This is a genomic window from Pseudomonas sp. B6(2017) (assembly GCF_002112765.1).
GTDB classification, from domain to species: domain Bacteria; phylum Pseudomonadota; class Gammaproteobacteria; order Pseudomonadales; family Pseudomonadaceae; genus Aquipseudomonas; species Aquipseudomonas piscis.
Window position 1 is genome coordinate 1 of sequence record NZ_NEIQ01000008.1, and the last position, 112,861, is coordinate 112,861.

The 112,861-nt window shown below is 60.7% G+C and carries 110 protein-coding genes and 4 tRNA genes (1 of these 114 cut by a window edge); 76 read left to right on the forward strand and 38 right to left on the reverse strand.

Annotation, left to right across the window (positions count from 1 at the left end):
• On the reverse strand, positions 1 to 225 hold a 225-nt coding region (locus CAG11_RS33920; RefSeq protein WP_218191891.1), incomplete at its 3' end, for a hypothetical protein.
• 68 nt (positions 226 to 293) lie between these two features.
• On the opposite strand from CAG11_RS33920, the gene birA reads away from it, so the two are divergent.
• From birA to bfr, 49 genes are all read left to right on the forward strand, one after another.
• Positions 294 to 1,253: a bifunctional biotin--[acetyl-CoA-carboxylase] ligase/biotin operon repressor BirA gene (birA, locus tag CAG11_RS14710; RefSeq protein WP_085597069.1), complete on the forward strand. Its 960-nt coding sequence runs from the start codon at positions 294 to 296 to the stop codon at positions 1,251 to 1,253.
• 226 nt (positions 1,254 to 1,479) lie between these two features.
• Complete coding sequence (locus tag CAG11_RS14715) at positions 1,480 to 1,926, forward strand: hypothetical protein (protein ID WP_085596891.1); 447 nt, start codon at positions 1,480 to 1,482, stop codon at positions 1,924 to 1,926.
• Between the two features lie 142 nt (positions 1,927 to 2,068).
• Positions 2,069 to 2,153 (forward strand) — tRNA-Tyr (locus CAG11_RS14720).
• Positions 2,154 to 2,177: 24 nt separating this feature from the next.
• Positions 2,178 to 2,251: transfer RNA gene (locus CAG11_RS14725), tRNA-Gly, on the forward strand.
• A 26-nt stretch (positions 2,252 to 2,277) separates the two neighbouring features.
• Positions 2,278 to 2,353, forward strand: a tRNA-Thr gene (locus CAG11_RS14730).
• 84 nt (positions 2,354 to 2,437) lie between these two features.
• On the forward strand, positions 2,438 to 3,631 hold the full coding sequence (gene tuf / locus CAG11_RS14735; RefSeq protein WP_011063776.1) for an elongation factor Tu: 1,194 nt from the start codon (positions 2,438 to 2,440) through the stop codon (positions 3,629 to 3,631).
• A 53-nt stretch (positions 3,632 to 3,684) separates the two neighbouring features.
• A tRNA-Trp gene (locus CAG11_RS14740) sits at positions 3,685 to 3,760 on the forward strand.
• A gap of 45 nt (positions 3,761 to 3,805) precedes the next feature.
• A complete protein-coding gene (gene secE / locus CAG11_RS14745) occupies positions 3,806 to 4,174 on the forward strand; it encodes a preprotein translocase subunit SecE (RefSeq protein WP_053138903.1) in 369 nt (122 codons plus the stop codon).
• A 9-nt stretch (positions 4,175 to 4,183) separates the two neighbouring features.
• On the forward strand, positions 4,184 to 4,717 hold the full coding sequence (gene nusG / locus CAG11_RS14750) for a transcription termination/antitermination protein NusG (RefSeq protein WP_002555501.1): 534 nt from the start codon (positions 4,184 to 4,186) through the stop codon (positions 4,715 to 4,717).
• A gap of 118 nt (positions 4,718 to 4,835) precedes the next feature.
• Positions 4,836 to 5,267: a 50S ribosomal protein L11 gene (gene rplK / locus CAG11_RS14755; RefSeq protein WP_003176435.1), complete on the forward strand. Its 432-nt coding sequence runs from the start codon at positions 4,836 to 4,838 to the stop codon at positions 5,265 to 5,267.
• Entirely contained in the window at positions 5,267 to 5,962 is a 696-nt protein-coding gene (rplA, locus tag CAG11_RS14760) for a 50S ribosomal protein L1 (protein WP_053138906.1), read from the forward strand. The genes rplK and rplA overlap by 1 nt, the downstream gene beginning before the upstream one ends.
• A gap of 199 nt (positions 5,963 to 6,161) precedes the next feature.
• A complete protein-coding gene (rplJ, locus tag CAG11_RS14765; protein ID WP_053138910.1) occupies positions 6,162 to 6,662 on the forward strand; it encodes a 50S ribosomal protein L10 in 501 nt (166 codons plus the stop codon).
• Positions 6,663 to 6,742: 80 nt separating this feature from the next.
• Entirely contained in the window at positions 6,743 to 7,108 is a 366-nt protein-coding gene (gene rplL, locus CAG11_RS14770) for a 50S ribosomal protein L7/L12 (protein ID WP_053138913.1), read from the forward strand.
• A 221-nt stretch (positions 7,109 to 7,329) separates the two neighbouring features.
• Positions 7,330 to 11,403, forward strand: a complete 4,074-nt coding sequence (gene rpoB, locus CAG11_RS14775; RefSeq protein WP_053138916.1) for a DNA-directed RNA polymerase subunit beta — start codon at positions 7,330 to 7,332, stop codon at positions 11,401 to 11,403.
• A gap of 64 nt (positions 11,404 to 11,467) precedes the next feature.
• Positions 11,468 to 15,667: a DNA-directed RNA polymerase subunit beta' gene (gene rpoC, locus CAG11_RS14780; protein ID WP_085596892.1), complete on the forward strand. Its 4,200-nt coding sequence runs from the start codon at positions 11,468 to 11,470 to the stop codon at positions 15,665 to 15,667.
• A gap of 201 nt (positions 15,668 to 15,868) precedes the next feature.
• Positions 15,869 to 16,240, forward strand: a complete 372-nt coding sequence (gene rpsL, locus CAG11_RS14785; RefSeq protein ID WP_003186084.1) for a 30S ribosomal protein S12 — start codon at positions 15,869 to 15,871, stop codon at positions 16,238 to 16,240.
• Between the two features lie 112 nt (positions 16,241 to 16,352).
• Complete coding sequence (rpsG, locus tag CAG11_RS14790; RefSeq protein ID WP_007925959.1) at positions 16,353 to 16,823, forward strand: 30S ribosomal protein S7; 471 nt, start codon at positions 16,353 to 16,355, stop codon at positions 16,821 to 16,823.
• A 30-nt stretch (positions 16,824 to 16,853) separates the two neighbouring features.
• Positions 16,854 to 19,001 (forward strand): elongation factor G, encoded by a 2,148-nt coding sequence (gene fusA / locus CAG11_RS14795; protein ID WP_053138922.1) that lies wholly within the window; start codon positions 16,854 to 16,856, stop codon positions 18,999 to 19,001.
• 34 nt (positions 19,002 to 19,035) lie between these two features.
• Complete coding sequence (tuf, locus tag CAG11_RS14800; protein WP_011063776.1) at positions 19,036 to 20,229, forward strand: elongation factor Tu; 1,194 nt, start codon at positions 19,036 to 19,038, stop codon at positions 20,227 to 20,229.
• Positions 20,230 to 20,369: 140 nt separating this feature from the next.
• On the forward strand, positions 20,370 to 20,681 hold the full coding sequence (gene rpsJ / locus CAG11_RS14805) for a 30S ribosomal protein S10 (protein WP_003186070.1): 312 nt from the start codon (positions 20,370 to 20,372) through the stop codon (positions 20,679 to 20,681).
• Positions 20,682 to 20,761: 80 nt separating this feature from the next.
• Positions 20,762 to 21,397 carry a 50S ribosomal protein L3 gene (rplC, locus tag CAG11_RS14810; RefSeq protein ID WP_022641381.1) on the forward strand — a complete coding sequence of 212 codons (636 nt, stop codon included), beginning with the start codon at positions 20,762 to 20,764 and terminating at the stop codon, positions 21,395 to 21,397.
• Between the two features lie 12 nt (positions 21,398 to 21,409).
• Positions 21,410 to 22,012 carry a 50S ribosomal protein L4 gene (gene rplD / locus CAG11_RS14815; RefSeq protein WP_068577550.1) on the forward strand — a complete coding sequence of 201 codons (603 nt, stop codon included), beginning with the start codon at positions 21,410 to 21,412 and terminating at the stop codon, positions 22,010 to 22,012.
• The gene (gene rplW / locus CAG11_RS14820) at positions 22,009 to 22,308 is read left to right on the forward strand and encodes a 50S ribosomal protein L23 (RefSeq protein ID WP_002555488.1); all 300 of its coding nucleotides are present in this window, start codon (positions 22,009 to 22,011) and stop codon (positions 22,306 to 22,308) included. Before rplD ends, rplW begins: the two co-directional genes overlap by 4 nt.
• A gap of 14 nt (positions 22,309 to 22,322) precedes the next feature.
• On the forward strand, positions 22,323 to 23,147 hold the full coding sequence (rplB, locus tag CAG11_RS14825; RefSeq protein WP_083456946.1) for a 50S ribosomal protein L2: 825 nt from the start codon (positions 22,323 to 22,325) through the stop codon (positions 23,145 to 23,147).
• A gap of 16 nt (positions 23,148 to 23,163) precedes the next feature.
• Positions 23,164 to 23,439: a 30S ribosomal protein S19 gene (gene rpsS, locus CAG11_RS14830; RefSeq protein WP_002555486.1), complete on the forward strand. Its 276-nt coding sequence runs from the start codon at positions 23,164 to 23,166 to the stop codon at positions 23,437 to 23,439.
• Positions 23,440 to 23,452: 13 nt separating this feature from the next.
• Positions 23,453 to 23,785, forward strand: a complete 333-nt coding sequence (gene rplV, locus CAG11_RS14835) for a 50S ribosomal protein L22 (RefSeq protein WP_003304070.1) — start codon at positions 23,453 to 23,455, stop codon at positions 23,783 to 23,785.
• Positions 23,786 to 23,798: 13 nt separating this feature from the next.
• Entirely contained in the window at positions 23,799 to 24,485 is a 687-nt protein-coding gene (gene rpsC / locus CAG11_RS14840) for a 30S ribosomal protein S3 (RefSeq protein WP_007924192.1), read from the forward strand.
• A 12-nt stretch (positions 24,486 to 24,497) separates the two neighbouring features.
• A complete protein-coding gene (gene rplP, locus CAG11_RS14845) occupies positions 24,498 to 24,911 on the forward strand; it encodes a 50S ribosomal protein L16 (RefSeq protein WP_003228729.1) in 414 nt (137 codons plus the stop codon).
• A complete protein-coding gene (gene rpmC, locus CAG11_RS14850) occupies positions 24,911 to 25,102 on the forward strand; it encodes a 50S ribosomal protein L29 (RefSeq protein WP_002555481.1) in 192 nt (63 codons plus the stop codon). Before rplP ends, rpmC begins: the two co-directional genes overlap by 1 nt.
• A gap of 2 nt (positions 25,103 to 25,104) precedes the next feature.
• Positions 25,105 to 25,371: a 30S ribosomal protein S17 gene (rpsQ, locus tag CAG11_RS14855; RefSeq protein ID WP_003194644.1), complete on the forward strand. Its 267-nt coding sequence runs from the start codon at positions 25,105 to 25,107 to the stop codon at positions 25,369 to 25,371.
• 23 nt (positions 25,372 to 25,394) lie between these two features.
• The gene (rplN, locus tag CAG11_RS14860) at positions 25,395 to 25,763 is read left to right on the forward strand and encodes a 50S ribosomal protein L14 (RefSeq protein WP_002555479.1); all 369 of its coding nucleotides are present in this window, start codon (positions 25,395 to 25,397) and stop codon (positions 25,761 to 25,763) included.
• Between the two features lie 11 nt (positions 25,764 to 25,774).
• The gene (rplX, locus tag CAG11_RS14865) at positions 25,775 to 26,089 is read left to right on the forward strand and encodes a 50S ribosomal protein L24 (protein WP_010443924.1); all 315 of its coding nucleotides are present in this window, start codon (positions 25,775 to 25,777) and stop codon (positions 26,087 to 26,089) included.
• Positions 26,090 to 26,109: 20 nt separating this feature from the next.
• The gene (gene rplE / locus CAG11_RS14870; protein WP_022641376.1) at positions 26,110 to 26,649 is read left to right on the forward strand and encodes a 50S ribosomal protein L5; all 540 of its coding nucleotides are present in this window, start codon (positions 26,110 to 26,112) and stop codon (positions 26,647 to 26,649) included.
• A 13-nt stretch (positions 26,650 to 26,662) separates the two neighbouring features.
• Entirely contained in the window at positions 26,663 to 26,968 is a 306-nt protein-coding gene (gene rpsN / locus CAG11_RS14875) for a 30S ribosomal protein S14 (protein WP_022641375.1), read from the forward strand.
• Between the two features lie 203 nt (positions 26,969 to 27,171).
• Complete coding sequence (rpsH, locus tag CAG11_RS14880; protein WP_011063773.1) at positions 27,172 to 27,564, forward strand: 30S ribosomal protein S8; 393 nt, start codon at positions 27,172 to 27,174, stop codon at positions 27,562 to 27,564.
• A 12-nt stretch (positions 27,565 to 27,576) separates the two neighbouring features.
• Positions 27,577 to 28,110: a 50S ribosomal protein L6 gene (gene rplF, locus CAG11_RS14885; RefSeq protein WP_022641374.1), complete on the forward strand. Its 534-nt coding sequence runs from the start codon at positions 27,577 to 27,579 to the stop codon at positions 28,108 to 28,110.
• Positions 28,111 to 28,120: 10 nt separating this feature from the next.
• Entirely contained in the window at positions 28,121 to 28,471 is a 351-nt protein-coding gene (rplR, locus tag CAG11_RS14890) for a 50S ribosomal protein L18 (protein ID WP_022641372.1), read from the forward strand.
• Positions 28,472 to 28,474: 3 nt separating this feature from the next.
• The gene (rpsE, locus tag CAG11_RS14895; protein WP_022641371.1) at positions 28,475 to 28,975 is read left to right on the forward strand and encodes a 30S ribosomal protein S5; all 501 of its coding nucleotides are present in this window, start codon (positions 28,475 to 28,477) and stop codon (positions 28,973 to 28,975) included.
• Between the two features lie 2 nt (positions 28,976 to 28,977).
• Positions 28,978 to 29,154: a 50S ribosomal protein L30 gene (gene rpmD / locus CAG11_RS14900; RefSeq protein WP_003176408.1), complete on the forward strand. Its 177-nt coding sequence runs from the start codon at positions 28,978 to 28,980 to the stop codon at positions 29,152 to 29,154.
• 3 nt (positions 29,155 to 29,157) lie between these two features.
• Positions 29,158 to 29,592, forward strand: coding sequence for a 50S ribosomal protein L15 (rplO, locus tag CAG11_RS14905; protein WP_007924183.1), 435 nt, complete (start codon positions 29,158 to 29,160; stop codon positions 29,590 to 29,592).
• Positions 29,593 to 30,921, forward strand: coding sequence for a preprotein translocase subunit SecY (gene secY / locus CAG11_RS14910; protein WP_022641370.1), 1,329 nt, complete (start codon positions 29,593 to 29,595; stop codon positions 30,919 to 30,921). It abuts the gene before it with no gap.
• A gap of 24 nt (positions 30,922 to 30,945) precedes the next feature.
• Positions 30,946 to 31,062, forward strand: a complete 117-nt coding sequence (rpmJ, locus tag CAG11_RS14915; protein WP_002555468.1) for a 50S ribosomal protein L36 — start codon at positions 30,946 to 30,948, stop codon at positions 31,060 to 31,062.
• Between the two features lie 130 nt (positions 31,063 to 31,192).
• Positions 31,193 to 31,549 (forward strand): 30S ribosomal protein S13, encoded by a 357-nt coding sequence (gene rpsM, locus CAG11_RS14920; RefSeq protein WP_022641369.1) that lies wholly within the window; start codon positions 31,193 to 31,195, stop codon positions 31,547 to 31,549.
• Positions 31,550 to 31,579: 30 nt separating this feature from the next.
• Complete coding sequence (rpsK, locus tag CAG11_RS14925; protein WP_007924177.1) at positions 31,580 to 31,969, forward strand: 30S ribosomal protein S11; 390 nt, start codon at positions 31,580 to 31,582, stop codon at positions 31,967 to 31,969.
• 18 nt (positions 31,970 to 31,987) lie between these two features.
• Positions 31,988 to 32,608 (forward strand): 30S ribosomal protein S4, encoded by a 621-nt coding sequence (rpsD, locus tag CAG11_RS14930; RefSeq protein WP_085596893.1) that lies wholly within the window; start codon positions 31,988 to 31,990, stop codon positions 32,606 to 32,608.
• 22 nt (positions 32,609 to 32,630) lie between these two features.
• Positions 32,631 to 33,632, forward strand: a complete 1,002-nt coding sequence (rpoA, locus tag CAG11_RS14935) for a DNA-directed RNA polymerase subunit alpha (protein WP_007970428.1) — start codon at positions 32,631 to 32,633, stop codon at positions 33,630 to 33,632.
• Between the two features lie 42 nt (positions 33,633 to 33,674).
• Positions 33,675 to 34,061, forward strand: coding sequence for a 50S ribosomal protein L17 (gene rplQ / locus CAG11_RS14940; RefSeq protein ID WP_007955635.1), 387 nt, complete (start codon positions 33,675 to 33,677; stop codon positions 34,059 to 34,061).
• 175 nt (positions 34,062 to 34,236) lie between these two features.
• Positions 34,237 to 35,685, forward strand: coding sequence for a catalase (locus CAG11_RS14945; RefSeq protein ID WP_085596894.1), 1,449 nt, complete (start codon positions 34,237 to 34,239; stop codon positions 35,683 to 35,685).
• Between the two features lie 155 nt (positions 35,686 to 35,840).
• On the forward strand, positions 35,841 to 36,305 hold the full coding sequence (bfr, locus tag CAG11_RS14950) for a bacterioferritin (RefSeq protein ID WP_022641324.1): 465 nt from the start codon (positions 35,841 to 35,843) through the stop codon (positions 36,303 to 36,305).
• A gap of 84 nt (positions 36,306 to 36,389) precedes the next feature.
• Here bfr and uvrA read toward each other — a convergent pair whose 3' ends face one another.
• Positions 36,390 to 39,224 carry an excinuclease ABC subunit UvrA gene (gene uvrA, locus CAG11_RS14955; RefSeq protein ID WP_085596895.1) on the reverse strand — a complete coding sequence of 945 codons (2,835 nt, stop codon included), beginning with the start codon at positions 39,222 to 39,224 and terminating at the stop codon, positions 36,390 to 36,392.
• 177 nt (positions 39,225 to 39,401) lie between these two features.
• On the opposite strand from uvrA, the gene CAG11_RS14960 reads away from it, so the two are divergent.
• The 3 genes from CAG11_RS14960 (at position 39,402) to CAG11_RS14970 (ending at position 41,879) form a co-directional block, all read left to right on the forward strand.
• Positions 39,402 to 40,796, forward strand: coding sequence for an MFS transporter (locus CAG11_RS14960; protein ID WP_022641322.1), 1,395 nt, complete (start codon positions 39,402 to 39,404; stop codon positions 40,794 to 40,796).
• A 9-nt stretch (positions 40,797 to 40,805) separates the two neighbouring features.
• Positions 40,806 to 41,312 (forward strand): single-stranded DNA-binding protein, encoded by a 507-nt coding sequence (locus tag CAG11_RS14965; RefSeq protein ID WP_022641321.1) that lies wholly within the window; start codon positions 40,806 to 40,808, stop codon positions 41,310 to 41,312.
• 225 nt (positions 41,313 to 41,537) lie between these two features.
• Entirely contained in the window at positions 41,538 to 41,879 is a 342-nt protein-coding gene (locus tag CAG11_RS14970) for a hypothetical protein (protein WP_085596896.1), read from the forward strand.
• Positions 41,880 to 42,112: 233 nt separating this feature from the next.
• Here the strand turns inward: CAG11_RS14970 and CAG11_RS14975 are convergent, their stop codons facing one another.
• The 13 genes from CAG11_RS14975 to CAG11_RS15035 all read right to left on the reverse strand — a co-directional run bounded on the left by CAG11_RS14975 (position 42,113) and on the right by CAG11_RS15035 (position 59,184).
• On the reverse strand, positions 42,113 to 43,165 hold the full coding sequence (locus CAG11_RS14975) for a hypothetical protein (protein ID WP_085596897.1): 1,053 nt from the start codon (positions 43,163 to 43,165) through the stop codon (positions 42,113 to 42,115).
• Positions 43,166 to 43,179: 14 nt separating this feature from the next.
• A complete protein-coding gene (locus CAG11_RS14980; RefSeq protein ID WP_085596898.1) occupies positions 43,180 to 45,000 on the reverse strand; it encodes a hypothetical protein in 1,821 nt (606 codons plus the stop codon).
• 3 nt (positions 45,001 to 45,003) lie between these two features.
• On the reverse strand, positions 45,004 to 46,296 hold the full coding sequence (locus CAG11_RS14985; RefSeq protein WP_085596899.1) for a hypothetical protein: 1,293 nt from the start codon (positions 46,294 to 46,296) through the stop codon (positions 45,004 to 45,006).
• Positions 46,297 to 46,309: 13 nt separating this feature from the next.
• Positions 46,310 to 47,254: a hypothetical protein gene (locus CAG11_RS14990; RefSeq protein WP_085596900.1), complete on the reverse strand. Its 945-nt coding sequence runs from the start codon at positions 47,252 to 47,254 to the stop codon at positions 46,310 to 46,312.
• A 74-nt stretch (positions 47,255 to 47,328) separates the two neighbouring features.
• On the reverse strand, positions 47,329 to 49,755 hold the full coding sequence (locus CAG11_RS14995) for a hypothetical protein (protein WP_085596901.1): 2,427 nt from the start codon (positions 49,753 to 49,755) through the stop codon (positions 47,329 to 47,331).
• 10 nt (positions 49,756 to 49,765) lie between these two features.
• Entirely contained in the window at positions 49,766 to 50,941 is a 1,176-nt protein-coding gene (locus tag CAG11_RS15000; RefSeq protein ID WP_085596902.1) for a hypothetical protein, read from the reverse strand.
• A complete protein-coding gene (locus tag CAG11_RS15005; protein ID WP_085596903.1) occupies positions 50,920 to 52,365 on the reverse strand; it encodes an alkaline phosphatase family protein in 1,446 nt (481 codons plus the stop codon). The genes CAG11_RS15000 and CAG11_RS15005 overlap by 22 nt, the downstream gene beginning before the upstream one ends.
• Positions 52,355 to 53,593, reverse strand: a complete 1,239-nt coding sequence (gene eboE / locus CAG11_RS15010; protein WP_085596904.1) for a metabolite traffic protein EboE — start codon at positions 53,591 to 53,593, stop codon at positions 52,355 to 52,357. The genes CAG11_RS15005 and eboE overlap by 11 nt, the downstream gene beginning before the upstream one ends.
• A complete protein-coding gene (locus CAG11_RS15015; protein ID WP_022641311.1) occupies positions 53,590 to 54,474 on the reverse strand; it encodes a TatD family hydrolase in 885 nt (294 codons plus the stop codon). Before CAG11_RS15015 ends, eboE begins: the two co-directional genes overlap by 4 nt.
• 49 nt (positions 54,475 to 54,523) lie before the next feature.
• Complete coding sequence (locus CAG11_RS15020) at positions 54,524 to 55,288, reverse strand: EboA domain-containing protein (RefSeq protein ID WP_085596905.1); 765 nt, start codon at positions 55,286 to 55,288, stop codon at positions 54,524 to 54,526.
• Complete coding sequence (locus tag CAG11_RS15025; protein ID WP_085596906.1) at positions 55,285 to 56,169, reverse strand: UbiA family prenyltransferase; 885 nt, start codon at positions 56,167 to 56,169, stop codon at positions 55,285 to 55,287. The genes CAG11_RS15020 and CAG11_RS15025 overlap by 4 nt, the downstream gene beginning before the upstream one ends.
• On the reverse strand, positions 56,166 to 58,049 hold the full coding sequence (locus CAG11_RS15030; protein ID WP_085596907.1) for a 3-dehydroquinate synthase: 1,884 nt from the start codon (positions 58,047 to 58,049) through the stop codon (positions 56,166 to 56,168). Before CAG11_RS15030 ends, CAG11_RS15025 begins: the two co-directional genes overlap by 4 nt.
• Positions 58,050 to 58,632: 583 nt before the next feature.
• Positions 58,633 to 59,184, reverse strand: a complete 552-nt coding sequence (locus CAG11_RS15035) for a cysteine hydrolase family protein (RefSeq protein ID WP_085596908.1) — start codon at positions 59,182 to 59,184, stop codon at positions 58,633 to 58,635.
• Positions 59,185 to 59,342: 158 nt separating this feature from the next.
• On the opposite strand from CAG11_RS15035, the gene CAG11_RS15040 reads away from it, so the two are divergent.
• The gene (locus CAG11_RS15040) at positions 59,343 to 60,269 is read left to right on the forward strand and encodes a helix-turn-helix domain-containing protein (RefSeq protein ID WP_306310285.1); all 927 of its coding nucleotides are present in this window, start codon (positions 59,343 to 59,345) and stop codon (positions 60,267 to 60,269) included.
• 75 nt (positions 60,270 to 60,344) lie between these two features.
• On the opposite strand, the gene CAG11_RS15045 is transcribed toward CAG11_RS15040, so the two are convergent.
• Positions 60,345 to 61,553, reverse strand: coding sequence for an MFS transporter (locus tag CAG11_RS15045; RefSeq protein WP_085596910.1), 1,209 nt, complete (start codon positions 61,551 to 61,553; stop codon positions 60,345 to 60,347).
• 200 nt (positions 61,554 to 61,753) lie between these two features.
• Between CAG11_RS15045 and CAG11_RS15050 the strand changes: the two genes are divergently transcribed.
• Positions 61,754 to 63,859 (forward strand): mechanosensitive ion channel family protein, encoded by a 2,106-nt coding sequence (locus tag CAG11_RS15050; RefSeq protein ID WP_085597070.1) that lies wholly within the window; start codon positions 61,754 to 61,756, stop codon positions 63,857 to 63,859.
• Between the two features lie 65 nt (positions 63,860 to 63,924).
• Here the strand turns inward: CAG11_RS15050 and CAG11_RS15055 are convergent, their stop codons facing one another.
• Positions 63,925 to 68,214: a DEAD/DEAH box helicase gene (locus CAG11_RS15055; protein WP_085596911.1), complete on the reverse strand. Its 4,290-nt coding sequence runs from the start codon at positions 68,212 to 68,214 to the stop codon at positions 63,925 to 63,927.
• Between the two features lie 284 nt (positions 68,215 to 68,498).
• Between CAG11_RS15055 and CAG11_RS15060 the strand changes: the two genes are divergently transcribed.
• On the forward strand, positions 68,499 to 69,383 hold the full coding sequence (locus tag CAG11_RS15060; RefSeq protein WP_085596912.1) for a sugar nucleotide-binding protein: 885 nt from the start codon (positions 68,499 to 68,501) through the stop codon (positions 69,381 to 69,383).
• A complete protein-coding gene (locus tag CAG11_RS15065; RefSeq protein WP_022641300.1) occupies positions 69,376 to 70,305 on the forward strand; it encodes an NAD-dependent epimerase/dehydratase family protein in 930 nt (309 codons plus the stop codon). The genes CAG11_RS15060 and CAG11_RS15065 overlap by 8 nt, the downstream gene beginning before the upstream one ends.
• A gap of 57 nt (positions 70,306 to 70,362) precedes the next feature.
• On the opposite strand, the gene CAG11_RS15070 is transcribed toward CAG11_RS15065, so the two are convergent.
• The 5 genes from CAG11_RS15070 to CAG11_RS15090 form a co-directional block, all read right to left on the reverse strand.
• Positions 70,363 to 71,061, reverse strand: a complete 699-nt coding sequence (locus CAG11_RS15070; protein ID WP_085596913.1) for an OmpW family protein — start codon at positions 71,059 to 71,061, stop codon at positions 70,363 to 70,365.
• A 174-nt stretch (positions 71,062 to 71,235) separates the two neighbouring features.
• Complete coding sequence (locus tag CAG11_RS15075) at positions 71,236 to 71,769, reverse strand: DUF3299 domain-containing protein (RefSeq protein WP_085596914.1); 534 nt, start codon at positions 71,767 to 71,769, stop codon at positions 71,236 to 71,238.
• A gap of 10 nt (positions 71,770 to 71,779) precedes the next feature.
• Positions 71,780 to 73,045 (reverse strand): ABC transporter permease, encoded by a 1,266-nt coding sequence (locus CAG11_RS15080; protein ID WP_085596915.1) that lies wholly within the window; start codon positions 73,043 to 73,045, stop codon positions 71,780 to 71,782.
• A 1-nt stretch (position 73,046) separates the two neighbouring features.
• A complete protein-coding gene (locus tag CAG11_RS15085; RefSeq protein ID WP_085596916.1) occupies positions 73,047 to 73,757 on the reverse strand; it encodes an ABC transporter ATP-binding protein in 711 nt (236 codons plus the stop codon).
• 72 nt (positions 73,758 to 73,829) lie between these two features.
• Complete coding sequence (locus tag CAG11_RS15090; RefSeq protein WP_085596917.1) at positions 73,830 to 74,429, reverse strand: DUF2796 domain-containing protein; 600 nt, start codon at positions 74,427 to 74,429, stop codon at positions 73,830 to 73,832.
• A gap of 136 nt (positions 74,430 to 74,565) precedes the next feature.
• Between CAG11_RS15090 and CAG11_RS15095 the strand changes: the two genes are divergently transcribed.
• A complete protein-coding gene (locus CAG11_RS15095) occupies positions 74,566 to 74,928 on the forward strand; it encodes a hypothetical protein (RefSeq protein WP_085596918.1) in 363 nt (120 codons plus the stop codon).
• A gap of 57 nt (positions 74,929 to 74,985) precedes the next feature.
• Here CAG11_RS15095 and trxA read toward each other — a convergent pair whose 3' ends face one another.
• Genes trxA through CAG11_RS15110 form a run of 3 tightly spaced genes read right to left on the reverse strand, consistent with a single transcriptional unit; the run spans position 74,986 to position 77,055 of the window.
• A complete protein-coding gene (gene trxA / locus CAG11_RS15100; protein WP_085596919.1) occupies positions 74,986 to 75,858 on the reverse strand; it encodes a thioredoxin in 873 nt (290 codons plus the stop codon).
• A gap of 31 nt (positions 75,859 to 75,889) precedes the next feature.
• The gene (locus CAG11_RS15105) at positions 75,890 to 76,600 is read right to left on the reverse strand and encodes a methyltransferase (RefSeq protein WP_085596920.1); all 711 of its coding nucleotides are present in this window, start codon (positions 76,598 to 76,600) and stop codon (positions 75,890 to 75,892) included.
• Positions 76,597 to 77,055: a hypothetical protein gene (locus tag CAG11_RS15110; RefSeq protein ID WP_031320604.1), complete on the reverse strand. Its 459-nt coding sequence runs from the start codon at positions 77,053 to 77,055 to the stop codon at positions 76,597 to 76,599. The genes CAG11_RS15105 and CAG11_RS15110 overlap by 4 nt, the downstream gene beginning before the upstream one ends.
• A 129-nt stretch (positions 77,056 to 77,184) precedes the next feature.
• On the opposite strand from CAG11_RS15110, the gene nrdR reads away from it, so the two are divergent.
• The 12 genes from nrdR to CAG11_RS15170 all read left to right on the forward strand — a co-directional run bounded on the left by nrdR (position 77,185) and on the right by CAG11_RS15170 (position 85,874).
• Positions 77,185 to 77,649: a transcriptional regulator NrdR gene (nrdR, locus tag CAG11_RS15115; protein ID WP_031320603.1), complete on the forward strand. Its 465-nt coding sequence runs from the start codon at positions 77,185 to 77,187 to the stop codon at positions 77,647 to 77,649.
• Positions 77,646 to 78,779, forward strand: coding sequence for a bifunctional diaminohydroxyphosphoribosylaminopyrimidine deaminase/5-amino-6-(5-phosphoribosylamino)uracil reductase RibD (ribD, locus tag CAG11_RS15120; RefSeq protein WP_085596921.1), 1,134 nt, complete (start codon positions 77,646 to 77,648; stop codon positions 78,777 to 78,779). The genes nrdR and ribD overlap by 4 nt, the downstream gene beginning before the upstream one ends.
• A gap of 47 nt (positions 78,780 to 78,826) precedes the next feature.
• A complete protein-coding gene (locus tag CAG11_RS15125) occupies positions 78,827 to 79,489 on the forward strand; it encodes a riboflavin synthase (RefSeq protein ID WP_085596922.1) in 663 nt (220 codons plus the stop codon).
• 31 nt (positions 79,490 to 79,520) lie between these two features.
• The gene (ribBA, locus tag CAG11_RS15130) at positions 79,521 to 80,615 is read left to right on the forward strand and encodes a bifunctional 3,4-dihydroxy-2-butanone-4-phosphate synthase/GTP cyclohydrolase II (protein ID WP_022641272.1); all 1,095 of its coding nucleotides are present in this window, start codon (positions 79,521 to 79,523) and stop codon (positions 80,613 to 80,615) included.
• Positions 80,616 to 80,706: 91 nt separating this feature from the next.
• Complete coding sequence (gene ribE, locus CAG11_RS15135) at positions 80,707 to 81,183, forward strand: 6,7-dimethyl-8-ribityllumazine synthase (protein ID WP_022641271.1); 477 nt, start codon at positions 80,707 to 80,709, stop codon at positions 81,181 to 81,183.
• Complete coding sequence (nusB, locus tag CAG11_RS15140; RefSeq protein ID WP_022641270.1) at positions 81,180 to 81,680, forward strand: transcription antitermination factor NusB; 501 nt, start codon at positions 81,180 to 81,182, stop codon at positions 81,678 to 81,680. Before ribE ends, nusB begins: the two co-directional genes overlap by 4 nt.
• An 18-nt stretch (positions 81,681 to 81,698) precedes the next feature.
• Positions 81,699 to 82,664, forward strand: a complete 966-nt coding sequence (gene thiL / locus CAG11_RS15145; protein ID WP_085596923.1) for a thiamine-phosphate kinase — start codon at positions 81,699 to 81,701, stop codon at positions 82,662 to 82,664.
• Positions 82,661 to 83,164 carry a phosphatidylglycerophosphatase A gene (locus CAG11_RS15150; protein ID WP_022641268.1) on the forward strand — a complete coding sequence of 168 codons (504 nt, stop codon included), beginning with the start codon at positions 82,661 to 82,663 and terminating at the stop codon, positions 83,162 to 83,164. The genes thiL and CAG11_RS15150 overlap by 4 nt, the downstream gene beginning before the upstream one ends.
• Positions 83,165 to 83,174: 10 nt before the next feature.
• Positions 83,175 to 83,930, forward strand: coding sequence for an ABC transporter substrate-binding protein (locus CAG11_RS15155; protein WP_085596924.1), 756 nt, complete (start codon positions 83,175 to 83,177; stop codon positions 83,928 to 83,930).
• A gap of 113 nt (positions 83,931 to 84,043) precedes the next feature.
• Positions 84,044 to 84,661 (forward strand): GTP cyclohydrolase II, encoded by a 618-nt coding sequence (gene ribA, locus CAG11_RS15160; RefSeq protein WP_022641266.1) that lies wholly within the window; start codon positions 84,044 to 84,046, stop codon positions 84,659 to 84,661.
• Positions 84,658 to 85,077 (forward strand): MFS transporter, encoded by a 420-nt coding sequence (locus tag CAG11_RS15165; RefSeq protein WP_085596925.1) that lies wholly within the window; start codon positions 84,658 to 84,660, stop codon positions 85,075 to 85,077. Before ribA ends, CAG11_RS15165 begins: the two co-directional genes overlap by 4 nt.
• The gene (locus tag CAG11_RS15170; protein WP_085596926.1) at positions 85,077 to 85,874 is read left to right on the forward strand and encodes a helical backbone metal receptor; all 798 of its coding nucleotides are present in this window, start codon (positions 85,077 to 85,079) and stop codon (positions 85,872 to 85,874) included. Before CAG11_RS15165 ends, CAG11_RS15170 begins: the two co-directional genes overlap by 1 nt.
• A 7-nt stretch (positions 85,875 to 85,881) precedes the next feature.
• Here CAG11_RS15170 and CAG11_RS15175 read toward each other — a convergent pair whose 3' ends face one another.
• The 4 genes from CAG11_RS15175 to CAG11_RS15190 form a co-directional block, all read right to left on the reverse strand.
• Entirely contained in the window at positions 85,882 to 87,774 is a 1,893-nt protein-coding gene (locus tag CAG11_RS15175) for a TonB-dependent receptor domain-containing protein (RefSeq protein WP_085596927.1), read from the reverse strand.
• A gap of 106 nt (positions 87,775 to 87,880) precedes the next feature.
• Positions 87,881 to 89,782 carry a 1-deoxy-D-xylulose-5-phosphate synthase gene (gene dxs / locus CAG11_RS15180; protein WP_085596928.1) on the reverse strand — a complete coding sequence of 634 codons (1,902 nt, stop codon included), beginning with the start codon at positions 89,780 to 89,782 and terminating at the stop codon, positions 87,881 to 87,883.
• Positions 89,783 to 89,894: 112 nt separating this feature from the next.
• Positions 89,895 to 90,782, reverse strand: a complete 888-nt coding sequence (locus tag CAG11_RS15185; protein WP_022641261.1) for a polyprenyl synthetase family protein — start codon at positions 90,780 to 90,782, stop codon at positions 89,895 to 89,897.
• Positions 90,779 to 91,021, reverse strand: a complete 243-nt coding sequence (locus CAG11_RS15190) for an exodeoxyribonuclease VII small subunit (RefSeq protein ID WP_022641260.1) — start codon at positions 91,019 to 91,021, stop codon at positions 90,779 to 90,781. Before CAG11_RS15190 ends, CAG11_RS15185 begins: the two co-directional genes overlap by 4 nt.
• Positions 91,022 to 91,457: 436 nt before the next feature.
• On the opposite strand from CAG11_RS15190, the gene CAG11_RS15195 reads away from it, so the two are divergent.
• The 7 genes from CAG11_RS15195 (at position 91,458) to nirK (ending at position 103,020) form a co-directional block, all read left to right on the forward strand.
• A complete protein-coding gene (locus CAG11_RS15195; RefSeq protein ID WP_085596929.1) occupies positions 91,458 to 92,249 on the forward strand; it encodes a YfaP family protein in 792 nt (263 codons plus the stop codon).
• A 37-nt stretch (positions 92,250 to 92,286) separates the two neighbouring features.
• Complete coding sequence (locus tag CAG11_RS15200) at positions 92,287 to 93,999, forward strand: DUF2138 domain-containing protein (protein WP_085596930.1); 1,713 nt, start codon at positions 92,287 to 92,289, stop codon at positions 93,997 to 93,999.
• Positions 93,984 to 94,643, forward strand: a complete 660-nt coding sequence (locus CAG11_RS15205) for a DUF1175 domain-containing protein (RefSeq protein WP_085596931.1) — start codon at positions 93,984 to 93,986, stop codon at positions 94,641 to 94,643. The genes CAG11_RS15200 and CAG11_RS15205 overlap by 16 nt, the downstream gene beginning before the upstream one ends.
• 155 nt (positions 94,644 to 94,798) lie before the next feature.
• Positions 94,799 to 99,361: an alpha-2-macroglobulin gene (locus CAG11_RS15210; protein ID WP_085596932.1), complete on the forward strand. Its 4,563-nt coding sequence runs from the start codon at positions 94,799 to 94,801 to the stop codon at positions 99,359 to 99,361.
• 1 nt (position 99,362) lies between these two features.
• The gene (locus CAG11_RS15215) at positions 99,363 to 101,006 is read left to right on the forward strand and encodes a DUF2300 domain-containing protein (RefSeq protein ID WP_085596933.1); all 1,644 of its coding nucleotides are present in this window, start codon (positions 99,363 to 99,365) and stop codon (positions 101,004 to 101,006) included.
• A 3-nt stretch (positions 101,007 to 101,009) separates the two neighbouring features.
• Positions 101,010 to 101,825, forward strand: coding sequence for a YfaP family protein (locus tag CAG11_RS15220; protein ID WP_085596934.1), 816 nt, complete (start codon positions 101,010 to 101,012; stop codon positions 101,823 to 101,825).
• 103 nt (positions 101,826 to 101,928) lie between these two features.
• Positions 101,929 to 103,020, forward strand: a complete 1,092-nt coding sequence (gene nirK, locus CAG11_RS15225) for a copper-containing nitrite reductase (RefSeq protein WP_085596935.1) — start codon at positions 101,929 to 101,931, stop codon at positions 103,018 to 103,020.
• Between the two features lie 60 nt (positions 103,021 to 103,080).
• Here the strand turns inward: nirK and CAG11_RS15230 are convergent, their stop codons facing one another.
• The 9 genes from CAG11_RS15230 to CAG11_RS15270 form a co-directional block, all read right to left on the reverse strand.
• The gene (locus CAG11_RS15230) at positions 103,081 to 104,163 is read right to left on the reverse strand and encodes a dienelactone hydrolase family protein (protein ID WP_085596936.1); all 1,083 of its coding nucleotides are present in this window, start codon (positions 104,161 to 104,163) and stop codon (positions 103,081 to 103,083) included.
• Between the two features lie 125 nt (positions 104,164 to 104,288).
• On the reverse strand, positions 104,289 to 104,738 hold the full coding sequence (locus CAG11_RS15235) for a DUF3828 domain-containing protein (RefSeq protein ID WP_085596937.1): 450 nt from the start codon (positions 104,736 to 104,738) through the stop codon (positions 104,289 to 104,291).
• Between the two features lie 10 nt (positions 104,739 to 104,748).
• Complete coding sequence (locus CAG11_RS15240; RefSeq protein ID WP_085596938.1) at positions 104,749 to 105,120, reverse strand: cytoplasmic protein; 372 nt, start codon at positions 105,118 to 105,120, stop codon at positions 104,749 to 104,751.
• A gap of 256 nt (positions 105,121 to 105,376) precedes the next feature.
• Positions 105,377 to 106,489, reverse strand: a complete 1,113-nt coding sequence (locus CAG11_RS15245; protein ID WP_085596939.1) for a glycosyltransferase family 4 protein — start codon at positions 106,487 to 106,489, stop codon at positions 105,377 to 105,379.
• Positions 106,490 to 106,508: 19 nt separating this feature from the next.
• A complete protein-coding gene (locus tag CAG11_RS15250; protein ID WP_085596940.1) occupies positions 106,509 to 107,294 on the reverse strand; it encodes a glycosyltransferase family 2 protein in 786 nt (261 codons plus the stop codon).
• Entirely contained in the window at positions 107,257 to 108,189 is a 933-nt protein-coding gene (locus CAG11_RS15255; protein WP_085596941.1) for a GDP-L-fucose synthase, read from the reverse strand. The genes CAG11_RS15250 and CAG11_RS15255 overlap by 38 nt, the downstream gene beginning before the upstream one ends.
• 7 nt (positions 108,190 to 108,196) lie before the next feature.
• Complete coding sequence (gene gmd / locus CAG11_RS15260; RefSeq protein ID WP_085596942.1) at positions 108,197 to 109,282, reverse strand: GDP-mannose 4,6-dehydratase; 1,086 nt, start codon at positions 109,280 to 109,282, stop codon at positions 108,197 to 108,199.
• A gap of 231 nt (positions 109,283 to 109,513) precedes the next feature.
• Positions 109,514 to 111,832, reverse strand: coding sequence for a methyltransferase domain-containing protein (locus CAG11_RS15265; RefSeq protein ID WP_085596943.1), 2,319 nt, complete (start codon positions 111,830 to 111,832; stop codon positions 109,514 to 109,516).
• 28 nt (positions 111,833 to 111,860) lie between these two features.
• Positions 111,861 to 112,861, reverse strand: the 3' portion of a protein-coding gene (locus tag CAG11_RS15270; RefSeq protein WP_085596944.1) for an ABC transporter ATP-binding protein. Its footprint extends 352 nt past the window's final position; only the last 1,001 of its 1,353 coding nucleotides appear in the window; its start codon lies off the right edge, out of view; its stop codon occupies positions 111,861 to 111,863.

Genomic DNA, 112,861 nt, shown 5'->3' on the forward strand with positions numbered 1-112,861 from the left:
TCGCCGATGGTAGTGTGGGGTTTCCCCATGTGAGAGTAGGTCATCGTCAAGATTAAATTCCGAAACCCCAATTGCGAAAGCAGTTGGGGTTTTGTCTTTGCGCGGACGAAAACCTGGCAAGCGGCCCGGCACTTGCCGGGCCTGATCTGGTTCAGGCAAGTATCTATCCTTCTTCTGGCGGGCATTTTGTTCCGAAATCCCATGGTCGTACTCAGCAGGATCCACCGCGGTGATTTCTATGCAATGAACTTTGGCATGGCTATGATGCTTGCCTCACTGTGAGGCGGAACCTGATGTCAACGTTGTTAGAGCTTCTTAAGGATGGGCGCTTTCACTCGGGGCAAGCCCTTGGGGAAGCATTGGGTGTTAGTCGTAGCGCTATCTGGAAACAGTTGCAGCTCCTTGAGGCCGAGTTGGGCCTTGTCGTACATAAGGTGCGAGGCCGGGGATATCAATTGGCCTCTCCAATTGCCTTGCTTAGTTCTTCAGATATTACCCAGCACTCTTCAAACGAGGCCTGGTGTATTCAGATCCACGACTCAATCGACTCTACGAATGCCGAGGCCTTGCGCTCTATCGAGCGCGGAACTCCAGCACCGCTCCTTGTATTGGCAGAGCGCCAGACTGCAGGGCGTGGTCGACGAGGTCGTAAGTGGGTGAGTCCCTTTGCTGAGAACATCTATTACAGCCTTGTGCTGCGTATTGAGCGTGGGATGCGTCAGCTTGAAGGGCTTAGCCTGGTTGTCGGGCTGGCTGTTATGCATACCCTCAAAGAATGTGGAGTGCCAGGGGCTGGATTGAAGTGGCCAAATGACGTCCTGGTTGGTCAAAAGAAAATTGCCGGAGTTCTTTTGGAGCTGGTTGGAGACCCAGCAGATGTGTGCCACGTGGTCCTGGGGATCGGGATTAATGTGAATATGAAGTTGACCGAGGAGGTTGATCAAGAATGGACCTCGGTCAGACTTCAGTCTGGCAAGTTGATCGATCGCAATTATCTGATTGCCCGTTTGAATGAGGTTTTAGCGGGTTACCTGGAGCGTCACCGCTCTGAAGGTTTCGCCGCTATCCAGGAAGAGTGGGAAAGGCACCATCTTTGGCAGGGGCGCTCAGTGAGTCTCATTGCGGGGGCGCACAGTGTTATCGGCACTGTATTGGGCATCGATAGACAGGGTGCCTTGCGCTTGAGTGTTGCTGGTCAGGAGAAGGTATTCAGTGGCGGTGAACTCAGCTTGAGGCTGCACGGCGAGTCCTGATCGCCAGGCTAGAAGCCGAGCCGCTCTGTACGGTTGGGGGTCGCCCTCCGAGCGCTGGGCGCTTTGGGGGCTAGCCCGCGCGCTCCTCCAGTTAAGATTGGATGCATTTGGCCTGAGGTATGTTCAATTATTAGCTGGACCGTGTCTCCATAATAGTGAAGCGCGCCTCCAGATATTTTGTCTGATCTATGTTAGGAGCAGCCTTGCTCCTTCTCCTGAGGTTTTTATGCGCTGGCTGTTTCTTTTGTTGTTGGTTCTCAATGGTTTTTATTACATCTGGCATCAGCAGGAAGCGCCGCTTCGTGCAAAAGAAGTCATGCCTCTGTCGTTGTATCGGGGTGACCAGCAGGATATCCGTTTGCTGAGCGAGTCTGCAGAATCGGTGGAGAGGCGGGATAGAGGAAAAGGAGCGCAGGTTGATGCGGGGTGCCTCTATCTTGGTGGCTTTGTTCGTCGAGAGCCTGCTTTATCTCTTGAACAGCGCTTGGCAGGTTTTGGGGTGGAGGCTCGCCTGCAGTCTTTGAGTATTGCTACAGCGCCGGGCTTCTGGTTGCGCATTGCCCCTGAGAGCAAGCATTTACTGGATGATTCCCAGCTCCAGAACCTTGCTAAGGAATTCAATGAGTTAAAACATAAAATAATGCCCTGCGAGGGGGTTGCAACTGTCGAATAGGTTGCATAGAATGGCGCCCGCTCCGCAGTGAAGACCTCTAGAGGTTAAAGCAGCAGGGCAGCGTCAATGCAGCTAACCTCAAGATTTAATTGAGAAAATGCTTGACAGAAGGGTGGCATGATGTAGAATGTCGCCTCGCTTAGGAGGGGTTCCCGAGCGGCCAAAGGGATCAGACTGTAAATCTGACGTCTACGACTTCGAAGGTTCGAATCCTTCCCCCTCCACCAGATTTAGCGAGAGCTGCAGGCTCCGCGGGTATAGTTTAGTGGTAGAACCTCAGCCTTCCAAGCTGATGATGCGGGTTCGATTCCCGCTACCCGCTCCAGGTTTGCAGGTTTTGCAAGGTGTTACGCTCTTGTAGCTCAGTTGGTAGAGCACACCCTTGGTAAGGGTGAGGTCAGCGGTTCAAATCCGCTCAAGAGCTCCATATGACAAGGCAGATATGAAAATATCTGCCTTTGTTTTAATGGCTTGGGTGACTTGCTTAATTCTTCTCCTAGGGGTGACTTCGATGGCTAAGGAAAAGTTCGAACGTAATAAGCCGCACGTTAACGTGGGTACTATCGGTCACGTTGACCACGGTAAAACCACTTTGACCGCTGCTCTGACTCGCGTTTGCTCCGAAGTTTTCGGTTCGGCTCGTGTTGACTTCGACAAGATCGACAGCGCTCCAGAAGAAAAAGCTCGTGGTATCACCATCAACACTGCGCACGTAGAGTACGATTCGAACATTCGTCACTACGCGCACGTTGACTGCCCAGGTCACGCCGACTACGTCAAGAACATGATCACTGGTGCTGCCCAGATGGACGGCGCGATCCTGGTGTGCTCGGCTGCCGATGGTCCGATGCCACAAACTCGTGAGCACATCCTGCTGTCCCGCCAGGTAGGCGTTCCATACATCGTTGTCTTCCTGAACAAGGCTGACATGGTTGACGACGCTGAGCTGCTGGAACTGGTTGAGATGGAAGTGCGCGATCTGCTGAGCACTTACGACTTCCCGGGTGATGACACTCCGATCATCATCGGTTCGGCTCTGATGGCTCTGAACGGCCAAGACGACAACGAAATGGGTACCACCGCTGTTAAGCGTCTGGTAGAAACTCTGGATACCTACATCCCAGAGCCAGAGCGTGCTATTGACAAGCCGTTCCTGATGCCAATCGAAGACGTGTTCTCGATCTCTGGTCGTGGCACCGTGGTAACTGGCCGTGTTGAGCGTGGCATCGTTCGCATCCAGGAAGAAGTTGAGATCGTGGGTCTGCGCGATACTCAGAAAACTACCTGCACCGGCGTTGAAATGTTCCGCAAGCTGCTGGACGAAGGTCGTGCTGGTGAGAACTGCGGCGTTCTGCTGCGTGGCACCAAGCGTGACGACGTTGAGCGTGGCCAGGTTCTGGTTAAGCCAGGTACCGTTAAGCCGCACACCAAGTTCACTGCTGAAGTTTACGTTCTGAGCAAAGAAGAAGGCGGCCGTCATACTCCGTTCTTCAAAGGCTACCGTCCACAGTTCTACTTCCGTACTACTGACGTGACCGGTAACTGCGAGCTGCCAGAAGGCGTTGAAATGGTAATGCCAGGTGACAACATCCAGATGACTGTCACTCTGATCAAAACCATCGCGATGGAAGATGGTCTGCGTTTCGCTATCCGTGAAGGCGGTCGTACCGTCGGCGCTGGCGTCGTAGCCAAAGTCATCGAGTAATTTCTTGCAAAGTCCCCGTCAGGCCGATATAATGGTCGGCCTGATTTTGTTTTAGGTCAGTAGCTCAATTGGCAGAGCGACGGTCTCCAAAACCGTAGGTTGGGGGTTCGATTCCCTCCTGACCTGCCAGATTCACTCAATGTGTCTGGCTTTCTTTTCACAGGATCTTCATAGATGACTCCTAAGGCTGAAGCTCAAGGTTCTCGCTTCGATCTGCTGAAGTGGCTCGTTGTTGTCGCTTTGGTGGTCGTTGGTGTTGTTGGTAATCAGTATTATTCTGGCCTGCCGATCCTGTACCGCGTCCTGGCGCTACTTGTTATTGCTGCTGTCGCTGCTTTTGTGGGTCTGCAGACTGCAAAAGGCAAGTCGTTCTTTGTCCTGGTTAAAGAAGCTCGCACTGAGATTCGTAAAGTCGTATGGCCAACCCGTCAAGAAACCACTCAGACCACGCTGATTGTCGTGGCTGTAGTTTTGGTTATGGCGTTGCTGTTGTGGGGGCTTGACTCCCTGCTGGGTTGGATCGTTTCCTTGATTGTTGGCTAAGGGTGTCCCGTGGCTAAGCGTTGGTACGTTGTGCATGCTTACTCGGGTTACGAGAAGCATGTAATGCGCTCGCTGATCGAGCGTGTGAAGCTGGCTGGCATGGAAGATGGCTTCGGCGAAATTCTGGTCCCCACTGAAGAAGTGGTTGAGATGCGCAACGGCCAGAAGCGCAAGAGTGAGCGTAAATTCTTCCCTGGTTATGTGCTTGTCCAGATGGATATGAATGAGGGTACTTGGCACTTGGTCAAGGATACTCCTCGTGTAATGGGCTTTATTGGTGGTACCGCTGACAAGCCGGCGCCGATCACTGATAAGGAAGCAGAAGCAATTCTGCGTCGTGTCGCTGATGGTAGCGACAAGCCCAAGCCTAAGACCCTGTTTGAGCCAGGTGAGGTGGTCCGGGTTACTGACGGTCCGTTCGCTGATTTCAATGGCACGGTCGAAGAGGTTAACTACGAAAAGAGCCGGATCCAAGTAGCCGTGCTCATTTTCGGTCGCTCTACTCCGGTAGAGTTGGAGTTCAGTCAGGTCGAAAAGGCATAACTGAACGAGAATCCCATACCCCGCAGCCCTAGGCTGTGGGGTTTTGTCGTCACTGGGATAAACGCGCAAGTAACCGGGGAGCCTTTTTAGGCGTCTGAACCCGTAATTGGAGTGCCTCATGGCTAAGAAGATTACTGCTTACATCAAGCTGCAAGTTAAGGCCGCTCAGGCCAACCCAAGCCCGCCCGTTGGTCCAGCTCTGGGTCAGCACGGCGTGAACATCATGGAATTCTGCAAGGCCTTCAACGCCCGTACTCAGGGTCTTGAGCCAGGCCTGCCGACTCCAGTGATCATCACTGTCTACAGTGACCGTAGCTTCACTTTCGAAACCAAGAGCACCCCCGCTTCGGTTCTGCTGAAGAAGGCTGCTGGTTTGACTAGCGGTTCCGCTCGTCCGAACACCGTTAAGGTTGGCACTGTTACCCGTGCTCAGTTGGAAGAGATCGCGAAAACTAAAAACGCTGATCTGACCGCAGCTGATATGGATGCAGCCGTGCGTACTATCGCCGGTTCTGCTCGTAGCATGGGCCTTAACGTGGAGGGTGTGTAATGGCTAAGCTGACCAAGCGCCAAAAGGCTATCGCCGGCAAGATTGAAGCAGGCAAAGCCTACAATTTCGTAGATGCCGCCGCTCTCCTGACCGAACTGTCGACCGTTAAGTTCAACGAGTCCGTAGACGTAGCTGTGAACCTGGGCGTAGACCCACGTAAGTCTGACCAGGTTGTCCGCAGCGCTACTGTGCTGCCACACGGCACTGGCAAGACCGTTCGTGTTGCTGTGTTTACCCAGGGCCCAGCTGCTGAAGCAGCTCTGGCTGCCGGTGCTGACCGCGTAGGTATGGATGAGCTGGCTGCCGAAATGAAAGGCGGCGACCTGAACTACGACGTGGTTATCGCTTCTCCGGACGCGATGCGCGTTGTGGGTCAGCTGGGTCAGGTTCTGGGTCCTCGTGGTCTGATGCCTAACCCGAAAGTAGGTACCGTGACTCCAGACGTCGCTTCGGCTGTTAAAAACGCCAAGGCCGGTCAGGTTCGCTATCGTACCGACAAGAACGGCATTATCCACACCTCCGTTGGCAAGGTCGGCTTCGATGCCGTCAAGCTGAAGGAGAACGTTGAAGCTCTGATCGCTGACCTGAAGCGTATCAAGCCGGCTTCTTCGAAAGGTATCTACGTGAAGCGCGTTACCCTGAGCACCACTATGGGCCCAGGCCTGGTCATCGACCAAAGCTCGCTGGACGTATAAAACACGAACTGGCGCGAGCGATTGCGTCAGTTGAAAAAATTGGGGTCCCTGCCTGGCGGGGGCTATCCAAGACCGTAGGCGACGCAAGTCTTAAACCACAAGCCTACGCAGATGGTGCTCCCGGTTCCTTACCGAATCAGACACCAAAACGACATCCAACCCAGGTTGGATGAAACGGTAACAAGCAGGAGTTAAACCCGTGGCAATTAAACTCGAAGACAAGAAGGCCATCGTCGCTGAAGTCAACGAGGCTGCCAAAGTTGCCCTGTCCGCTGTTGTGGCTGATGCCCGTGGTGTGACAGTAGGCGCTATGACCGGACTCCGTAAAGAGGCCCGCGAAGCTGGTGTTTATGTACGCGTTGTACGTAACACCCTGCTGAAGCGCGCTGTTGAAGGCACTCAATATGACGTGCTCAACGACGCGTTCGTCGGCCCTACCCTGATTGCATTCTCTAAGGAACATCCGGGCGCTGCTGCTCGTATTTTCAAAGAGTTCGCAAAGGGTCAGGAAAAGTTCGAGATCAAGGCAGCTGCGTTCGAGGGCAAGTACCTCGCAGCAAACGAGATCGACGTGTTGGCTTCGCTGCCAACTCGCGACGAGGCTATTGCGAAGCTGATGAGCGTGATCCAAGGCGCTACCAGCAAGCTGGCTCGTACTCTGGCGGCTATTCGCGACCAGAAAGAAGCTGCTGCAGCCTAAGGCTCCGCAAGCTCTTTCTAAATCATACGTTTAATTTGATAGCTGCGTAGGCTGTCACCCCAATACAGGAATCTATAGTCATGTCTCTGACTAACGAGCAAATCATCGAAGCAATCGGCCAGAAAACCGTTCTGGAAGTTGTTGAGCTGATCAAAGCGATGGAAGAAACCTTCGGCGTTACCGCTGCTGTTGCCGCTGCTGGCCCAGCTGCTGCCGCTGCTGTTGTTGAAGAGCAAACCGAGTTCAACGTTATCCTGGCTGATGCTGGCGATAAGAAAGTGAACGTGATCAAGGCTGTACGTGAACTGACCGGTCTGGGCCTGAAAGAAGCCAAGGCTGTAGTTGACGGCGCTCCTGGCATGGTTCTGGAAGGCGTTGCTAAAGAAGCCGCTGACAAAGCCAAAGCAGCTCTGGAAGAAGCAGGCGCTAAAGTCGAGCTCAAGTAAGCATCGACTTTGTGTCTCCAGCCCGAGCGTTGAGCGAACGGCTGATGGCTGGTGGCTTTTGCCACCGGCCTTTTTCCGTTATTGGCTACCGACTGGGTCGGTGCCTTTAACGTGCTGTAACCCACCCTGTGCGGTGGCGCAAACCAAAGGGTTTGCACGATTTTCTGGCTGCCCCCGTCGGGGTCAGCCGAATAAGCAGGTGACCAAGCTGGGGAACGCTGATGGCTTACTCATACACTGAGAAAAAACGTATCCGCAAGGACTTTAGCAAGTTGCCGGACGTCATGGATGTGCCTTACCTCCTGGCCATCCAGCTGGATTCGTATCGTGAATTCTTGCAAGCGGGAGCGACTAAAGATCAGTTCCGCGACGTGGGCCTGCATGCGGCCTTCAAATCCGTTTTCCCGATCATCAGCTACTCCGGCAATGCTGCGTTGGAGTATGTCGGTTATCGTCTGGGTGAACCGGCATTTGATGTCAAAGAATGCGTGTTGCGTGGTGTAACTTACGCCGTACCTTTGCGGGTAAAAGTTCGTCTGATCATTTTCGACAAAGAATCGTCGAACAAAGCGATCAAGGACATCAAAGAGCAAGAAGTCTACATGGGTGAAATTCCCCTGATGACTGAGAACGGTACCTTCGTTATCAACGGTACCGAGCGTGTGATCGTTTCCCAGTTGCACCGTTCCCCTGGCGTGTTCTTCGACCACGACCGTGGCAAGACGCACAGCTCCGGTAAACTGCTGTACTCCGCGCGAATCATTCCTTACCGCGGTTCATGGTTGGACTTCGAGTTCGACCCTAAAGACTGCGTGTTCGTACGTATCGACCGTCGTCGCAAGCTGCCTGCGTCGGTACTGCTGCGTGCGCTCGGCTACACCACTGAAGAAGTGCTGGACGCGTTCTACACCACCAACGTATTCCACGTGAAAGGCGAGAGCCTGAGCCTGGAGCTGGTGCCTCAGCGCCTGCGTGGTGAAGTAGCGGTTCTGGACATCCAGGACGACAAAGGCAAGGTTATTGTCGAGCAAGGTCGTCGTATCACCGCTCGTCATATCAACCAGCTGGAAAAAGCCGGTATCAAGGAACTCGACGTGCCTCTGGACTACGTCCTGGGCCGTACCACCGCCAAGGCCATCGTGCATCCGGCAACCGGCGAGATCCTGGCAGAGTGCAACACCGAACTGAACACCGAGCTGCTGGCAAAGATCGCCAAGGCTCAGGTCGTTCGCATCGAGACCCTGTACACCAACGATATCGACTGTGGTCCGTTCATTTCCGACACGTTGAAGATCGACTCCACCGGCAACCAACTGGAAGCACTGGTCGAGATCTATCGCATGATGCGTCCTGGTGAGCCGCCGACCAAGGACGCTGCCGAGACTCTGTTCAACAACCTGTTCTTCAGCCCAGAGCGCTATGACCTCTCCGCCGTTGGCCGGATGAAGTTCAACCGTCGTATCGGTCGTACCGAAATCGAAGGTTCGGGCGTGCTGTGCAAGGAAGACATCGTTGCTGTCCTGAAGACCCTGGTCGACATCCGTAACGGTAAAGGCATCGTCGACGACATCGACCACCTGGGTAACCGTCGTGTGCGTTGCGTAGGCGAGATGGCCGAGAACCAGTTCCGCGTAGGCCTGGTGCGTGTTGAGCGCGCGGTCAAGGAACGTCTGTCGATGGCTGAAAGCGAAGGCCTGATGCCGCAGGACCTGATCAATGCCAAGCCTGTGGCTGCGGCTGTGAAGGAGTTCTTCGGTTCCAGCCAGCTGTCGCAGTTCATGGACCAGAACAACCCGCTGTCGGAGATCACCCACAAGCGCCGTGTTTCTGCGCTCGGCCCAGGCGGTCTGACCCGCGAGCGTGCAGGCTTCGAAGTCCGTGACGTACACCCGACCCACTACGGTCGTGTATGCCCGATCGAAACGCCTGAAGGTCCGAACATCGGTCTGATCAACTCCCTGGCAGCCTATGCCCGCACCAACCAGTACGGCTTCCTGGAAAGCCCATACCGTGTGGTGAAGGAAGGCCTGGTAACCGACGAGATCGTGTTCCTGTCCGCCATTGAAGAGGCCGATCATGTGATCGCCCAGGCTTCGGCGACCATGAACGAAAAAGGCCAGCTGATCGATGAGCTGGTAGCTGTTCGTCACCTGAACGAATTCACCGTCAAGGCGCCGGAAGACGTCACCCTGATGGACGTTTCGCCTAAGCAGGTAGTTTCGGTCGCAGCATCGCTGATTCCGTTCCTCGAGCACGACGACGCCAACCGTGCATTGATGGGTTCCAACATGCAGCGTCAGGCTGTGCCAACCCTGCGTGCCGACAAGCCGCTGGTAGGTACCGGCATGGAGCGCAACGTTGCCCGTGACTCCGGCGTTTGCGTGGTTGCTCGCCGCGGTGGCGTGATCGACTCGGTTGATGCCAGCCGTATCGTCGTTCGCGTAGCTGATGACGAGGTGGAAACCGGTGAAGCAGGTGTGGATATCTACAACCTCACCAAGTACACCCGCTCGAACCAGAACACCTGCATCAACCAGCGTCCGCTGGTGAGCAAGGGTGACAAGGTCCAGCGTGGCGACATCATGGCTGACGGTCCGTCCACCGACATGGGTGAGCTGGCGCTGGGTCAGAACATGCGCATCGCGTTCATGGCATGGAACGGCTTCAACTTCGAAGACTCCATCTGCCTCTCCGAGCGCGTGGTTCAAGAAGACCGCTTTACCACGATCCACATCCAGGAACTGACCTGCGTGGCGCGTGACACCAAGCTTGGCCCAGAGGAAATCACCGCAGACATCCCGAACGTGGGTGAAGCTGCGCTGAACAAGCTGGACGAGGCCGGTATCGTTTATGTAGGTGCTGAAGTCGGCGCCGGCGACATCCTGGTTGGTAAGGTCACTCCAAAAGGCGAGACCCAGCTGACTCCGGAAGAGAAGCTGCTGCGTGCGATCTTCGGTGAAAAGGCCAGCGACGTTAAAGACACCTCCCTGCGCGTACCTACCGGTACCAAAGGTACTGTCATCGACGTTCAGGTCTTCACTCGTGACGGCGTCGAGCGTGACTCGCGCGCCCTGTCGATCGAGAAGAGCCAGCTGGACGAGATCCGCAAGGATCTGAACGAAGAGTTCCGCATCGTAGAAGGCGCGACCTTCGAGCGTTTGCGTGCAGCCCTGGTCGGCCATAAGGCCGAAGGTGGCGCAGGCCTGAAGAAGGGCCAGGACATCACTGACGAAGTGCTCGATGGTCTTGAGCGCGGCCAGTGGTTCAAGCTGCGTATGGCGGAAGATGCTCTGAACGAGCAGCTCGAGAAGGCTCAAGCCTACATCGTCGATCGCCGTCGCCTGCTGGACGACAAGTTCGAAGACAAGAAGCGCAAGCTGCAGCAAGGCGATGACCTGGCTCCGGGCGTGCTGAAAATCGTCAAGGTCTACCTGGCAATCCGTCGTCGTATCCAGCCTGGTGACAAGATGGCCGGTCGCCACGGTAACAAGGGTGTGGTCTCCGTGATCATGCCGGTCGAAGACATGCCGCACGACGCCAACGGTACTCCGGTCGATGTCGTACTGAACCCTCTGGGCGTACCTTCGCGTATGAACGTTGGTCAGATTCTCGAAACTCACCTTGGCCTGGCGGCCAAAGGTCTGGGCGAGAAGATCAACCGCATGGTCGAAGAACAGCGCAAGGTCGCAGAACTGCGTACTTTCCTGGACGAGATCTACAACCAGATCGGTGGTCGCAACGAAGACCTGGACAGCTTCTCCGACCAGGAGATCCTGGACCTGGCGAACAACCTGCGCGGCGGTGTGCCGATGGCCACTCCGGTGTTCGACGGTGCCAAGGAAAGCGAAATCAAGGCCATGCTGAAACTGGCGGACCTGCCAGAAAGCGGCCAGATGCAACTGACTGACGGCCGTACCGGCAACAAGTTCGAGCGTCCAGTTACCGTTGGCTACATGTACATGCTGAAACTGAACCACCTGGTAGACGACAAGATGCACGCTCGTTCTACTGGTTCGTACAGCCTGGTTACCCAGCAGCCGTTGGGTGGTAAGGCGCAGTTCGGTGGTCAGCGTTTCGGGGAGATGGAGGTCTGGGCACTGGAAGCATACGGTGCTGCGTACACTCTGCAAGAAATGCTCACAGTGAAGTCGGACGACGTGAACGGCCGTACCAAGATGTACAAGAACATCGTGGATGGCGATCACCGTATGGAGCCGGGCATGCCCGAGTCCTTCAACGTGTTGATCAAGGAAATTCGTTCCCTCGGCATCGATATCGATCTGGAAACCGAATAACACGTGACGCGAAGGGGAGTGGGGCAGGTATTGCCCGCTTCCTGCTCCGCCAGGAGGAAAGGCCTTGAAAGACCTACTGAATTTGCTGAAAAACCAGGGTCAAGTCGAAGAGTTCGACGCCATCCGTATTGGATTGGCCTCGCCTGAGATGATCCGTTCGTGGTCGTTCGGTGAAGTTAAAAAGCCGGAAACCATCAACTACCGTACGTTCAAACCTGAGCGCGACGGCCTGTTCTGCGCCAAGATCTTTGGTCCAGTGAAGGATTACGAGTGCCTGTGCGGTAAGTACAAGCGCTTGAAGCATCGTGGTGTGATCTGCGAGAAGTGCGGCGTTGAAGTCGCGCTGGCCAAGGTTCGTCGTGAGCGCATGGCGCACATCGAACTGGCCTCTCCAGTCGCCCACATCTGGTTCCTGAAATCGCTGCCGTCCCGTATCGGCTTGCTGATGGACATGACCCTGCGTGATATCGAGCGCGTGCTCTACTTCGAGAGCTACGTCGTTATCGATCCGGGCATGACCACCCTGGAGAAGGGCCAGCTGCTGAACGACGAGCAGTACTTCGAAGCGTTGGAAGAGTTCGGTGATGACTTCGATGCCCGCATGGGTGCCGAAGCTGTCCGCGAACTGCTGCACGCTATCGACCTGGAGCACGAGATCGGCCGCCTGCGTGAAGAGATTCCGCAAACCAACTCGGAAACCAAGATCAAGAAGCTGTCCAAGCGCCTGAAGTTGATGGAAGCCTTCCAGGGCTCCGGCAACCTGCCTGAGTGGATGGTGCTGACCGTTCTGCCGGTTCTGCCGCCAGATCTGCGTCCACTGGTTCCGCTGGATGGCGGTCGCTTCGCGACTTCCGACCTCAACGATCTGTATCGTCGAGTGATCAACCGTAACAACCGTCTGAAGCGCCTGCTGGATCTGTCTGCGCCTGACATCATCGTGCGCAACGAAAAGCGCATGCTGCAGGAAGCGGTCGATGCACTGCTCGACAACGGTCGTCGCGGTCGCGCCATCACCGGTTCGAACAAGCGTCCTCTGAAATCCCTGGCCGACATGATCAAGGGTAAGCAAGGTCGTTTCCGTCAGAACTTGCTCGGTAAGCGTGTTGACTACTCCGGCCGTTCGGTAATTACCGTAGGTCCGACCCTGCGTCTGCACCAGTGCGGTCTGCCGAAGAAGATGGCTCTCGAGCTGTTCAAGCCGTTCATTTTCGGCAAGCTGGAAATGCGTGGTCTGGCGACCACCATCAAGGCCGCCAAGAAGATGGTCGAGCGTGAGCTGCCAGAGGTTTGGGACGTTCTCGCCGAAGTGATTCGCGAACACCCCGTACTGCTCAACCGTGCACCGACCCTTCACCGTCTGGGTATCCAGGCGTTTGAGCCCGTACTGATCGAAGGTAAGGCTATCCAGCTGCACCCTCTGGTTTGTGCGGCGTACAACGCCGACTTCGACGGTGACCAAATGGCCGTGCACGTACCGCTGACGCTGGAAGCCCAGCTGGAGGCGCGTGCGTTGATGATGTCGACCAACAACATCCTGTCGCCAGCCAACGGTGAGCCGATCATCGTTCCGTCGCAGGACGTGGTACTGGGTCTGTATTACATGACCCGTGAAGCGATCAACGCCAAGGGCGAAGGTCGTGTGTTCGCGGACCTGCAGGAAGTCGACCGCGTATTCCGCGCCGGCGAAGCTGCTCTGCATGCCAAGATCAAGGTTCGTATCAGCGAAACCGTCAATGATCGTGATGGCGGCAGCGTGAGCGCCACCCGTATCGTCGACACCACTGTCGGCCGTGCGCTGCTGTTCCAGGTTGTGCCGAAGGGTCTGTCGTTCGACGTCGTCAACCTGCCGATGAAGAAGAAGGCGATTTCCAAGCTGATCAACCAGTGCTACCGCGTGGTCGGTCTGAAAGAGACCGTTATCTTCGCTGACCAGTTGATGTACACCGGTTTTGCCTACTCGACCATTTCCGGCGTTTCCATCGGTGTTAACGACTTCGTTATCCCGGATGAAAAAGCCCGCATCATCGGTGCTGCCACCGACGAAGTGAAAGAGATCGAGAGCCAGTACGCCTCCGGCCTGGTAACCCAGGGTGAGAAGTACAACAAGGTGATCGACCTGTGGTCGAAGGCCAACGACGAAGTTTCCAAGGCGATGATGGCCAACCTCTCGAAAGAGAAGGTCGTCGACCGTAATGGCGATGAAGTCGAGCAAGAGTCGTTCAACTCGATGTACATGATGGCCGACTCGGGTGCGCGGGGTTCCGCGGCTCAGATCCGTCAGCTGGCTGGTATGCGTGGTCTGATGGCCAAGCCGGACGGCTCCATCATCGAGACGCCGATTACTGCGAACTTCCGTGAAGGTCTGAGCGTACTCCAGTACTTCATCTCGACCCACGGTGCTCGTAAAGGCCTGGCGGATACCGCATTGAAGACTGCGAACTCCGGTTACCTGACTCGTCGTCTGGTAGACGTGGCGCAAGACCTGGTGGTTACCGAGATCGATTGCGGTACCGAGCACGGCCTGCTGATGACTCCGCACATTGAAGGCGGTGACGTAGTAGAGCCTCTGGGTGAGCGCGTATTGGGTCGTGTTATCGCCCGTGATGTATTCAAGCCAGGCACCGAGGACGTTATCGTTCCTGCCGGTACCTTGGTAGACGAGAAGTGGGTTGAGTTCATCGAGCTCAACAGCATCGACGAAGTGGTTGTGCGTTCGCCGATCAGCTGTGAAACCCGCTATGGCATCTGCGCCAAGTGCTACGGCCGCGATCTGGCTCGTGGTCACCAGGTGAACATTGGTGAGGCTGTAGGTGTAATTGCCGCTCAGTCCATCGGTGAGCCGGGTACCCAGTTGACCATGCGTACGTTCCACATCGGTGGTGCGGCGAGCCGGACCTCGGCAGCCGACAGCGTCCAGGTGAAGAACGGCGGTACCGTGCGCCTGCATAACCTGAAGCACGTAGAGCGTGTCGACGGTCACCTGGTTGCTGTGTCTCGTTCTGGTGAGTTGGCTATTGCCGACGACTTCGGTCGCGAGCGCGAGCGCTACAAGCTGCCTTACGGTGCCGTGATTTCGGTGAAGGAAGGCGACAAGGTCGACGCTGGTGCCATCGTGGCCAAGTGGGACCCGCACACCCACCCGATCGTTACCGAAATGAAAGGTACCGTGACCTACGTGGGCATGGAAGAAGGCATCACGATCAAGCGTCAGACCGACGAATTGACCGGTATGACCAACATCGAAGTGCTCGATGTCAAAGACCGTCCAGCTGCCGGTAAGGACATTCGTCCTGCCGTGAAGATGGTGGGTATGGATGGCAAGGATCTGCTGCTGCCAGGTACCGACGTACCGGCCCAGTACTTCCTGCCGGCTAACGCCCTGGTTGGTGTTGCCGACGGTGCCCAGATTGCGATCGGTGATGTTATCGCTCGTATTCCGCAGGAAACCTCGAAGACCCGTGACATCACCGGTGGTCTGCCGCGCGTTGCCGACTTGTTCGAGGCTCGTCGTCCGAAAGAGGCGTCGATCCTGGCGGAAGTCAGCGGTACCATCGCGTTCGGTAAGGAAACCAAGGGCAAGCGTCGCCTGGTCATCACCCCGAACGATGGTAGCGATCCGTACGAGGAACTGATTCCGAAGTGGCGTCACCTGAACGTCTTCGAAGGCGAACAAGTGAACCGCGGCGAAGTTATCTCCGACGGTCCGAGCGACCCACACGACATCCTGCGTCTGCTGGGTGTAAGTGCGCTGGCCAAGTACATCGTCAACGAGATCCAGGACGTTTACCGTCTGCAGGGCGTGAAGATCAACGACAAGCACATCGAGACGATCCTGCGTCAGATGCTGCGTAAGGTCGAGATCTCCGAGTCCGGTGATTCCAGCTTCATCAAGGGCGACCAGATGGAACTGACTCACGTGCTGGTGGAAAACGAGCGCCTGAGCTCCGAAGACAAGTTCATCGCCAAGTTCACCCGCGTACTGCTGGGTATCACCAAGGCGTCCTTGTCTACCGAATCGTTCATCTCGGCGGCCTCTTTCCAAGAGACCACTCGCGTACTGACCGAAGCGGCGGTAACCGGCAAGCGCGACTACCTACGCGGCCTGAAAGAAAACGTGGTCGTGGGTCGTCTGATCCCGGCTGGTACTGGCCTGGCTTACCACAACGAGCGTAAGCGTCGTCGTGATGCCGACAAACCTCTGCGTGTGAGCGCAAGTGAAGTCGAAGCAGCACTGACCGAAGCGCTGAACTCCAGCGGTAGCTGATGCCTGCAGTAGATTGAGATCGAGGCCCCGACCTTTTCGATTGAGAAACGAGACAAATATGTCGAGTTTCACTGATCGGGGAGGTCGGGGCCTTGTCTTGACTGGGGCCAAGATCCTCTTTAGACTCTTGTACCCCTAAAATTGGTAGAGCGTGTGCTTTGCCATTTTGTTTATGTCGAAAGACAACAGTGGAGCTAGTAGATGGCAACTATCAACCAGCTGGTACGTCAGCCGCGCAAGCGTATCGTCGAGAAATCCGACGTGCCTGCGCTGCAGAACTGCCCGCAACGTCGTGGCGTGTGCACTCGCGTGTACACCACTACGCCGAAAAAACCTAACTCGGCACTGCGTAAAGTATGCCGTGTGCGTCTGACCAACGGTTTCGAGGTTTCCTCGTACATCGGTGGTGAAGGCCACAACCTGCAAGAGCACAGCGTCGTCCTGATCCGTGGCGGCCGTGTAAAAGACTTGCCAGGTGTTCGTTACCACACCGTTCGCGGCTCCCTGGATACTTCCGGCGTTAAAGGTCGTAACCAAGGTCGTTCGAAGTACGGTACCAAACGTCCGAAGTAATCGGTCGTTTTGCAGATTTTATTTATATTGAGTCGATAAGAGTAAGGTCGGGCACGTTTCCTTCTGGATCAACTGTCCCGAGCTAACCTGAAGACCGTTTGAGGGCTTATCAATGCCAAGACGTCGCGTAGCAGCCAAGCGTGAGATTCTGGACGATCCAAAATACGGAAGCCAGATCCTCGCCAAGTTCATGAACCACGTTATGGAGAGCGGCAAGAAAGCCGTTGCCGAGCGTATCGTTTATGGCGCGCTGGAAAAAGTTAAAGAACGCAAGAACAGCGATCCCCTGGAAATCTTCGAGAAAGCTCTCGACGCCATCGCTCCGCTGGTCGAAGTGAAGTCGCGCCGTGTAGGCGGTGCTACTTACCAGGTTCCGGTCGAAGTTCGTCCGTCCCGTCGTAACGCTCTGGCAATGCGCTGGTTGGTAGACTTCGCGCGCAAGCGCGGCGAGAAGTCTATGGCTCTGCGTTTGGCTGGCGAACTGCTGGACGCTGCCGAAGGCAAAGGTGCTGCAGTTAAGAAGCGTGAAGACGTACACCGTATGGCTGAAGCCAACAAGGCTTTCTCGCACTACCGCTTCTAATATCGGCATCATTCAATCTGCGAGGGCTTTATGGCTCGTACTACAGCAATCAACCGCTACCGTAACATCGGTATCTGTGCCCACGTTGACGCGGGCAAGACTACCACTACCGAGCGGATCCTGTTCTACACAGGTCTCAGCCACAAGATGGGTGAGGTGCATGACGGCGCTGCTACCACCGACTGGATGGTTCAGGAGCAGGAGCGTGGGATTACCATTACCTCCGCTGCTGTAACTACCTTCTGGAAAGGTTCGCGCGGTCAATACGATAACTATCGTGTAAACGTTATCGATACCCCTGGCCACGTAGACTTCACCATTGAAGTAGAGCGTTCTCTGCGTGTGCTTGACGGCGCGGTCGTGGTGTTCTGCGGTACTTCCGGTGTTGAGCCGCAGTCCGAAACCGTATGGCGTCAAGCCAACAAGTACGGCGTCCCACGTGTTGTTTACGTGAACAAGATGGACCGTGCTGGTGCCAACTTCCTGCGTGTTGTTGGTCAGATCAAGAACCGTCTGGGTCACACTCCGGTTCCGGTTCAGTTGGCTATCGGCTCGGAAGATAACTTCCAGGGTCAGGTCGACCTGATCAAGATGAAGGCTATCTACTGGAACGACGACGACAAGGGTACTACCTATCGCGAGGAAGAAATTCCTGCCGATATGCTGGACCTGGCTAACGAGTGGCGCTCCAACATGGTTGAAGCTGCTGCCGAAGCCAACGAAGAGCTGATGAACAAGTACCTTGAAGAAGGTGACTTGACTCCTGAGGAGATCAAGGCTGGCCTGCGTGCGCGCACCCTGGCTAGCGAGATCGTTCCAGCTGTCTGCGGTTCTTCGTTCAAGAACAAGGGTGTTCCCCTGGTTCTCGACGCCGTTATCGACTTCCTGCCTGCTCCAACCGAGATCCCTGCGATCAAGGGTATCCATCCGGACCTCATCGAGAAGCCGAAGGATGAGCTGGTAGAAGCGGATTACGACGAGCGTCATGCGGACGATGCTGAACCGTTCTCGGCTCTGGCGTTCAAGATCGCTACCGACCCGTTCGTTGGTACTCTGACTTTCGTGCGTGTTTACTCGGGCTTCCTGAGCTCGGGCGACTCCGTGATCAACTCGGTCAAGGGCAAGAAAGAGCGCGTTGGTCGTATGGTGCAAATGCACGCCAACCAGCGTGAAGAGATCAAGGAAGTACGTGCAGGCGATATCGCTGCTCTGATCGGCATGAAGGACGTCACCACTGGTGACACCCTGTGCGATATCGAGAAGCAGATCATCCTTGAGCGTATGGATTTCCCTGAGCCTGTGATTTCGGTAGCGGTAGAGCCGAAAACCAAGCAGGACCAGGAGAAGATGGGTATCGCACTGGGCAAGTTGGCTCAGGAAGACCCGTCGTTCCGTGTCAAGACCGACGAAGAGACCGGTCAGACCATCATCTCTGGTATGGGCGAGCTGCACTTGGACATCCTCGTTGACCGCATGAAGCGCGAGTTCAACGTCGAAGCTAACATCGGCAAGCCGCAGGTTTCGTACCGCGAGAAGATCAGCAAGAGCAACGTTGAGATCGAAGGCAAGTTCGTTCGCCAGTCTGGCGGTCGCGGCCAGTTCGGTCATTGCTGGATCCGTTTCTCGGAGCCGGACGTCGATGCGAACGGCAACATTACCGAGGGTCTGGTCTTCACCAACGAAGTCGTTGGTGGTGTGGTTCCTAAGGAATACATCCCGGCTATCCAGAAGGGTATCGAAGAGCAGATGAAGAACGGCGTCGTTGCCGGCTATCCGCTGATCGGCCTGAAGGCTACCGTGTTTGATGGTTCCTACCACGACGTCGACTCCAACGAGATGGCGTTCAAGGTAGCGGCCTCCATGGCGACCAAGCAGCTGGCCCAGAAGGGCGGCGGTGTTGTGCTTGAGCCGATCATGAAGGTTGAAGTAGTAACCCCAGAGGACTACATGGGTGACGTGATGGGTGACCTGAACCGTCGTCGTGGTCTGATCCAGGGTATGGATGACTCGGTGTCCGGCAAGGTTATCCGTGCCGAAGTGCCGCTGGGTGAGATGTTCGGTTACGCAACCGACGTTCGTTCCATGTCTCAGGGTCGCGCGAGCTACTCCATGGAATTCTCCAAATACGCCGAAGCTCCGTCGAACATCGTCGAAGCTCTCGTTAAAAAACAAGGCTGATTCAGCCTCCCCTTTAGGCTAGGAGTTAATAGTCGTGGCTAAAGAAAAATTTGAACGTAACAAACCGCACGTCAACGTTGGCACCATCGGTCACGTTGACCACGGTAAAACCACTCTGACCGCTGCTCTGACTCGCGTTTGCTCCGAAGTTTTCGGTTCGGCTCGTGTTGACTTCGACAAGATCGACAGCGCTCCAGAAGAAAAAGCTCGTGGTATCACCATCAACACTGCGCACGTAGAGTACGATTCGAACATTCGTCACTACGCGCACGTTGACTGCCCAGGTCACGCCGACTACGTCAAGAACATGATCACTGGTGCTGCCCAGATGGACGGCGCGATCCTGGTGTGCTCGGCTGCCGATGGTCCGATGCCGCAGACTCGTGAGCACATCCTGCTGTCCCGCCAGGTAGGCGTTCCATACATCGTTGTCTTCCTGAACAAGGCTGACATGGTTGACGACGCTGAGCTGCTGGAACTGGTTGAGATGGAAGTGCGCGATCTGCTGAGCACTTACGACTTCCCGGGTGATGACACTCCGATCATCATCGGTTCGGCTCTGATGGCTCTGAACGGCCAAGACGACAACGAAATGGGTACCACCGCTGTTAAGCGTCTGGTAGAAACTCTGGATACCTACATCCCAGAGCCAGAGCGTGCTATTGACAAGCCGTTCCTGATGCCAATCGAAGACGTGTTCTCGATCTCTGGTCGTGGCACCGTGGTAACTGGCCGTGTTGAGCGTGGCATCGTTCGCATCCAGGAAGAAGTTGAGATCGTGGGTCTGCGCGATACTCAGAAAACTACCTGCACCGGCGTTGAAATGTTCCGCAAGCTGCTGGACGAAGGTCGTGCTGGTGAGAACTGCGGCGTTCTGCTGCGTGGCACCAAGCGTGACGACGTTGAGCGTGGCCAGGTTCTGGTTAAGCCAGGTACCGTTAAGCCGCACACCAAGTTCACTGCTGAAGTTTACGTTCTGAGCAAAGAAGAAGGCGGCCGTCATACTCCGTTCTTCAAAGGCTACCGTCCACAGTTCTACTTCCGTACTACTGACGTGACCGGTAACTGCGAGCTGCCAGAAGGCGTTGAAATGGTAATGCCAGGTGACAACATCCAGATGACTGTCACTCTGATCAAAACCATCGCGATGGAAGATGGTCTGCGTTTCGCTATCCGTGAAGGCGGTCGTACCGTCGGCGCTGGCGTCGTAGCCAAAGTCATCGAGTAATCGACGACTCATGAAAAAGCCCCCGCTTGCGGGGGCTTTTTTATTGGGTTGACACTCTGTGGGGCCGTCTATAGAATTGCGCCTCCTTTTAACGGGCGTATTGCGCCCGGTGGGAATAGCAGCCTGGAGTCTGAAATCCAATGCAAAATCAGCAAATCCGTATCAGGTTGAAGGCTTTCGACCATCGCCTGATCGACCAATCCACCCAGGAAATCGTGGAAACCGCGAAGCGTACTGGTGCTCAAGTGCGTGGTCCAATTCCACTGCCTACTCGTAAAGAGCGGTTCACCGTTCTGGTCTCCCCGCACGTCAACAAAGACGCGCGTGACCAGTACGAGATCCGTACTCATAAGCGCGTGCTGGACATCGTTCAGCCAACGGATAAAACCGTTGATGCACTTATGAAGCTTGATCTTGCGGCAGGTGTGGAAGTGCAGATCAGCCTCGGCTAAGACTCGGTCTTGGTCGTGTAACGCTCTGAAATGGGCGGCCATAGCGGGTGAAAGCCCCGTACACTCATGAGGTTTACAACATGACTATTGGTGTAGTCGGTCGTAAGTGCGGTATGACCCGCATTTTCACCGAAGAAGGTGTCTCCATTCCGGTCACGGTCATCGAGATCGAGCCGAATCGTGTCACCCAGTTCAAAACTGAAGAAACCGATGGCTATCGTGCAGTGCAAGTCACTGTAGGTGAGCGTCGTGCTTCGCGCGTGACTGCTGCTCAGGCAGGTCACTTCGCTAAAGCAAATGTTGCTGCTGGTCGTGGCGTTTGGGAATTCCGTCTTGAAGAAGGCGAGTACCAAGCTGGCGATCTGATCAGCGCAGAAATCTTCGCAGCTGGCCAACTGGTAGATGTTACCGGTCAGTCGAAAGGTAAAGGCTTCGCCGGTACCATCAAGCGTTGGAATTTCCGCGGTCAAGATAACACCCACGGTAACTCCGTTTCCCACCGCGTCCCGGGCTCTATTGGCCAGTGCCAGACTCCTGGTCGTGTATTCAAGGGCAAGAAAATGTCCGGTCATATGGGCGCTGAGCGCGTGACCGTGCAGTCCCTCGAAGTAGTGCGCGTCGACGCTGAACGCAATCTGTTGTTGGTCAAGGGCGCTGTTCCTGGCGCTACTGGCGGCAACCTGGTTGTGCGTCCGGCGGCCAAGGCTCGCGGTTAAGGGGAAGCTGACATGCAATTAAATGTAAATGACGCTCAAGCGATCGAAGTTTCCGAACTGACATTTGGCGGCGAATTCAACGAGACGCTGGTTCACCAAGCAGTCGTGGCCTACATGGCTGGCGGCCGTCAGGGTAGCAAGCAGCAAAAGACCCGTTCCGACGTTTCTGGTGGCGGTAAGCGCCCATGGCGTCAGAAAGGTACTGGCCGTGCTCGTGCTGGTACTATCCGCAGCCCAATCTGGCGCGGCGGCGGCACCACTTTCGCAGCTCGTCCTCAAGATCACTCCCAGAAGCTGAACAAGAAGATGTATCGCGCAGCAATGCGTTCCATCCTTGCTGAGCTGGTGCGCACTGATCGTCTGGTCGTGGTTCAGGATTTCGCTGTCGAAACTCCGAAAACCAAAGATCTGCTGGGTAAGCTGAACGGCATGAGTCTGACCGACGTTCTGATCGTGTCTGACGCTGTTGATCAGAACCTGTACCTGGCTGCTCGTAACCTGCCTCACGTTGATGTTCGTGATGTGCAAGGTTCCGATCCAGTTAGTCTGATCGCATACGACAAAGTGTTGATCACTGTGTCGGCCGTGAAGAAATTCGAGGAGCTGCTGGGATGAACCAGGAACGCGTATTTAAAGTTCTGCTTGGCCCGCATGTTTCCGAGAAGGCTACGGTTCTGGCAGACAAGAAAGGCCAGTTCGTTTTCAAGGTTGCTACCGATGCAACCAAGCTGGAAATCAAGAAGGCCGTCGAAAGCCTGTTCAGCGTGAAAGTGGAACGCGTTACTACCCTGAACGTTCTGGGTAAGAGCAAGCGTACCGCGCGTGGTCTGGGCAAGCGTAATGACTGGAAGAAGGCAGTTATCTCCCTTCAGCCAGGCCAAGATCTCGATTTCAGCAGCAGTGCTGAGTAAGGAAGGGGCGCATCATGGCAATCGTTAAATGCAAACCGACTTCCCCTGGCCGCCGTTTTGTGGTCAAGGTGGTCAACCAGGAGCTGCATAAAGGCGCTCCTCACGCACCGCTGATCGAGAAAAAATCGAAGTCTGGTGGTCGTAACAACAATGGCCGTATCACTACTCGTCACGTTGGTGGTGGTCATAAGCAGCATTATCGTCTGGTCGACTTCCGTCGCAACGACAAGGATGGCATCGCTGCCACCGTCGAGCGTATCGAATACGATCCAAACCGTACTGCTCACATCGCTCTGCTGTGCTACGCCGATGGCGAGCGTCGCTACATCATCGCCCCTAAAGGCGTGAGCGCTGGCGACCAGCTGATCGCAGGTGCCCTGGCACCGATCAAGCCGGGCAACTCTCTGCAGCTGCGTAACATTCCAGTTGGTAGCACCGTACACGGCATCGAACTGAAGCCAGGTAAAGGCGCGCAAATCGCTCGTTCGGCTGGTGCTTCGGCTCAGCTGGTCGCTCGTGAAGGTGTCTACGTGACCCTGCGTCTGCGTTCTGGTGAGATGCGTAAAGTGCTGGCTGAATGCCGTGCGACCCTGGGCGAAGTCTCGAACTCCGAGCATAGCCTGCGTTCGCTGGGTAAAGCTGGTGCCAAACGCTGGCGTGGCGTTCGCCCAACCGTTCGTGGTGTTGCCATGAACCCGGTTGACCACCCGCATGGTGGTGGTGAAGGTCGTACCTCCGGTGGTCGTCATCCGGTATCGCCATGGGGCTTCCCGACTAAGGGCGCGAAGACTCGTGGTAATAAGCGTACCGACAAAATGATCGTCCGTCGTCGCAAGTAAATAGAGGGATACGACAGTGCCACGTTCTCTGAAAAAAGGTCCTTTTATTGATCTTCACCTACTGAAGAAGATCGAAGTGGCGGCGGAAAAGAACGATCGCAAACCAGTTAAGACCTGGTCGCGCCGTTCCATGATCCTGCCGCAAATGGTCGGTCTGACCATTGCTGTGCATAACGGTCGTCAGCATGTTCCAGTTCTCGTGAACGAAGACATGGTCGGCCACAAACTGGGCGAGTTCGCCGGTACCCGTACATATCGCGGGCACGTGGCTGACAAGAAAGCCAAGCGTTAAGGGGTAAGGAACGATGGAAGTAGCCGCTAAGCTGTCGGGCGCTCGAATCTCCGCCCAGAAAGCCCGCTTGGTCGCCGACCAGATCCGCGGGAAGAAGGTGGGCGACGCGCTCAACCTGTTGGCTTTCAGCAGTAAGAAAGCCGCCGAGATCATGAAGAAAGTGCTGGAGTCGGCCGTAGCCAACGCCGAGCATAACGAAGGCGCAGACGTTGATGACCTGAAGGTCTCCACCGTTTTCGTCAACGAAGGGCGTTCGCTGAAGCGCATCATGCCACGTGCCAAAGGCCGTGCTGATCGCATCGTCAAGCGGTCTTGCCATATCACTGTCAAGGTTGCTGACAAGTAACGGAGTCGAAGAGATGGGTCAGAAAGTACATCCCATTGGCATTCGCCTGGGAATCGTCAAGGAGCACACCTCCGTCTGGTACGCAGACGGTCGGACTTATGCGGACTATTTGCTCGCAGATCTGAATGTGCGTGAGTATCTCCAAGACAAACTAAAAAGCGCGTCCGTAAGCCGTATCGATATCCATCGTCCGGCTCAAACTGCACGCATCACCATCCACACCGCTCGTCCCGGCATCGTGATCGGCAAGAAAGGTGAAGATGTTGAAAAACTGCGTCAGGACCTGACCAAGCAAATGGGTGTGCCTGTGCACATCAATATCGAAGAGATCCGCAAGCCGGAACTCGACGGTATGCTGGTTGCGCAGAGCGTAGCTCAGCAGCTGGAGCGTCGCGTAATGTTCCGTCGTGCCATGAAGCGCGCCGTACAGAACGCCATGCGCATTGGTGCCAAAGGCATCAAAATCCAAGTGAGCGGTCGTCTCGGCGGTGCTGAAATCGCACGTACTGAATGGTATCGCGAAGGTCGTGTGCCACTGCACACCCTCCGTGCCGATATCGACTATGCCACCTACGAAGCTCACACCACCTACGGTGTGATCGGTGTGAAGGTTTGGATCTTCAAAGGCGAAGTAATTGGTGGTCGCCAAGAAGAGCTGAAGCCGCAAGCACCAGCGCCTCGTAAAAAAGCTGCTAAGTAAGGGGTACGCCAAATGTTGCAACCAAAGCGTACGAAGTTCCGCAAGCAGATGACCGGCCACAACCGTGGTCTGGCACTGCGCGGTAGCAAGGTCAGCTTCGGCGAGTTCGCGCTGAAGTCTGTTGCTCGTGGTCGTCTCACCGCTCGTCAGATCGAGTCGGCACGTCGTGCCTTGACCCGTCACGTAAAACGTGGCGGCAAGATCTGGATCCGTGTATTCCCGGACAAGCCTATTTCCAAGAAGCCACTCGAAGTTCGGATGGGTAAAGGTAAGGGTAACGTCGAATACTGGGTTGCCCAGATTCAGCCAGGCAAAGTCCTGTATGAAATCGAGGGTGTTTCTGAAGAGCTGGCGCGTGAGGCTTTCGCCCTGGCTGCTGCAAAGCTGCCTCTCGCCACCTCCTTTGTTAAGCGGACGGTGATGTGATGAAAGCGAATGAACTTCGTGAAAAATCCGCACAGCAGCTGAACGAGCAACTGCTCGGCCTGCTGCGCGACCAGTTCAATCTGCGCATGCAGAAAGCAACTGGCCAGTTGGGGCAGTCTCATCTGCTCTCGCAAGTTAAGCGTGACATCGCTCGCGTGAAGACTGTGCTCAACCAGCAGGCAGGTAAGTAATCATGGCTGAAGCCGAAAAAACTGTCCGTACGCTGACTGGCCGTGTTGTCAGCGACAAGATGGACAAGACCATCACCGTTCTGATCGAGCGTCGCGTTAAGCACCCTATCTACGGTAAATACGTTAAGCGTTCGACTAAGCTGCACGCGCACGACGAAACCAACCAGTGCCACATCGGCGACAAGGTCACTATCCGTGAGACTCGTCCGATGGCCAAGACCAAGTCCTGGGCCCTGGTTGATGTTCTCGAACGCGCTGTGGAAGTCTAAGGGCTAGGGGTCGGAGAAATTATATGATTCAGACTCAATCCATGCTCGATGTGGCCGATAACAGCGGCGCTCGCCGCGTTATGTGCATCAAGGTGCTGGGTGGCTCCCATCGTCGTTACGCTGGTATCGGTGACATCATCAAGGTTACCGTCAAGGAAGCAATTCCTCGCGGTAAGGTGAAAAAAGGCCAAGTGATGACTGCTGTCGTAGTCCGCACTCGTCACGGCGTTCGCCGTGCAGATGGCTCGATCATCCGCTTTGATGGCAACGCTGCTGTTCTGCTGAACAACAAGCAAGAGCCGATCGGCACCCGTATCTTTGGGCCAGTGACCCGTGAACTTCGTACTGAGAAGTTCATGAAGATCGTCTCGCTCGCCCCAGAAGTGCTGTAAGGAGATCCGACATGCAAAAGATTCGTCGTGACGACGAGATCATCGTGATCGCCGGCAAAGACAAAGGTAAGCGCGGTAAGGTGCTTAAGGTTCTGGCTGACGACCGTCTGGTCGTAGGTGGCCTGAACCTAGTCAAGCGTCATACCAAGCCTAACCCGATGTCGGGCGTACAAGGCGGTATCGTCGAGAAAGAAGCGCCACTGCACGCTTCCAACGTTGCTATTTTCAACAGCGAAACCAACAAGGCTGACCGCGTTGGCTTCAAAGTAGAAGACGGCAAGAAAATTCGTGTCTTCAAGTCGACCCAAAAAGCGGTTGATGCTTGAACACTGCTAGGTAGAAGACCATGGCACGACTCCAAGAGATTTACCGGAAGGAAATCGCCCCGAAGCTTAAGGAAGAACTTAAGCTTTCGAACGTGATGGAAGTTCCGCGCGTTACCAAGATCACCCTGAACATGGGTCTGGGCGAAGCGATCGGCGACAAGAAAGTCATCGAGCATGCTGTTGCTGACCTGGAAAAGATCACCGGCCAGAAAGTCGTTGTGACTCACGCTCGTAAATCCATCGCTGGCTTCAAAGTCCGCGAAGGATGGCCGATCGGCGTCAAAGTGACCCTGCGCCGTGAGCGTATGTACGAGTTCCTGGATCGCCTGCTGTCGATCTCCCTGCCTCGGGTTCGCGACTTCCGCGGCCTGAATGCCAAGTCCTTCGATGGTCGTGGCAACTACAGCATGGGCGTGAAAGAGCAGATCATTTTCCCGGAAATCGATTACGACAAGATCGATGCTCTCCGCGGTCTGGACATTACCCTGACCACCACTGCCAAGAACGATGATGAAGGCCGCGCTCTGCTGCGTGCTTTCAAATTCCCGTTCCGCAACTGATTGGAGTAGGAAAATGGCCAAGAAGAGCATGAAGAACCGTGAGCTGAAGCGTCAGCTCACCGTTGCCAAGTACGCCGCCAAGCGTGCAGCGCTGAAAGCGATCATCGTGGATCTGAACGCAAGTCCAGAAGCCCGTTGGGAAGCTACCGTAGCTCTGCAGAAGCAACCACGTGACGCAAGCGCTTCGCGCATGCGTAACCGTTGCCGCCTGACCGGTCGTCCGCATGGCGTTTACCGCAAGTTCGGCCTGGGCCGTAACAAGCTGCGTGAAGCCGCAATGCGTGGTGACGTTCCAGGTCTGGTAAAAGCCAGCTGGTAATGGCTACAGGCTCATGGTGATGGGGATAAAATCCCGATCACCGGTGAGTTCGAGCATGAATCAAGCCCCTTTTGGGGCTTGATTCATTTCTGGGGTGTGTCTAGAATGACCGGCTCGCCTGAGCCCGTGTTTTTTGCCCGGGTTTCTTTGGCGAAAGCTGTAGCCGTAAGGCTAATTCTTTTTGTATCAGGAGCATCTAGCCCATGAGTATGCAGGACCCGTTAGCGGACATGCTAACTCGAATCCGTAATGCCCAGATGGCTGAAAAGTCCGTCGTGAGCATGCCGTCTTCCACTTTGAAGGTGGCTGTAGCAAAAGTCCTGAAGGACGAAGGTTACATTGCGGGTTATCAGATCAGCAGCGAAATCAAACCTCTGCTGTCCATCGAGCTGAAGTACTTCGAAGGCCGTCCGGTCATCGAGGAAGTGAAGCGCGTTAGCCGTCCAGGCCTGCGTCAGTACAAGTCCGTTGAAGAGCTGCCGAAAGTACGTGGCGGCCTTGGCGTGTCTATCGTCTCCACCAACAAAGGTGTGATGACTGATCGTGCTGCGCGCGCTGCCGGTGTCGGCGGCGAAGTTCTTTGCACTGTGTTCTAAGGGGGGATAAGCATGTCTCGCGTCGCTAAGAACCCCGTTAAGCTGCCAGCTGGCGTCGAAGTAAAATTCGCCGGCCAACAGCTTTCGGTGAAGGGTGCCAAGGGTACTCTCGAACTGAACGTACACGCCTCCGTTGAAATTGTTCAGGAAGCCGGTGAGCTGCGTTTTGCTGCTCGCAATGGCGACCAGCAAACTCGCGCAATGGCCGGTACTACTCGTGCACTGGTTAACAACATGGTCCAGGGCGTAAGCCAAGGCTTCGAGCGCAAGCTCCAGCTGGTCGGTGTTGGTTACAAGGCACAGGCAAAAGGCACAGTGCTGAACCTGGCCCTCGGCTTCTCGCATCCAGTGGATTACGAACTGCCGGCAGGCGTCACCGCTGAGACTCCTAGCCAGACCGATATCCTGATCAAGGGCATCGACAAGCAGCTGGTAGGTCAAGTGGCCGCTGAGATCCGCGACTTCCGTCCACCAGAGCCTTATAAAGGTAAAGGTGTGCGCTACGCGGACGAAGTCGTCCGTCGTAAAGAAGCCAAGAAGAAGTAGGGCATAGCAAATGACCGACAAAAAAGTTACTCGACTGCGTCGCGCTCGCAAAGCACGCCTGAAAATGCACGAACTCGAAGTCGTGCGTCTCTGCGTGTTCCGCTCTTCGCAGCACATCTACGCCCAGGTCATTTCGGCCGACGGCAACAAGGTCCTGGCAAGCGCCTCGACTTTGGATAAAGAACTGCGTGATGGCGCCACTGGCAACATCGACGCGGCTACTAAGGTTGGCCAGCTGGTCGCTACGCGTGCAAAAGCCGCTGGTGTCTCGCAAGTGGCTTTCGACCGTTCCGGCTTCAAGTACCACGGCCGCGTCAAGGCGCTGGCTGAGGCTGCTCGTGAAGCTGGGCTGGAGTTCTAAGTTATGTCCAATAACGACCAAAAGCGCGACGAAGGCTACATCGAGAAGCTGGTTCAAGTTAACCGCGTAGCCAAAACCGTAAAAGGTGGCCGTATCTTCACTTTCACCGCGTTGACCGTGGTTGGTGATGGTAAGGGCCGTGTTGGCTTCGGCCGTGGCAAGTCGCGTGAAGTGCCTGCTGCGATCCAGAAGGCAATGGAAGCTGCTCGTCGCAACATGATCCAAGTTGATCTGGACGGCACTACTCTGCAGTACGCAATGAAGTCTGCTCACGGCGCTTCCAAGGTGTACATGCAGCCTGCTTCTGAAGGTACCGGTATCATCGCTGGCGGCGCTATGCGTGCTGTCCTCGAGGTTGCTGGCGTTCAGAACGTTCTGGCCAAGTGCTACGGCTCGACTAACCCAGTAAACGTGGTTCACGCCACTTTCAAGGGTTTGAAGGCGATGCAGTCCCCTGAATCCATTGCCGCCAAGCGTGGCAAAAGCGTCCAGGAGATCATCTGATCATGGCTACCGTTAAAGTAACGCTGATCAAAAGCATGACCGGCCGTATCCCTAACCACAAACTGTGCGTTAAGGGTCTGGGCCTGCGTCGCATCGGTCACACTGTAGAAGTCCAGGATACTCCCGAGAATCGTGGGATGATCAACAAGGCTTACTACATGCTGCGTGTCGAGGGTTAATCGATGAAACTCAATGATCTGAGTCCAGCGCCGGGTTCCCGTCGCGAAAAGCATCGTCCGGGCCGTGGTATCGGTAGTGGTTTGGGTAAGACTGGTGGCCGTGGTCACAAAGGTCAGACTTCCCGCTCCGGTGGCACCATTGCTCCAGGCTTTGAAGGCGGTCAACAGCCGCTGCATCGTCGCCTGCCGAAGTTCGGTTTCGTTTCCCTGAAGGCCATGGATCGCGCAGAAGTGCGTCTGTCCGAACTGGCTAAAGTGGAAGGCGACATCGTCACCGTGCAGTCCCTGAAAGATGCCAACGTGATTAACCAGAACGTTCAGCGTGTGAAAATCATGCTGTCCGGTGAAGTTACTCGCGCTGTGACCATCAAGGGCATCGCAGCCACCAAAGGTGCGCGTGCGGCTATCGAAGCAGCTGGCGGCAAGTTCGAGGAATAAATGGCTAAGCAAGGTGCTCTCTCTGCGCTCGGCAAAGGCGGTATGTCTGAACTCTGGGCTCGTCTGCGTTTTCTGTTCATGGCGATTATCGTCTATCGGATAGGTGCGCACATCCCGGTTCCAGGTATCAACCCTGATCGACTCGCAGACCTGTTTCGACAGAATGAGGGGACCATTCTTAGCTTGTTCAACATGTTTTCCGGTGGTGCGCTGGAGCGCATGAGTATCTTTGCACTGGGGATCATGCCGTACATTTCGGCATCGATCATCATGCAGCTCATGACCGCTGTCAGCCCACAGCTGGAGCAGTTGAAGAAGGAAGGTGAAGCTGGCCGTCGCAAGATCAGCCAGTACACCCGCTACGGCACTGTCGTCCTTGCTCTGGTTCAGGCTATCGGCATGTCCGTTGGTCTGGCCGGGCAGGGCGTTGCGTTCACTGGTGACTTTGGCTTCCATTTCGTCGCGGTATCCACTTTCGTGGCTGGCGCGATGTTCATGATGTGGCTGGGTGAGCAGATTACTGAGCGTGGTGTTGGCAACGGTATCTCGATGTTGATTTTCGCAGGTATCGTCGCCGGTCTTCCGAGAGCGATCGGGCAGTCTTTCGAGTCTGCACGTCAGGGTGATATCAACATTTTCGCCTTGGTTGCGATCGGTTTGCTGGCAGTAGCGATCATCGGTTTTGTGGTGTTCATTGAGCGTGGTCAGCGTCGTATTGCTGTTCACTACGCCAAGCGTCAGCAGGGCCGTAAGGTCTTTGCTGCGCAGACCAGCCACTTGCCGCTGAAAGTGAATATGGCCGGTGTTATTCCTGCTATCTTCGCGAGCAGCATTTTGCTGTTTCCGGCTTCGTTGGGTGCCTGGTTCGGTCAGTCTGAAGGTATGGGCTGGTTGCAGGACATCTCGCAGTCGATCGCTCCTGGTCAGCCGTTGAATATTCTGCTGTTTAGTGCAGGGATTATTTTCTTCTGCTTCTTCTATACGGCGTTGATGTTCAATCCGAAAGACGTAGCGGAAAACCTGAAGAAGTCCGGTGCCTTTATTCCGGGCATCCGTCCAGGTGAGCAATCGGCACGCTACATTGATGGCGTTCTGACCCGCTTGACCATGTTCGGTGCTCTATATATGACGGCCGTCTGCCTGTTGCCACAGTTCCTGGTGGTTGCTGCAAACGTTCCGTTCTACCTTGGCGGGACCTCGTTGCTGATCGTGGTCGTGGTTGTTATGGACTTCATGTCACAAGTACAATCGCACCTCGTTTCCCACCAGTACGAATCCCTGATGAAGAAAGCCAACCTGAAGGGTTACGGCAGCGGCATGCTGCGCTAATCCATAAGGTTCGAGGAGTTGGTGATGAAAGTTCGTGCATCGGTGAAAAAGCTGTGCCGTAACTGCAAGATTATTCGCCGCGAAGGTGTTGTTCGAGTAATTTGCAGCGCGGAACCACGTCACAAGCAGCGCCAAGGCTGAGTGTGATTGTGCTTCAAGCCCGGCAGCTAGTGCGCTGCCGGGTTGATTATTTGTTATTACAGCGATATTATCTCGCGCCCTATTTCTTGGCTTCCGGGGCGTAGGTAGCTGTCAATTGGAGTCCCACTGAATGGCCCGTATTGCAGGCGTTAACATTCCAGATAACAAGCATACTGTTATCTCGCTGACCTACATCTATGGTGTTGGTCGCACTACTGCACACAAAATCTGTGCAGTGACTGGGGTCAACCCAGCTGCGAAGATCAAGGATCTGAGCGACGAGCAAATTGAACAGCTGCGTGGCGAAGTGGCGAAGTTCACCACTGAAGGTGACCTGCGTCGCGAAAACAACATGAAAATCAAACGCTTGATGGACCTGGGCTGCTATCGCGGTCTGCGCCATCGTCGTGGTCTGCCAGTACGCGGTCAGCGTACCAAGACCAACGCGCGTACTCGCAAAGGTCCGCGTAAGCCGATCCGCAAGTAATCGCACCAGCGAATCGACAGGAATTTAGTCATGGCAAAACCTGCTGCTCGTCCTCGTAAGAAAATCAAAAAGACAGTGGTTGATGGCATCGCCCATATCCACGCGTCTTTCAACAACACCATCGTGACCATCACCGACCGTCAGGGTAACGCTCTTTCTTGGGCAACCTCCGGTGGTTCGGGTTTCCGCGGTTCTCGTAAGTCCACTCCGTTCGCTGCTCAAGTAGCTGCTGAGCGTGCTGGCCAAGCTGCGCTGGAATATGGCCTGAAGAACCTCGACGTTAACGTCAAGGGCCCAGGTCCAGGTCGTGAATCCGCAGTTCGTGCTCTGAACGGCTGTGGCTACAAGATCGCCAGCATCACCGACGTGACGCCAATCCCGCATAACGGGTGCCGTCCGCCGAAGAAGCGCCGCGTGTAATCCAGGAGATTGTAAAGAATGGCTCGTTACATTGGTCCAAAATGCAAACTGGCTCGTCGCGAAGGCACCGAACTCTTCCTGAAGAGCGGTGTGCGCGCTATCGAATCCAAGTGCAACATCGAAGCAGCTCCTGGCATCCACGGCCAGCGTCGTGGTCGTCAATCCGACTACGGTACCCAGCTGCGTGAAAAGCAAAAAGTTCGTCGTATCTACGGCGTTCTGGAGCGTCAATTCAGCGGTTACTACAAACAAGCCGCCGGCAAGAAGGGCGCAACTGGTGAGAACCTGTTGCAGCTGCTGGAATGCCGTCTGGACAACGTTGTATACCGCATGGGCTTCGGTTCCACTCGTGCCGAATCCCGTCAGCTGGTATCGCACAAGTCGATCAGCGTAAACGGTCAGACCGTTAACGTTCCGTCCTACCAGGTTCGTGCTGGTGACGTGGTCGCTGTTCGCGAGAAAGCAAAAAACCAACTTCGCATTGTCCAAGCTCTCGATCTGTGTGCTCAACGTGGCCGCGTAGAATGGGTAGAAGTAGACACTGAGAAGAAGTCGGGCGTTTTCAAGAACGTTCCAGCTCGCAGTGATCTGTCCGCCGACATCAACGAAAGCCTGATTGTCGAGCTCTACTCCAAGTAAGGGCTAGAAAATAGGTGCATCCATGCAGATTTCGGTAAATGAGTTCCTGACACCCCGCCATATTGATGTGCAGGTTGTCAGTCCAACCCGCGCCAAGATCACCCTCGAGCCTCTCGAGCGTGGTTTTGGCCACACCCTGGGCAACGCGCTGCGCCGCATCCTGTTGTCCTCAATGCCCGGCTGTGCAGTAGTCGAGGCCGAGATTGACGGTGTGCTCCACGAGTACAGCGCCATCGAAGGTGTACAGGAAGACGTAATTGAAATCCTGTTGAACCTTAAAGGTCTGGCTATCAAGCTGCACGGCCGTGACGAAGTTACGCTGACCTTGTCGAAGAAGGGTTCGGGGGTGGTTACCGCTGCCGATATTCAGCTGGATCATGATGTCGAGATCGTTAATCCCGATCACGTAATCGCTAACCTGGCGTCTAACGGCGCTCTGAACATGAAGCTCGTAGTAGCTCGTGGTCGTGGTTATGAGCCGGCCGACTCGCGTCAAAGCGATGAAGATGAAAGCCGCAGCATTGGTCGCTTGCAGCTCGACTCTTCGTTCAGCCCGGTTCGCCGTATCGCATACGTGGTGGAAAACGCCCGTGTCGAGCAGCGTACCAACCTGGACAAGCTGGTTATTGATCTGGAAACCAACGGTACTCTGGACCCTGAAGAGGCTATCCGCCGTGCTGCAACCATCCTGCAACAGCAGTTGGCTGCGTTCGTCGACCTCAAAGGTGACAGTGAGCCAGTGGTAGTCGAGCAGGAAGACGAGATCGATCCGATCCTGCTTCGCCCGGTTGACGATCTGGAACTGACTGTACGTTCGGCTAACTGCCTTAAGGCGGAAAACATTTACTACATCGGCGACCTGATTCAGCGCACCGAAGTAGAACTGTTGAAGACTCCGAACCTGGGCAAGAAATCCCTGACTGAAATCAAGGATGTTCTGGCCTCCCGCGGTCTGTCCCTCGGCATGCGCCTCGATAACTGGCCGCCTGCAAGTCTTAAGAAGGACGACAAGGCGACTGCCTGATCGTCGTAATCACCGAACGTTGTGTTTGGTAAGGAATGAACCATGCGTCATCGTAAAAGTGGGCGTCACCTGAGCCGCACCAGCTCGCACCGCAAGGCCATGTTCCAGAACATGGCGGTGTCGCTGTTCGAGCACGAGCTGATCAAAACTACCCTGCCGAAAGCCAAAGAACTGCGCCGCGTTGCCGAGCCGCTGATCACTTTGGCCAAGACAGACAGCGTTGCTAACCGTCGTCTGGCATTCGACCGTACTCGTTCGAAAGCTATCGTTGGTAAGCTCTTCAACGACCTGGGCAAGCGTTACGCTACCCGTGAGGGCGGCTACCTGCGCATCCTCAAGTGCGGTTTCCGTGCTGGCGACAACGCTCCTATGGCGTACGTTGAACTGGTTGATCGTGCTGTCGGCGGCGAAGCTGTATCCGCTGAGTAAGACGTCAGTCTGAAACAAGGAACCGGGCCTAGTGCCCGGTTTTTTGTATGTCTATCAATTGTTAATTTCTATCGTTCTGCGAAATCCAATGCATTGGATCTTGTAATAATCATGGTCAATACTCTTTCTCAGCCGATTAGCCGGCAGTTCCCAGACAGACAGAGGAATATTGAGCATGAGCCAGACCAAAGTTCTTACGACCGCAAGTGGCGCTCCTGTCGCTGACAACCAGAATTCCCGCTCTGCTGGCCCTCGCGGTCCGCTGCTTCTCGACGATTTCCACCTGATCGAAAAGCTTGCCCATTTCAACCGCGAAAACATTCCTGAGCGCCGTGTGCACGCCAAGGGTTCGGGCGCCTATGGCACCTTCACGGTTTCCCGCGACATCACGCAGTACACCAACGCCAAGCTGTTCGAGTCGGTAGGCAAGAAAACCCCGACCTTCCTGCGCTTTTCCACTGTAGGTGGTGAGCGTGGCTCGGCCGATACCGAGCGTGACCCGCGTGGTTTTGCTCTGAAGTTCTATACCGAGGAAGGCAACTGGGACATCGTCGGTAACAACACTCCGGTGTTCTTCATTCGAGATCCGCTGAAGTTTCCGGACTTCATCCACACCCAGAAGCGCCTTCCTCAGAGCAACCTGAAGAGCGCTCAGGCAATGTGGGACTTCTGGTCGCACTCGCCAGAGGCTCTGCACCAGGTCACCATCCTGTTCTCCGACCGGGGTATCCCGGATGGCTACCGTCATATGCACGGTTTCGGCAGCCATACCTATAGCCTGATCAACGCGAAGGGCGAGCGGCACTGGGTCAAGTGGCACTACAAGACCAAGCAAGGGATCAAGAACCTGGCTCCGGCAGAGGCTGCTCGCTTGGCTGGCACCGATCCGGACTACGCCCAGCGTGACCTGTTCGATGCTATCGAGCGTGGTGACTTCCCGAAATGGAGCGTTTGCATCCAGATCATGTCCGAGGCCCAGGCTGCAGCGCACTACGAGAATCCCTTCGATGTGACCAAGACCTGGTCGCAGAAGGAGTTCCCGTTGATCGAGGTGGGTGAACTGGAATTGAACCGCAACCCGCTTAACTACTTCGCCGAGGTCGAACAGGCGGCGTTTGGTCCAAGCAACATGGTTCCCGGTGTCGGCCTGTCGCCAGATCGCATGCTGCAGGGCCGGGTGTTTGCCTACGCCGATGCGCATCGCTATCGCGTTGGTACCAATCACCAGCAACTGCCGGTGAATGCGCCGCTGAGCCCGGTCAACAGCTACCAGCGCGATGGAGCGATGGCGTTTGGCACCAATGGTGGCGCAGCGCCGAATTACGAGCCGAACAGCTACAGTGACGCGCCGAAGCAAGCACCACGTTATGCAGAGCCAGCGCTGGCTCTGAGTGGCGCAGCCGATCGCTACGATCATCGTGAGGATACGGACTACTACAGCCACGCAGGCGCTCTGTTCCGTCTCATGGATGACGGGCAGAAGGCTTTGTTGATCAACAACATTGCTGGCGCCATGGCCGGCGTTACAGCCGATGTAGTGCAGCGTCAGTTGCAACACTTCTTCAAGGCTGATCAAGCCTATGGAGAAGGTATTGCCAAAGCCTTGGGCGTATCGCTCAAGTAAGTCTAAATAAGAAGCAGAACCGCCCTCATTTGGGCGGTTTTTGCGTTATTTGTACTGCTTTTCTCAGATAATCTTCACTTTTCATGCTGTTTTTGAGTGACCTGCGAGTCAGCTTGGTTCAAACTATCCACTTTCAAGCAGGGAGATGTAGGGCGATGCAAGGTCATCCCGACGTAATCGATTACCTCAACACGTTGCTGACGGGAGAACTGGCAGCACGCGACCAATATTTCATTCATTCGCGGATGTACGAAGACTGGGGCTTCACCAAGCTCTATGAGCGCATCAACCACGAAATGGAGGAAGAGGCACAACACGCTGATGCCTTGATCCGCCGCATCCTGATGCTCGAAGGCACGCCGCGCATGCGTCCTGACGACCTCGACACTGGCACCACTGTGCCGGACATGCTGGCCAGCGACCTGCGCCTGGAATACAAAGTGCGCGCTGCACTGTGCAAAGGCATTGAGTTGTGCGAACTGCACAAGGACTACATCAGCCGTGACATCCTGCGGGTCCAACTGGCGGACACCGAGGAAGACCACACCTACTGGCTGGAAAAGCAACTGGGTCTGATCAAGTCCATCGGCCTGGAGAACTATCTGCAATCGCAGTTCTGATCGCAGGCGGCGTTGGCCTTTGGCGAACGCAAGAAATAGAAAAGCCCCTGGCGCCCTAAGGTGCCAGGGGCTTTTTCATGGGCCTCAGGCCCGGTCGCGGATCAGTAACGGCTTCAGATAGTGCCCGGTGTGGGACTGAGGCATCTCGGCCACCTGTTCCGGTGTACCCACCGCGATGATCTGGCCGCCTTTGGAACCACCTTCCGGACCTAGGTCCACCAGCCAGTCTGCGGTCTTGATCACATCCAGGTTGTGCTCGATCACCACCACGGTGTTGCCGTGGTCGCGCAGGCGGTGCAGGACATCCAGCAACTGCTGGATATCCGCGAAATGCAGGCCGGTGGTCGGTTCGTCGAGGATATACAAGGTCTTGCCGGTATCGCGCTTGGACAGCTCACGGGACAGCTTGACCCGCTGCGCCTCACCACCGGACAAGGTGGTGGCCGATTGCCCGAGCTTGATATAGGACAGGCCCACATCCATCAGGGTCTGCAGCTTGCGCGCCAGGGCTGGTACCGGATCGAAGAACTCCCGCGCTTCCTCGATGGTCATTTCCAGGACCTCGTGGATGCTCTTGCCCTTGTACTTGATCTCCAGGGTCTCGCGATTGTAGCGCTTGCTCTTGCACACATCGCAGGGCACGTAGATGTCCGGCAGGAAGTGCATCTCCACCTTGATCAGGCCATCGCCCTGGCACGCCTCGCAACGGCCGCCCTTGACGTTGAAGGAGAAGCGTCCAGGGCCGTAGCCGCGGGAGCGAGACTCCGGCACGCCAGCGAACAGCTCGCGGATCGGGGTGAACAACCCGGTGTAGGTGGCTGGGTTGGAACGGGGCGTGCGACCGATCGGGCTTTGGTCGATGTCCACCACCTTGTCCAGATGCTGCAGCCCATTGATGCTGTCGTGCGGTGCGGCTTCCAGGGTGGTGGCGCCGTTCAGGGCGGTGGCGCTCAGTGGGAACAGGGTGTTGTTGATCAGCGTCGACTTGCCCGAGCCGGATACCCCGGTGACGCAGGTCAGCAGGCCGATTGGAATCTCCAGGTCGACATTGCGCAGATTGTTGCCACGGGCGCCCTTGAGGGTCAGGGACAGCTTCTTGTTGCGCGGCGTGCGCTTGGCCGGGACCACGATCTTCACCCGCCCCGACAGGTACTTGCCGGTCAGGGAATCCGGGTGCTGCATGACCTCGGCCGCGGTGCCTTCGGCGACGATCTGGCCGCCATGCACTCCGGCTCCCGGGCCGATATCCACCACATAGTCGGCCAGGCGGATGGCGTCTTCGTCGTGTTCGACCACGATCACCGTGTTGCCGATATCCCTCAGATGCTTGAGGGTGCCCAGCAGGCGATCGTTGTCCCGCTGGTGCAGGCCGATGGATGGCTCGTCGAGGATGTACATCACCCCCACCAGGCCGGCGCCGATCTGGCTGGCCAGGCGGATACGCTGGGCCTCACCGCCGGACAGGGTATCGGCACTGCGGTCCAGGGTCAGGTAGTCGAGCCCGACATTGACCAGGAACTGCAGGCGCTCGCGGATTTCCTTGAGGATCTTGTCGGCGATCTCGCCACGGCGCCCGGTGAGCTTGATGGTACCGAAGTAATCGGTGGCATCGCCGATAGGCAGGCTGGTGACGGCCGGCAGGGTCTTTTCTCCGACCCACACATGCCGCGCCTCGCGACGCAGCCGCGTACCCCGGCAATCCGGGCAGGGCTGGGTGCTGAGGAACTTGGCCAGTTCCTCACGCACGGTGGCCGACTCGGTTTCGCGGTAGCGGCGCTCCAGGTTCGGTACGATGCCCTCGAACGGATGGGAGCGCTTGACGATGTCGCCTCGGTCGTTCAGGTACTTGAAGTCGACGTTCTGCGTGCCGCTGCCATTGAGGATGACCTTCTGCTGGTCGGCCGGCAGCTGGTTGAACGCAACCTCCAGGCTGAAACCATAGTGGGCGGCCAATGAGCCGAGCATCTGGAAATAATAGACGTTGCGCCGGTCCCAGCCGCGTATCGCGCCTTCGGCCAGGGTCAGTTCGCCATTGACCAGGCGCTTGATGTCGAAGAACTGCTTGACCCCCAGGCCATCGCAGGTCGGGCAGGCACCGGCCGGGTTGTTGAAGGAAAACAGCTTGGGTTCCAGCTCGCTGATGGCATGGCCGCAGATCGGACAGGCGAAGCGGGCGGAGAAGATCATTTCTTCCCCGGGCTCGTCGTCCATCGGCGCCACCAGGGCAATGCCGTCCGCCAGTTTCAGGGCCGTCTCGAAGGACTCAGCCAGGCGCTGCTGCAGGTCTGCCCGCACCTTGAAGCGGTCGACCACCACATCGATCGAATGCTTCTTCTGTTTATCCAGCTTCGGCAGCTCGTCCAGTTCGAACAGCTTGCCGTTGACCCGGGCGCGAACGAAGCCCTGGGCTCGCAGCTCCTCGAATACCGACAGGTGCTCACCCTTGCGCTCGCGGATCACCGGCGCCAGCAACATCAGCTTGCTGCCCTCGGGCTGGGACAGCACCAGGTCGACCATCTGGCTGACGGTCTGGGCTTCCAGCGGGATATCGTGGTCCGGGCAGCGCGGAGTACCGACGCGGGCATAGAGCAGGCGCAGGTAGTCGTAGATCTCGGTGATGGTGCCGACCGTCGAGCGCGGGTTGTGGGAAGTGGATTTCTGTTCGATGGAAATCGCCGGGGACAGTCCTTCGATGGTGTCCACATCGGGCTTTTCCATCATCGACAGGAATTGCCGGGCGTAGGCCGACAGCGACTCGACATAGCGGCGCTGGCCTTCGGCGTACAAGGTGTCGAAAGCCAGGGATGACTTGCCGGACCCAGACAGACCGGTGATGACGATCAACTTGTCCCGGGGCAGGGTCAGGTCGATGTTCTTCAGGTTGTGGGTGCGGGCCCCACGAATCAGAATCTTGTCCAAAAGAGGCCTCGATCGGCGGGCGTAAAGGCAGGAGTATAAAACTAAATACTGGATGGATGCACACTATCGGCGGCGGTTTTTCGATCGCCGGGAAGGGCTGCGCGGCAAAGCGTCGCCATATATCCCCTCAATCGATCGGACTGGTAGAATCGCCGCCGGTTCATACGAGGTTATTCCATGCACGATCCCCACAGCGAACGCATGAGTGGTGGCGAGACCCGCGCGGCAAGCGGCCTGGCCCTGGTGTTCGCCTTCCGTATGCTTGGCATGTTCATGGTGTTGCCGGTCCTGGCGACCTATGGAATGGATCTGGCGGGTGCCACCCCGGCCCTGATCGGCCTGGCGATCGGCGCGTACGGCCTGACCCAGGCGTTGTTCCAGATTCCCTTCGGCATCATTTCCGACCGCATCGGGCGGCGCCCCGTGATCTACCTGGGCCTGATCGTGTTCGCCCTGGGCAGCGTGCTGGCAGCCAACGCGGATTCCATCTGGGGCGTGATCGCCGGACGTATCCTGCAGGGCGCGGGAGCGATTTCCGCGGCGGTGATGGCGCTGTTGTCCGACTTGACCCGCGAGCAGCACCGGACCAAGGCCATGGCCATGATCGGCATGACCATCGGTCTGTCCTTCGCCGTGGCGATGGTGGTCGGCCCGCTGCTGACCCGTAGCTTCGGTCTTTCGGGGCTGTTCCTGGCCACCGGCGCCATGGCCCTGGTGGGTATCCTGATCATCGCCTTCATCGTGCCGCGTTCTACCGGCCCGCTGCAGCACCGCGAGTCTGGCGTGGCGCGCCAGGCCCTGGTTCCGACGCTCAAGCACCCCGACCTGTTGCGCCTGGACCTGGGCATTTTCGTGCTCCACGCGATGCTGATGTCGAGCTTCGTCGCATTGCCCCTGGCCCTGGTGGAAAAAGCCGGCTTGCCCAAGGAGCAGCATTGGTGGGTGTACCTGACCGCGCTGCTGATTTCGTTCTTCGCCATGATCCCGTTCATCATCTATGGCGAGAAGAAACGCAAAATGAAACGAGTTCTGCTGGGCGCGGTCAGTACGCTGCTGCTCACCGAGCTATTCTTCTGGGAGTTCGGCAACGGCTTGCAAGCGCTGGTGATTGGCACCGTGGTGTTCTTCACCGCTTTCAACCTGCTGGAGGCTTCCCTGCCATCGCTGATCAGCAAGGTCTCGCCGGCGGGCGGCAAGGGGACGGCGATGGGGGTGTACTCCACCAGCCAGTTCCTCGGTTCGGCATTGGGCGGCATCCTCGGCGGCTGGTTGTTCCAGCATGGCGGTTTGTCGGTTGTGTTCCTCGGATGCGCAGGTCTGGCTGCACTCTGGCTGGCCTTTGCTGTTACCATGCGCGAGCCCCCGTATGTGACGAGCCTGCGCTTGCCGTTATCGCCCGAAGCGATCCGCGAAGCCGGCCTGGTCGAGCGCCTGAAGGCTGTCGCAGGGGTAACAGATGCCGTGGTGGTGGCCGAGGAGGCTGCCATTTACATCAAATTGGACACCGAATTATTGGATCGCGCGACCCTCGAGCAGCTGGTCAATCCAGCGCCGTCGTCGCGCGAAGCCTAGGAGAACGTTATGGCCCGTGGGGTTAACAAAGTCATATTGGTCGGCACTTGCGGCCAGGATCCCGAAGTTCGCTACCTGCCTAACGGTAACGCCGTGACCAACCTGAGCCTGGCCACCAGCGAACAATGGACCGACAAGCAGACCGGCCAGAAGGTCGAGCGTACCGAGTGGCACCGTGTATCGATGTTCGGCAAGGTCGCCGAGATCGCCGGCGAATACCTGCGCAAGGGTTCCCAGGTGTACATCGAAGGCAAGCTGCAGACCCGCGAGTGGGAAAAAGACGGCATCAAGCGCTACACCACCGAGATCATCGTCGACATGCAGGGCACCATGCAGCTGCTGGGCGGCCGTCCTCAACAGGGCGACCAACAGGGCGGCGGCAACAACTACCAGCAGTCCGCACCTCGCCAGCAGGCACCACGTCCGCAACAGGCTCCGCAGCGTCCAGCGCCACAACAGCCTGCTCCGCAGCCGGCACCGGACTTCGACAGCTTCGATGACGATATTCCGTTCTAAGCTGCTCCCCGGAACTTCTCTCTGAAGTCTCCTGCGAAAACCCCCGCCTAGCGGGGGTTTTCATTTCTACCCGACGTACAAACCCCCGGTGCGTCGGCAGGCGCCCGGGGACATGAGCAAGACACCATGGATGGAGGTCTTGCATGAGGCGCTGCAAGCTGCTGACCGGAACTATCGTGGATGAGCTGCCAGGCCGCCATCCGGTGATAGGCGTGGATACCGGCATTGCGGGACACCAGGGGCGGTGACCGCTTCGTCGTCAGGGGCCTGGTGCGCAGCTTCTATCTGCTCCAGCTCGCGGCCTTGCTGAATGCCGTGGGGGCCCGTTGCGGGCAGTTGGCGATTGCCTGGTGGATCCTGCACAAGACGGGCGATGCGCTGCTGTTTTCCGCCTCCGTCGCCATTGCCACCTTCGCCGATGTCTTGTCCCGGGCCTTGTGCGGCTGGCTGGGCGATGAGTATGACCGCCAGCGCCTGCTGGCGTCATTCCCTTCGGTGTCCTGGTCGGTGGCGCACTCGCCGAGACGTTGGGCGCAAGCGCAGCCATGGCAGTGCTCGGCTTGCTGATCGTCCTGGCCGTGACGCCCTGCATGTTCTGCAGGGCGCTGGTCCGGGTGCTGGGCATGAACGATGATCGACTCAGGAATGCCTGCAACGACCTCTGCCCCGGGGCTTTCGCAGATTGACGCAGGGGGGCGCTGGCCCTCACCGCTCGAGCATCGCTGATGCGCTGTGCGCTGCGGTCCGCTGAAGGCAGCCGTAGCGCACAGCCAGTTCAGCCACTTTGGCCGACCGGGCTCTTACAGCGCCACCCGCCGCAGGCAGCCAGCCAGGGCCACCACCCGCTGGTCCGGCGTGGGAATCGCCCGGCCACTCAGGCCCATGCCCTCGCTAACCAGCACCGCGCCCTCGACACAACACAGGTTGGAGGGCGTATCCAGGCCACTGGCCAGAACCTGCACGCTGCGCTGTTGCAGGTCGCAGCGCAGCAGGCGCCCGCTGAAACGGGCGAATCCGCCGTGCAAGGCCTCGCCGGACCAGTCGGGCTGCAAGGGCTGCAACAGCCGGTCGCACAACTCCAGCACCAGGATCCGCCCTTGCGGGTCCAGGGCCAGCCCGGTGGGTAATTGCAGCCCGCGCACCAACACCTCGATCCGTCCGTTGTCGGGCCAGGCCCGGATCACCTGGCCGACCTTGTCGGCGAACTCGATACCCAGGCGCGCCGGGTCGTGGCGCAGTTCGCCGGAAAACAGGCTGATCAGCACCGCCCCGCTCTGCGGTTCGTACACCAGGGTTACCGGCACGGCTTCCTGGCCCTGGTCCAGGTCGGGCAATTGCGCCAGGACCTGTTCGCCGTCATCGACGAACTCCACCAGTTGGTTGGTATCGGGCTTGACCGCCAGCCAGCTGCGACGCCCAGGGTGGTAGCACAGCGAGTTGAGGTTGCCGCGGCTGTGGAATACCGGTTCGGGCGGGCTGTATTGCAGGTCGACGAGCTTCGAGCCGGCGACATAGTCGGTCTGGCTGGCCAGGCAACGCCCGGCTCCCAGGGCGATGTCCGACAGGCCCATGATTTCATCGCGCAACATCCGCGACTGCATGTTCATCGAGCGAAAGCCCTGGGCCAGTACCTCGGGGGGCAAGTACTCGCCGGGAGCTTGCGGGTTCGGGCGCAGGCGGCTGATGCGCCCACTGAAGGGCTGGTCTGCCAGCCCCGAGCCGGCTTCGGCCAGCAGCAGGCTGCCATCTTCCTGGAGGCAGACGCCACGAGGGTTGAGCAGGCCGTGGGCAACGATCTGGCTGGGCCGCAGTTGTTGTTCCGGCTGTGCGGGGATATGCAGGGCAACAGGCATGGGCGTCTTCTCCTTCAAGGCTGCCATGGGGTGCCGTTGAGCCAGGCGGTGAGCAACGCGCGCTGGCTCGGCGACATCGAGCGCACCACCGACATGTACAGCGTGGTGTTCTGGTAGTCGGGAGAGATCCGCGCGAGGATCGCCTGCTTGGCCCCCATTACCGCGTCGGGCTGGTTGAGCTGGATGTAGCGCGACATGGCCGGGAAGGCCAGGTAATGAAAGCGCAGCACGTTCTCGTACACCTGCTCCCAGGTGACCTGGCTGCCGGCCGGGATGCCGAAATCGGTGCGCGAGTATTTGCGGAAGTTGCTGTAGGTCGGATAGGTGGTGTCGTTGTTGATGATGTAGGTCAGCGTGGTGAAGCCGGCCAGGGCGCTGGAGTCGCTCTGCGGGCTGATGTTGAAGCTCACCGAGGACTGGCCAGCCGGTACCGTCAGCGAGTTCGGGAACTGCAGGAAATCCCAGTACTGCTTGCCCTGGTAAGTGTTGGTCGCCGCCGCCGCGATGCCGATCTGTATGTCCTTCGGCATCGGTCCTCCAAGATAGCGAGCTTGCAAGGTGACCTGGATGCTGCGGTCGTTGGGATCGAAGTAGCTGTTGCGCTGATCGGTGTAGACCCGGTAGGCAACCTCGCGGGCGGACATCGGTGGATTCTGGGAAGTTCCGGGGGCACTGACATTCAGGGGATTGTTCTGGACCCGCTGCAACTGGGTCATGTTCAGCGGTAGATCAAGAATGCCGCCGTACAGGTAGTAGTCGAACAGCATCGGATCGCTGGGTTGGTAGAGCGCCAGCGGCGTATTGCCAGCCGCGATGGTGATGGGACCGTAGTCGGCGTTCGGGCCGATGGGGCTGGTGATGTCGTCGCGCCGGGCCCTGAAGGTCTGCTTGGGGACCAGGTTGACCATGTCCAGGCTCAGCAGGCCATTGGCGACCTCGGCATAGGCGACGCTGCCGATGTTCTTGTCGGTATTGACCAGTTGCCGGCCCGGCGGGCAGATCTGCGGCTCGTTGGCATAGGCGGTGGCCAGTGTACCGATGACCCGGCCAATGCTCGGGTTGGGGCTGAACTGATTGGCCGCGTAGTCGGCGTTCAGTTGCGCGGTGGTCAAGGTCGGGCACATTTCGAACATCACGAAACGCAGGACCAGGCCGGTGGCGCGTGGATCCTCGATCAGCGCCTTGAGCCCGGGGCTGGCGTGGTTGTAGCTGACGATGCTGCTCAGCGGGAACGTCAGCTGGAAGGTGCCGCTGCCATGGAAGGAGCCGGGCGAGTCCATGGTTCGCGGCAGCAGTACCCGGGTATTGACGTCGAAGCTGCTGCACACGCTGTCCCAGCGGATCAGCAGTTGGGGCGTGTCGCCATCGCCGATCTGCAGGCCACCGACGAAAATCTGCGTGGTGGTGGTCGCCGTCGGGTCCAGGTCGACCATCATCGGTCCCGAGTAGGGGCCTTGCCCTGTGCCGGGGACCAGGGAACCGAGCAGGTACACCGGTTGGCCGACCAGGTCGCCGCTGGGCTCGATGTTGCCCGGGGTGCCCTGGGAGCTGATCCGTGCATTCTGCAGGCTCACCACATGGTCGCCGTAGTGGTTCCAGCCGCCGGCGGTGTAGCGGCTCTGGGGACCGATCTCGGGGTCGGGAGCGTTGATCAGCGCATACAACTGGTCATCGCTATAGCCCTGCGCGGCGGGAGCCACCACCGAGTTCGTCAGGTCGAACAGATCCATCGTGCTGGTCGCGCCGGTTGGCAGGGTCGGCGAGTTGTTGGGCACGCTGACATCGGTGGAGATACCGCCCCAGAAGTTCAGCCGGGGTCCGTTCAATATGCTCATGGTCTAGTCCTTGGCCTGGTGGCTGGCGGTTGCTGGGGCTTGGGCGAAGCGGAACACGTAGGAGAAGTCACTCTTGCTGAAGCTGTTCAGCGGGGTCGCCATGGTGTGGCAGTTCATGCAGCTGCTACTGGGCTGGATATAGGCTTCCATGGTGACGTTGGCCGACAGCGATGGCGTCGGCGCGCCCAGCGGGTTGCCCGGGTTGTTGGGCTGCTGTGGGCGCTGGGTGGTGATCAGCTGGTAGTTCTTGAACACGCTGGATTGCACCGGCGGACTGCTCTGGAACTGCCCGTTGACCTGCTGGGTGCCCGGGGTGATCGGGGTGTAGCGGTTCAGTGGGTCCGGGGTCTTGAAGCTGGCGCCGGGCTTGGGCTGGCACACCATGCCCGAGTTCACCGGTTGCCAGTTGCAGGGCGACTGGTTGACCTTGTTCGCCGGGGCCGAAGCATCGTAGTAGGAGTAGAAGACGCCGGCTGCCGGCTGATCCACCCACTGGTTCCCTTGCTGGACCTTGGGCGGCACGTTGTCGACCTGCTCGAAGGTCGACCACACCCACTGCGGGAAGCCATCCACCTTGGTGATGATGTGCAGGCCCACCAGTCCCAGGTTGGCGTCCATCACGCCAATGGGCTTGCCCTGGTCGTCGAACTTCGTGACCTGGGCCTGCATCGTCAGGTAGCGGCTGGTGTCGTCGCTGGCGGTCATGATGCGCCAGCTGGACTTGACCTCCGTGGCGTTGCTGGGGAACTTGATGCTCTTGGCCGCCTCGACGATATCGGCGTTGTAGAACTGGTTGTCGACGATGTAGCTGTAGGACACCTGGTTGGTGGCGATGTCGTAGTAGGTCGGGTTCTGGCGCTGGTCGATCAGCCAGCCACCCACGGCCTGCAGGTCCGATTGCACCACCTGGTTGTTCTTCACCGCGGCGATGTTGATCAGGCTCAGGCTCCGGGCTTTCGGCGGGGTATCCCAGGGGCCTGGGTCCTGGCCGTCAGGCAGGAAGGTCTCGGCGACGCTCTTATAGCTCTGCCACACGGTATCGCCAGCGCTGCCCAGGGGCTTGTTGCAATCCGGGGAGCCGCGCTGCCCGGCCAGGGCCGGCCAGTTCAAGGCGATGAACAGCTGCCAGCTGTATTGATCGAAGGCCTGCTGCGACGCCCCGGCCGCAGGGACCACCGGCAGCGGCGGGCACTGGCCGACGGTCTGCGAGGTCGCTGCCGTCGGCTGCAGGGCACTGGCCGGAAGGCTGGCCGCGACCAACAGCAGCAGCGCGGTGAAACGGCTCCAATGATTCATGAGGCGGCTCCTGTCACTGCGAAATGGGCGCGAGTTGGTTCCACTGCGGCCGTGCACCGTTCTTCAGCGATGGCGGTGGGGTGAAGAGCTGGCAGTCCGGCGGGTTGGACGGGCACATCTGCGCCACCTGGTCCCAGGTCTTGGCCGGGTCCGGCTTGGCGTTGCTCCAGTTGCGGTAGTTCTGGCTGACGATGGGGGCGTTGGCCACGCTGGCATCGCCGGAGAAGTAGAACGACTGCGGGTGCTGGTAGGCCGGCTGGCCCGGGCCGTCGCTGGTGGCCTGCTTGTTGAAGGCATAGCCGAACAGGATCGGTGGCTGGCCCTGGGGTTTGAGCTCCAGGGCATAGGCCAGCACGCTGCCGCCCAGGTTCTGGCTGCGGCTGGCGCTGTAGGGCAGGTGCTTGACGAAGTCCTGGCGCGGCGGATGGTTCATTGGCGAGAACATGCAGCAGGCCGGCATGTCCTTGGGGCGGTCCTCGGGGTAGGTGAGGAAGTAGGCCTTGTTGCCCAGGGAGACGAAGGAGCAGGTGTAGTTGTTGTCCTTGATCGGGAAGATCGGCAGACAGTACTTCTCGTAGTGCTCCATCATCGCCCCGGTGCCGTCGCCGTCGGCCGGTACATAGGTGTTGTCGTAGTAGCTGGTGCCCTGGGACACCGTGTAGTCGCTCGGTTGCAGGGTGCTGGGCGGGCTGCTGTAGGGCGGCTGGTTCTTCTCGTAGTTGTTGGTGACCCGGTACATGGTCCAGTCGCTGATCCAGGTCGCGGGGAACTGCGGGTCGGCCGGCTCACCGGCCTTGCGCTTGGCGATGCAGTTGTTGTTCAGGGCGGTGCAGCCCTTGGTGTTGTGCACGCCCATGTTGAAATACACGTTGTCGCCGTTCTGGCCGGCCAGTACCGCCTGGCTGGCGCAGAGCAAGGTGGCGGCTGCCAGCAGGTGCCTGAAGATACGGATTCGCATCGCAACGCTCCTTGGGATGGACCGGGCGCGCATCTCGCGCTCGGCATCCGTTCAGTGATGATCGTGATTGGGGCTCACGGGCACTCGGTGATGTTGAGCTCCTGGGGCGGGTATCCCTGTTTCACCAACTGGTTGGCCCAGGTTTCCAGCACCCTGCGCCGGCTTTGCGGCAGATCCCGGGTGATGGGCATCGCCAGGGTGCTTTCCTCCTGGTACTTCTGGCTGATCAGGCGGGTGAACTGCTCGATCGCCCCTTCGATGCGCTGCAGCGAGTCCAGCGGCATGAACTTGTTCATGATCGGGTACAGGTAGTAGAAGGGCCGGAGGATCCTGGGAAAGATGAACTGGTTCCAGATCCGCACGTTGGAGTCGGTGTACTTGCACACCTGGTTCCAGGTCTCGACGAACTCCTCGAGCAGGTTTGGTTCCTCCGGTAGCACCCGGATCGGTGCCAGGAAGTCGATGTAGGCGTCATTGACGTTGAAGCTGAACGACACCGGTTCATCCGCCAAGAAGAAGCGCAGGGTCGGGAAGCCAGGTGCTGTGCCTTTTACCGAGATCTGCGCCACCCCTTGGTCGTCGGTCTCGATCAGCGCCACGCTGTAGTTCACGTTGATGTTCGAACCATCCAAGGGGGTTTGCTGGGGCTGACCGCCGACGAGTTGCAGGCAGGCCTTCAAGGACAAGGCCGAGGGCTGGCCGAGGAACGCCTTGTAGGTGATCGGCACGGACGCTTGCTTCTTGGCCTTCGACAGGGCCTGGAGCCTGCGACCACTGCCCACGGCCAGAAGGTTGGCAGTAACCGGGCTGTTGACGAACCGCGGCAGGTTCTCGGTGTTTTGACTGCGATCCCCCGGAAAGTCATTGATCAGGGTGAAATCGACTTCATCGTTGGTGAACCCCAGGTAGTAGCTACTGGTGGTCGCGCTGAAGGCGTTGTTGTATTCGGCGACTCGCAGCCGGGTGCCCTTGGGCGCAGGCTTGCCGTTGCATTGCACCATGATCTTCAGGGTCAGCGGCTGGGGATCGCCGACATTGATGAAGCTGCCGCTTTCGATGACCTCGGCGGTCCAGGTCTGTTGCGCGGCGGCGACCAGTGTCGGGGAACTGCCCTGCAAGTGCAGCTCTAGCCGGCCTTCCTGCTTCAGCTGCTCCTGGGCCTGCGGGCTCAGCGGCAGGTCGAGCAGACCGGCCCGCTTGTCGTACTCGCTCTGGCGGTAATGCTCGAAACCGAAGCTGGCCAGGGTAATGGGCGTCGGGCTGTCCGTGGTGCGATAGACCACGTCGTAGCTGCCGACGTTGAACTTGCCGGGAACCGGGACCCCCTTGTTCGCCTCAACGATCGCTGGAGGCACCAGAGGATCGTCACCGACCGGAAAGAACGGAAAGGTATTGCCCAGGTCCAGGGACAGTACATCGCCGTTGGCCTGGGCGCTGATGACACCGAGGGTGACCGTCTGATCCCGGGTCGGCGGGTAGATGATCGAGTCGCCCGGAACCGCCTTGAAGAACGGGACCGGCTCCTTGGGAGCCAGGCGCAGCCCGGCCGGCGCCGTGGGGTATTCCTTGTCGGCGAACCACAGGCCCAGCGTACCGACGGTACGGCTATAGGCCGGGTTGTAGAAGATATCGGCCACGTTGTTCAGGCCCTTCTGGTACATGTCATGCATCGCCTGCAGGGCCGCTTCACTCTTGGAGTGGCTGTTCACCGGCGGGAAGTCGTTGAAGATGCCGTTCAGGTCGTAGAAGGTCAGGAAGGTGGTGAATCTGAACATCAGGCCCTGGGCGCCTTGTTTATTCATCTGCTCGAACAAGGTTTTCAACAGTACGGAATTGCCGGCGTTCCATTGCAGGGTCTCTTTCGGGAAGCAGGTCTGCCAGGTGGTGGTCACGTAGTTCAGGCCACCAAAAGTCCCCCAGTTGAAGTTAAGGAAGCGGTCGAGCATGCGGTACTGGCGCGGCATGACCAGCCCGCACTGATCATCGCCGATGGTCATGTTGTCGAAATACAGCGCGGTAAAGGTGTTCTGCCAGGGGCTGATATCGACGAAGCGCGCGGGGGTCGGTTCGGTACCGCCGAAGGGGGCGCCATAGAACTGGTAGCCCTTGTCGATCAGCGCGTCGTTGGAAATATAGCTGTTGGCCTGGAACTCACCGCCAACGATGGTCGAGCGAATGTTCTTGTAGTCGACCGTGCCGCAGGAGTTATCGCCGAACAGGTCCCATTCGGCGGGAATCATCGGATAGCCCTTTGGACTGCCGTTACCGGGCACCTGCAGGACATAGTCCGGCACCTCCTCGTACTTCAGGCCCGTGATCATCCAGGGCAGCAGCTTGCTGCTGGCGTTGGCATCGTTGATGCCGAATTTGTTGAGAAACTTCCAGTTCATGCACATGTTCACCGCGTCGTACAGCGGGAATACGTCGTTGTTGTTGGCGGTTGGCGGGTTCCAGTACATGTGGCCGTTGAAGTAGATCCGTGGAAAGTTCAAGACGCTCATGAGCTGCTCCTTAGCGTTGCCATTGGGCGCGTTTCAGCGACCAGACATAGTCCAGTTTGTGGTAGCCATCGAAGTCGGAAGGCGGCAGTACGGCGGTGGGGTAGACGATGCCGTCGTTCTGCGGGATGGCGAAGTCGAAGAAGGTGTTTTTCTTGATGGCGGCGGTGTTATGGCAGGCCAGGCACGAGGAACTGCTCTGGAAGGCCGACTCCAACTGCGAGTTGGCCAGCAGCTTGGGCTCTGGATTATCGGGGTTGTACTGCACGCCAATGAGCTCGTAGTTGGCCAGCGTCGGGTTCTGCTGCTGGAACTGCGGATTCACCTTCTGGGCGGCCTCGGTCGGACCGGTGGTGTTGGTCATTGGCTGCGGCTTGGGCTGGTTGGTCACGGTGTAGTCGGGGTTGTGGCGGTTCTCGAAGGTGGTCCAGACCCAACCCTCGGTCAGCTTGTTGATCACATGCATGCCGCTGAGCCCGGCAAAACCTGTGTGGTAGTTGCCCATCTTGTCGATGTAGAAGCCCTGGGCGATGTAGTAGCCCTGGGTGGCGAGTTGCTGCTTGAAGGTGGCATCGCCACCGATCCACAGCCAGGAGGTCTTCAGTTCCCAGGCGGTGGCGGGAAACACCAGGTCGGTGGTCAGGGTGGAGAGGCCGTTACGGTTGTAGACCTTCTGATTGACGATGTAGTTGTAGGTCTGCTCGCCCATCAACAGGTGGAAGCGCACGGGCTGGCCAGCCTGCGCCGGTGGCGCCTTGTTGCCCATGTAGAGGGCCAGGCCGTCGACCTGCTGGATGCCGTTGTTGGTGCTGCCGTCACGGTCGTCGCCCAGGTTGAGGAACAGCCCGTTGGGGTCCATTCCGGGGATGCCACCGGCTGCCTGGGTCACCTCGACCGGAACGTTGGCAGGCATGTTGTACGGCAGGGGTGGTCCGCCGTTGCTGAGGTACACCTCGTTGGAGGGTTTGAAGGATTCCCAGAGCAGTTGTGAGCTCTTGGATGGATCGGGCTTGTTCAGGCATACGAACCAGTTCCAGGCCATGGTGTCCGGGTCTTGCTGGAAGGACTTGAAGGTGCCCTCCCGGTCACCCGCGAAATTGAGGAAGTCTTTGCATTCGAAAGTGCTGGCTGCCTGGGCTTGCGCGAGGCAACCCAGCATACCGAGCACTATAGGGATGGTTCGCCGCATGGAATCTCCTTGGCCTGAGCCGTATCGTCATAGGGGCGCCCTAGGAAATGCGCTAGGAGCAGGTGCTTTACCGCAGTGGCCGGTAACTGCTCCGGCAGTGGTAAATCACAATCGGTGATCAACAAGGGGCCGACCTGCTCGCTGCTCGGCAAGCGTCCATGGCTGCCGCGAATCAGTCCGGTGTCCAGGGGGATCAAGTCCATGTAGTAGCGAAAGCCGAGCTTCTTCTGCAGCAGGCGGCGCGCCACTCGCATCTTGGGAAAGCGGATCGCCGGGTCGACGAACAGCTCCAGTGGGTCGTAGCCCGGCTTGCGGTGGATATCCACGGTGCGGGCGAAGTCCGGGGCCAGGCGGTCGTCCAGCCAGTAGTAGTAATCGAACCAGAAGCCCGGTGCGGCCACCGCCACCAGCTCGCCGCTGCGCGGATGGTCGAGCTGCCAGGCCCGCTGCTCGTGCTTGTCCAGCACCTGCTCGATGCCGGGCTGGCGTTGCAGCAGCGCCTTGACCCGGGCGATGTCTTGCGCACGGTGCACATACACGTGGGCAATCTGGTGGTCGGCCACCGCAAAGGCAGCGCTGGCGCCGGGGTCCAGCAGCTCCCAGGCCACCGAGTGGCGCACTTGCAACAGGCCCTGTTCGCGCAGGATGCGGTTGATGGAGATCGACTGCTGCACCGCCTCGATGCCGTATTCGGAGACCAGCATCACCGCCGCGTCCTGGGCCCGGGCGAAGTCCAGCAAACGCCCGACCTCATGGTCGATGGCCCGCACTTCGTCGGCGATGGACGGGTGCTCGGGCCCTACCCGTTGCAGGCTGTAGTCCAGGTGCGGCAGGTAGACCAGTTGCAGGTCGGGACGGGTGATCTGGAACTCGGCCATGGCGCAGTCGACGATCCAGCGGCTGGAGGCGATCCCGGCGGCCGGCCCCCAGAAACCCGGGAACGGAAACTCGCCGATCTGCTGCTCGATGCGCTGGTGCAGGTCCGAAGGGGAGGAGTACAGGCCGAACAACTTGCGCCCGTCGGCCGGGTAGTGGGGGCGCGGGGTGATCGCGGCGTCCACCTCGGCGTACATGTTGAACCACCAGAACAACTGGCTGCAGCGCAGGCCGGGGATCTCCCGTTGCAGGGCCTGCCAGACCTTTTCGCCCTGGACCAGGGCGTTGGGTTGCAGCCAGAAGCGCACTTCGGCCTGGTCGCGAAAGTACCATCCGTTGCCGACGATACCGTGCCCCGAAGGGGGCAGGCCGGTGATGAACGAAGCTTGTACCGTCGAAGTCACCGCCGGGAAAACCGGGCGCAGCGTGGCCATCCGCGCCCTTTGCAACAAGGCGTTGATCCGTGGCGTGGCCGCTCCCAGCAGGCTGGGGGTCAGGCCCACCACGTTGATCAGCAGCAGCGGCTGGCGGGCGCGCTCAGTTGGCATGGGCGGGGCGCTCCAGGGGGCTGGATTGGACACGCAGCAACTGGCGCTGGCGCAGTTGCCCCTCGACCCACTGCAATTCCGCGGCAATACCCCGCAGCAGCGCCTGCTGGCCATCCGGACGCAGGGTGTCGGGCAGCACGTTCCAGCTGTAGGTCTCGACCTCCAGCACCGGTTGGAAATGCGGATGCTCGGCGAGGAAGTCGAAGGTGCGCAGCAGGGCCTGCTGGCTGCCGTGAAGCTCGGCCAGCAGGAACTGCTCGCTGAACAGCGGCACATGGAAATGGATCCGCAGCTCCGGGCATTGTCCCAGCGCCGGCGCCGTTGCCTTTAGTGCAGCGGGCAGGTCGGCCCAGGCCAGCAGTTGCCCGCTGGCATCCCGGGCCTTGACCTGATGCAGGTAGGTGGCTTCGACGAAGTTGCCCAGGGCCTGCAGGACCTGCTCGCGGCGCCGGCGATCGGCGAATGGCAGCTGGCAGACCAGGGCGTTGGACAGCTGGATCTTGCCCACCGGTACCCGGGCCGCCAGCAGGCGTTCAAGGGCTTGGTAGCAGTCTTCGAACATCACCGCCTGGTGGCAGACATCGAAGCACAAGGCCAGGTAGCCGTGATGGGGATCGACGCTGCGCCAGTGCTTGAAGAAGGCGATGGCCTGCTCGGTATTCTCCAGCACGCAGTCCGGCTCCATCTCCAGGCACACCAGGATCCGCTTGCCGCTCTGGCGATGCAGGCTGGCCAGTTCGGCGGTCAGTTGCCGCAGTTGCTCCTCGGCCTGCTGTTGCTGGGCCGGGCCCCAACTGGCGGCATAGCCCAGGGGCACGCTGGAGATCACCCCCTGGTGACAGTCCAGGGGCAGCGCGGCAGCCAGCAAATGGGCCAATTGCAGGCTGTATTCCAGGCGCGGCGGCTCGGCCCAGGTTGGCCGGTAGACCTCGGCCTTCACCACGCCCTCATGGAACTGGCCATAGGGGAAGCCATTGAGCGAGGTCAGGCGCAGCCCGCACTCGTGCAGCAGGTCGAGGAAGGTCTCGCGGGCCTCTGGCTGCTGCAACTGGGCGGCGGCCCGGGCGCTGATCCATAGGCCGCTGTCCTGGACCGCCAGCCCCCGCTGCCGGCGCACGCCCTGGAACTGTCCCTGGATCGACGCCCGCAGGGCCGCGAGGTCCGGCGCCGGGTGCACGTTGCCGCAATAGCCCAGTTGCGCAGCGCTCCAGCCGCTCCGGCTGCTCATTTGACCACCGGCTCCTGGCCCCGCAGGGCAGAGTTGTCTTGCCACTGGCGACGCTGGTCGATGGGCAGCGCAGTGCTGACCAACTGCTTGTCCAGTTGCCCGCTCTGGGCGAAGAAGTCCACCGGGTTGTGGAACAGCACCTGCTCCACCTGGGCTTCGCTGAAGCCGGCGGCAAGCATCGCCTGCCCGGTCTTGGGCACCTTGAGCGGGTCGCTGATGCCCCAGTCGGCGGCGCTGTTGACCACCATCTTCTCGGTGCCGTACTGCTGCAGCAGGGCCACCATGCGCTGCTCGGACATCTTGGTGTTGGGGTAGATGGAGTGCCCGCGCCAGCAGTCGCTGTCCAGCACCAGGGGCAGGGTCAGTTCGTTGAGGTGGTCGATGATCACCAGGTGTTCGGCGATCCCCACCTCGCGGATCACCGCCAGGGTGCGCTTGGTGCCGCCGATCTTGTCCCGGTGCGGGGTGTGCACCAGGACCGGCAGGTTGAATTGCCTGGCCAGTTCGAGCTGGGCAGCGAGAAAGCGATCCTCTTCGGGGGTGATGTCGTCGTAGCCGATCTCGCCGACGGCCACCACGCCGTCCTTGACCAGGTAGCGCGGCAGGATCTCCAGCACCTCGTTGGCCACCGACAGGTCGTTGGCCTCCTTGGGATTCAGGCCGATGGTGCAGAAATGGTGGATGCCGAACATGCTGGCGCGAAAACGCTCCCAGCCCAGCAGGGTGTCGAAGTAGTCGATGAAGCTGCCGACGCTGGTGCGCGCCTGGCCTTGCCAGAAGGCCGGCTCGATGACCGCGGTGATGCCGGCGGCGGCCATGTTCTGGTAGTCGTCGGTGGTGCGGCTGACCATATGGATATGCGGATCGAAATACTTGGCCATGGTGAATCCCTGAGGTAGTGGTGGAGGAAGCTCGATAGGTGCGGGCGCTTCAGGTGCCAGGCGGGAAATGCCCCAGCCAGTGCGCCGGCAGGCGCTGCTGCTGGCAGAAGCCGCGCAAGCGCTGGAGTTGGGCCGGGCTCAAGAGCTCGAAGGCGATGGCCCGGGGCAGGCTGTCGTTGACGCTGCGACCCGCGGCCAGTTGTTCTTCCATGTGCTCCAGGGCCAGCTGGTTGAGGTCGACGCTGCGCCGCTGTTCCAGGCCGGCGATGCGCCCGCAGTCCAGGCCCATGCCCAGGGTCTTGAGCAGCAGCTGGTGGAAGGCCCGGCCTTGGTAGTGGCGGGCGACGAAGGGGTTGTCCAGGGCGATGGCGGCGAACACCTCGCGGTTGTTGGTGCGCCCCGCCTGCAGTGCCAGCTCCAGGCTGCGGCCCTGGTTGTCGAGGTCGTCCAGGACCTTGAGCAGCACGCATTTCTCCTGGTCGTCGCCCCACAGGAACAACTGGCGCAGCAGCGGCAGCTGTCCTGCGGCGCCTTGCTGTTCGAGCAGTTGTCCCAGCAGCACTGCACGGGCCAGTTGGGCCAGGTTCCAGCCCGGGGCTTGCGGCACCGGCGTATCGCCAAGCCGGCGCGGGCATTGGGCGCTGAGCAGTACCAGGGTATTGGCCGATGGCTGGCTGGCCAGTTGCTCCAGGGCTTGCCGCCACCAGTGGCGGGTGTCGCTGTGCAGTTGCTGCTCCAGCAACTGGCGGCGCTGGGCAAAGGCCTCATGGCGCATGGCCAGGGCTGGCGAGGAAGCGGTGACGTCCATGTTCATGTCGGCTTGATCCAGCGTTGAAGGTGGGGCAGCAGGAAGAACACCAGCACGCACAGCAGGCTGCCCAGCGGCTGGTGGGCCAGGGCCAGTACCAGGGCATCGAATAGCGGCAGGGCTGCCAGTCCTGCTCCGATGAAGGCACGGATCTGCCGCTGGCGCGGATTGGCCAGGTGGCGCTGGTAGTGCCAGCCCAGCCAGCCCAGCCACAGCAGCAGTACCAGCCAGAACGCGCTGTTGTCGGCATAGGCAGCCAGGGCCAGGGGGCTGAGCATCAGCAACAGCGGCAGGCGGCTGAGCAACTGGTTGCGGTGTTCCAGGCGGGCCAGGCAGGTCAGGCCGGCGATGTAGATGCCCAGCAGCGCGGCGCACAGCCACAACGGCTGCGGCGGCATGGCCAGGCTGGCGGCGGCGGTCAGGTACAGGGCCGAGCGGCAGCCGCCCATCAGCCAGACGCTATGGGGGTACTTCTTGTGCAGCAGGTCGTAGGCCAGGATGAACAGCAGCAGCAACCCAGCGCTGGCCAGCAGCCAATGGGGCTGGGCGATCAAGTGGCTGAGGCCGAGCACCGCCAGGGCCGCCAGCGATAGCAGGGCGGCGATGGCCAGGCTCACCTGGGTACTGCTGACCAGCCCCAGGACGATCGGCCGCGGGTTCTGGTGGCGGCGGTCCCAGTCGGCGTCGAGCAAGTCATTGAGCAGCATGCCCGCCAGGTACAGCGCCGACAGCGCCACCAGCAGCAAGGTCCAGACCAGCGGCGAGGGCGGGGCCAGGGTCGTCGCGCTGCTGGCCAGCAGGGCCGCGGCTGCGGCGTTGGTCCACACCGTCGGCAGGTTGGAGACTCGGCCCAGGGTCAGCCAGGTGGTCAGGGGCGACTGGCTCATTGCGCGCAGCCCTCGGTCCAGGCGAAGTCCGGGCCATGGCTGCCGGCCAGGCGCGCCAGGGCCTGCTCCATCAGCGGCAGTTCGATGTGATGCAGGTCGATGGACTGTCCCAGGCGCTTGAGCATCGGGATCGACAACTGGCCTCCCAGGTGCTGGCGGAACTCTTCCAGCCCTTGCAGCACCAGCGAGCGGCCCTGGGCATCCTTGAGGTTCAGCTCCGCAGGGCACAGGTTGAAGCCCAGGCGATCGAGCAATTGCAGCAGGCGCCGGGTCTCGGCATCACTCAGCAGGCCGCTGGCATTGGCGTAGAGCGCGTCCAGGGCCATGCCCACGGCCACCGCCTCGCCATGGCGCAAGCGGTGCTGGCTGAGGTTCTCCAGCTTGTGGGCGGCCCAGTGGCCGTAGTCCAGCGGCCGGCCGTTGCCCCGCTCGAAAGGATCGCCGGCGCCGGTGATATGCCCCAGGTGCAGCTCGGCGCAGCGACGGATGGCGTAGCGGCTGGCGCTGTGCTCGAAACCGGCCAGGGCCTCGGCCTGTTCCTCCATCCACTGGAAGAACGGCGCGTCCTTGATCACCGCCACCTTCACCGCCTCGGCCAGCCCGGCGACCTGGTCGCGCGGTGAGAGGCTGAGCAGCAGCTGGAAGTCGTTGATCACCGCCGTGGCCGGGTAGAAGGCGCCCAGAAGGTTTTTCTGGGCGAAGGCATTGATGCCGTTCTTCACCCCGATGCCGGCATCGTTCTGCGCCAGCACCGTGGTAGGAATGCGGACCAGGCGCATGCCCCGGTGGAACGTGGCGCAGGCGTAGCCCACGGCATCGAGCACCGCCCCGCCACCCAGGGCCAGGACGTGGCAATGACGATCCAGGCCATGTTCGAGCATGTGCGCATACAGCTGTTGCAGCACGTCTGGGGTCTTGCACAGCTCTCCGGCCGGCACCGCGATCGGCGCGGCCTTCAGGTACAGCTCGGGGGCATGGGCGCTGAAGTAGTCGCAGATCTGCTGGGCCAATTGCGGGCAGCAGTGCAGCAGTTGTTCATCGGCGAAGACCAGCACCGTGGCGCGTGCGCCGCTCGTTTGCAGCAGTTGCTGGCGCAGGCAGGGATTGTCGACCTGGAACAGGTGGTCGCTGAAGAGCACCGGGTAGTGGTAGCTGACCTCGAAGCGCCCCTCCAGTACCTCAGGCTGGGCGATGCGGGGTTGCATGGGGCGTGGCTTGAACAGGCTGCGGGCGCCGAGGAACAGGCCCGGCAGCACCATGCTCGCGAGGATGGTCGCCAGCAGGGCGTTCTGTTCCACCAGCAGGCTGCCGATGGCGGCGTAGGCCAGGGCCAGGCCGGCATTGGCCAGGGTCGTGACCAGCAGGAACTGGCGCAGTGGGTAGCGTTGCATACCGGCGGCCAGTACCGAGGTTTCCGCCAGTACCGGAACTCCCCGCAGGCAGATCAGCGACCAGGTGCTGAGACGGTAGGCCATCTGCCCGGGCTGCCAGGTACGCAGGCCCAGCCAGCTGGACAGCAGGCGGAAGTAGCCGGCGCCCAGCCAATAGCCCAGTGCTGCGCCCAGGCACAGGCCGACGAAGATCACCAGGTAGCCGCCGATGGCACCCAGGGCGGCCACCGCCAGCAGTGCCACCAGGCTCGAAGGCACCGGCAGTAGTACATCCAGGGCCAGCAGCGCCACCAGCAGCAGGGCGAGGCTGGTGCGTTGCACGGGATCGTCGGGGAGGAAGTTGCCCAGATGTTCGAGCAACTGCTGGATCTGCTCTTCGAACAGCAGGAAGCTGGCGATCACCAGGACCGAGAAGACCAGCAGTGAGAGCCAATAGTTTTCAGCTGTACCCTTCAACGAAAAGGCACGAGGCAACGAACTACGTTTCATCAAGCATCCCTCTTGATTGAAATGACCGATTCCATGTCGATAGTGCGAATTCGAGCGTTCGGGTAGTTGCTTCCTCGGCTGGTTTCTTATTGGTTTTCTAGCGGCTGAAGAGCACTTCAGTGGCGAGTAGCTATCAAGTTAGCCAAGGCCTTGGTTTTTGCAAGCAAGGCGAATGAACTGGCTCATAACGCAGTTTTATGGCTCGCAGGGAAACTATTCTGAAAAGATCTTAGGGTGGGTTTCGGCTAGCAGGGCCGGGGGTATTGGTGAGAATGAAAGTTGAAGGTCTTCAAGCGATATCGATACTAACGATTAGCAGGCTATTGAATAGCTGGCTTGTTTTTAATTCAATTTAATTGAATCGTTTCATGGGTTCTTAAATTAATCGCCTGTTTAATTAAACTTGCCGTTATTAATGAAACTCATTCTCACGATCGCTTTTAAATTGAACGCCAGCTTGATCTTCGTTAGTTGAACGAAAGCCCAGCCAGTGCTGCCGTCTAGTTGTGCTGGGCAGCCTCCGTGTACAGGTTGCCTGTTGAGCCAGGCAACCTGTGAACGCAGCGCTGGAGCTTCGGGAGTGTCAGGCTGAGGCCAGGAACTCATCGGTGGACAGGACGCTGGCATAGGCGAATGCCAGGGCCGCCATCACGGCGCTCTGCACCTGGGCCGCGGGCACCCGCCTGCCGTTGAACTCCAGGTCCAGGGTGGCGCAGGCGTCGTCGATCACCTGCACCGGGTAACCCAGGTCGGCGGCGGCCCGGGCGGTACCTTCCACGCACATGTGGCTCATGTTGCCGACGATCACCAGTTCCTCGATGCCTTGCTGCTGGAGGAGCGTTTGCAACTCGGTTTCGCGGAATGCGTTGACGTGGTGCTTGAGCACCACCGGCTCGTCGCCCTGGTTGCGAGCCTTGGCGTGCAATTGCGCACCTTCCGAGCCTGGTGTGAAGAACGGCGCGTCGGCGGAGGCGAACTCGTGGCGAATGTGCACCACCGGTGCGGCTTTCTGGCGAAAGGCCCGGATCAGCCGGGCGGCGTTGTCGGCGGCGGCTTCGACCCCCACCAGCGGCCATTTGCCCCCGGCGAAGTAGTCGTTCTGGATATCGATTACGATGAGTGCCTGTCTGGCCATGGGATTGTCTCCAAGTGAGTGTTCGACCTGGGGCCCAGTATCGGCTTGCGGCGGCGCTTCGAGGATTGGCCGCATCGACATAAACCGGGGGAAAACTGACAGTGGCTATTCAAGGTGCGGTCGCCGAGCTGGGCGTACTCCTTTATCCGGGCGTGCAGATGGCCGCGGTGCATGGCCTGACCGACCTGTTCGCGGTGGCCAACCGGGTAGCCGGCGAGCAGTCCGGCGGGCACCTGCCGTTGCTGCGGGTCAGCCATTGGCAGGTGGATGCCGAGCACGCTCCGACCCGGGTGTACGACAGCCGGCAAGGTGCTGACGGCGGGTTGCAGGCACTGGTGATCCCACCGGCGCTGGCCGGTTTCTGCACCAGCCAGGTCTCTACGCCCCTGGTCCACTGGTTGCGCCAGCAGCATGCCGCCGGGGCGACCCTGGGGGGCGTGTGCGTGGGTTCGATCGTGCTGGCCGAGAGCGGTTTGCTCGACGGGCGCAGCGCCACCACCCACTGGACCTCGGCCAAGGCCTTCGCCGCCCGTTATCCACAGGTGCGGCTCGAGGCCGAGCAGCCCATAGTCGACGATGGCGACCTGATCACCACTGCCGGCCTCATGGCCTGGGCCGAGCTGGGGCTGCGCCTGGTGGACCGCTTGATGGGTCCGGGAGTGGCCAGGGCCACGGCACGCTTTCTGGTGATGGAGCACAGTGACAGCGCCAGCCAGTGCGGCAGCAATTTCGCCCCGATCCTCAGCCACGGCGATGCCGCGATCCTCAAGCTGCAGCACTGGTTGCAGGCCAATGGCGCGGTGGATGTATCGCTGGCGGCGATGGCGCAGCAGGCGGGCCTCGAAGAACGCACCCTGCTGCGGCGCTTCCGCGCGGCCACCGGGCTCAAGCCGACCCAGTACTGCCAGCACCTGCGGGTGGGCAAGGCGCGGGAAATGCTCGAGTTCACCAACGGCACCATCGACCACATCGCCTGGACCGTGGGCTATAAGGACCCGGCGACCTTTCGCAGCCTGTTCAAGAAGATCACCGGGCTTGCGCCCAGCGAGTATCGCAATCGCTTCGGCGCCGGCCGCACCCCCTGAGCTGCGGCCGGCTTGCCTTGGGCCTGAGTGCAGCCGGGCTGGGTGCCGGCTGCGCCCCGTTGCGCAAAACCTGCCTCAGTGACCCGTTGCGACCCGAGTGTTGCCGGTCGTTGCCGCGAAGGCCGGGTCCCGGCGGTCCAGGCGACCGCTGAGGGCGGTCAGGCCCAGGGCCACCAGCACCACCAGCGCACCGATCCAGGCGGTATGGATCAACCCCAGTTGGGCGACGATCAGGCCGCCGAGCCAGGCGCCACCAGCGATGCCCAGGTTGAACGCGGCGATGTTCAGGCCCGAGGCCACATCCACCGCCCGGGGCGTGTGATGTTCGGCCTGGCGAACCACATAGACCTGCAGGCCGGGCACGTTGCCGAAGGCCACCGCACCCCACAGCAGCACGGTGAGCAGCGCCAGCCATGGGTTGCCGGCAGTGAAGGTGAGCAACAGCAGGACGCTGGCCAGCAGGGCGAAGATGATCTTCAGCGCGCCGATCGGGCCGCGCCGGTCCGCCAGCTTGCCACCCCAGATGTTGCCCACCGCCACCGACACGCCGTACACCAGCAGCACCAGGCTCACGGTGCTGGCGCTGAAGCCGGAAATCTCCTGGAGGATCGGCGCCAGGAAAGTGAAGGCGATGAACGAGCCACCGTAGCCGACCGCAGTCATGGCGTAGACCAGCAGCAGGCGAGGCTGCTTGAGTACCTGCAACTGCTGCAGCAGCGACGCCGGGCGACTGTGGGCGATCTGCCCGGGGACGTACAGCAGGCTGCCGATGAAGGCGATCACACCGAGGGCGGCTACCGCGAGGAAGGTTTCCCGCCAGCCGAAATGCTGGCCGATGAAGGTCCCCAGGGGAACGCCGGTGACCAGGGCCACGGTCAGCCCGGTGAACATGATGGCGATCGCGCTGGCGGCTTTTTCCTTGGGCACCAGGCTGGTGGCGATGGTCGAGCCGATGGAGAAGAACACCCCGTGGGCCAGGCCGGTGACGATCCGTGCCAGCACCAGGGATTCATAGCCGGGCGCGGTCCAGGCCAAGAGATTGCCCAGGGTGAACAGCACCATCAGCGACAGCAGCAACAGTTTGCGCGGGACCTTGCCGCTCAGGGCGGTGAGTACCGGGGCGCCGATGGCTACCCCGAGGGCGTAGAGGCTGACCAGCAGCCCGGCGGACGGCAAGCTGACCCCGAGGTCGGCACCGATGGTGGGTAACAAGCCGACGATGACGAATTCGGTCGTCCCGATGGCGAATGCGCTGAGGGTCAGCGCGAGCAAGGCAATGGGCATCACTGCGACTCCGGTTTAAGTTGAATGGCGCGCAGTGTCCGGTTTCGACTCGTGCAGAAAAATACGGATATCGGCACAACATACTTGTCGCCAGGTCAAGGATCGCGGTGAAGCAATGACCGCAGAAGGGTAATCCAGGCGAACTTGCCGGGCGTTTGCTGATCAGTTCCTTACAGACCCTGCTGAAGGAGCCCCGCGTTGTGTTGAATTTCAAGACCGCGATTCTGCTCGGGGTGCTGCTCTTGCTGGGCAGCCGCGAGCTGGATGCCGCCCCCGCGCCCACCGCCCCGGCCGAGGCTCCGGCCAAGCCGGAACTGCTGGTCGAGGGAGGGTTGCTGGGCGCCATCACTTCGAGCCTCGATGAGGTCCAGGACAAGCTCGACCTCAACCAGAACCTGCTCGATGCCTGGCGCCTGCGCGCCGATCGTGCGGCGGACGAGGTGGGGCGCCTGGTCAACCAGCCGTCGGACCGTTCCGGCTGGAGCGTGGCCGGGGACTTCCTGGTGCTGTCCGGCACCTGGCTCGGCAGCTTCATGCTGCTGACGCTGTCGGGAGGCTGGTTGCTCCGCCGTCTGGCGCGACAACGCTGGCTGCTGGCCCGCCCCCGTGGCCAGGCCTTGCTGGAATACCTCCTGCCCTACACCTTGCCGGCCCTGATCAGCCTGCCCCTGACGCTGTACGTCAGCCACTCGTTGTCCGGCTCCGTGGGGCGGGCCCTGGCCTTGTGCCTGGCCTATGCCACCAGCAGCGGCATCGTCTCCACCAGCGTGCTGTTGTGCCTGATCGTGCTGTTCAACGTGGGACACAAGCGCCCGGCGGTCCGGGTGATCCGCGACTATTGTCCCAAGCCATTATTTCTCATGGGCTTTCTGGCGGCCCTCAGCGATGCCCTGGCCAGCCCGCAGATCGCTCGCCAGCTGGGGGGCAACATCACCAGCAGCGTGGCGGTGATCACCGGATTGCTGGCGACGCTGATCTTCGCCGTGCTGGTGGTCCGCCTGCGCCGGCCGGTGGCGCAACTGATCCGCAATCGCCCGCTGTCCCAGCGTCTCGGGCAACCGGCGTTGCAGGAGTCGCTGCGGATCTTTTCCGGGCTCTGGTACTGGCCCATCCTGCTGATGGCGCTGGTCTCGGCGATCAACCTGATCGGCGCCGGCGAAGACAGCCAGGAAGCCCTGCGTTGTGCCTTGCTGACCACCGCCTTGCTGATCGCCACGGTCTTTCTCAGTACGCTGCTGCAGCACCTGTTCAAGTCCCGCAGTGCCCAGTCGATCCAGCGCAGCAGCGCCTACAAGGAGCGCTTGCTCAGCCTGTTGCATGCGCTTCTGCGCATCGTCATGGCCGTTGCCTTCATCGAGATCCTCGGGCGCATCTGGGGCATCTCGCTGTTCGAGTTCGCCCAGCGCAATACCGTGGGCCGGGCCATCAGCGATTCGCTGAGCAGCATCGGGCTGATCTTCCTGGTGACCTGGCTGCTATGGGTGGTGCTGGACACGGCGATCCAGGAGGCCTTGAAGCCGCCGGCCAACAAGCGCTCGGCACGCCAGCCCAGCACCCGGGTCAAGACCATCCTGCCGCTGCTGCGCAACGCGATAAAAATCATCCTGGTGGTGATCTGCGCGATCACCACCATGGCCAATGTCGGGATCAACGTCGCACCATTGCTGGCCGGTGCCGGGGTGGTCGGCCTGGCCATCGGCTTCGGCTCCCAGCAATTGGTGCAGGACGTGATCACCGGCCTGTTCATCATCATCGAGGACACCTTGTCCGTCGGTGACTGGGTGGTGCTGGATTCCGGCCATGCCGGGACCGTGGAGGGCCTGACCATCCGGACCCTGCGCCTGCGCGACGGCAAGGGCTTCGTGCATTCGGTGCCGTTCGGCCAGATCAAGGCGGTCACCAACCAGTCGCGGCAGTTCGCCTTCGCCTTCTTCTCGGTGCAGTTCACCTATGACTCGGATGTCGACAAGGCCATCGAGCTGATCCGCGAGGCCGGTCGCTCCATCAGCGACGACCCGTTCCTCAAGTACAGCCTGCAAGGCGGCCTGGACGTGTTCGGGGTGGATAAGATGGACCTCAACGGCGTGGTGCTGACGGCGCAGTTCCGTACGGTGTCCGGCGGCCAGTACGCGGTCACCCGGGCGTTCAACCAGCGCTTGAAGAAGCTTGTGGATAACTCCCCGTGGGTGCATTTCGCCCAGACTTATCCACAACAGGTGATGCTGCCGGCGCGGCGGCTCCATGAAGACGAGCCGGAGCAGGATGAGTCGGCGCTGCTGCTGCCCGAGTCGCCGCGCGCGCAGTGAAGTGCCCGGGCCGCGTGCCTGCTTGAGGGGGCTGGCAGCAGTGCTTGCGGGGCCGGCGGCTGCGGTTACAGGCGGTGCTGTACCAGTTTGTGGCGCAGGGCTTGGGCTTGCTCGGGAGGCAGTTGCAGCCAGATTTGCTGGACCCCGGCAATCTCGGCGGCGGCCGGCAGGCCATCGCGGTACACCAGGCGGTTGCCACCCAGGGCCGGGACCTTGGGGCCGGGCAGCAGGGTCCCGGCGAGGTTCAGCGGGTCCACCCCGCACACCGCCACCAGGCTGCCGTCGTGAGGGCGCCGGCGTACTTCGCGTAGCAGCGGGATGGCTTCCGGCAAGGCGAATTGTTCCCCGGCCAGGCCGCTGACGAAACGCCCGCCACGGATCTGCCCACGGGCCTCCAGGCGATGCAGGGTGCGCAGCAGTTCGCGCCAGCTGGGCAGCCAGTCGGCCTCGCGCTCCAGCAAACGCCAGAACACCACGCCATAACGGCGCAGCAGGGTCATGGCCACATGTTCCAGGGCGGCGCTCGGATCCTGGCTCACCGAGCGCCGGAGCAGGGCCCAGCGCCCGGCGTCGTCCATGCCGCCACTGAAGGCACCGCGCCCGCGTCGGCTACTGCGTTGTTGACGCTTGCTCGCCGGAGTGATCAGGGCACGCAGGCCGGCGAAGCTGTCGGCGTTCACCAGCCCGGCCCCCACCAGTTCCTGCAGCACGCTTTCCAGCTCGCTGCGCAGCAGGTGGCTTTCATGCAGCAGCTCATCGAAGAACAGCGCACCTTGCTGGCCCAGCAGGGCCTGGACCTTTTGCGCCTTGGCCGAAAGCTCGGCGCCGAGCGGGGTGGCCAGGCTGTTCCAGATGGGGGCCTGGGCCCGCGGCAGGAGCACGATCGGTGTACTGCGCAAGGCGCCGTTGGCCGGTTTGCCACTGGCGTTGATCCGGCTCCAGGCCACCTTGCCGCTGCGGCACAGCTCATCCAGCCAGTGGTTGGAGTAGTCCTTCAGGCGTGCCGGCAACAGGTCGCTGTCCCAGGCCGAGGCGGCCGCCGGATAACCTTCGAGCTGGCCAACCACCTCGGCCAGCATGGCGCTGCCCTGGCCCCGGGTGTCCGCTGACAGGCGCTGCCAGTCGAACAGGAAACGCATGAAATCCTGCAACGCCACAGGCTCGATTTCCCGGCGCAGGCGCTTGACCGTGTAGCGATGGATCCGTGCCAGCAGATGACGTTCGCACCACTGCTGCGCATCGCCTCCGGGGCTGAAACTGCCGCGCAGCACGTAACCCTCGGTTTCGAGCCGGGCCAGGGCCCGGGCCACTTGCTCCTCGGACAGGCCCAGGGGCGTGGCGACCTGTTCCAGGGTCAGCGGCGCGAAACCGCTGAGCCGGGCGCGGATCACTTCCACCAAGGCATCCTCCGGCTCCCAGGCCGGGTCGAAACCCGCTATCGGCAGCAACGGCGGTTGCAGCGACGCTTGTGGATAAAGGGCCTGCAGGCAAGCGATGCGCTCCACCGCCAGCCACAACCGGGTGTCGCTGGGCGCCCGCAAGCAACAGGCGCGGCCCTGGATGGCCAATGCCTGCAACCACTCGATCCATTCCGGGTTGGCTTTCGCCTCGGCGTCGCTGATGCAGGCCAGGCTCATCAGGGCCTCGTGCATTTCGTCGGTGCCGGCGGGAGTCGGCCAGGCTTCCTCGGCCACTGCGGCGATGGCGCCCGGGTCCAGGGCGCCCAAGTCGTCGCTGGCGGTAGGGTCGCTCCAGCGCCGGGCCAGCACCGCCTGGGTACGGCGCTCCTCCAGGGGCGCATCGTCGAGGAAGGTATAGGGCTTGGCGCTGAGGATCTCCGCCGCCAGTGGCGAGGGCGCCGGCAGGTCACGGCTGAGCAGGCGCACCTGGCCTTGTTCCATGCGCCGCAGCAGTTGCAGCCAGCCTGCGCTGTCCATGGCTTCGTGCAGGCAGTCGTCCAGGGTTTGCTCCACCAGCGGGTGATCGGGAATCTGCCGTTCGCCGGCGAGGTTCTCCAGGCAGGCGATCTGGTCGGGAAACACACTGGCGATCAGGTCTTCGCTCTTCATCCGCTGGATCTGCGGCGCCACTTTGCGTCCGCCGCTGTAGCGTGGCAGGGCCAGGGCCACCCCGGCATTCCAGCGCCAGCGCACGCCGAACAGCGGGGCATCGAGCAGGGCCTGGACCAGGATGTGCTCGGCGCTGTTGCTGTGCAGGTAGCGCCACACTTCATCCAGGGCGAAGCTGTGGCTGGTGGACAGCGACAAGACGATGGCGTCTTCGCTGGCCGCGGCCTGCAGCTCGAAATTGAAGGTGCGGCAGAAGCGTTTGCGCAGAGCCAGGCCCCAGGCGCGGTTGATGCGGCTGCCGAAGGGACTGTGGATGACGAGCTGGGTGCCGCCGGACTCATCGAAGAAGCGCTCCATGATCAAGGTGCCCTGGGACGGCAGGGCACCCAGGGCCTGGCGAGCCGGCGCCAGGTATTCCACCAGCTGTTCGGCGCAGGCCTGGCTCAGGCCCGGTTCCTCTCGCAGCCAGTCGATGGCCGCTTGCAGCTGGCCCGGGGCGGCGCCCAGCAATTGATCCAGGCGGGCCAGCAGGCGCGCCACGGCCGCCGACAATTCGGTGCTGCGCCCAGGTGCCTCGCCGAGCCAGAACGGCAGGCTCGGTGGCTGGCCGGGAGCGTCCTCGACCCGCACCTTGCCGGTTTCCACCCGTAGGATGCGGTAGGAGTTGTTGCCCAGCTGGAACACGTCGCCGGCATGGCTTTCCACGGCGAAGTCTTCGTTGACGCTGCCGATGTTCAGGCCCTGGGGCTCGAGCAGCACGCTGTAGTCGGCGTTGTCGGGAATGGTGCCGCCGCTGGTGACCGCAGTCAGCCTGGCGCCGCGGCGCCCGCGCAGGGTCCGGGCCTGGGCGTCGCGATGCAGGTAGGCGCTGCGCAGGCCCTGGCGGCCATTGAAGCCTTCGGCGAGCATCCGCAGCAGCGCCTGGTAGTGCTGCGAGTCGAGCCCGGCATAGGGGGTGGCGCGGCGCACCAACTCCAGCAGTGCTTCTTCCGACCACTCCTGGCAGCTGACTTCGGCGACGATCTGCTGGGCCAGCACATCCAGCGGCGCCCTGGGAATCGACAGGCTGTCCAGCTCGCCCCGGCGCACGCAATCGAGCAGGGCGGTGCACTCGATCAGGTCGTCGCGGGTCAGGGCGAACAAGCGGCCCTTGGGGGTGCCGCCAACCTGGTGCCCGGAACGCCCGACCCGTTGCAAAAAGGCCGAGATAGAGCCCGGCGAGCCGATCTGGCAGACCAGGTCGACGTCGCCGATGTCGATGCCCAGCTCCAGGGACGCGGTGGCCACCAGTACTTGCAACTCGCCGGCCTTGAGCCGCTGTTCGGCGGCCAGGCGTTGCTCCTTGGCCAGGCTGCCGTGGTGGGCGGCCACCGCCTGGCGTCCCAGGCGCTCGCTCAAGTAGCGGCTCAAGCGCTCGGCCAGGCGCCGAGTGTTGACGAATATCAGGGTGGTGCGATGGTCCCGGGCGAGGCTCGCCAGGCGGTCGTACACCAGGCCCCAGACATCGGTGGACATCACCGCCGATAACGGCACGGGCGGCACCTCGATGTCCAGGTCCCGGGGGCGGGAGTGGCCGATATCGACGATCTCGCAGGGTCGGTCGTGTCCGGCCAGGAAGCGCGATACCGCCTCGATGGGTTTCTGCGTGGCGGACAGGCCGATGCGGAGCAAGGGCGCGCTGCACAACGCCTGCAAGCGTTCCAGGCTCAGGGCCAGGTGGCTGCCGCGCTTGCTGCCGGCCAGGGCGTGGATTTCATCGACGATCACCGTCCGGGTGCTGGCCAGCATCCGACGTCCCGAGTCCGAGCCCAGCAGCACATAGAGCGATTCGGGAGTGGTGACGAGGATCTGCGGTGCGTTCCGGCGCATGGCGTTGCGCTCTTTCTGCGGGGTGTCGCCAGTGCGCACGGCAGTCCGGATGGTCAACTCCGGCAGGCCCATCAGGCGCAGCTGCTCGGTGATCCCGGCCAGGGGCTGCTGGAGGTTGACCTGGATATCGTTGCTCAGGGCCTTGAGCGGCGAGACATAGACCACCAGGGTGGCGTCCGGCAGCTCGCCACCTGCGGCCAGGCCCTGGCGCACCAGGTCGTCGAGTACGGCGAGAAAGGCCGTCAGGGTCTTGCCCGAGCCGGTGGGGGCGGCGATCAGCGTCGAGCGTCGCTGGGCGATCAACGGCCAGGCTTGGGCCTGGGCCGGGGTCACGGCGGCGAAGGTACGCTGGAACCAGGCCCGGACGGCTGGGTGGAAAGCGTCCAGTGGCAGGTTCGCGGATTCGGCAAGGTTCATGCCTGACGTTATGCGGCCGCCCGGGGCAACTTGCAAGCGCCCGCCTGGCGACTACCCGCGCCTTTTGTCCGATACGATGCCGGCCACTGCCTGGCCCGGGGGCTTGGCGGCAACCTGGCCTGCGCCAGTGGCGACGCTCGAGGGATGGGGGTTGCACTTTCTCAGTGACGCTTGCGCCACAAACCCGCAAAATGCAACGATTCCGGCAATTCCCGGCGGGCCTGTCTCACCGGGAATTGACCAATCCAAACCAACGTTCCGAACACACTGGGCCTGCTGACTCTATGCGAATGCGCCTTATGTTACTGGGCGGCGGAAATGCCCTTGGGCAGGCGCTGATTCGCCTGGGTGCGGAGGAAGACATCGGCTTCCTCGCGCCCCGTCCGCCGCAAGACGGTTGGGACGCCGCGAGCCTCACGCAATTGCTCGACGACACCCGTCCGGATGCCTTGATCAACCTGGCTTACTACTTCGACTGGTTCCAGGCGGAATCGGTGAGCGAGACGCGCCTGGCTGGCCAGGAGCGGGCGGTCGAGCGACTGGCCGAACTCTGCCAGCACCACAACATCATCCTGGTGCAACCTTCGAGCTACCGGGTATTCGACGGCTCGCGGGCTACCGCCTACAGCGAGAAGGACGAGCCCGTCCCCCTGGGCCTGCATGGGCAGGCGTTGTGGCGGATCGAGCAAAGCGTGCGCGCCACTTGCCCGCAGCATGTGCTGCTGCGTTTCGGCTGGCTGCTCGATGACAGCGCCGAGGGCATTCTCGGGCGTTTCCTGGCCCGGGCCGAGTCGGCGCAGGAACTGCTCATGGCAGACGACCGCCGGGGGAACCCGACGCCGGTGGATGACGCCGCGAGGGTGATCATCTCGGTACTCAAGCAGCTCGATTGTGCTGCGCCGTTGTGGGGCACCTATCACTATGCCGGCCAGGAAGCGACCACGCCCCTGGCCCTGGGCCAGGCGGTGCTTGGCGAGGCGCGACAACTGCACCCGCTGGCCGTCGAGGCGCCCACCGCCCAGGCCCACGCGGCGTTCGCCGATGCCGCCGAAGAACCGCAGCATGCGGTCCTGGCCTGCAAGAAAATTCTTCACACTTTCGGGATCAAGCCGCGCGCCTGGCGTGCCGCGCTCCCGGCTTTACTGGATAGGTTCTATCGCCATGGCTGACGGCTTTGTATTGATCACCGGCGGTGCCGGTTTCATCGGTTCCAATCTGACCGATGCGCTGCTCGCCAAGGGCTACTCGGTGCGTGTGCTGGACGACTTGTCCACAGGCAAGCCAGCCAACCTGCCGCTGGATAATCCGCGTGTCGAGTTGATCGAGGGGGATGTCGCCGATGCCGTCCTGGTGAATCGGGTCATGCAGGGTTGCAGCGCCGTGGTCCACCTGGCGGCGGTGGCGTCGGTGCAGGCCTCGGTGGACGATCCGGTACAGACCCACCAGAGCAACTTCATCGGCACCCTGAACGTTTGCGAAGCCATGCGCCAGCAGGGCGTGAAACGGGTGTTGTTCGCTTCCAGCGCGGCGGTCTACGGCAATAATGGCGAAGGCCGGTCCATCGACGAAGATACTCCCAAGGCACCGCTCACCCCCTATGCCAGCGACAAGTTGGCCAGCGAACACTACCTGGATTTCTATCGGCGCCAACACGGCCTGGAGCCGGCGATCTTCCGCTTCTTCAATATCTTCGGTCCACGCCAGGATCCTTCGTCGCCGTACTCCGGGGTGATCAGCATATTCTGCGAGCGGGCCCAGAAGGGGCTGCCGATCACGGTATTCGGCGATGGCGAACAGACCCGGGACTTCGTCTATATCGGTGACTTGGTGGAGGTGCTGGTACAAGCCATCGAGGCTCCTCGACTGGAAGAGGGCGCGGTCAACGTTGGCTTGAATCAGGCGACCACGCTCAAGCAACTGCTGGCTGCCCTGGCCGAGGTTGTGGGCCCATTACCGCCCATCAGCCATGGTCCTGCCCGTTCCGGCGACATCCGTCATTCGCGGGCCAGCAACCAGCGTCTATTGCAGCGCTTCAGCTTTCCCGAGCCCACGCCGATGAGTGTCGGCCTGGCCCGTCTGTTGGGTCGCTGACGTTTTCCGGACACGAAAAAGGCGCCTCGAGGGCGCCTTTTTTCATGGAGCTTGGGCTTAGAACTTGTAGCCCAGGCCAACCATGTAGACCATCGGGTCAACGTCGACGTTGACCTTGGCGCGGGTACCCTGGGCCACCGCGTTGTTGTCCACATAGGCACGGGTATCGATGTCGATGTAGCGCACCTGGGCGTTGATCATGATGTTGTCGGTCAGCATGTAGTCGGCACCGACCTGCCAGGCCAGGCCCCAGGAGTTCTTGGCCCGGAAGTTGTCGAAACCGGCCTCGCTGGCGCGGCTGCCAACGTGCTCGTCGTAGATCCAGGTGTAGTTGATACCGGCACCGACGTAGGGCTGGAACGCCGACTTGTTATCCAGCGGGTAGTACACCACGCTCAGGGTCGGTGGCAGGTGCTTGAGGGTGCCGAGCTTGCCGTTGGCCGGGGACAGGGCGGTGTTCTTGAGTTTCACGTCGTGTTCGAACGGAGTGGCGGCCAGCAGTTCGATACCGATGTTGTTGGTCACCATGTACGCGAAGTTCAGACCCAGCTGGGTATCGCTGCTCATGGTCGCCTTGCCGCCCAGGTTGGCGCCGGCCAGAGGACCGCGGTCGACCTTGACGTCGGAACTGTTGGCCTTGGGGTTGACGGTGATCGCACCGGCACGAACGATGATGTCACCGGCGTCGTGGGCGTGGGCGAGCGGGGCGGCGAGTGCGAGCGCAACCAGGGAGGCGCTAAGCAGGGACTTATGCATGGGAGCTCCAAAGGACGATTCAAATTGGCTATGTCCAATGGTAAGGATCGTCAAGTTGACCACCTTGACTCAGCTCAATGAAATCGCGAACCATCGCCCCGGCGCTGAACTATTCTTTTGCCCCGCACTCTTTTGCCATCGCTTTCCGGGTCGCAGGTTGCCTGTGATCGACGCTCACTCTTGCAGTTCGTAGACGTAGATCTTCTGCGCCGCCATCTGGTAACCGGCGTCCGCCAGCTCGCTGGTTGAAGGCTTGACCTGCATGTCGCCCTCGACCCAGTAGGGTTGGTAGAGCTCGTCGAGCTTTACCCCGACTTCGCTGGTGACATGGACGATCTGGTTCGACGGTGGCGGTGGTACGTGGATGCACGCGCCGAAATACGGCACCAGCAGGAAGTCTGTGGTGCGGCCTTCCTCGCTCACTTCCAGGGGCACGATGTAGCCGGGCAGGCGCACCGACTGGCCATCGAGGCTCTGGACCACCGGGGCATCGGGCAGCTCCTGCTTGGCCGCTGGCGCCGACTCGGCCGACAGCGCATCGCTCATCTGCGACAGGTCGTGCAGGGGCTTCATGTTCGGCACCTCGGCTGGTGCTCCGGCCGGGATCATTTCCAACCAGGTCAGGTCCCGCGCAGCTGCGGCCCAGCAGACCGGGCTGGCCAGCAGCGACAGGACGAGAAGGGAGTGAAGCAGGCGTTGGATCTTCATGGATCGATGCTCACAAACGGATCGACAGGCCATCGGCCAGGGACTGCCGGTAGGCCCGCCAGGCCGGCACGCTGCCCATCAGCAGCGCGGCGACCAGGATACCCCCGAGCAGCGTCCACTCATACGGGCTGGGCCAGGACAACGGCAAGTACAGGCCGTAGTTCGATTGCACGTAGCCCTGGGCCAGGGCGATGCCCAGGTAGAGCAGTGCCAGCCCGGCCATGACCCCCGCCAGGGCCAGGGCGAAGGCCTCCAGTACCAGCAGGGTCGCGATATGCCAGGGGCGGGCACCCACCGAACGCAGGATGGCCATTTCCCGACGGCGCTCGTTGAGGCTGGTGAGGATCGCCGTGAGCATGCCGATCAGGCCGGTGAGGACCACGAATAGCGAGACCACGAACAAGGCCTTCTCGGCAGTGCCCATCAGGCTCCAGAGCTCCTGCAGGGCTACCCCGGGGAGAATCGCCAGCATCGGTTCGTCGCGGAACTCATTGATCTGGCGCTGTAGGGCGAAGGTCGAGATCTTGCTGTTCAGGCCCAGCATGAAAGCGGTGATGGCCTGGGGCGTCAGGTCCATGTTGCGCGCCTGGTCGGCGCTGATCCGACCCGCGCTACGGGCCGGCACGCCGTTGTGCCAGTCGATGTGGATCGCCTCCATGCCACCCAGGCTGATGTGCAGGGTACGGTCCACCGGAGTGCCGGTGCGCTTGAGGATACCGACCACGGTGAAAGGCTTGTCATCGTGCTTGACCAGGCTGATGGCGGCCACGCCGTGGGCCAGCACAAGCTTGTCGCCCAGCTGGTAGTGCAGGGCATCGGCGACTTCCGCTCCCAGCACCACTTCGAACGGGTCGCTGGCGAAGGCCCGGCCCACGGCCAGTTGCAGGTTCTGCTGGTGGCCGTACTGGTAGTGCTGGAAGTAGGCCTCGGTGGTGCCCATCACCCGGTAGCCGCGATGGGAGTCGCCCAGGGAAATCGGGATCGCCCATTTCACCTTGGGATTGCTGGCGAAGTGCTCGAAGCTGTCCCAGCGGATGTTGTTGGTGGCGTTGCCGATCCGGAACACCGAATACAAGAGCAGGTTCACCGAGCCTGCGCGGGCGCCGACGATCAGGTCGGTGCCGCTGATGGTGCTGGCGAAGCTGGCGCGGGCTTCGGTGCGCACCCGTTCCACCGCCAATAGCAGGCAGACCGAAAGAGCGATGGCGAACACGGTGAGGAACGCGGTGAAGCGACGGTTAGCCAGGCTGGCAATGGCTAGGCGGAACAGATACATCTCAGACCTCGGCAGGCTTGGCGGCGCGATTGAGTTCGGCCAGCGACAGGTGACGATCGAACAGCGGCGCCAGGCTCTGGTCATGGCTGACGAACAGCAGGCTGGCACCGGCTTCGCGGCATTCGCTGAACAGCAACTGGATGAAGGCCTCGCGGGCGTCCTGGTCCAGCGCCGAAGTGGGTTCGTCGGCGATCACCAGCTCCGGTTGGCCGATCAATGCCCTGGCCGCCGCGACCCGCTGTTGCTGGCCGATGGACAACGAGTCGGCGCGGCGGCCGAGCAGGTCGGGGTCCTTGAGGCCCAGGTGGGCCAGCAGGGTCGCGGCAGCCTGTTCGACGCTACCGTGGCGCTGCACGGCGCGGCTGGCTCGTAGCTTGGAGAAATGACAGGGCAGCTCGACGTTCTCGCGTACCGAGAGGAAGGGCAGCAGGTTGAACTGCTGGAAGATGTAGCCGGTGTGGTCGACGCGAAAGCGATCGCGGGCACCGGCGGACAACTCGCCCAGCTCCTGGCCCAGCAGGCGGATACTGCCCTGGGTGGGTTTCTGCACCCCGCCCAGCAAGCCCAGCAGGGTGGTCTTGCCGCTGCCGCTGGGACCCTTGAGGAACAGGGTTTCACCGGTTTGCAAGGCGAAGGCGGGGATGTCCAGCAACTGGGGCTGGCCGGGCCAGTTGAAGCCCAGGTCGGACAGTTCGATGAGTGCTTGGGTCATGTCGGGCCGATGATCAGCGAATGAATGTCGGCTCCAGCCGTGTCCGGGCCACGGCTGGAGCAAGGCGTTGCCTCAGAACTTCAGGGTGGCGGCCTTGGCGGTGGCCTCGACCCCTTGCTGGCCGCTTGGCGAAATCAGTTGTACCTGGATTTTCTGGGTGGTGGGGAAAGTCTTGAAGACCTGCCCCAGGTCGAGGTTCTTCAAGGCCTCGGGCTTGGCACAGGCGAAGCGGTAGTGGGCGTGGATCTCACTGTGCTCATGGTGATGTTCATGGCCAGCGGCGCCTTCGTCGTCATCGTCATGGTCGGCCACGGCTGGCTGGTCGCCGAACAAGGGGCTCTCCAGTTCCTGGCTGGCCACGCTGCAGTTGGCGGCCTTGGGCAGGCTGAACAGTGCCAGGGGTTGTTCCAATTGCTTGCGGGCGGCGCTGATCTTGGCCTTGTCGGCGTCGCTGCCCGGAGCATGCTCGAAGCCCACCAGGTTCATCGCCGGGCTTTCCAGTTCCAGCTCCAGGGCCTGGCCGTCGAGCACCGCATTCAACCGGGCCACGCCATGTTCATGGGCGCCTAGGCTGCCGTGTTCATGCTCGTGTTCGTGGTCATGGGCTTGCGCGACCTGGGTAGCGGCCAGTGGCAACAGGGCGAACGGCAGGGCGAGTAGCAGGCGGCGCATGGCAAGTCTCCGGGACGCAAGTGAAATAAATGTTATGTAATCTTATAACGATATCGGTGGCAGAGTTTGACCGCCCGCTTGGCGTTGCGCAAGACGCGTGGGAGCATGCTCGTCAGAAATTTTCGGGAGCACAGCGATGTTGCGGATTCGTGGAAGCATCGGCGACTTGCCGGTGGATTTGACCCTGGAGCTGGACTCAGGCGACTGGGCCCAGTTGGCAGGACAGTTGGGCGCGCAGTTGCAGGCCGCCCAATCGGCCCAGCCAGCGTCCGCGGGAGTAGCCAGCAAACCGCCGAGCCAGGACGATACCTTGTGGCAGACCGCCCAGGACCTGCTGCGCCAGGCTGGCCAGCTCAGCGGGCCGGAGTTGCTGGAACAACTGGAGGGTCTGGCCGGTAGTGCGGCGGCGGGCAAGCGGTTGTTGGTGCGCCTGCGCCACTGCGCCCGGGTCAAGGTCGTCAGCGGCGCGGATACGCCGATCTACAGCTGGGTATCGTGAGGGGCTGAAGGCGGCCGGCCTGCCAAGCTGAGCTGTGGCAGTCCGGCCCCGGGGCGATCAGTACAGCGCGGCGAACAGCTTGCGCCGGTAGGTGGTCACCAATGGATGATCGTTGCCCAGCAGGTCGAAGACTTGCAGCAAGGTCTTGTGGGCGATCCCTTCGTTGTAGCTGCGGTTGCGCATGAACAGCTTGAGCAGGGCGTCCAGGGCCGCCTCGTACTGCTGGCGGGACAGTTGCTGGATCGCCAGCTGGTACGCCGCCTCGTCGTCCTGGGGATCCTTGGCCAGGCGCGCCTTCAGGTCGGCGGCATCCGGCAGGGACGCCGCCTGCTTGAGGAAGGTGATCTGCGCCTTGGCGCCGGCCAGGGCCGCCTTGTGCTCATCGCTCTTGACCGCATCGAGCACGGTCTGGGCCTCGCCCAGTTCACCGCGCTCGGCCAGGCAACGGGCATAGAGGATCAGGGCCTTGGCATTGCTGTTGTCTTCGACCAGCAGGGCCTTGAGCGCCGCTTCGGCGTCACCGAAGCGACCTTCGCCGAACAGCGTCTCGGCCTGCTCCAGCGGATCGGCCGCAGAGGGTGGCGGCATCTGTACATGGGGCTCGAGCATGGCCCGGACCGCCGACTCCGGCTGGGCGCCGGCAAAGCCATCCACCGGCTGGCCATCCTTGAACAGCACCACGGTCGGCAGGCTGCGAATGCCGAAGCGGGCGACGATGTCCTGCTCGATATCGCAGTTGACCTTGGCCAGCAGCAGCTCGCCCTGATAGCTCTCGGCGATCTGCTGCAACATCGGCATCAGTGCCTTGCACGGCGCGCACCACTCGGCCCAGAAGTCCACCAGGACCGGCTTGTGGAAGGAGTTCTCGATCACCGACTGGTCGAAATCGGCGGTGCTGGCATCGAAGATGTACGGCGTGTCCTGACTCATGGGGTATCTCGAATAAGCGGGAATGGCGTCACTATAAAGCTTGCCCGGGGGAGATCGCCATCGCCGGCGCAGCCATGCTGGCGCTGGCGGGGCGCTGTGCGTGGTACAGGCTCACGTTGCGAAACTCCCAGGGTTCGGCCAGGTCGGGCAGGGTCAGGGCCTTGAGCATTTCCAGGCGCTGGTACGAGGGATGCTGGAAGTCCCTGACCCGTGAGTCCGCCACCAGGGCCTGCTGGCCGCGGCTGAGGAATTCGTCCAGCAACGGCAGGTTGGCGCGGTCGTAGAGCACGTCGGCCACCAGGATCAGGTCGAAGCGATCGGCCTCGCTGAAGAAGTCGGCGCTGTAGCCCAATTTCACCCCATTGAGCTCGGCGTTGGCCCGGCAGGCGGCCAGGGCCAGTGGGTCGAGGTCGCAGGCCACCACCTCCAGCGCTCCGGCCCTGGCCGCGGCAATCGCCGCCACCCCGGAGCCCGCGCCGAAGTCCAGCACGCGCTTGCCCCGCACCCAGTGCGGATGCTCGGCCAGGTAGCGAGCCAGGGCCAGGCCACTGGCCCAGCAGAAGCTCCAGTAGGGCGGTTCGTGGAGGATGCGTCGGGTTTCTTCGGGGGTGAAGGCGCGGTCCATGTTGCGATCATCGATCAGCCACAGTCGCAGTTCGGTCTCGGGCAGTTCGCAGGCCACCAGTTGCGCGTCTCCCAGCAGTTCGCCAAGTGCCGCTTGCAGTTCGAGCGGTGGCGTCATGGGGCTTTGACGAATTGCAGTTGGCCCAGGGCCTGGGTGGTGGGTTGGTCGATGCGTTGTGCCGGCAGGTGCAGGATCAACTGCCCGGACTGGCTGGCGCGGCCGCGCAGTTCGACCCGGGCGCCCGCGGGGAAGGCCTCGGGGGCGAAGCGCAGGCGAAACGGCAGGACCCGGTCGGTGCCGGTCAGGTTGCTGCTGGCCAACAGGCGCTGGGGGCGTCCGCGTTCATCGATCACCAGCAGCGCCAGCTCGACATTGGCCCCTGCTGGTACGCCATTGAGGCTGCCGCTCAACTCCCGCTGGTAGGCTGGCAGGGGGCCGAGGTCCAGAGGTTCCTGGGTGTTCTGCACGGCCTGGGGCTTGGCGGGAGTGTTGGCCGCGGGCTTCGGCGCATCGCTGCTACAGGCGACCAGGAGGCTGACGAGGCTGAGCAAAACGAGCGGTCTGAGGGGCATTTGAAGCTCCAACGAGGCAGATTTCCATGTGCGAAACATAATAGTCGGTCTGTATACCGTAAAGGCTATGGCTTGTCTTGCCAGTGGGATGCGCTACCATGGCCCTCCCTTTTTTTTTTGCCTGCCACCATGCACTGTCCCTTCTGCGGTGCCAACGACACCAAGGTCATCGACTCGCGACTGGTCGCCGAGGGCGAACAGGTCCGTCGCCGGCGTGAATGCCTGGCCTGTGGTGAACGTTTCACCACTTTCGAAACCGCCGAACTGGTGATGCCGCGTCTGATCAAGACCGATGGCAGCCGCCAGCCCTTCGACGAAGACAAACTGCGCGCGGGTATGCAGCGCGCCCTGGAAAAACGCCCGGTTAGCGTCGAGCGCCTGGAAGCGGCGCTGGCGCACATCAAGCACAAGCTGCGGGCCACCGGCGAGCGCGAGGTGAAGTCGCTGGTCGTGGGTGAACTGGTGATGGGCGAGCTGCAAAAGCTCGATGAAGTCGCCTATATCCGCTTCGCTTCGGTCTACCGGCGCTTCCAGGACCTCGACGAGTTCCGCGAAGAGATCGATCGTCTCGCCCGCGAGCCGGCCAAGCAATGAGCCAGCCCGCGGAGCAGGCGGTACTCGACGCCCACTACATGGCTCGCGCGCTGGAGCTGGCACGCAAGGGCCACTACACCACTCATCCCAATCCCCGTGTCGGTTGCGTCATCGTGCGCGACGGCCAGGTGGTGGGCGAAGGCTGGCATGTGCGGGCCGGCGAGCCCCATGCCGAAGTGCATGCCCTGCGCGCGGCCGGGGACCAGGCCCGTGGCGCCACCGCCTACGTGACCCTGGAGCCCTGCAGTCATCACGGGCGTACGCCACCGTGCGCCGATGCCCTGGTCGGCGCCGGAGTGGCGCGGGTGGTCGCGGCGATGCAGGACCCCAATCCGCAAGTCGCCGGACGCGGCATGGGACGCCTGGCCGAGGCCGGCGTCGTCGTGCATAGCGGAGTGCTGGAGGGCGAGGCGCGGGCGATCAACAAGGGTTTCCTCAAGCGCATGGAGCATGGCCTGCCTTATGTGCGGGTCAAGCTGGCGATGAGCCTCGACGGGCGTACCGCCATGGCCAGCGGCGAAAGCCAATGGATCACCGGCCCTGCCGCACGTTCGGCGGTGCAGCGCCTGCGGGCCGAGTCCAGCGTGGTACTGACTGGCGCCGATACCGTGCTGGCCGATGGCGCCCGGCTGACGGTGCGTGCTGCCGAGCTGGGGCTGGACGCCGAGCAGACGGCCCTGGCCATGGGCCGGCCGCCGCTAAGGGTGCTGGTCGATGGGCGCCTGCGAGTGCCGCTGGATGCGCCGTTCTTCAAGGCGGGTCCGGCCCTGGTGGCGACCTGTGTCGCGGTGGAGGAGCAATATGCCAACGGCCCCGAATGCCTGATCGTGCCCGGCGCCGATGGCCAGGTGGACCTGCGGCGCCTGCTCGAGGAGCTGGCGGCCCGAGGTGTCAACGAAGTGCTGGTGGAAGCCGGGCCGCGCCTGGCCGGGGCCTTTGCCCGCCAGGGGCTGGTGGACGAGTACCAGATCTTCGTCGCCGGCAAGTTCCTTGGCTCCTCGGCCCGGCCCTTGCTCGACTGGCCGCTGGAGCAGATGAGCGAGGCTCCCATGCTCAAGATCATTGAAATGCGCGCGGTTGGCGATGACTGGCGAGTCACTGCCATTCCTGCCCCGTCAGCGAGCGTATAATTCCCGACTTTCGCCTACCCGGCGGCCCTGTTCTCGAGGAGGACTCCATGTTCACCGGCATCATCGAATCCATCGGCAGCATTCGCGCATTGACCCCAAAAGGCGGAGATGTGCGGGTCTATGTAGAAACCGGCAAGCTTGACCTGGCCGACGTCAAGCTGGGCGACAGCATCGCGGTGAACGGCGTCTGCCTGACCGCGGTGGAGTTGCCTGGCGACGGTTTCTGGGCCGATGTCAGCCGCGAGACCCTGGACTGCACCGCCTTCAACCAGTTGAAGACCGGCAGCCGGGTCAACCTGGAGAAGGCCCTGACCCCGACCACTCGCCTGGGTGGCCACCTGGTCAGCGGTCACGTGGATGGCGTCGGCGAGGTGGTGGCGCGGGAGGAGAATGCCCGGGCCATCCAGTTCCGCATCCGTGCGCCCAAGGAGCTGGCCAAGTACATCGCCCACAAGGGCTCGATCACCGTCGACGGCACCAGCCTGACGGTCAACGCAGTGAACGGCGCCGAATTCGAGCTGACCATCGTGCCCCACACATTGGCCGAAACCATCATGGCCGACTACCGGCCAGGGCGTCAGGTCAACCTCGAGGTCGACCTGCTGGCGCGCTACCTGGAGCGCCTGCTGCTGGGCGACAAGGCCGCCGAGGCCACGGGCAGCACCATCACCGAAAGCTTCCTGGCCGCCAACGGCTATCTCAAATCCTGAACCTCAAATTTTGAAAGAAGGGGGGTGCCGAGTGGCGCTCAACAGCATCGAAGAACTGGTCGAAGACATCCGCCAAGGCAAGATGGTCATCCTCATGGATGACGAAGACCGCGAGAACGAAGGCGACGTGATCATGGCCGCCGAGTGCTGCAAGGCCGAACACATCAACTTCATGGCCAAGCACGCCCGTGGCTTGATCTGCATGCCCATGAGCCGCGAGCGTTGCGAGCTGCTCAAGTTGCCATTGATGTCGCCACGCAACGGTAGCGGCTTCGGCACCAAGTTCACCGTGTCCATCGAGGCCACCGAAGGCGTGACCACCGGCATCTCCGCTGCCGACCGCGCGCGCACCGTGCAAGCGGCGGCGGCCAAGGACGCCAAGGCCGAGGACATCGTCAGCCCGGGCCACATCTTCCCGCTGATGGCCCAGCCTGGCGGTACCCTGGCCCGCGCCGGCCACACCGAAGCGGCTTGCGACCTGGCGCGCATGGCCGGTTTCGAGCCTAGCGGGGTGATCTGCGAAGTGATGAACGACGACGGCACCATGTCCCGTCGCGCCGAACTGGAAGCCTTCGCTGCCGAGCACGACATCAAGATCGGCACCATCGCCGACCTGATCCACTATCGGATGATCCACGAACGTACCGTTCAGCGGATTGCCGAGCAGCCCCTGGACAGCGAACTGGGCCAGTTCAACCTGGTGACCTATCGTGATTCCGTGGAGGGCGACGTGCACATGGCCCTGACCCTGGGCGAGATCTGCGCCGAACAGCCGACCCTGGTGCGGGTGCACAACATGGATCCGCTGCGCGACCTGCTGATGGTCAAGCAACCCGGGCGCTGGAGCCTGCGGGCGGCCATGGCCACCGTGGCCGAGGCCGGTAGCGGCGTGGTGCTGCTGCTGGGCCATCCGCTGGATGGCGACGAGCTGCTGGCGCATATCCGCGAGACCGCCGAGCGCCAGCCGGTGAAGAAACAACCGACCACCTACAGCATCGTCGGTGCCGGTTCGCAGATCCTGCGTGACCTGGGCGTGCGCAAGATGCGCCTGATGAGTGCGCCGATGAAGTTCAACGCGATATCCGGTTTCGACCTGGAAGTTGTAGAATACGTGCCCTCCGAATAAAAGCCGGTCGTTGCCAGCTTGAAATTCGCGGTTCAAACATCACTCAGGAGCGTGTACTAGACACGCTCCAGCTCTTTAAGAGATTTGTCGAATGACCCTGAAGACCATCGAAGGTACCTTCATCGCCCCTAAAGGCCGCTATGCCCTGGTGGTCGGCCGCTTCAACAGCTTCGTCGTCGAAAGCCTGGTCAGCGGCGCGGTTGACGCCCTGGTCCGCCATGGCGTGAGCGAAAGCGACATCACCATCATCCGCGCGCCTGGCGCCTTCGAGATTCCCCTGGTGACCCAGAAGGTCGCGCAGAAGGGCGAGTACGCGGCGATCATCGCCCTGGGCGCGGTCATTCGTGGCGGCACCCCGCACTTCGAATACGTGGCTGGCGAATGCACCAAGGGCCTGGCCCAGGTGTCCATGGAGTTCGGCGTACCAGTGGCCTTCGGCGTACTGACTGTCGACTCGATCGAACAAGCCATCGAGCGTTCCGGCACCAAGGCCGGCAACAAAGGGGCTGAAGCTGCCTTGTCCGCCCTGGAAATGGTCAGCCTGCTGGCGCAGTTGGAGGCCAAGTGATTAGCGACGATAGCGATCGTTTCAACCCGCGCGATCCCAAGCCTGCCAACGCCGGCAAGCCATCCAAGAGCGCCAAGCGTCGCGAAGCCCGCCAGCTCGCGACCCAGGCGCTGTACCAATGGCACATGGCCAAGCACTCGCTGAATGAGATCGAAGCGCAGTTCCGGGTCGACAACGATTTCACCGACATCGACGGTGCGTACTTCCGGGAGATCCTGCACGGGGTCCCGGCCAGCAAGAACGAGATCGACAACGCCCTCGTACCTTGCCTGGACCTGGCCATCGACGAGCTGGACCCTGTGGAGCTGGCGGTCCTGCGCCTGTCCACCTGGGAGCTGCTCAAGCGTGTCGACGTGCCGTACCGCGTGGTGATCAACGAGGGTATCGAGTTGGCCAAGGTCTTCGGTTCCACCGATGGCCACAAGTTCGTCAACGGCGTCCTCGACAAGCTGGCCCCACGCCTGCGCGCAGCAGAAGTGAAGGCGTTCAAGCGCTGATCCGCGCTTGCAGCTGCCATGGGCGAGTTTGAACTGATCCGTAACTTCTTCGCTGCCGCGCCTTGTGCGCAGGGCGGCGAGGGCGTTGCCCTGGGGATCGGCGATGACTGTGCCCTGCTGGCGGTTGCTCCTGGTGAGCAGTTGGCGATTTCCACCGACACCCTGGTGGCTGGCGTGCATTTCGCCGATCCCTGCGAGCCGTATCTTCTTGGCCAACGCTCCCTGGCGGTGGCCGTCAGCGACCTGGCCGCCATGGGCGCCACGCCGCTGGCCTTCACCCTTGCCCTGACCCTGCCGACGGTGAGCGCCGACTGGCTCGCGGCCTATGCCCGTGGCCTGAATGCCATGGCCCAGGATTGCGCCGTGCGCCTGATCGGTGGCGACACCACCCGCGGCCCACTGACCCTGACCGTCACCGTATTCGGTCGCGTGCCCGCGGGCCAGGCCCTGACCCGCAGCGGTGCCCGGCCTGGCGACTTGCTGTGTGTCGGCGGCCCGCTGGGCAATGCTGCCGGCGCCTTGCCACTGGTGCTGGGCCAGCGCCGTGCCGAACCCGAGGTGGCCGATCCGCTGCTGGCCCATTATTGGTCGCCGCAGCCACAACTGGCCCTGGGCCAGGCCCTGCGCGGCAAGGCCACGGCGGCCCTGGACATCTCCGATGGACTGCTCGCCGATTGTGGGCATATCGCCGCCGCCTCCGCAGTGAGGTTGCAGGTGGAGTTGGAGAAGCTGCCCCTGTCCAGGCCCCTGGTGGACTTTCTCGGCCTTGAGGGCGCGCGCGCCGCGGCCTTGAGTGGCGGCGACGACTATGTGCTGGCCTTCACCTTGCCTGCCGCAGAGCTGGCACCGCTGCAGGCAGCTGGCTGGCCGCTGCAGGTGGTGGGGCAGGTGCTGGCCGGGCAGGGCGTGGCGCTGCTGGATGCCGGCGGGCAGGACATCACCCCGGGCATCCGGGGCTACCAACACTTTCCGGAGACACCGTGACAGATCATCCCAAGCAGGTCCCGGCGGAATTCGTACCGCCGTCGGTCTGGCGCAATCCCTGGCACTTCCTCGCCTTCGGTTTCGGTTCGGGCACCATGCCCAAGGCCCCGGGCACCTGGGGTTCGCTGGTTGCGCTACCCTTTATCCCGTTGTGGCAGATGCTGCCGGACTGGGGCTACTGGCTGATGCTCGGTGTCACCATGCTGTTCGGCTTCTGGCTCTGCGGCAAGGTGGCCGACGACCTGCGTGTGCATGACCACGAGGGCATCGTCTGGGACGAAATGGTCGGCATGTGGATCACCCTGTGGCTGGTGCCCGAAGGCTGGCAATGGCTGCTGGCGGGGTTCCTGATGTTCCGCTTCTTCGACATCCTCAAGCCCTGGCCGATTCGCTGGGTCGACCGGCATGTCCACGGCGGCGTCGGCATCATGCTCGATGATATCCTGGCCGGCGTGTTCGCCTGGCTGGCGATGCAGGGGTTGGTGTGGTGCTTGGGCTGAGGGGCAAGGCATGGGTGTCTGTCGCGCGCTGCTGGTCGTACTGGTTGTCTGTAGCTGTGATGCCTGGGCCGGCGAGCCTTCCGTAGCGCCGGGGTTCATCCGGATCGCCAGCGAAGAGTGGAGCCAGTACAGCGAGGCCGATGGCCAGGGACTGTCCTGGGACATCCTGCGGGAGGTGTTCGAGCCCCAGGGAGTGGCAGTGGAACGCCACAGCATGCCCTATACCCGTTCGGTCGGGCTGGTGCAGCGTGGCGAGGTGGATGCCCAGGCCGGCGCCTATCGCAACGAGTCCCCGGGTGTGCTCTATCCGCGCTGGAACTACGACAACGACCACGTCTATGCCCTGGGCCTGGCCAGCAGTCCCGAGCTGACCCTGGCGAGCCTGGGCAACTACCGGCTGGTCTGGGTGCGCGGCTACAAGTACGAGGATTACCTGCCCAACGTCCGTCGCTACAACGAGATCCGCCGCCGGGTCGGCATCCTGCCGATGCTGCTCTACGGCCGTGCCGACTACTACATCGACGGCCAGACCGAGGTCGAGTATGTGCTCGGGCAGGCCGAGGATCCGAGCCGCTTCAGGTGCTCGCACCTGGCGGAACTGCCGTTGTACCTGGGGTTCGCCGACACGCCCCGGGGCCGCGCCCTGCTGGCCCTGTACGACCAGCGCATGGAGCAGTTGGTGAAGAGTGGCGGCTTGCGGCCCATCTTCCAGCACTGGAAGCAGCCTTATCCCTTTGATGGAAGCGCGCGGCCGGCGGTCCGTTGATCAAACTTATCGATCTTTATCCACGATAATTCAGCCTAAGCGCCCAGTGGAGGCTGCTGTTACAATGCCGCCTCTGCGAATCTCCAGTCCCCATACAGATCAGGAGCACGACAGTGCCCGTTGTTTTTGTTGCCGCTTCCAAGCTGCCCACCCCCTTTGCGCAATTCACCATGCACGGTTTCCTCGACGAAGCCACCGGTCGCGAGCACGTGGTGCTCAGCCTGGGCGATATCGCCGACGGCGCGCCGGTGCTCGGTCGCCTGCACTCCGAATGCCTGACCGGCGATGCCCTGTTCAGCCAGCGTTGCGACTGCGGCTCGCAGCTCGAAGCCGCCTTGCGGGCGATTGCCCGTGAAGGTCGCGGGGTACTGCTGTACCTGCGCCAGGAAGGTCGCGGCATCGGCCTGCTGAACAAGATCCGCGCCTATGAGCTGCAGGACGGCGGTGCCGATACCGTGGAGGCCAACGAGCGCCTGGGGTTCGCCGCCGACCAGCGCGACTACGCCATGTGCCTGCCGATGCTCGAGCATCTGGGCGTCAAGGCCCTGCGCCTGATGACCAACAACCCGCGCAAGGTCAAGGCCCTGACCGAGATGGGCATCCAGGTCGCCGAGCGCGTGCCGCTGCACACCGGCCACAACCCGCACAACAAGCTGTACCTGGCGACCAAGGCCAGCAAGCTGGACCATATGATGGGCAACGAGCACCAGGGCGAGGTCGACCGCGCGTGACCCGGGGCCAAGTGAGACGTCGCCTGGCCGTCAGCTGGTGGCAATACCTGGCGTTGGCGCTGCTGCCGCTGTTCGTGCTCAACGCTGTATTTGGCCAGGGCGAGCCGATCCTGCCGGTGCTGGCGATGCCGTTCTTCATCGCCGGGGTGGCGTCGATGTTCGTCAGCCTGCGCTTTTTCGGCACCTACAAGCACGGTTTGATCGCCACCCAGAAAGCCCTCGATACCCCGGAAGAACCAGCGGCCTGGATCGACCTGGCGGCGCGGCGGCGCACCGCCTTGCTGGTGGCGGCATTGCCGGCCTGGATCGGTGCCCTGGCGGTATTCGTCGGCCTTGAGGCCGTGCCGCTGATGCTCCTGGCCTTGTCCACGGCGGTGCTGTTCTACCTCTACCGCATCCCGCGCCAGCTCGGTTGATGCAGCGTTGGCTGGTCGTCTTGCTGCTGGTTCTGTGCGGCCAGGCGCTGGCCGTCGAGCGGGTCGTCAGCCTGGCGCCATCGCTCTCGGAAATCGTCGTCGAACTGGGCGCCGCCGATCTGCTGGTGGGCGTGCTGGATGCCGGCGAGCGCCCGGCGCCACTCAAGGACCTGCCTTCGGTGGGGCGCTACGGCCAGCTGGACATCGAACGCTTGCTGAGCCTGCGGCCGGACTTGCTGCTGCTCTGGCCGGGCAGTGTCGGCCCGGCCCAGAAGGAGCAATTGGCGCGCTTGGGCATTCCCACCCTGGTTGCCGAACCCCATGACCTTGCGCAACTGACCGCCCAGGTCGCCGAGATCGGCCAGCGCCTGGGGCGAGCGCAAGCCGGACAGGCATTGGCGGCCCAGCTGGACCAGCAACTTGCGCAACTGCGCCAGCGCTATCGCCGCGAGTCACCGCTACCGGTGTTCTACCAGGTCTGGGATCGTCCGCTGTACACGGTGGGTGGTGGCCAGATCATTAGCGACGCCCTGGCGGTCTGCGGGGCGCGCAATGTGTTTGCCGATCAACTGCTGCCGGCGCCCCAGGTCAGCATCGAATCGGTGCTGCAGCGCAACCCGCAGGCGATCCTCGCCACGGCCCAGGGGCAATTGGATGCCTGGAAGGCCTGGCCGCAGATGGCCGCGGTCGAGCAGGGGCGCTTGTTGCTGGTGACGGACAAGGGCCTGGAGCGGCCCAGCGGGCAGATGGTCGGCGCAGTGGCCAAGCTGTGCGGCTTGATTGCGCCCGAGCGCTGAGCAAGCTTTACAGCTCAGGGGTCCAGGTCACGCCGAGCATCCAGGTGCGGCCTTCTTCGCGGTAGCCATAGTTGCTGCCCTGATGGCTGTAGAGCGCCCGTGAGTAGGACTTGTCGAAGACATTGTCGAGCTTCAGGTCCAGCTTGAGCTCCTGGTTGACTGCCCAACTGCTGCGCAGGCCGAACAAGCCATAGCCGCCAAGCCGTGCCTGCTTCTGTTCGAAGCGATTTTCACGGCTGCTGCTCACCAGTTGCCAGCTGGCGCCGAATGCCAGCCGCTCGAACTGACGGTCCAGATCCAGGTTCAGGGTGCGCTTGGCCCGGCGTGCTAGTTGTTCTCCGCTCTGGCAATTGCGTGGATCGATGATGGCGACGCCTGCGCTGGTCTGCCAGCCGAACCATTCCTGTTTCAGGGCCGTTTCCAGGCCATTGATCCGTGCCGAACCGATATTTTCTGGTCGCCGTGCACTGGTGTTGTAGATGATCGCGTCCTTGAGATCGATGCGATAAAGAGAAGCTTCCAGGCGGCTATCTGGGGTCAGTTGGCTACGCCACTGCAGTTCATAGCTCTTGGAGTGTTCTGGCTTGAGCTGTGGGTTGCTGCTGTTTGGGTAATACAGATCCGTGAAGGTCGGAGCCCGAAAGCCTTCGCTGTAGGACAACAGCAGGTCGTTGTCCGGGTTCACCGGCACGGTGAGGCTTCCGCTCCAGGTGTTCTGGCTGCCGAATTGCTGGTTACGGTCGTGGCGCAGGCCCAACTCCGTGGAGAAGTTGTCGCCACGGAAGCGGTGCTGGATGAACGCTGCACGATTCCAGCGGCTGTCCTCGCCGTAGGCCGCGCTGGTATTGAGCCGATCCTCATACCAATCGGCGCCGAGGATCAGGCTGTTGCGTTCGTCCAGACTCAGGTCGTTCTGCCAGTTCAGCGAGTCGCGATAGGTATTGAAGGTGCTGCGTTCCACGGTGAGCTTGTCGCGCTTGGCGTCACGATTCTCGGCATGGCCCAGTTCCAGGCGTGACTTCCAGCTGTCGTTGAGACGGGCGTCGATGAAGCTGCTGATGCTGCTGACCGTGAAATCGGTATAGGGCTGCTGTTGATAGGTATTGTTAGTGGCCATGTCGAAATAGCCGAAAGGGCTGTCGTACTGGCTGCGACCACGGTTATCCAGCAGGTTCAGCCCCACTTCCAGATCGTCGTCGAAGGCATGGCTCAAACTCAGGCTCAACGACTGGTTCCGATAGGCGTCATGGTCGTCGTCGCTGGGGTAGGACTCCCGGGTCGAATCGATCCCGGCGGTTTCATCCAGGCTGGCACCGAGGCTGAAGCGGGTCTGCTGGTCGCCGCCGGATAGCCCCAGGCTGCGTTGCCAGGTCTGGTTGCTGCCAAAGCCCAGGTGCATCCTGCCTTGCAGTCCCTGCTGGGTACCGCGCCGGGTGAAGATCTGGATCACCCCGCCAATGGCGTCGCTGCCGTAGATCACCGAGCGTGAGCCGCGCAGCACTTCTACGCGTTCGATCTGCTCGACATTGATGAATTGCAGGTTGCTGTCACCGCTGGAGGAGCTACCGATGCGTTGGCCATCCACCAGCACCAGGCTTTGGGCCGAGTTGGTGCCGCGAATGAAAATGTTCGGCAGGGCGCCGCGTCCGCCACTCTGGGCAACCTGCACCCCGGGAACCCGTTGCAGCAGGTCGGTCAGGCTGGTGGGTTGCAGGCGATCGATATCTTCCCGGGTGAACACCGTGTTCGCCGCGCTGCTGTCGTTGCGCGCCTGTACCTGGCGGTTGGCGCTGATCAGGGTGTCCGGCAGCTTCAGGGCCTGATCGCGCTCGGTGGTAGCGGCCAGCAGTTCGCCGCCGGGCAGCAGGAACAGGGGCAGGGCGAGGCCGGAGAGTTTCATGGCTGCTCCTTAGGTGCGGCGCGGGTTCGGTCGCAGGATGTGCTGGGCTGCGGATGGGGAGAAGCTGGCGCCCGCGTGGCGGGCGCTCAGCAAGGGGCCCGACAGCTTACGCCAGGCCCAGCATTTTCAGGCGCTGGCGGATCGAGGCTTCGATGCCGGCTTCGTCGAGGCCGCACTCGGCGAGCATCTGCGCCGGCTTGGCATGCTCGACGTAGGTGTCCGGCAGGCCCAGGTGCAGGACCTGCTTGAGCAAGCCTTCCTGGGCCAGGAACTCGCTGACCGCACTGCCGGCGCCGCCCATGACGGCGTTTTCCTCGATGGTCACCAGCAGCTCGTGGCTACCGGCGATCTCGCGCACCAGGGCTTCGTCCAACGGCTTGACGAAGCGCATGTCGACCACCGTGGCGTCGAGCCTCTCGGCCACTTTCAACGCTTCGGCCATTTGCACGCCGAATACCAGCAGCGCTACTTGCTTGCCCTGGCGACGGACCAGGCCCTTGCCGATCTCGATCGGTTCCAGGTCCTTGTCGATCGGCGCATTGGGGCCGGTGCCGCGTGGGTAGCGCACCGCTGCCGGACCGTTGTACAGGTGGCCGGTGCTGAGCATCTTGCGCAGTTCGTTCTCGTCGCTCGGGGTCATCACCACCATGCCGGGAATGCAGCGCAGGTAGGACAAATCGAAGCTGCCGGCGTGGGTCGGGCCGTCTTCGCCCACCAGGCCGGCGCGGTCGATGGCGAACAGGACGTCGAGGTTCTGCACCGCGACGTCATGCACCAGCTGGTCGTAGCCGCGCTGCAGGAAGGTCGAGTAGATCGCCACCACCGGCTTGGCGCCTTCGCAGGCCATGCCGGCCGCCAGGGTCACCGCGTGCTGCTCGGCGATCGCCACGTCGAAGTAGCGCAGCGGGAAGCGTTCGCTGAAGGTCACCAGGTCCGAGCCTTCCTTCATGGCCGGAGTGATGCCCACCAGGCGCGAATCGGCGGCTGCCATGTCGCACAGCCATTCGCCGAACACGCCGGAATACTTCGGTCCGCCGGCTTTCTTCGGCGCACTGGCCGGAGCGTCCAGGGGCTCGAGCTTGGTGATGGCGTGGTAGCCGATGGGGTCGACTTCTGCCGGGGCGAAGCCCTTGCCCTTCTTGGTCACCACGTGCAGGAACTGCGGGCCCTTGAGGTCGCGCATGTTGCGCAGGGTGGCGATCAGGGTCGGCAGGTCGTGGCCGTCGATCGGGCCGATGTAGTTCCAGCCCAGCTCTTCGAACAAGGTGCCGGGGACCAGCATGCCCTTGGCGTACTCTTCGGTGCGGCGGGCGATTTCCCAGGCGCCGGGCAGGCGCGACAGCACTTTCTTGCTGCCTTCGCGCATGCTGGCGTAGGTACGGCTGGAGAGGATCTTGGCCAGGTAGTTGGACAGGCCGCCGACATTGCGCGAGATCGACATGTCGTTGTCGTTGAGGATCACCAGCATGTTGGCGTCCACTTCCGGCGCGTGGTTCAGGGCCTCGAAGGCCATGCCCGCGGTCAGGGCGCCGTCGCCGATCACCGCGATGGCCTTGCGCTCGCTGTTCTGCAGGCGGGCGGCGATGGCCATGCCCAGGGCGGCGCTGATGGAGGTGCTGGAGTGACCGACGCCGAAGGTGTCGTATTCGCTCTCCGAGCGCCGGGGGAAGGCCGCGAGGCCGTCTTTCTGGCGCAAGGTGCCCATCTGTTCGCGGCGACCGGTGAGGATCTTGTGCGGATACGCCTGGTGGCCCACGTCCCAAACCAGCCGGTCGTCCGGGGTATCGAAGACGTAGTGCAGGGCGATGGTCAGCTCGATGACGCCGAGGCCGGCACCGAAATGCCCACCGGTCTGGCCGACCGAATAGAGCAGTTCCAGGCGCAATTCATCGGCCAGGGTTTCCAGCTCGGCTTCGCCTAACCGGCGCAGGCCGTCCGGCGTCTGGGCACGATCGAGCAGCGGTGTGCTCGGGCGTTTGCGGGGAATCTCATGAAACGTCGTGGGCATCAGGCGAATCGTTATAGGTGTAGAAAGAGGCGGCAGTTTACCTTATGCATCGCAAGCTGCCCACGCAGAGCACCGAACTTGGCCGATATGCGGTCCTGTGGATCGCCGTCGGTCAGTTGCGGCGCGCAACGATATACCGGGCCAGTTCGCGCAAGGGTTCGGCTGCTGCGTCAAACGGCCGCAGCGCATGCAGCGCCTGGTCGCGCAGTTCCAGGGCATAGGCCTTGGCGGCTTCCAGGCCCAGCAATGCCGGGTAGGTCGGCTTGTCCCGGGCAATGTCGGCGCCCTGGCGCTTGCCCAGGGTCGCGGTATCGCTCTCGACGTCGAGAATGTCGTCCTGGACCTGGAATGCCAGGCCAATGGCCTGGGCATAGGCTTGCAAGGCCTTGAGTTCGTCTTTCTCGGCAAGACCGCTGGCCAGGGCGCCGAGGATGACGCTGGCCTCGATCAGGGCGCCGGTCTTGTGCCGGTGCATGTATTCCAGGGCCTTCTGGTCGAGCTTGAGCCCCACCGAGCCCAGGTCGATGGCCTGGCCGCCGACCATGCCCGCCGGGCCTGCGGCCTGGGCCAGGGTCGTGACCATGCGCAGGCGGATCTCGGCGTTGGCGTCGCTCAGGCGCGGGTCCAGCAGGGCACTGAAGGCCAGGCTCTGCAGGCCGTCGCCGGCGAGGATCGCGCAGGCTTCATCGAACGCCTTGTGGGTAGTGGGCTGGCCGCGACGCAGATCGTCATCGTCCATGGCTGGCAGGTCGTCATGCACCAGGGAGTAGGCGTGGATCAGCTCCACCGCGCAGGCCGCGCCGTTGGCTTGTTCCGGCTTGCCCCCCAGGGCCTCGCAGGCGGCGTAGGCCAGTAGTGGGCGGACGCGCTTGCCGCCATTCATCACGCTATAGCGCATGGCCTCATAGAGGCGGGCCAGCTCGGGACTGGGGGCGTTGAACAGCGACTGTAGCGCCGCGTCGACGCGGGCCTGGCTGCTGGCCTGGTAGGTGGCGATCATTCTGGCTGTTCCGCATCGAAGGGCTGTTCCGCCAGCTCGCCATCGCGCTCCAGCAGTACCTGTACCTTCTGTTCGGCCTGGGCCAGGGCCGCCTGGCAATCACGGGTCAGGCCGATACCCTGTTCGAAGGCGGTCAACGAGTCTTCCAGCGACAGCTCGCCGTTCTCCAGACGCTCGACCAGGGTTTGCAGGTCGGCGAGGGATTGTTCGAAATCTAAGGCAGCTTTTTTGCGGGCCATGGCGGCTATCCCGGGTGACGTTAAACCGGCGCGACACTAGCAGACAGCGGGTTTTCGGGCAAATGAGAAGCGCCCGCTGAAGCTCTGGATCGCCAGTGCGCGTGCCATCAAAATTCGCCGGGGATCATCTGCGTTAAACCTTGCTGGCGGTGGCGCAACGGCAGCATAGACAGCAATGAGCGGGAGTGGCGCAGGACCTGCGGAATTGCTCCTGGCCTGCGGTTGGTGATGTCACTGTAATGGCACGAACGGCGCGGCCTCCAGGCCGATGCCTACTCCCTCGCAAAATCCCTTTTCCCCAATTGTGCAACACACGGCAAATCGATAATCTGCGCCCTTTCAACGCCCTATTATCGTCGGGCGACCTTCCGAATATTTCGCAGCCGCGCCGAGGATCTGGCGCCAGGGTTTTCCCATGCATGGCAGGACGCAATACATGCGCGCTCTATCCTTCCTCTTGTTGACCCTGCTGGTGTCCCCTGGTGCACGGGCCGAACCTTCGGCCCAATTGCAGGAGCCCCTGGGCGGCTGGCGCTACTCCGGCTTGCTCGACCGCACCGAACAGGACCGCGTGGCCTACCCGACACCGCCCATCGATCGTGGCATCCAGCGCAACCGCACCATGATCGAAGGCCAGCTCAAGGCCATTGGTCATATGCGCCAGCCCCACAGCCTGTCGGTCAACGGTAATCCGCTCAATCTCTACACCGACGAACAGGGGCGCTTCGGTCGTCCCTATGCCTTCGGTGCCGGCTCCAACAGCGTCGAAGTGCGCAGCTCCGAGGGCAAGTCACTCAAGCGCGTGCAGTTCTACGAGTCCAACCCGAACAAGACCCCGCCACGTATCCGCGTGGTGCTCGGCTGGGACGATCCCAAGGCCGAGCTGGACATGCATATCATCACGCCCGACGGCCAGCATGCGTTCTTCGGCCATCCGGGCCTGACCAATGGCGGCGGCCTGGACCCGGACGGGGTCGACGGCCCGGGGCCGGAGATGTTCACCATGACCGCTCCGCTGCGCGGTACCTACCTGATCTATGTCAACTACTGGGGCAACTTCGGCAGTGGCGGCTACAACTTCGATGAACGCAGCAACCAGAACGAAGTGATCACCTCGCAGATCAACCTGATCCTTAACGAAAACACCGTCGATGAGAAACGCGAGACCTTCATCGTGCCCATGCGGGCCATCGGCGACCTGTTGCTGGTCAAGTCTTTCAACTATTGAACATCCCGCACCACGGATGAATTGGGCTTTGTGAATCATGAGCGAAAACACAGCATCCCCGGCGGCCGGCGTCCCCGGTAGCGAACAACCCGGCAGCCAGCGGCGCTGGCCGGCCCTGGTCATGGGCCTGTGCCTGGCGGCGGCCGTCGCCACCGGCGTGGGCTGCAAGCCCAAGACCTCGGTGGCCGAGCTGCCCGGCGACAAGCTGGGCCTGAGCCGCCCCGATGGCTTGCTGGAGACCCACTCCCTGGCGCAGTTGCCCAAGGACCTGCTGGCGGTGCCGTTCCTGCGTGAAACCCTGACCGAGGACTTCGTCTTCTATTACCAGACCCATGCCGACCGCCTGGGCCTGATCGGCAGCCTGCGGCGGATCATCTACGAGCATGACCTGAAGCTGCAGGACAACCTGATCGAGCAACTGCTCGACCAGCCGGCGGACATCGCCCTGTGGCGCGGCGTCGATGGCCGGCTCAAGGACTTCCTGCTGGTGATGGACCGTGGCGGCCTGGCCAAGCTGCTCGAGCCCCTGGCCAAGGCTGCCCTGGATGACAGCCAGTTGAGCAAGCTGGCCGAGCTCAAGGTCGGCGGCGATGCGGTAACCCTGTACCAGCTGAATTTCAACGCCAACAAGTCCCTGGCCTTCGCCTCCTTCGGCGACAAGCTGGTGGTGCTGTCCAATCCGACCCAGCTGTATGACCTGGCCTCTGGCGTCAGCGACGTGCACGGTGCGGTCTCCACCAAGGCCCTGGAAGCGCTGCTCAACGGCGACAAGCTGTTCCCCGAGGCCTTTGGCCTGGAGGCGCGCAAACCCGAGGTGCAGCAGCGCCTGGCGGTCAACTCCAGCGTCCTGGCCATGGGTTACCAGCGCTTCATCCCCAACTTCGCCGGCCTGCGCTTCGACATGGACGACAAGGGCTGGCACAGCTACCTGGCCATGGAAGAACAAGAGGACCAGCCGAACTTCGACTTCAAGCCGATCTGGCAGGCCATGCCCATGGGCGCCAGCGCCTGCGTGGCGCTGCCCCTGGCGGCGCAGCAGCAGAAGCCGCTGCTGGTCAAGCTCGGCGCCGAGGAGTCGGTGGCCCAGGCCCTGACCGAACACATGTCCGGCAGCGCCGGGCTCTGCTGGTACGCCGACTCGCGGCTGTACACGCCGCTGCTGGTAGCCAGCCTCAAGGACAAGGACAGCGCCAAGCTCGACGCCGACCTGGGCAAGTTGTTCGGCTCCATGGTGGGCTCCCGCGAGAGCAAGGTGGCGCAGCGGATCTTCCCGGTGGTCGAGCAGCAGGACGGCAACGTGCACCAGTGGCAGCGCCAGGTCAGTTCGAACTTCGGCCCGTACCCGGCCAAGCAGGCCAAGGACCCGCAGGCCATCACCGGCCGCGCCTTCATGCAGGTCAGCCTGGCCCGCCATGGTTCGACCCTGGTGTTCTCCCTGGATGACAAGCTGGTGGGCAAGGCCCTGGGCACCCTGGACAAGCGCTTCCCGCCCCTGGCCGACGTGGCGCCGAAGAACGCCATGATGCCGATCTACCTGGGACCGCAGTCCCTGGCCCAGCTGATCCAGCAGGAAACCTTCGACAGCCTGCCTCAGGACATGGAGCCGGTGTTCAACAACGCCGCGCAGACCTACCTGGTGCCCAAGCTGCGTACCCTCGGTGGTTATGGCAAGTACGCCCTGACCCTGCCTGAGGGCAGCGAACCCAACGGCCATTGGCAGTGGCTGCCGCTGCAATGGCAAGCGCTGTGAGAGCCTTGCGCCACGGCTTGAGCAGCCTTGGCCTGCTGGCCCTGTTGCTCAGCAGCGCAGTGGGCGCGACCACGGTCGCGCCGTTGGACGTGCAGCAGTCCCAGGTGTTTCGCGCCTGGTTCGTGCGCATCGCCCAGGAGCAGCTGAGCCAGGGCCCGAGCCCGCGCTGGTACCAGCAGGACTGCGCGGGGCTGGTGCGTTTCGCCGCCAATGAAGCGCTCAAGACCCATGACAGCAAATGGCTGCGGGCCAATGGTTTGTCCAATCGCTACCTGCCCCCGGAGCTGCAACTGAGCGAAGGCCAGCGCGCCCTGGCCCAGCAGTGGCAGCAGGGCGGCGGCAAGGTCGGCCCCTACGTCAATGCGATCAAGCTGATCCAGTTCAACAGCCATCTGGTGAGCCGCGACCTGGGCCAGGCGCGCCCCGGCGACCTGTTGTTCTTCGACCAGGGCGACGACCAGCACTTGATGATCTGGATGGGCCGCAACATCGCCTATCACACCGGCACCACCACCCCCACCGATAACGGCATGCGCTCGGCCAGCGTGCAGCAACTGATGACATGGAAGGACACCCGATGGATACCCGACCCCGCCAACCCCAACTTCATCGGCATCTTTCGCCTGAACTTCCTCTCCCAATGAGCGAATCCCGTGCAAGCTGCGTGAAGACTGCTGCGTTCGCCAATACTGCGTTGAAAACAGGCTCGGAATGCTCATTTACAGCCAGTAGACTGCGCTTGCTCGCCTGTTTTCGCCTTGTCTTGCCTTCACTCGCGACGTCTTCACGCGGCTTGCCTATGTCCCGTTTTCTGTTCCGCTTGACCCTGGCCTTGACCCTGGTGGCTCCCGTGTCCCTGGTCAACGCCGAAGACTCCGTACCCGCCAGCGATTACGCGGCGGTCGCCGGGGAGAGTTTCTTCCTGCTGTCCGACAGCAGTTTTGCCAGCGACGAGCAGGCCATGGTGCGCCTCGAGGCACCGGGGCGTGATTACCGGCGCTTTCGCATGGAACCCTATGGCGGCGCGGATATTCGGGTCTACCGGATCAATCAGCCGCTGGACTTCCTCAAGCGCCAGAAAAACCTGCACCGAGTGGTCAGCGATGGCCAGTTCAAGGGCGAGGGGCTGTCCAACACCCTGGCCTACCTGTGGGACAACTGGTATCGCAAGTCGCGCCGGGTGATGCAGCGCGCCTTCTCCTATGAGTCGCGCAAGCAGGTAACCGAAGAGGTTCCGGAGCTGAAGGTCGGCAACTCGTTGCTGGCGCCGACGCCCTACGATGCCCAGCCGCAGTTCGGCCTGGTCCCGGGCTTGCCGCTGGTGACCCAGTTCCGCTACCCGCTGTGGCAGGCCAAGCCGATCCAGCCGCCAGCCGGGGTCAACCTGGCCGGGTCCTCCAGTGACTTCATCAACGTTGCACCGGGCAACGTCTACATTCCCCTGGGGCAGTTGAAGCCAGGCCTTTACCTGGTAGAAGCCCTGGTGGGCAAGTACCGCGCCACCACCATGGTGTTCGTCTCCAATACCGTGGCGGTGAGCAAGGTCGCCGGTGACGAGCTGCTGGTCTGGGCGGCGGGCAAGCACGAAGGCAACTCGGTACCCAAGGTCAACGTGCTGTGGACCGACGGCCTGGGCGTGATGAACAGCGGTGCCACCGATGAGCAGGGCCTGGTGCGCTTGAAACACGTCAGCCCCGAGCGCTCCTATGTGATCGGCGAAGACCAGGAAGGCGGGGTGTTCGTCTCCGAGAACTTCTACTACGACAGCGAAATCTACGACACCAAGCTCTATGCCTTCACCGATCGGCCGCTGTACCGCCCGGGCGACTGGGTCTCGCTGAAGGTCGTCGGGCGTGAGTTCAAGAATGCCCGGGACTCGGTGCTGCCCGGTGCCGGTACGGTGAATGTCAGCGTATTGGATGCCGCGGGCACCGCCCTGCAGAACCTGACCCTGAACCTGGATTCCAAGTCCGGCACCCAGGGGCGTTTCCAGCTCCCGGAGAATGCGGTGGCGGGCGGTTATGAGTTGCGCCTGCGCTACAAGGACCAGGTCTACAGCAGCGCCTTTCGCGTAGCCGAGTACATCAAGCCGCACTTCGAGATCGCCCTGAGCCTGGCCAAGCCGGACTTCAAGACCGGCGAGGCAGTGAAGGGCAACCTGGTACTGCTCTATCCCGATGGCAAGCCGGTGGCCAACGCGCGCCTGCAACTGAGCCTGCGGTCCCAGCAGCTGTCTATGGTGGACAACGAGTTGCAGTACATGGGCCAGTTCCCGGTGGAACTGACCAGCACCGAGCTGACCACCGATTCCAAGGGCAGTGCCAGCCTCGACCTGCCGGCGGCGGACAAGCCCAGCCGCTACATGCTCACCGTGTTCGCCAGTGACGGCGCGGCCTATCGGGTCAAGACCACCAAGGAAATCCTCATCGAGCGTGGCGCCGCGAGCTTCAGCCTCAGCGCCCCGCAACGCTTCAGCGCGGTGGGCGACAAGGTGCAGTTCAGCTACGCCAACCAGAACACCAGCGAGCAGAGCAAGAGCGTCTTGCCCAGCCGCTACAACTGGGTGCGCATGGAAGACCAGAGCACTGGCGAAGGCAAGCTGGCCGCCGGCGACAGCGGTTTCGCCCTGGCCTTCGAGCGTCCCGGTACCTACAACCTGACCCTGCGCGACGAGCATGACCGGGTCGTGGGCGGTACCAGCCATTCGGTCACCGGCGAAGGGGTCAAGGCCGTGCCGGGTACCGTGGAGATCGTCCTCGACAAGCCCGAGTACAAGGCTGGCGACGAAGCCCTGGCGCTGATCACCTTCCCCGAGCCGATCAACGATGCGCTGCTGTCGCTGGAGCGTGACAAGGTCGAGGCCACCGCCTTGCTGTCCCAGGGGGGCGATTGGCTGAAAGTGGAAAAACTCAGCCCGACCCAGTACCGCGCCCGGGTGCAGGTCAAGGACAGCTTCGCGCCGAACCTGACCTTCTCCGTGCTCTACACCAAGGGTGGCGAATACAGCTTCCAGAACGCCGGGATCAAGGTGCTGACGCCGCAGATCGATGTGGCCATCCAGACCGACAAGGAAAAATACCAGCCGGGTGACACCGTCACCGTGGACCTGTCCACCCAGTTCGCCGGCAAGCCGGTACCGGCCCACCTGACGGTCAGCGTGGTGGACGAGATGGTCTATGCCCTGCAGCCGGAAGTGGCGCCGAGCATCGACCAGTTCTTCTACCACCCGCGGCGCAACAACGTGCGCACCAGCGCCAGCCTGTCGTTCATCAGCTACGACGTAGCCCTGCCGGGCAGCCCGACGGCGCCAGGCAAGGCCAACCGCAGCGAGCGTGGGGTCAAGGTGCTGGAGCGTCCGCGTCGTGAAGACGTCGACACCGCTGCCTGGCAGCCGGAGTTGGTCACCGACGGCAGCGGCAAGGCGCGCTTCACCTTTCGCATGCCCGACTCGCTGACCCGCTGGCGCATCACCGCCCGGGCCATCGCCGAGGATGGCCAGGTTGGCCAGAAGAAGCAGTTCGTGCGGTCCGAGAAGGCCCTGTACCTGAAGTGGAGCGGCCCGACCCGCTTCCGCAGCGGCGACAAGCCGGACCTTGGGGTCTTTGCGTTCAACCAGTCCGAGCAGCCGGTCAAGGCAGAACTGGTGGTGCATTACGCCGGTGAGTCCCAGCGCTTGCCGTTGACCCTCAACAGCGGCATCAACTATGTGGCCCTGCCGGCCATCGCTCCGGGCAATGGCGAGTGGAGCGCCGAGCTGGTGCAGGGCGGCAAGACCATGGACACCCTGGCCGTGCGCCTGGCCAGCAACGGAGCTGGCTGGCAGACCGTGCAGACCCAGAGCCTGGACGTGGTCACCAACAGCACGCCACTGGGCTTGCCGGCCGATGCCGGGGAGATTCGCCTGCGCCTGGATGACAGCCCGCAAGCGCTGTTCCGCGCCGCACTGGATGACCTGCTGGAATACCCCTACGGTGGTGTCGAGCAGACCGCCAGCCAGCTGTTGCCGCTGAGCGTCGCCTATCCGGCCCTGGCCAGCAATCCGCAGGTGCGTGATCGCTTGCGCCTGATGATGCAGAACAGTCGCTTGCGCCTGGTGCACATGGCCGGGCCGGAAGCGGCATTCACCTGGTGGGGCGAGGACGCCGATCCGGATGCCTTCCTCACCGCCTACGCCTATTACGCCGACTGGAACGCCAGCAAGGTGATGGACCTGAACCTGCCGCCGGAGCATTGGCAGCGAGTGCTTGAGGTCTATGCCAAGCAGGCTGGCAATACGCCGTTGCTGCAACGTGCGCTGATCCTGTCCTTCGCCCGCGAGATGAAGCTGCCGATCAATACCCTGGTCAGCGGCCTGATGGACGATCTGGCCAAGGCCGGCTCGGGACCGCAAGCCAGCATGCAGGACGACAGCGGCGACAGCCTGGTGATGGACAGCCCGGATTCGGCCCTGGGCCTGGCCAGTGCCCGGGTGCTGGCTGCGGCCCTGGCGCGGGACGCCAAGGTCACGCCACCGCCGGCGTTCGTCGCCCAGCTGGAAGCGGCGCAACAGCAGATGGAAATCAGCTCGCAGCCTTTCGCCCAGGCCTTGAGCCTGTCGCTCAAGCCGTTCGACCAGGGCGCGACGCGCGCCTTGCTGCAACGGCTGCTGCCGTCGCAGTCGACCCTGGAGCGGGCCCTGGCCCTGACCTGGCTGCAACGTAGCGTGGCCCAGTCGGCGCCGGCTACGAACCTCAACCCGGGGCAAGGCTGGCAACAGCGCCAGGGCGCCAGCGGCGAAAGCTACTGGCAATGGCAAGGCCCGCAGGTTCCTGCGGTGCTGACCCTGGACTCGGTGCCGGAGCGCCCGCTACGGGCCTCGGTGAGCTACCTGAGCAAGCAGGAAGCCGGCACGCCGGCACCGGTGAATATCACTCGCCGCCTGCTGCGCCTGGTACCGGGGGACGAAGCCTTCACCTTCAAGCTGGAGCCGGTGGGCAACAAGCCGATCGCCAGCGACGGCCTGTACCTGGATGAAGTGGTCATCGCCAACGAAGGCAAGCGCCCGCTGCTGTACGGCATGCTGGATGTGCCGTTGCCGCCGGGCGCCGATGTCGAGCGCACCACCTGGGGTATCAAGCTGGCCGGTCCTGCGGGCAGTGAAGCCGCGTCGCTGGAGAAGGCCCGTGCCGAACCGGGGCAGATGAGCTACCGCGTGCCGCTGGATGCGCTGAACGACAGCAGCGAAGTGCGCCTGCGCCATCTGGTCCGCTTGTCCCAGAAGGGCCAGTTCAACTTGCCGCCGGCACGTTTCTACCAGGTCTATGCACCTGAGCATCAGGCCCAGGAGCGTACTCCGGCCTTGGGCCAGGTTTCGGTCAAGTAACATGCTGCGACGTTGGACCTGGCTGTGTTTGTGTTTGCTTCCTGGGCTGGCGACGGCCCAGGACGAACCTCTGCGCCTGGCCTGGAAAACCGCACCGGACAGCGAGCTGGTGAGCCTCTCCAGGACCCAGGTGCTGGCCCGCGAGCCGTTGCCCGAGAGCTTGCAAGCGCCCCTGGGCAGCGTCTGGAAACTCTTCGTCTACGCCTGGCTGGTGGACACCGGCGCCCAGGAACCGGCCTATGCCTGCCAGGGCAAGTCCAAGGAAGAGGTGTACTGCTGCACGGTCGGTAACAGCATCGCCCGCGACCAGGCCCTGGTGCGTTCCTGCGGCCTGTACTTCGAGCCCGCGCGCCTCAAGGTGTCGGCCAGTGACTGGCGCAGTTACTGGCAGGCGCGCCAGGCCCCGGGCTGGCTGCAGGATCTGCAGCAGTTGCAGCCACAGACTCGGGTTCCGGTGGCTGAACTGCTGCAAGTCCTGGCCAGCTTGCCGGCCCGGGATACCGCGCGCCGGGTATTGCTGGACGTGGTTCTCAACGCCGGTGATGGCACGGTGGTGGGGGCGCTCGGTGGGCGGCTGCGGGTCAAGACCTGGAGTTGGCTGGCCGAGCGCGACCCGCAATCGCGCGAGGGCGGTTTCGCCGGTTGGCTGACGGACGGCACGCCGTTGTGGGTCGGTGGCCGCGGCACTAGCCAGCGGGTCCTCAAGGAGCATGCCCAGGCCCTGGATCAGTTGTTGCCGGTCAACATGCCGCTGGACAAGGGCCGCTGCGTCGAGGTCAGCTTGTTTTCCCGCTATCCGCTCAAGGGCGTCAGCCAGAATGGCCAACCTGCCAGGCCCGGTGCCCTGCAAGGGGATTACCAGGTGGCGTTCGCCAATGGCAACCAGTTGGATATCCACAGCGCTGGCGAGTTGTTCCTGCAGCAGGAAGGGGCCGCGCAACGTTTGGTGGCGCGCCTGGATCGCGAAGAGTACGTGGCCCGGGTGCTGCAACGCGAAGCCAGCAGCGAGCCACGGGAGGCGGCCAAGGCCCTGGCCGTGGCGATCCGTACCTACCTGTTGCAGAACGCCGCTCGCAGCGGCGAGTGCCTGAGCATCGACGACAGCAGCAGCCGCCAGCGAGTCGCGCCGCGTCCGGCCACTGCCGAGGCCCGGGCCATTGCCGCCTGGACTGGCGACCTGGTGCTGGCTGGAACCCAGGTCACCTATCACTCCGATCTGCAGGCGCCAGACAAGTTGTCCTGGCAACAGGCGGTGGAGCAGGCCGGTTCAGGCCAGCGCTACGACGCTATCCTGCTGCACGCCTATCCGCGCGCCAGCCTCAGTCGTTGGGACAATCCGGTGGCCTCCTGCGAACCCCTGCCGGCGGCCCAGGACTGGCTGCTGAAACAACGGCGGCGCTGGCGCCAGCCGCTGGAGCAGGAGGTCGGTTACAACGAAGTCAGTCAATTGGCGGTGTGCCGCCTGGGCTTCGGCCGGCCTTACGTCGATCGCGAGCGACAACGCATCTACGTACGTGGCGTGCTGTCCCTGCAGGACCGCCTCGACCTGACCCACGAATACCTGCACCTGGCCTTCGAAGCCCATCCCAATGGCCAGGATGAAAACTACATCGAAGGGCTCGCCCGTCATCTCTTACTGGAATAGGTCATGAAATTTCCTGCTTCCCCGGTGCTCCTGTTCCTTTGTGGAATGTTCAGCCTGCCTGTGGCCCTGGCCGACAGCGGCATCCAGCTCGACACTCCCAAAGGCGGTTGGCGTACCCGCGCCGACGACGGCGAACAGTATCGCCAGAGCGTCAACTACCCGGCTTCTTCGGTTAACACTCCACAAGGCCAGGCCGATACCGCGCGCATCCGTGGGCAGATCAAGGGGGCGCCCAAGTCTTCGCAGCCGGGCAAGCTGATCGTCAATGGCGTCAGCATGCCGCTCAAGGTGGACGAAGACGGCGGCTTCGACCGGCCCTATTCGTTCCCCAACGGCAGCAACAGCGTCGAGGTGCGCAGCCCCGACGGCCAGCAGCGCAAGCGTGTGCAGTTCCTCAACACCGGCGCTGGCGTCACGCCGCCCAAGCTGCGGGTGCTGTTGTCCTGGGACAGCGACAACACCGACCTGGACCTGCACCTGGTGACTCCGGATGGCGCCCATATCTGGTACGGCGACCGAGTGGCTCCCAATGGCGCGGCCCTGGACGTCGACGTGACCACCGGCTACGGGCCGGAGATCTTCTCCATGCCGGTACCGCTCAAGGGCCAGTACCTGGTGTATGTGAACTACTACGGTGGCGGCTATCGCACTGACGACGACGGTGACGGCGGCCAGGATAACGCCGTGCAGCCCCTGACCACCGCCCAGGTCACGGTGATCACCGAGGAAGGCACGCCGGACGAGAAGTGCGAGTCGTTCATCGTGCCGATGCGCGCCCCTGGCGAACTGACCCTGGTGCGCAGCTTCAGCTATCCGTGATCGGCGCCGGTCAACGGCTCATGGGTTTATTGCCCTGAGACAATACCGGCGCCCGGCGTTTGCCTTGCAATGAATCACCATTCGTCGGCAAGGAAACGCAAGCATGGGTGCTATTCAATCGTGGTTGAAGTGGTGTGTGGTAGCTGGCGGTTGGGCTTCTGGCCTGGCGTTGGCAGCGGGTGCGGACGGTCTGCAACGGGTCAAGGTGGAGCTGGTGACGCCGCCCCAGGTGCATGCTCACGAGCAGGTGGTCAGCGGACCGCCCAAGGTGATGCAGTTCCACATGCGCGTCGAAGAGAAAAAGATGGTGGTGGATGACCAGGGCACCACGCTGCAAGCCATGACTTTCAATGGCTCCATGCCCGGCCCGACCCTGGTGGTGCACGAGGGCGACTACGTCGAGCTGACCCTGAGCAACCCGGCCAGCAACAGCATGCCCCATAACATCGATTTCCACGCGGCCACTGGCGCCCTGGGTGGTGCGGCGCTGACCCAGGTGACCCCGGGCCAGGAGGTGGTATTGCGCTTCAAGGCCGATCGCAGTGGCACCTTCGTCTACCACTGCGCTCCTTCGGGCATGGTGCCGTGGCATGTGGTTTCCGGCATGAGTGGCACCCTTATGGTGCTGCCGCGCGATGGCCTGAAAGACCCGGCTGGCAAGCCCCTGCATTACGACCGGGCCTATACCATCGGCGAGTTCGACCTCTACATTCCCAAGGACAAGGACGGGCATTACAAGGATTATCCGAACCTGGCCTCCAGCTACCCGGATACCCACGCGGTGATGCGCACCCTGACTCCGAGTCACGTGGTGTTCAACGGTCGGGTGGGCGCCCTGACCGGAGCCAACGCGCTGACCGCCAAGGTCGGCGAAAGCGTGCTGTTCATTCACTCGCAAGCCAATCGCGACAGCCGCCCGCATCTGATCGGCGGCCACGGCGACTGGGTCTGGACCACCGGCAAGTTCGCCAACGCCCCGCAACGCAACCTGGAAACCTGGTTCATCCCCGGTGGCTCTGCCCTGGCGGCGCTCTACACCTTCAAGCAGCCGGGCACCTATGTGTACCTCAGCCACAACCTGATCGAGGCCATGGATCTGGGGGCTCTGGCGCAGGTCAAGGTCGAGGGGCAGTGGGATGACGACCTGATGACCCAGGTCAAGGCGCCGGGGCCGATAGCGCAGGCCAAGCAATAGTTCTGGACGGGTGCTGCGCCGCAGGTTGAAGCCATGGACCCGCGGCGCCATGGACAATGCTCAGAGGTTGAGGATGAACTTCAGATAGCCCGGATACACTTGGCGCCAGTCGTCCTGGAAGCTGTGGCCCTGATCGTGTTCGTGGCTCTGCAACTGATTGCCAGGCTCCAGGGCCTGTTGCGTGGCGACTGTGAGCTTCTGATTGCTTTCGTGCTCCTTGGCGCCATGGACGATGACGATGCGCTTGTCCCGCGCTTTGGATTCGCCAAAGGGAATCCGGTAGCCGCCGGGTGACAACAATAGTGCGCCGCTGTACTGCTGTGGGTACTCGGCGATCAGGTGCGAGGCATGCTCGGCCCCCTGGGAGAAGCCCATCAGGGCAATTCGCGAGCGATCGATGCGGGTCTGCTTCTCCAGCTTCTTCAGGGCCGCACTGACGGCCTCCTGAGTCGGTGCTGCCGACTTTTGCTGCCACATGAATTGATGCTCATCGCGCTTGAGGGTGCCATTGATACCCACCAGAACCGCTTTTTCCCCCAGCAGGTCGGTACGCATATCGAGGTCGTCGCTGCCTTCGGTACCGAACCCCGACAACCAGACCAGCACTGGCCAACCTGCGGCCGGCGCCTTGCCCTGGGGAATGCTGAAGGCCGCGAGGCCCGCATCCCTGGCCCTGGCCGGGTAGTTCTTCTCGGCGGCTTGCAGCAGCTTCTTGTAGGCCGGGTCTTGCTGAAGGCCTTGCAGTTCATCGTCCTCCTTGAGGATCACCAACTGCCAGAAGCCGCGCTCGCGGGCCTGGTCGAGGTATTGGGCGGCGCGCTTGTTCTTGTCCATGGCGGCCAGGCTGCCGGCGGCCTGGTAGGAGGCGAAGGCATTCTTCGGGTCGAGACGAGCGGCGGTCAGGTAGTAAGCCAGGGCGCCGGCATAGTTGTCGTGCTGGCTTTTTTCATTGTCCCCGGCTTCGATGAAGTCTTCGGGACTGGCATCGTCCAGGTACAGGTTGGCCATACCCGCCAGGCCCTGCCAACGGCCCTTGGCAACGTCTTCCGATGCTTGCGCATGGGCGCCGATACTGGTCAGGCTGAGGATGGAGAATAGTGAGAGAAACGACAGTGGCAGGCGTACTGCGGCCGGCAACGACATGACTGGAAGTCCTTTTTCAGAGAGGAACGCCCCGGGAGCGGGCCCGGGGCGGCGCGCAGCTTAGCACGCCGTCCGATCTGTCTCGATCTTTGGCAAGAGCAGCCGAGGTGGCGCCGGCTACAGGCTCAGTCGCTTTGATCGGCAGTGGAAATCACTTCGTCGATCTTCCAGCAGCCCTTGTCCTTGACCATGCGCACATCGACGATCTGGGTGGTGTCCGGCGTGTTGCCCAAGGTCACTTGTTCCTTGGCGGTGGAACCCTGGATCTGCGGTTCGCTGACCTGGATCTGGGTCAGCCATTCATCCATGTAGTCCTGGGCCTTGAGGAAGTAGTCCTCTTCCAGGCCGTCGGGACTTGCCATCTGTTTCTTGATCTTGGCGATCAGCGACTCCGAGACGTACTTCTTCATTTCGGGGGCGTTGTCGGTGACTGGATCCTTGTCCTGGCTGTAGGTCTGCAGGTACCAGCTGTAGAACGCCTGGGTTACAGGTTTGGGCGAACTGGCGCAATCGGCCATGGCCAGCGGCTGATGCAGGGCAATGGCCGCCAGCAGCGAGCAGAAGAGCATTCTCATGGGGAACCCCTTACGGATGACGGTAGATTTTGTATTCAGGCTTCTGTACCCGATAGGAGTGCCCCGGGTAGAAGCCGTGCATCTGCTTGAAGTCTGACACCCAAAGCTTGCCGTTGAACATCGCCATATGGCCGTGGGGATGGCCGGGAATGGGTTGGATGATCACCACGTCACCTGCCTGTGGCGCCTGGCCGGCAGGTTGTTCGACGAACCCCACCGCGGTCAGAGAAGGGCCGAAGTCCTTGGCCGAGTGCTTCCTGTGCAGGATTACGCCGCCACCGCCGGCTTCGATGGCCTGCCGGGTGTAGGCCGCACAACGCCCAGTGCTGCCAGCGTGGGCGTGAGAGTTCAAGTGACTGATGGCGGTTTCTTTATTCCACATTCCTTGTCATCCGAGAGTCCTGAAAGGTGGCGATTTTATTCGCGTCGCTCATGCCCTTGAAATGCTGGCCAAGTGCCTTTTCATGACGCTTTGGGTGATGGTTCACAGTTACTGCATCGGACTGTATGGCGTAGCAACATTCAAGCTGACGCCGTCAGCTTTCTTGGAGGTTTAGGGGGGCGTTCAGGCGCTGATGGCCGTCAACTTATACCGTCATGAGGCAATGACGAAACCAGTAGCAGATCCTTGGTGGTGATCAGGCTTCGGCGAGTTTGTGATAAAGACTGACATAGTCGTTAACCATCTTTTCTGCCGTGAAGTGCTTCCAGTAACGTTCTTCGGCTCTTCGACCGAGCCTGGCTGCCTCCTCAGGATTATCCCAAAGATAACGCATCGCTTGGCGTAGCGCGTCAGGATCACTAGGGGGAATAACTAAGCCCGTTTCATTGGCTATATTTATAAATGTGGTTCCGGTTCCTATCTCGCTGGAAATCATTGGCTTTCCAAACATGGCGCCTTCCAGTAATGAAATGCCAAAAGCCTCTGAACGCAAATGTGAAGGGAAAACTACGGCATAGCAAAGCTCAAGAAGAGCTACTTTGTCTTCATCAGAAAGTTGGCCTAGAAAATATATGTTCTGCAAGCCGAGATTTGCTGCCTGTTCCTTTATCTGGTTTTCTATCGGTCCAGCACCCACGATTATTATTGGGTAGTCCGTTCCATGTGCAGCCTCCATCAGGATATGCAGGCCTTTGTAGTAACGGATCATACCGACGAACAGAAAAAATTTGCCTCCAAGCTTTTTTCGCCAAAATTCCAGGCGTTCAACCTCCGGTGTCGGGTAGCTAGATTTATCTAGTCCGATAGGTATGACTTTGACCTTGTCGGTATACATGCTTAGCACTGAGCTGGTAGCGAGATAATTTGGCGAGGTGGCTACGATACAATTCATGCTGTTAAGGAACAGTTTTTGTATCGGGCGATAGATTTTAAGTAGATGTTTTTGACGTACTATGTCCGAGTGATAGGTCACCACAGTAGGTTTTTTAATCCGCATCGTTAAATGCAGTAAGTCCATAAATGGCCACGGGAAGTGGAAATGGATGACGTCTGCCTCTTTGGCGAGCTGTGCAAACCGCAAAAAGGCGGAAGCAGAGAAACCTGTTGAAGCAATTTGGAAGTCGAGTCTTGCCCTATGCGAAAGATAGCCATCGAGCTCTATCGTTCTCGGCGATTTTTCGGATGTGAGTGAGAGGACATCCGTTTGAACTCCAAGCCGGCTGGCCCCTCTGGCGATTTGACTGATAACCTGTTCGACACCTCCCATTGAATCCGGGAAGGATGTCTTATAAAAATGAAGAACTCTCATACCAGTCCGGACCTTTAAACTAACCGACAATTGACTTGAACCACACGGCATAGGGCTGGGCTAACCACCACTTTAATGGCAAGCTTCCATGGTATTTAAGTACCACGGCCATTGCCTCCTGATAATGCCGTCTTCTCAATGTCTTAGTTTTAGTCGCTTCATGCTCACGGTTTACAGCCACATAGTCATCTACAAACTGCATAGCTCCTAATTGCTTGTACAACCTCCACCATAAATCATAGTCCATTGCCATATGCAGCTTTCCATCAACCCCACCTACTGCTTCCCAGGCAGCACGACGAATCAGGGTTGCGGGTTGAGATATGATGCAGCGCAAGGCCAGCCGATTCTCCCGGAAGGGTTCCACCCAAACTGGGGTGCGCTTCCCGCTTTTCTGAATGACATTCCAGGCACGACCATAAACTGCCGGTACATCTCCAGAGGCCTGTAACTCCTTGAGCAGAGTCGCTAACCCATTCGGGAGGAACCAGTCATCACTATTTAGCCAGCAAACATAGGGAGCTGTCCCTTGGGAAATACCCTCATTGATTGCTGCAGCCTGGCCGTCGTCACGATGACTGCGCCATCCGCTTAGACGGTGCTCCCATTTGTGGATGATTTCGATGGAGTTATCGCTTGAACCCCCATCCAGTACAAAAACCTCAACAGGTACATCCTGTTGAAAGATGGACGAAAGAGCATCATCAAGGAACTGTCCTTGATTGTAGGAAGGCACTGCAATGGTAATCAAAGGAGCAGGCACAAAATTACTCCGCAACGTGGGACAAAAAGTCTTTGTACGCATGAGCGATGCCATCTTGCAGTGAAGTTTTTGCGCTCCAACCTAGATTGTGCATTCGATCTATATTTAAAAGCTTTCTTGGGGTTCCGTCTGGCTTGTCGTTATCGAAGATGATATCTCCCTCAAAACCGACGACCTGCATCACGATCTTGGTCAGTTCATAAATTGTTATATCCTTGCCTGTTCCGATATTAAACAGGCCAGAATTGATTGAGTTTTCCATGAGGAAGACACTAGCGTCAGCCAGATCGTCAACAAAGAGAAATTCACGCTTGGATTTTCCCGTGCCCCAAACAATTAGTTGCTTTCGATTACTGATCTTCGCTTCATGAGCTTTTCGGATCAAGGCGGGCAATACGTGACTGTTGTTCAGATCATAGTTGTCGTTAGGGCCATAGAGATTCGTTGGCATGATGGAGACATATTTGGTCCCATATTGCTGATTGTAGCTCTCGCAAAGTTTGAGCCCTGCTATTTTTGCGACAGCATAAGGCTCATTGGTCAGCTCCAGGGGGCCTGTAAGCAAATAGTCCTCTAGTATCGGCTGGGGGCACTCACGCGGGTAAATGCAACTGGACCCAAGATAGAGCAGGCGTTGAACACCAGCCTTCCAGGCGGAATGTATAACATTCGCCTGGATCATCAAGTTCTGATAGATGAATTCAGCACCATAAACCTGGTTGGCATGGATGCCCCCAACTTTCCCTGCAGCAAGGAAAATATAGTCTGGTTTTTCAAGTTGCATGAATTCATCTACAGCAAATTGATTGGTCAGGTCTAGTTCAGCATGAGTGCGCAACAGCAGGTTGACGTAGCCTTCCGCATGAAGTCGCCGCTTGATGGCCGAACCTACCATGCCTTGATGGCCGGCGATATATATTTTGGAGGCTTTGTCCATTGCTTATTTACTCGTGGCGATTGTAAGCAGAGTATCCATGCTTAGTCACCAAGGCATCTCGCTCTGCTGTTTTCATGTCTTCACGCATCATTTCGGAAACCAATTCACGGAAGGTGATCTTAGGCTCCCAATTGAGCATTTTTCTTGCTTTAGATGCATCGCCAAGAAGTGTTTCTACTTCAGTCGGACGGAAGTATCGAGGATCAATGGATACGATGCATTTACCTTGCGCGTCGTAACCTTTCTCATCGACACCTTCACCTTTCCAAGTAATTTCAATGCCGATTTCTTTTGCCGCCAGTTCGACGAATTCGCGCACACTATATTGAACTCCGGTGGCGATCACAAAATCTTCTGGCTTGTCTTGCTGCAACATCAACCACTGCATCTCTACATAGTCTTTCGCGTGGCCCCAGTCGCGTTTCGCATCAATGTTGCCCAGATACAAGCAGTCTTGCAGCCCCAATTTGATTCGGGCCAGTGCGCGAGTTATCTTCCGAGTTACGAATGTCTCACCACGAATAGGGCTTTCGTGGTTGAACAGGATGCCGTTGCAGGCATACATTCCATAAGCTTCACGGTAGTTGACAGTGATCCAATATGCATAAAGCTTGGCGACCGCGTAAGGCGATCGTGGATAAAAAGGTGTGGTCTCTTTCTGAGGGATTTCCTGGACCAATCCATACAGCTCGGACGTGGATGCTTGATAAAAGCGAGTTTTCTTTTCCAGTCCAAGAATCCGGATGGCCTCTAAGATTCGCAGTGCCCCCAAGGCATCCGAGTTGGCGGTATATTCGGGTTCCTCAAAGGAAACGGCTACGTGCGACTGGGCGGCGAGGTTGTAGATTTCGTCCGGTTGCACCTGCTGAATTATCCGGATGAGGCTGGAAGAGTCGGTCATGTCACCGTAGTGAAGGATAAAGCGCTGGTCTGGCTCATGCGGGTCTTGATAAAGATGGTCAATACGATCCGTATTGATCAGGGAGCTACGGCGCTTTATTCCGTGGACTTCATAGTCTTTACTTAAAAGAAGCTCGGCCAGATAAGCTCCGTCTTGACCTGTTACACCAGTGATTAAAGCTACTTTTTTCATGATCTGCACTTATGTTGATGGATATTTTCAGTGTTTTGATTACTTTTGATATTGCCTGGCACGTGGTCCTGAGTAGAGGCAGTGATAAGAAAATTCAATTTTACGCATTTAAAGTGGGCTTCAGCTGTAGGGAGCCAGCGCTTAAATTTTACGTTAATAAACGTTCTTGTTCTGCCTGGGGCTTTGGAGCTCATTAATGACGATGGCCATCGCTTTTGAGCTCCTCGGTGGCTATTCCTCGTGGGTTTTCAAAAGGTTTTCCAGTCTTTCTGTTCGTTCGATCAGCGCTTGACGCGTGTTCACTAGGTCCGCTGTTCGATCAACGAGTTCACTGTTGGCTTGCTCTAGCAGTCTAGTACGTTCAATCAGCGTCTGACGAGTGTCGATCAAATCGCGATTAAGCTCTGCAAGTTCATTCTTGGTTTTTTCAAGAAGCCGAGTGCGCTCAATCAACGTTTGACGAACTGTGGATAGCTGATTGTTGACGCTTCTATATTCAGTTTGGAGGCAGCTCTCCAAGGATTGATAGCTCAGGCCATAGCCAAGATTCAGCAAATGCAGGCCATTTGCGCATCTTGCAATGTTGTCCCAGGAAACAGTGTATTCGCGGACCCCATCACCGTTATTGAAGCGGTTTGGGTAGTCTTGCTCGATAAGTATTTCTTCAGGCGAAGCTTCAAGCAGGGTTTGGCCAAAAGAAATACCGTTCGTCCAGCTCTGCCGCGCTTCATCGATTTTTCCAAGCGAGTAGGAAATTTTACCTGCTTGGTAGAAAGACTCGGTGATTTTAGTGGCTAAGTGAATACCAAACTCATGAATATCAACTTCAGCGCATGCAGCAAAGGCATCTCTTGCTTCTTCCAGGCAGCCAATGGCTTGAAGCAATTTGCCTTTGACCATCAGAAGTGAAACTTTCCAGCGTACGCTCATGAGATCCTTACAATCCTGTGCTGTAAGGTGATCAATCTTTACGAGTGTCTCATGTATAACAGCAGCGTTTGCGGTGTTAGATTCAAGAAGAGAATAAGCCTTTACGCAAAGAGCGGCAGCGTAATCATTGGATGACGAGGGCATGGTGTGTATCACCTGCTCAGCAAGCGCCATCAGTGCCTTCGTATTCTTTAGGCGGTAACTGACATTGACCATGGCGTAGACGAGCCATGGATTTTCGAAATATTCTGAGTAACGAATAGACGGATGCCCGGAGCCGGCAATATTTGAAAAAACGCGCTCTTCATAATGTTGACTGGGCTCAAGCGGCGACTTCATTGCTGTCATCAGCCACCATTCGCAGTCCACTGGTGACTCATCGGATAGCGTCACCTGCTTGAGTGATCGATCACGGCGTTCCCAGACGCAACCTTGCCCTCCAATTTTCACTTGGCTGGCAGTCTGCGCATAAGCGTCTTCCAGCAAAAAGCTGGCGGTCAGCTCGGATGTCAGTCGCTTCCAATCATAGACATGAAGATGGAAAGGATTCGGATCGGTTCCGGTTTCATCACTCCAGTCGTTGGGAACGCTGACAATGACCCTGCCGCCGGGGGTAAGGACTCGATAGAATTCCTGAAGCAATTCCCTTGGCTTTTCAACATGCTCCAAAGTTTCAAACGAGATGACGATGTCGAAGGAGCCATCCTCATATTGTGATAGGGCCTCCGGGAGCATGCCGACCAGATATTCCGCTCTGTTTCCTTTGAAAGGGAAAGACTTCTTCGCGTAATCGATAGCATATTCACTGCCGTCAATACCTGTAACCGATGCTGCTTCGGTCAGATGGCGAACGACATGACCACCGTAACCAAGCCCACATGCAGCATCCAGCACGCGATCGCCTGGCTTAATGTAATTGCACGCCCATTGATAGCGAATGATGTGAGCGTCTGAACGTTCTCCGGTATCACGTGTCATGTCCATATGCAGGCCACGCTCTGCATTCAGAGACTCCAACGGATAGTCGTACAGCGCTACAGGAGGAATCTTTTCCAACAGGATATAGATTTGCCAACCGTCATTATTAAGCGCTTCATATTCATTCAGGCGGTAATAATTAGGATGCTTTCTGAACCCGGCTGCAAAGCATGTGGATTCCCACCATGCACGCCCTTCGACTGTTAAGTGCCAATGCCCGTCTCTATCTTGGGTAGTTGCCAGCTGCAAAAATACATATTTGCTAGCGACCCTGAAGATCTCGCTGAGTGCCTGGGGGACGTCTTCCTTGGCCAGGTGCTCCATACAATCTGTCGAGACGATGGTATGGAACGCATCGTCATCGAAAGGAAGGGCAAGGATCGAGCCGTGCAGGAAACGTCCCGGCAATCTTTCATTGCAGCGTTCAACCACTACAGCACTTACATCAAGGCCTTTCGCATCTACGCCTCGGCGCAGGAGAGCGCCGACCAGATGACCTTCGCCTGAACCAAGGTCAAGCACGCTGCCGAGACCGCACGTGTCGACAATATGATCTGCCACGACCTCAACATCACCACTGGATTCACCGATTCTATCGGCTCGGGACCAATAGTCGTCATACTCAGCTCTATAATCAGTCATCAATAAGCCTTCTGACTTTTCAGTGTCATCACCATTTCGCACCCATTCTCAGGTCGGACACGCCACCGAAGAAATATCTGTCCATCATCATCATGACCTGGAAAAAAGCGGCTTCATCGACCCAGTGCAACATCCGCTGGGATTGATAATCAGGAGTGTCTTCATGAGAAATGGCCGCTTGAATCTCGTATAGATTTGCTCCGAGATCACAAGGTGCCTCTAGAATCACCTCGAATTGCTCTCCAGGCTCAACGAGCCTGTTCCAGAACAGCTTCCTGCCATTACCTGAGGCAATGGCGGCCATGTCTTGGTTCAAGGTGCCCCACGAATATATTTTGACGCCTTCTTTATTACGAATACGTATCGCAACGTTCAATTTGTCGATTTTGATGGTGGAGCGGCAGGTGACCTTGATCCTCAAGACCTGTCCTGGATAGTAGATATTGCAAGCCTGATTTTCGTCATTGAGCGTCTGGACGCCAATGATCGTCACTCCGCCGTCTCCAAACGACATTTTATCCGATCGGGAGGTGCTGTCCTCGAGCGTTGGCCTTGATTGCGCCTCCTCGTTTCTGTTTACCGTTGCCTCTTTGACGATAGAAGACAGATAGGCCGTTTCTTCCTCATGCAGCAAGCGCCGATACTCCAGCACCACATCGGAAGACAAGCCCCAGGCCCGGGGCCGGCCGTCCTTCAATAGCAAGGCGCGATTGGTCAGCGTCCTGACACTTTCTTGTTCATGGGAGACGAATAAAACAGTCGTGCCATTTGAAACCAGCTTTTCGATGCGCTGAAAGCAACGTTTCTGGAACAAGGCATCGCCCACTGCCAGTGCTTCATCAACGATCAATATGTCTGGTTCTACTTGGACCTGAACTGCAAAAGCCAATCGCACAAGCATCCCGCTGGAGTAAGTCTTTACCGGTTGGTCGAGATGTTCTCCAATATCGGCAAATGACGCAATGCTATCAAAACGCTCATCAATCTCGTGATTACTGATGCCAAGCAATGCGCCGTTAAGATACACAT

Excerpts from the sequence above, each read along its gene's own strand:
- ribD (WP_085596921.1), top strand. The coding sequence starts at position 77,646 with ATGAGCCAGCCCGCGGAGCAGGCGGTACTCGACGCCCACTACATGGCT.
- CAG11_RS14980 (WP_085596898.1), bottom strand. The coding sequence starts at position 45,000 with ATGAGCATATTGAACGGACCCCGGCTGAACTTCTGGGGCGGTATCTCC.
- rpsL (WP_003186084.1), top strand. The coding sequence starts at position 15,869 with ATGGCAACTATCAACCAGCTGGTACGTCAGCCGCGCAAGCGTATCGTC.
- secY (WP_022641370.1), top strand. The coding sequence starts at position 29,593 with ATGGCTAAGCAAGGTGCTCTCTCTGCGCTCGGCAAAGGCGGTATGTCT.
- ribE (WP_022641271.1), top strand. The coding sequence starts at position 80,707 with ATGACCCTGAAGACCATCGAAGGTACCTTCATCGCCCCTAAAGGCCGC.
- CAG11_RS15085 (WP_085596916.1), bottom strand. The coding sequence starts at position 73,757 with ATGACCCAAGCACTCATCGAACTGTCCGACCTGGGCTTCAACTGGCCC.
- rpsQ (WP_003194644.1), top strand. The coding sequence starts at position 25,105 with ATGGCTGAAGCCGAAAAAACTGTCCGTACGCTGACTGGCCGTGTTGTC.
- CAG11_RS15205 (WP_085596931.1), top strand. The coding sequence starts at position 93,984 with ATGGCAAGCGCTGTGAGAGCCTTGCGCCACGGCTTGAGCAGCCTTGGC.
- secE (WP_053138903.1), top strand. The coding sequence starts at position 3,806 with ATGACTCCTAAGGCTGAAGCTCAAGGTTCTCGCTTCGATCTGCTGAAG.
- tuf (WP_011063776.1), top strand. The coding sequence starts at position 2,438 with ATGGCTAAGGAAAAGTTCGAACGTAATAAGCCGCACGTTAACGTGGGT.
- fusA (WP_053138922.1), top strand. The coding sequence starts at position 16,854 with ATGGCTCGTACTACAGCAATCAACCGCTACCGTAACATCGGTATCTGT.
- rpsD (WP_085596893.1), top strand. The coding sequence starts at position 31,988 with ATGGCTCGTTACATTGGTCCAAAATGCAAACTGGCTCGTCGCGAAGGC.
- CAG11_RS15105 (WP_085596920.1), bottom strand. The coding sequence starts at position 76,600 with ATGACGCCACCGCTCGAACTGCAAGCGGCACTTGGCGAACTGCTGGGA.
- rplO (WP_007924183.1), top strand. The coding sequence starts at position 29,158 with ATGAAACTCAATGATCTGAGTCCAGCGCCGGGTTCCCGTCGCGAAAAG.
- rpsC (WP_007924192.1), top strand. The coding sequence starts at position 23,799 with ATGGGTCAGAAAGTACATCCCATTGGCATTCGCCTGGGAATCGTCAAG.
- CAG11_RS15170 (WP_085596926.1), top strand. The coding sequence starts at position 85,077 with ATGCAGCGTTGGCTGGTCGTCTTGCTGCTGGTTCTGTGCGGCCAGGCG.
- rplK (WP_003176435.1), top strand. The coding sequence starts at position 4,836 with ATGGCTAAGAAGATTACTGCTTACATCAAGCTGCAAGTTAAGGCCGCT.
- bfr (WP_022641324.1), top strand. The coding sequence starts at position 35,841 with ATGCAAGGTCATCCCGACGTAATCGATTACCTCAACACGTTGCTGACG.
- CAG11_RS15005 (WP_085596903.1), bottom strand. The coding sequence starts at position 52,365 with ATGCCAACTGAGCGCGCCCGCCAGCCGCTGCTGCTGATCAACGTGGTG.
- rpmC (WP_002555481.1), top strand. The coding sequence starts at position 24,911 with ATGAAAGCGAATGAACTTCGTGAAAAATCCGCACAGCAGCTGAACGAG.
- CAG11_RS15090 (WP_085596917.1), bottom strand. The coding sequence starts at position 74,429 with ATGCGCCGCCTGCTACTCGCCCTGCCGTTCGCCCTGTTGCCACTGGCC.
- CAG11_RS15000 (WP_085596902.1), bottom strand. The coding sequence starts at position 50,941 with ATGCGGCGAACCATCCCTATAGTGCTCGGTATGCTGGGTTGCCTCGCG.
- CAG11_RS15195 (WP_085596929.1), top strand. The coding sequence starts at position 91,458 with ATGCGCGCTCTATCCTTCCTCTTGTTGACCCTGCTGGTGTCCCCTGGT.
- nirK (WP_085596935.1), top strand. The coding sequence starts at position 101,929 with ATGGGTGCTATTCAATCGTGGTTGAAGTGGTGTGTGGTAGCTGGCGGT.
- CAG11_RS14985 (WP_085596899.1), bottom strand. The coding sequence starts at position 46,296 with ATGAATCATTGGAGCCGTTTCACCGCGCTGCTGCTGTTGGTCGCGGCC.
- rpoA (WP_007970428.1), top strand. The coding sequence starts at position 32,631 with ATGCAGATTTCGGTAAATGAGTTCCTGACACCCCGCCATATTGATGTG.
- CAG11_RS15265 (WP_085596943.1), bottom strand. The coding sequence starts at position 111,832 with ATGACTGATTATAGAGCTGAGTATGACGACTATTGGTCCCGAGCCGAT.
- rplX (WP_010443924.1), top strand. The coding sequence starts at position 25,775 with ATGCAAAAGATTCGTCGTGACGACGAGATCATCGTGATCGCCGGCAAA.
- rpoB (WP_053138916.1), top strand. The coding sequence starts at position 7,330 with ATGGCTTACTCATACACTGAGAAAAAACGTATCCGCAAGGACTTTAGC.
- CAG11_RS15080 (WP_085596915.1), bottom strand. The coding sequence starts at position 73,045 with ATGTATCTGTTCCGCCTAGCCATTGCCAGCCTGGCTAACCGTCGCTTC.
- CAG11_RS15250 (WP_085596940.1), bottom strand. The coding sequence starts at position 107,294 with ATGCGTACAAAGACTTTTTGTCCCACGTTGCGGAGTAATTTTGTGCCT.
- CAG11_RS15175 (WP_085596927.1), bottom strand. The coding sequence starts at position 87,774 with ATGAAACTCTCCGGCCTCGCCCTGCCCCTGTTCCTGCTGCCCGGCGGC.
- CAG11_RS15045 (WP_085596910.1), bottom strand. The coding sequence starts at position 61,553 with ATGCCCATTGCCTTGCTCGCGCTGACCCTCAGCGCATTCGCCATCGGG.
- CAG11_RS14990 (WP_085596900.1), bottom strand. The coding sequence starts at position 47,254 with ATGCGAATCCGTATCTTCAGGCACCTGCTGGCAGCCGCCACCTTGCTC.
- birA (WP_085597069.1), top strand. The coding sequence starts at position 294 with ATGTCAACGTTGTTAGAGCTTCTTAAGGATGGGCGCTTTCACTCGGGG.
- CAG11_RS15025 (WP_085596906.1), bottom strand. The coding sequence starts at position 56,169 with ATGAGCCAGTCGCCCCTGACCACCTGGCTGACCCTGGGCCGAGTCTCC.
- CAG11_RS15075 (WP_085596914.1), bottom strand. The coding sequence starts at position 71,769 with ATGAAGATCCAACGCCTGCTTCACTCCCTTCTCGTCCTGTCGCTGCTG.
- CAG11_RS15125 (WP_085596922.1), top strand. The coding sequence starts at position 78,827 with ATGTTCACCGGCATCATCGAATCCATCGGCAGCATTCGCGCATTGACC.
- CAG11_RS15255 (WP_085596941.1), bottom strand. The coding sequence starts at position 108,189 with ATGGACAAAGCCTCCAAAATATATATCGCCGGCCATCAAGGCATGGTA.
- rplE (WP_022641376.1), top strand. The coding sequence starts at position 26,110 with ATGGCACGACTCCAAGAGATTTACCGGAAGGAAATCGCCCCGAAGCTT.
- rplR (WP_022641372.1), top strand. The coding sequence starts at position 28,121 with ATGACCGACAAAAAAGTTACTCGACTGCGTCGCGCTCGCAAAGCACGC.
- CAG11_RS15095 (WP_085596918.1), top strand. The coding sequence starts at position 74,566 with ATGTTGCGGATTCGTGGAAGCATCGGCGACTTGCCGGTGGATTTGACC.
- CAG11_RS15210 (WP_085596932.1), top strand. The coding sequence starts at position 94,799 with ATGTCCCGTTTTCTGTTCCGCTTGACCCTGGCCTTGACCCTGGTGGCT.
- rplF (WP_022641374.1), top strand. The coding sequence starts at position 27,577 with ATGTCTCGCGTCGCTAAGAACCCCGTTAAGCTGCCAGCTGGCGTCGAA.
- nrdR (WP_031320603.1), top strand. The coding sequence starts at position 77,185 with ATGCACTGTCCCTTCTGCGGTGCCAACGACACCAAGGTCATCGACTCG.
- CAG11_RS15065 (WP_022641300.1), top strand. The coding sequence starts at position 69,376 with ATGGCTGACGGCTTTGTATTGATCACCGGCGGTGCCGGTTTCATCGGT.
- rpmJ (WP_002555468.1), top strand. The coding sequence starts at position 30,946 with ATGAAAGTTCGTGCATCGGTGAAAAAGCTGTGCCGTAACTGCAAGATT.
- rpsJ (WP_003186070.1), top strand. The coding sequence starts at position 20,370 with ATGCAAAATCAGCAAATCCGTATCAGGTTGAAGGCTTTCGACCATCGC.
- CAG11_RS14715 (WP_085596891.1), top strand. The coding sequence starts at position 1,480 with ATGCGCTGGCTGTTTCTTTTGTTGTTGGTTCTCAATGGTTTTTATTAC.
- CAG11_RS15230 (WP_085596936.1), bottom strand. The coding sequence starts at position 104,163 with ATGTCGTTGCCGGCCGCAGTACGCCTGCCACTGTCGTTTCTCTCACTA.
- thiL (WP_085596923.1), top strand. The coding sequence starts at position 81,699 with ATGGGCGAGTTTGAACTGATCCGTAACTTCTTCGCTGCCGCGCCTTGT.
- CAG11_RS14975 (WP_085596897.1), bottom strand. The coding sequence starts at position 43,165 with ATGCCTGTTGCCCTGCATATCCCCGCACAGCCGGAACAACAACTGCGG.
- CAG11_RS15035 (WP_085596908.1), bottom strand. The coding sequence starts at position 59,184 with ATGGCCAGACAGGCACTCATCGTAATCGATATCCAGAACGACTACTTC.
- rpsG (WP_007925959.1), top strand. The coding sequence starts at position 16,353 with ATGCCAAGACGTCGCGTAGCAGCCAAGCGTGAGATTCTGGACGATCCA.
- CAG11_RS15215 (WP_085596933.1), top strand. The coding sequence starts at position 99,363 with ATGCTGCGACGTTGGACCTGGCTGTGTTTGTGTTTGCTTCCTGGGCTG.
- CAG11_RS15220 (WP_085596934.1), top strand. The coding sequence starts at position 101,010 with ATGAAATTTCCTGCTTCCCCGGTGCTCCTGTTCCTTTGTGGAATGTTC.
- rplD (WP_068577550.1), top strand. The coding sequence starts at position 21,410 with ATGCAATTAAATGTAAATGACGCTCAAGCGATCGAAGTTTCCGAACTG.
- rplB (WP_083456946.1), top strand. The coding sequence starts at position 22,323 with ATGGCAATCGTTAAATGCAAACCGACTTCCCCTGGCCGCCGTTTTGTG.
- CAG11_RS15060 (WP_085596912.1), top strand. The coding sequence starts at position 68,499 with ATGCGAATGCGCCTTATGTTACTGGGCGGCGGAAATGCCCTTGGGCAG.
- rplN (WP_002555479.1), top strand. The coding sequence starts at position 25,395 with ATGATTCAGACTCAATCCATGCTCGATGTGGCCGATAACAGCGGCGCT.
- CAG11_RS15070 (WP_085596913.1), bottom strand. The coding sequence starts at position 71,061 with ATGCATAAGTCCCTGCTTAGCGCCTCCCTGGTTGCGCTCGCACTCGCC.
- CAG11_RS15110 (WP_031320604.1), bottom strand. The coding sequence starts at position 77,055 with ATGCCCCTCAGACCGCTCGTTTTGCTCAGCCTCGTCAGCCTCCTGGTC.
- CAG11_RS15040 (WP_306310285.1), top strand. The coding sequence starts at position 59,343 with ATGGCCGCGGTGCATGGCCTGACCGACCTGTTCGCGGTGGCCAACCGG.
- CAG11_RS15030 (WP_085596907.1), bottom strand. The coding sequence starts at position 58,049 with ATGAAACGTAGTTCGTTGCCTCGTGCCTTTTCGTTGAAGGGTACAGCT.
- rplL (WP_053138913.1), top strand. The coding sequence starts at position 6,743 with ATGTCTCTGACTAACGAGCAAATCATCGAAGCAATCGGCCAGAAAACC.
- rpsK (WP_007924177.1), top strand. The coding sequence starts at position 31,580 with ATGGCAAAACCTGCTGCTCGTCCTCGTAAGAAAATCAAAAAGACAGTG.
- rplW (WP_002555488.1), top strand. The coding sequence starts at position 22,009 with ATGAACCAGGAACGCGTATTTAAAGTTCTGCTTGGCCCGCATGTTTCC.
- CAG11_RS15240 (WP_085596938.1), bottom strand. The coding sequence starts at position 105,120 with ATGTGGAATAAAGAAACCGCCATCAGTCACTTGAACTCTCACGCCCAC.
- CAG11_RS15190 (WP_022641260.1), bottom strand. The coding sequence starts at position 91,021 with ATGGCCCGCAAAAAAGCTGCCTTAGATTTCGAACAATCCCTCGCCGAC.
- rpsE (WP_022641371.1), top strand. The coding sequence starts at position 28,475 with ATGTCCAATAACGACCAAAAGCGCGACGAAGGCTACATCGAGAAGCTG.
- rplP (WP_003228729.1), top strand. The coding sequence starts at position 24,498 with ATGTTGCAACCAAAGCGTACGAAGTTCCGCAAGCAGATGACCGGCCAC.
- CAG11_RS15185 (WP_022641261.1), bottom strand. The coding sequence starts at position 90,782 with ATGATCGCCACCTACCAGGCCAGCAGCCAGGCCCGCGTCGACGCGGCG.
- CAG11_RS14965 (WP_022641321.1), top strand. The coding sequence starts at position 40,806 with ATGGCCCGTGGGGTTAACAAAGTCATATTGGTCGGCACTTGCGGCCAG.
- rpsH (WP_011063773.1), top strand. The coding sequence starts at position 27,172 with ATGAGTATGCAGGACCCGTTAGCGGACATGCTAACTCGAATCCGTAAT.
- rpmD (WP_003176408.1), top strand. The coding sequence starts at position 28,978 with ATGGCTACCGTTAAAGTAACGCTGATCAAAAGCATGACCGGCCGTATC.
- CAG11_RS15055 (WP_085596911.1), bottom strand. The coding sequence starts at position 68,214 with ATGAACCTTGCCGAATCCGCGAACCTGCCACTGGACGCTTTCCACCCA.
- rpsN (WP_022641375.1), top strand. The coding sequence starts at position 26,663 with ATGGCCAAGAAGAGCATGAAGAACCGTGAGCTGAAGCGTCAGCTCACC.
- CAG11_RS15245 (WP_085596939.1), bottom strand. The coding sequence starts at position 106,489 with ATGAGAGTTCTTCATTTTTATAAGACATCCTTCCCGGATTCAATGGGA.
- CAG11_RS14945 (WP_085596894.1), top strand. The coding sequence starts at position 34,237 with ATGAGCCAGACCAAAGTTCTTACGACCGCAAGTGGCGCTCCTGTCGCT.
- dxs (WP_085596928.1), bottom strand. The coding sequence starts at position 89,782 with ATGCCCACGACGTTTCATGAGATTCCCCGCAAACGCCCGAGCACACCG.
- CAG11_RS15155 (WP_085596924.1), top strand. The coding sequence starts at position 83,175 with ATGGGTGTCTGTCGCGCGCTGCTGGTCGTACTGGTTGTCTGTAGCTGT.
- rplQ (WP_007955635.1), top strand. The coding sequence starts at position 33,675 with ATGCGTCATCGTAAAAGTGGGCGTCACCTGAGCCGCACCAGCTCGCAC.
- rplC (WP_022641381.1), top strand. The coding sequence starts at position 20,762 with ATGACTATTGGTGTAGTCGGTCGTAAGTGCGGTATGACCCGCATTTTC.
- CAG11_RS15235 (WP_085596937.1), bottom strand. The coding sequence starts at position 104,738 with ATGAGAATGCTCTTCTGCTCGCTGCTGGCGGCCATTGCCCTGCATCAG.
- rpsM (WP_022641369.1), top strand. The coding sequence starts at position 31,193 with ATGGCCCGTATTGCAGGCGTTAACATTCCAGATAACAAGCATACTGTT.
- eboE (WP_085596904.1), bottom strand. The coding sequence starts at position 53,593 with ATGAGCAGCCGGAGCGGCTGGAGCGCTGCGCAACTGGGCTATTGCGGC.
- rplV (WP_003304070.1), top strand. The coding sequence starts at position 23,453 with ATGGAAGTAGCCGCTAAGCTGTCGGGCGCTCGAATCTCCGCCCAGAAA.
- CAG11_RS15200 (WP_085596930.1), top strand. The coding sequence starts at position 92,287 with ATGAGCGAAAACACAGCATCCCCGGCGGCCGGCGTCCCCGGTAGCGAA.
- trxA (WP_085596919.1), bottom strand. The coding sequence starts at position 75,858 with ATGAGTCAGGACACGCCGTACATCTTCGATGCCAGCACCGCCGATTTC.
- gmd (WP_085596942.1), bottom strand. The coding sequence starts at position 109,282 with ATGAAAAAAGTAGCTTTAATCACTGGTGTAACAGGTCAAGACGGAGCT.
- CAG11_RS15020 (WP_085596905.1), bottom strand. The coding sequence starts at position 55,288 with ATGAACATGGACGTCACCGCTTCCTCGCCAGCCCTGGCCATGCGCCAT.
- CAG11_RS14960 (WP_022641322.1), top strand. The coding sequence starts at position 39,402 with ATGCACGATCCCCACAGCGAACGCATGAGTGGTGGCGAGACCCGCGCG.
- rplA (WP_053138906.1), top strand. The coding sequence starts at position 5,267 with ATGGCTAAGCTGACCAAGCGCCAAAAGGCTATCGCCGGCAAGATTGAA.
- CAG11_RS14995 (WP_085596901.1), bottom strand. The coding sequence starts at position 49,755 with ATGAGCGTCTTGAACTTTCCACGGATCTACTTCAACGGCCACATGTAC.
- CAG11_RS15015 (WP_022641311.1), bottom strand. The coding sequence starts at position 54,474 with ATGGCCAAGTATTTCGATCCGCATATCCATATGGTCAGCCGCACCACC.